General features: G+C 73.0%; 119 protein-coding genes, 1 tRNA gene and 1 pseudogene (1 of these 121 cut by a window edge). 62 read left to right on the forward strand and 59 right to left on the reverse strand.

Annotation, left to right across the window (positions count from 1 at the left end):
• Together amrb99_RS00005 and amrb99_RS00010 are read left to right on the forward strand one after the other, a co-directional pair.
• Positions 1-749, forward strand: a 749-nt coding sequence (locus amrb99_RS00005; protein ID WP_190850395.1) for a L,D-transpeptidase, incomplete at its 5' end; no start/stop codon positions are given.
• A gap of 125 nt (positions 750-874) precedes the next feature.
• Positions 875-1,534: a choice-of-anchor P family protein gene (locus amrb99_RS00010; protein ID WP_190850398.1), complete on the forward strand. Its 660-nt coding sequence runs from the start codon at positions 875-877 to the stop codon at positions 1,532-1,534.
• Positions 1,535-1,551: 17 nt separating this feature from the next.
• On the opposite strand, the gene amrb99_RS00015 is transcribed toward amrb99_RS00010, so the two are convergent.
• The 6 genes from amrb99_RS00015 to amrb99_RS00040 form a co-directional block, all read right to left on the reverse strand.
• The gene (locus amrb99_RS00015; protein ID WP_347256468.1) at positions 1,552-1,926 is read right to left on the reverse strand and encodes an STAS domain-containing protein; all 375 of its coding nucleotides are present in this window, start codon (positions 1,924-1,926) and stop codon (positions 1,552-1,554) included.
• Between the two features lie 71 nt (positions 1,927-1,997).
• Entirely contained in the window at positions 1,998-2,456 is a 459-nt protein-coding gene (locus tag amrb99_RS00020; protein ID WP_190850400.1) for an ATP-binding protein, read from the reverse strand.
• A gap of 81 nt (positions 2,457-2,537) precedes the next feature.
• Positions 2,538-2,765 (reverse strand): hypothetical protein, encoded by a 228-nt coding sequence (locus tag amrb99_RS00025; RefSeq protein ID WP_190850402.1) that lies wholly within the window; start codon positions 2,763-2,765, stop codon positions 2,538-2,540.
• 85 nt (positions 2,766-2,850) lie between these two features.
• Positions 2,851-3,231: a hypothetical protein gene (locus tag amrb99_RS00030; protein ID WP_190850404.1), complete on the reverse strand. Its 381-nt coding sequence runs from the start codon at positions 3,229-3,231 to the stop codon at positions 2,851-2,853.
• A gap of 62 nt (positions 3,232-3,293) precedes the next feature.
• A complete protein-coding gene (locus amrb99_RS00035) occupies positions 3,294-3,602 on the reverse strand; it encodes a 4a-hydroxytetrahydrobiopterin dehydratase (RefSeq protein WP_190850406.1) in 309 nt (102 codons plus the stop codon).
• Between the two features lie 13 nt (positions 3,603-3,615).
• A complete protein-coding gene (locus amrb99_RS00040) occupies positions 3,616-4,881 on the reverse strand; it encodes a helix-turn-helix transcriptional regulator (RefSeq protein ID WP_190850408.1) in 1,266 nt (421 codons plus the stop codon).
• 319 nt (positions 4,882-5,200) lie between these two features.
• On the opposite strand from amrb99_RS00040, the gene amrb99_RS00045 reads away from it, so the two are divergent.
• Together amrb99_RS00045 and amrb99_RS52920 are read left to right on the forward strand one after the other, a co-directional pair.
• Positions 5,201-5,746 carry a hypothetical protein gene (locus amrb99_RS00045; protein WP_190850410.1) on the forward strand — a complete coding sequence of 182 codons (546 nt, stop codon included), beginning with the start codon at positions 5,201-5,203 and terminating at the stop codon, positions 5,744-5,746.
• Between the two features lie 26 nt (positions 5,747-5,772).
• Positions 5,773-6,576, forward strand: coding sequence for a phosphotransferase (locus tag amrb99_RS52920; RefSeq protein WP_190850418.1), 804 nt, complete (start codon positions 5,773-5,775; stop codon positions 6,574-6,576).
• A gap of 95 nt (positions 6,577-6,671) precedes the next feature.
• On the opposite strand, the gene amrb99_RS00055 is transcribed toward amrb99_RS52920, so the two are convergent.
• Genes amrb99_RS00055 through amrb99_RS00075 form a run of 5 tightly spaced genes read right to left on the reverse strand, consistent with a single transcriptional unit; the run spans position 6,672 to position 11,661 of the window.
• On the reverse strand, positions 6,672-7,709 hold the full coding sequence (locus amrb99_RS00055; RefSeq protein WP_206699731.1) for an SMP-30/gluconolactonase/LRE family protein: 1,038 nt from the start codon (positions 7,707-7,709) through the stop codon (positions 6,672-6,674).
• On the reverse strand, positions 7,706-8,917 hold the full coding sequence (locus tag amrb99_RS00060; protein WP_190850426.1) for an acyl-CoA dehydrogenase family protein: 1,212 nt from the start codon (positions 8,915-8,917) through the stop codon (positions 7,706-7,708). The genes amrb99_RS00055 and amrb99_RS00060 overlap by 4 nt, the downstream gene beginning before the upstream one ends.
• Positions 8,917-9,558 (reverse strand): carboxymuconolactone decarboxylase family protein, encoded by a 642-nt coding sequence (locus amrb99_RS00065; protein WP_190850428.1) that lies wholly within the window; start codon positions 9,556-9,558, stop codon positions 8,917-8,919. The genes amrb99_RS00060 and amrb99_RS00065 overlap by 1 nt, the downstream gene beginning before the upstream one ends.
• Positions 9,542-10,123, reverse strand: a complete 582-nt coding sequence (locus amrb99_RS00070) for a VOC family protein (protein ID WP_190850430.1) — start codon at positions 10,121-10,123, stop codon at positions 9,542-9,544. The genes amrb99_RS00065 and amrb99_RS00070 overlap by 17 nt, the downstream gene beginning before the upstream one ends.
• A 14-nt stretch (positions 10,124-10,137) precedes the next feature.
• On the reverse strand, positions 10,138-11,661 hold the full coding sequence (locus tag amrb99_RS00075; protein ID WP_190850432.1) for an AMP-binding protein: 1,524 nt from the start codon (positions 11,659-11,661) through the stop codon (positions 10,138-10,140).
• A 137-nt stretch (positions 11,662-11,798) separates the two neighbouring features.
• Here amrb99_RS00075 and amrb99_RS00080 point away from each other — a divergent pair, with 137 nt between their 5' ends.
• The 5 genes from amrb99_RS00080 (at position 11,799) to amrb99_RS00100 (ending at position 17,038) form a co-directional block, all read left to right on the forward strand.
• Positions 11,799-12,452 (forward strand): TetR/AcrR family transcriptional regulator, encoded by a 654-nt coding sequence (locus amrb99_RS00080; protein WP_190850434.1) that lies wholly within the window; start codon positions 11,799-11,801, stop codon positions 12,450-12,452.
• Between the two features lie 24 nt (positions 12,453-12,476).
• Positions 12,477-12,887 (forward strand): nuclear transport factor 2 family protein, encoded by a 411-nt coding sequence (locus tag amrb99_RS00085; protein WP_190850436.1) that lies wholly within the window; start codon positions 12,477-12,479, stop codon positions 12,885-12,887.
• On the forward strand, positions 12,884-14,203 hold the full coding sequence (locus amrb99_RS00090; protein WP_190850439.1) for a phosphotransferase: 1,320 nt from the start codon (positions 12,884-12,886) through the stop codon (positions 14,201-14,203). Before amrb99_RS00085 ends, amrb99_RS00090 begins: the two co-directional genes overlap by 4 nt.
• 69 nt (positions 14,204-14,272) lie before the next feature.
• The gene (locus amrb99_RS00095; protein WP_190850441.1) at positions 14,273-15,217 is read left to right on the forward strand and encodes a hypothetical protein; all 945 of its coding nucleotides are present in this window, start codon (positions 14,273-14,275) and stop codon (positions 15,215-15,217) included.
• Between the two features lie 234 nt (positions 15,218-15,451).
• Positions 15,452-17,038, forward strand: a complete 1,587-nt coding sequence (locus amrb99_RS00100) for a metallophosphoesterase family protein (protein ID WP_347256469.1) — start codon at positions 15,452-15,454, stop codon at positions 17,036-17,038.
• Positions 17,039-17,171: 133 nt separating this feature from the next.
• Here the strand turns inward: amrb99_RS00100 and amrb99_RS00105 are convergent, their stop codons facing one another.
• The 3 genes from amrb99_RS00105 to amrb99_RS00115 form a co-directional block, all read right to left on the reverse strand.
• On the reverse strand, positions 17,172-17,774 hold the full coding sequence (locus amrb99_RS00105; protein WP_190850443.1) for a cysteine hydrolase family protein: 603 nt from the start codon (positions 17,772-17,774) through the stop codon (positions 17,172-17,174).
• Between the two features lie 129 nt (positions 17,775-17,903).
• A complete protein-coding gene (locus amrb99_RS00110; protein ID WP_190850445.1) occupies positions 17,904-18,878 on the reverse strand; it encodes a helix-turn-helix domain-containing protein in 975 nt (324 codons plus the stop codon).
• 94 nt (positions 18,879-18,972) lie between these two features.
• Positions 18,973-19,860 carry a hydroxymethylglutaryl-CoA lyase gene (locus tag amrb99_RS00115; protein ID WP_241755100.1) on the reverse strand — a complete coding sequence of 296 codons (888 nt, stop codon included), beginning with the start codon at positions 19,858-19,860 and terminating at the stop codon, positions 18,973-18,975.
• A 71-nt stretch (positions 19,861-19,931) separates the two neighbouring features.
• Here amrb99_RS00115 and amrb99_RS00120 point away from each other — a divergent pair, with 71 nt between their 5' ends.
• Together amrb99_RS00120 and amrb99_RS00125 are read left to right on the forward strand one after the other, a co-directional pair.
• Positions 19,932-20,585 (forward strand): GntR family transcriptional regulator, encoded by a 654-nt coding sequence (locus tag amrb99_RS00120; RefSeq protein WP_190850450.1) that lies wholly within the window; start codon positions 19,932-19,934, stop codon positions 20,583-20,585.
• On the forward strand, positions 20,582-21,772 hold the full coding sequence (locus amrb99_RS00125; protein ID WP_190850452.1) for a CoA transferase: 1,191 nt from the start codon (positions 20,582-20,584) through the stop codon (positions 21,770-21,772). Before amrb99_RS00120 ends, amrb99_RS00125 begins: the two co-directional genes overlap by 4 nt.
• Positions 21,773-21,819: 47 nt before the next feature.
• On the opposite strand, the gene amrb99_RS00130 is transcribed toward amrb99_RS00125, so the two are convergent.
• The gene (locus tag amrb99_RS00130; protein WP_347256470.1) at positions 21,820-22,242 is read right to left on the reverse strand and encodes a lamin tail domain-containing protein; all 423 of its coding nucleotides are present in this window, start codon (positions 22,240-22,242) and stop codon (positions 21,820-21,822) included.
• 193 nt (positions 22,243-22,435) lie between these two features.
• Positions 22,436-23,365, reverse strand: a complete 930-nt coding sequence (locus amrb99_RS00135; protein WP_190850457.1) for an NADP-dependent oxidoreductase — start codon at positions 23,363-23,365, stop codon at positions 22,436-22,438.
• A gap of 84 nt (positions 23,366-23,449) precedes the next feature.
• Between amrb99_RS00135 and amrb99_RS00140 the strand changes: the two genes are divergently transcribed.
• Positions 23,450-24,019, forward strand: coding sequence for a TetR/AcrR family transcriptional regulator (locus tag amrb99_RS00140; protein WP_190850460.1), 570 nt, complete (start codon positions 23,450-23,452; stop codon positions 24,017-24,019).
• 83 nt (positions 24,020-24,102) lie between these two features.
• Here amrb99_RS00140 and amrb99_RS00145 read toward each other — a convergent pair whose 3' ends face one another.
• The gene (locus amrb99_RS00145) at positions 24,103-24,864 is read right to left on the reverse strand and encodes an SDR family oxidoreductase (protein WP_347256471.1); all 762 of its coding nucleotides are present in this window, start codon (positions 24,862-24,864) and stop codon (positions 24,103-24,105) included.
• A 77-nt stretch (positions 24,865-24,941) separates the two neighbouring features.
• Between amrb99_RS00145 and amrb99_RS00150 the strand changes: the two genes are divergently transcribed.
• Genes amrb99_RS00150 through amrb99_RS00160 form a run of 3 tightly spaced genes read left to right on the forward strand, consistent with a single transcriptional unit; the run spans position 24,942 to position 27,807 of the window.
• Positions 24,942-25,526: a hemerythrin domain-containing protein gene (locus tag amrb99_RS00150; RefSeq protein ID WP_190850464.1), complete on the forward strand. Its 585-nt coding sequence runs from the start codon at positions 24,942-24,944 to the stop codon at positions 25,524-25,526.
• 29 nt (positions 25,527-25,555) lie between these two features.
• A complete protein-coding gene (locus amrb99_RS00155) occupies positions 25,556-26,326 on the forward strand; it encodes an SDR family NAD(P)-dependent oxidoreductase (RefSeq protein ID WP_190850467.1) in 771 nt (256 codons plus the stop codon).
• 59 nt (positions 26,327-26,385) lie between these two features.
• Positions 26,386-27,807, forward strand: coding sequence for an MFS transporter (locus amrb99_RS00160; protein WP_190850469.1), 1,422 nt, complete (start codon positions 26,386-26,388; stop codon positions 27,805-27,807).
• A gap of 55 nt (positions 27,808-27,862) precedes the next feature.
• Here amrb99_RS00160 and amrb99_RS00165 read toward each other — a convergent pair whose 3' ends face one another.
• Entirely contained in the window at positions 27,863-28,174 is a 312-nt protein-coding gene (locus amrb99_RS00165; protein WP_190850471.1) for a hypothetical protein, read from the reverse strand.
• A 203-nt stretch (positions 28,175-28,377) separates the two neighbouring features.
• Here amrb99_RS00165 and amrb99_RS00170 point away from each other — a divergent pair, with 203 nt between their 5' ends.
• Both amrb99_RS00170 and amrb99_RS00175 read left to right on the forward strand, forming a co-directional pair.
• Positions 28,378-28,890, forward strand: coding sequence for a GNAT family N-acetyltransferase (locus amrb99_RS00170; RefSeq protein WP_190850473.1), 513 nt, complete (start codon positions 28,378-28,380; stop codon positions 28,888-28,890).
• Between the two features lie 149 nt (positions 28,891-29,039).
• Positions 29,040-30,368 (forward strand): glycosyl hydrolase family 18 protein, encoded by a 1,329-nt coding sequence (locus amrb99_RS00175; protein ID WP_190850475.1) that lies wholly within the window; start codon positions 29,040-29,042, stop codon positions 30,366-30,368.
• 48 nt (positions 30,369-30,416) lie between these two features.
• Here the strand turns inward: amrb99_RS00175 and amrb99_RS00180 are convergent, their stop codons facing one another.
• From amrb99_RS00180 to amrb99_RS00195, 4 genes are all read right to left on the reverse strand, one after another.
• On the reverse strand, positions 30,417-31,001 hold the full coding sequence (locus tag amrb99_RS00180) for a DUF305 domain-containing protein (RefSeq protein WP_206699732.1): 585 nt from the start codon (positions 30,999-31,001) through the stop codon (positions 30,417-30,419).
• 72 nt (positions 31,002-31,073) lie between these two features.
• The gene (locus tag amrb99_RS00185) at positions 31,074-31,466 is read right to left on the reverse strand and encodes a DUF6153 family protein (RefSeq protein ID WP_190850477.1); all 393 of its coding nucleotides are present in this window, start codon (positions 31,464-31,466) and stop codon (positions 31,074-31,076) included.
• Between the two features lie 57 nt (positions 31,467-31,523).
• Positions 31,524-33,089, reverse strand: a complete 1,566-nt coding sequence (locus amrb99_RS00190; RefSeq protein ID WP_190850479.1) for a PQQ-binding-like beta-propeller repeat protein — start codon at positions 33,087-33,089, stop codon at positions 31,524-31,526.
• Between the two features lie 3 nt (positions 33,090-33,092).
• Entirely contained in the window at positions 33,093-33,962 is an 870-nt protein-coding gene (locus tag amrb99_RS00195) for a hypothetical protein (protein ID WP_190850481.1), read from the reverse strand.
• A gap of 297 nt (positions 33,963-34,259) precedes the next feature.
• Here amrb99_RS00195 and amrb99_RS00200 point away from each other — a divergent pair, with 297 nt between their 5' ends.
• Both amrb99_RS00200 and amrb99_RS00205 read left to right on the forward strand, forming a co-directional pair.
• Positions 34,260-35,726: an MFS transporter gene (locus amrb99_RS00200; RefSeq protein WP_347256472.1), complete on the forward strand. Its 1,467-nt coding sequence runs from the start codon at positions 34,260-34,262 to the stop codon at positions 35,724-35,726.
• 145 nt (positions 35,727-35,871) lie between these two features.
• Positions 35,872-36,474: a dihydrofolate reductase family protein gene (locus amrb99_RS00205; RefSeq protein WP_190850486.1), complete on the forward strand. Its 603-nt coding sequence runs from the start codon at positions 35,872-35,874 to the stop codon at positions 36,472-36,474.
• An 8-nt stretch (positions 36,475-36,482) separates the two neighbouring features.
• Here amrb99_RS00205 and amrb99_RS00210 read toward each other — a convergent pair whose 3' ends face one another.
• Entirely contained in the window at positions 36,483-37,094 is a 612-nt protein-coding gene (locus amrb99_RS00210) for a TetR/AcrR family transcriptional regulator C-terminal domain-containing protein (RefSeq protein WP_190850489.1), read from the reverse strand.
• Between the two features lie 109 nt (positions 37,095-37,203).
• On the opposite strand from amrb99_RS00210, the gene amrb99_RS00215 reads away from it, so the two are divergent.
• The gene (locus amrb99_RS00215; protein ID WP_190850491.1) at positions 37,204-38,685 is read left to right on the forward strand and encodes an amidase family protein; all 1,482 of its coding nucleotides are present in this window, start codon (positions 37,204-37,206) and stop codon (positions 38,683-38,685) included.
• Between the two features lie 60 nt (positions 38,686-38,745).
• Here the strand turns inward: amrb99_RS00215 and amrb99_RS00220 are convergent, their stop codons facing one another.
• The 4 genes from amrb99_RS00220 to amrb99_RS00235 form a co-directional block, all read right to left on the reverse strand.
• A complete protein-coding gene (locus amrb99_RS00220; protein ID WP_190850493.1) occupies positions 38,746-40,566 on the reverse strand; it encodes a prolyl oligopeptidase family serine peptidase in 1,821 nt (606 codons plus the stop codon).
• A gap of 204 nt (positions 40,567-40,770) precedes the next feature.
• Entirely contained in the window at positions 40,771-41,517 is a 747-nt protein-coding gene (locus amrb99_RS00225; RefSeq protein WP_190850496.1) for a hypothetical protein, read from the reverse strand.
• A gap of 88 nt (positions 41,518-41,605) precedes the next feature.
• Positions 41,606-42,529 carry an RNA polymerase sigma-70 factor gene (locus amrb99_RS00230; protein WP_190850499.1) on the reverse strand — a complete coding sequence of 308 codons (924 nt, stop codon included), beginning with the start codon at positions 42,527-42,529 and terminating at the stop codon, positions 41,606-41,608.
• Positions 42,526-43,458: an NAD(P)-dependent oxidoreductase gene (locus amrb99_RS00235; RefSeq protein WP_190850502.1), complete on the reverse strand. Its 933-nt coding sequence runs from the start codon at positions 43,456-43,458 to the stop codon at positions 42,526-42,528. The genes amrb99_RS00230 and amrb99_RS00235 overlap by 4 nt, the downstream gene beginning before the upstream one ends.
• Before the next feature lie 214 nt (positions 43,459-43,672).
• Between amrb99_RS00235 and amrb99_RS00240 the strand changes: the two genes are divergently transcribed.
• The 4 genes from amrb99_RS00240 (at position 43,673) to amrb99_RS00255 (ending at position 46,023) form a co-directional block, all read left to right on the forward strand.
• A complete protein-coding gene (locus amrb99_RS00240; protein WP_190850505.1) occupies positions 43,673-44,146 on the forward strand; it encodes a cupredoxin domain-containing protein in 474 nt (157 codons plus the stop codon).
• Positions 44,147-44,503: 357 nt separating this feature from the next.
• Complete coding sequence (locus amrb99_RS00245) at positions 44,504-45,070, forward strand: hypothetical protein (RefSeq protein WP_190850508.1); 567 nt, start codon at positions 44,504-44,506, stop codon at positions 45,068-45,070.
• Entirely contained in the window at positions 45,060-45,563 is a 504-nt protein-coding gene (locus amrb99_RS50485) for a hypothetical protein (RefSeq protein WP_206699733.1), read from the forward strand. Before amrb99_RS00245 ends, amrb99_RS50485 begins: the two co-directional genes overlap by 11 nt.
• Complete coding sequence (locus amrb99_RS00255; protein ID WP_190850512.1) at positions 45,544-46,023, forward strand: hypothetical protein; 480 nt, start codon at positions 45,544-45,546, stop codon at positions 46,021-46,023. Before amrb99_RS50485 ends, amrb99_RS00255 begins: the two co-directional genes overlap by 20 nt.
• A 56-nt stretch (positions 46,024-46,079) precedes the next feature.
• Here amrb99_RS00255 and amrb99_RS00260 read toward each other — a convergent pair whose 3' ends face one another.
• Together amrb99_RS00260 and amrb99_RS00265 are read right to left on the reverse strand one after the other, a co-directional pair.
• Complete coding sequence (locus tag amrb99_RS00260) at positions 46,080-46,595, reverse strand: hypothetical protein (RefSeq protein WP_190850515.1); 516 nt, start codon at positions 46,593-46,595, stop codon at positions 46,080-46,082.
• Between the two features lie 78 nt (positions 46,596-46,673).
• Entirely contained in the window at positions 46,674-47,060 is a 387-nt protein-coding gene (locus amrb99_RS00265; RefSeq protein WP_190850519.1) for a helix-turn-helix domain-containing protein, read from the reverse strand.
• Between the two features lie 103 nt (positions 47,061-47,163).
• Between amrb99_RS00265 and amrb99_RS00270 the strand changes: the two genes are divergently transcribed.
• Positions 47,164-47,787 carry an NAD(P)H-binding protein gene (locus amrb99_RS00270; protein WP_190850522.1) on the forward strand — a complete coding sequence of 208 codons (624 nt, stop codon included), beginning with the start codon at positions 47,164-47,166 and terminating at the stop codon, positions 47,785-47,787.
• A 40-nt stretch (positions 47,788-47,827) separates the two neighbouring features.
• Here the strand turns inward: amrb99_RS00270 and amrb99_RS00275 are convergent, their stop codons facing one another.
• A complete protein-coding gene (locus amrb99_RS00275) occupies positions 47,828-49,000 on the reverse strand; it encodes a sporulation protein (RefSeq protein ID WP_347256473.1) in 1,173 nt (390 codons plus the stop codon).
• Positions 49,001-49,210: 210 nt separating this feature from the next.
• On the opposite strand from amrb99_RS00275, the gene amrb99_RS52925 reads away from it, so the two are divergent.
• Entirely contained in the window at positions 49,211-50,014 is an 804-nt protein-coding gene (locus amrb99_RS52925) for an NUDIX domain-containing protein (protein ID WP_190850525.1), read from the forward strand.
• 29 nt (positions 50,015-50,043) lie between these two features.
• Here amrb99_RS52925 and amrb99_RS00285 read toward each other — a convergent pair whose 3' ends face one another.
• On the reverse strand, positions 50,044-51,141 hold the full coding sequence (locus amrb99_RS00285) for a winged helix DNA-binding domain-containing protein (RefSeq protein ID WP_190850529.1): 1,098 nt from the start codon (positions 51,139-51,141) through the stop codon (positions 50,044-50,046).
• Positions 51,142-51,145: 4 nt separating this feature from the next.
• Positions 51,146-51,571 carry a VOC family protein gene (locus amrb99_RS00290; protein ID WP_190850533.1) on the reverse strand — a complete coding sequence of 142 codons (426 nt, stop codon included), beginning with the start codon at positions 51,569-51,571 and terminating at the stop codon, positions 51,146-51,148.
• Positions 51,572-51,684: 113 nt separating this feature from the next.
• On the opposite strand from amrb99_RS00290, the gene amrb99_RS00295 reads away from it, so the two are divergent.
• On the forward strand, positions 51,685-52,686 hold the full coding sequence (locus amrb99_RS00295; RefSeq protein ID WP_190850543.1) for a WYL domain-containing protein: 1,002 nt from the start codon (positions 51,685-51,687) through the stop codon (positions 52,684-52,686).
• A 21-nt stretch (positions 52,687-52,707) separates the two neighbouring features.
• Here amrb99_RS00295 and amrb99_RS00300 read toward each other — a convergent pair whose 3' ends face one another.
• Both amrb99_RS00300 and amrb99_RS00305 read right to left on the reverse strand, forming a co-directional pair.
• Entirely contained in the window at positions 52,708-53,334 is a 627-nt protein-coding gene (locus amrb99_RS00300; protein WP_190850546.1) for a LysE family translocator, read from the reverse strand.
• A gap of 113 nt (positions 53,335-53,447) precedes the next feature.
• A complete protein-coding gene (locus amrb99_RS00305) occupies positions 53,448-54,362 on the reverse strand; it encodes an NmrA family NAD(P)-binding protein (RefSeq protein WP_190850556.1) in 915 nt (304 codons plus the stop codon).
• Positions 54,363-54,485: 123 nt separating this feature from the next.
• Between amrb99_RS00305 and amrb99_RS00310 the strand changes: the two genes are divergently transcribed.
• The 3 genes from amrb99_RS00310 to amrb99_RS50495 all read left to right on the forward strand — a co-directional run bounded on the left by amrb99_RS00310 (position 54,486) and on the right by amrb99_RS50495 (position 58,210).
• The gene (locus tag amrb99_RS00310) at positions 54,486-54,905 is read left to right on the forward strand and encodes a MerR family transcriptional regulator (protein WP_190850559.1); all 420 of its coding nucleotides are present in this window, start codon (positions 54,486-54,488) and stop codon (positions 54,903-54,905) included.
• 102 nt (positions 54,906-55,007) lie between these two features.
• A complete protein-coding gene (locus amrb99_RS00315) occupies positions 55,008-55,745 on the forward strand; it encodes an ABC transporter ATP-binding protein (protein ID WP_190850561.1) in 738 nt (245 codons plus the stop codon).
• On the forward strand, positions 55,742-58,210 hold the full coding sequence (locus amrb99_RS50495; RefSeq protein ID WP_190850563.1) for an ABC transporter permease: 2,469 nt from the start codon (positions 55,742-55,744) through the stop codon (positions 58,208-58,210). The genes amrb99_RS00315 and amrb99_RS50495 overlap by 4 nt, the downstream gene beginning before the upstream one ends.
• A 28-nt stretch (positions 58,211-58,238) precedes the next feature.
• Here the strand turns inward: amrb99_RS50495 and amrb99_RS00325 are convergent, their stop codons facing one another.
• From amrb99_RS00325 to amrb99_RS00340, 4 genes are all read right to left on the reverse strand, one after another.
• Positions 58,239-59,015, reverse strand: coding sequence for a DUF4097 family beta strand repeat-containing protein (locus amrb99_RS00325; protein WP_190850565.1), 777 nt, complete (start codon positions 59,013-59,015; stop codon positions 58,239-58,241).
• A 3-nt stretch (positions 59,016-59,018) separates the two neighbouring features.
• Positions 59,019-59,660 (reverse strand): response regulator transcription factor, encoded by a 642-nt coding sequence (locus amrb99_RS00330; protein ID WP_190850567.1) that lies wholly within the window; start codon positions 59,658-59,660, stop codon positions 59,019-59,021.
• Positions 59,648-60,922, reverse strand: a complete 1,275-nt coding sequence (locus amrb99_RS00335) for a histidine kinase (protein ID WP_347256474.1) — start codon at positions 60,920-60,922, stop codon at positions 59,648-59,650. Before amrb99_RS00335 ends, amrb99_RS00330 begins: the two co-directional genes overlap by 13 nt.
• Positions 60,923-61,010: 88 nt before the next feature.
• Complete coding sequence (locus tag amrb99_RS00340) at positions 61,011-62,465, reverse strand: MFS transporter (protein ID WP_190850569.1); 1,455 nt, start codon at positions 62,463-62,465, stop codon at positions 61,011-61,013.
• 147 nt (positions 62,466-62,612) lie between these two features.
• Between amrb99_RS00340 and amrb99_RS00345 the strand changes: the two genes are divergently transcribed.
• Complete coding sequence (locus amrb99_RS00345) at positions 62,613-62,939, forward strand: helix-turn-helix domain-containing protein (protein ID WP_190850570.1); 327 nt, start codon at positions 62,613-62,615, stop codon at positions 62,937-62,939.
• A 28-nt stretch (positions 62,940-62,967) separates the two neighbouring features.
• Here amrb99_RS00345 and amrb99_RS00350 read toward each other — a convergent pair whose 3' ends face one another.
• Positions 62,968-63,765, reverse strand: a complete 798-nt coding sequence (locus amrb99_RS00350; protein WP_190850574.1) for an endonuclease/exonuclease/phosphatase family protein — start codon at positions 63,763-63,765, stop codon at positions 62,968-62,970.
• A 96-nt stretch (positions 63,766-63,861) separates the two neighbouring features.
• Positions 63,862-64,890 carry a hypothetical protein gene (locus amrb99_RS00355; RefSeq protein WP_190850576.1) on the reverse strand — a complete coding sequence of 343 codons (1,029 nt, stop codon included), beginning with the start codon at positions 64,888-64,890 and terminating at the stop codon, positions 63,862-63,864.
• A 119-nt stretch (positions 64,891-65,009) separates the two neighbouring features.
• On the opposite strand from amrb99_RS00355, the gene amrb99_RS00360 reads away from it, so the two are divergent.
• Positions 65,010-65,462, forward strand: coding sequence for an NUDIX domain-containing protein (locus tag amrb99_RS00360; protein WP_190850578.1), 453 nt, complete (start codon positions 65,010-65,012; stop codon positions 65,460-65,462).
• Between the two features lie 78 nt (positions 65,463-65,540).
• Positions 65,541-65,861 carry a hypothetical protein gene (locus amrb99_RS00365; protein WP_206699734.1) on the forward strand — a complete coding sequence of 107 codons (321 nt, stop codon included), beginning with the start codon at positions 65,541-65,543 and terminating at the stop codon, positions 65,859-65,861.
• Between the two features lie 59 nt (positions 65,862-65,920).
• On the opposite strand, the gene amrb99_RS00370 is transcribed toward amrb99_RS00365, so the two are convergent.
• Positions 65,921-66,775: a helix-turn-helix domain-containing protein gene (locus amrb99_RS00370; protein ID WP_190850580.1), complete on the reverse strand. Its 855-nt coding sequence runs from the start codon at positions 66,773-66,775 to the stop codon at positions 65,921-65,923.
• Between the two features lie 125 nt (positions 66,776-66,900).
• On the opposite strand from amrb99_RS00370, the gene amrb99_RS00375 reads away from it, so the two are divergent.
• Together amrb99_RS00375 and amrb99_RS00380 are read left to right on the forward strand one after the other, a co-directional pair.
• Positions 66,901-67,896: an aldo/keto reductase gene (locus amrb99_RS00375; protein WP_190850583.1), complete on the forward strand. Its 996-nt coding sequence runs from the start codon at positions 66,901-66,903 to the stop codon at positions 67,894-67,896.
• Between the two features lie 73 nt (positions 67,897-67,969).
• Entirely contained in the window at positions 67,970-68,758 is a 789-nt protein-coding gene (locus tag amrb99_RS00380; RefSeq protein WP_241755101.1) for a sulfite exporter TauE/SafE family protein, read from the forward strand.
• 18 nt (positions 68,759-68,776) lie between these two features.
• Here amrb99_RS00380 and amrb99_RS00385 read toward each other — a convergent pair whose 3' ends face one another.
• Positions 68,777-69,433, reverse strand: a complete 657-nt coding sequence (locus amrb99_RS00385; protein ID WP_190850584.1) for a response regulator — start codon at positions 69,431-69,433, stop codon at positions 68,777-68,779.
• Positions 69,430-70,626: a HAMP domain-containing sensor histidine kinase gene (locus amrb99_RS00390; RefSeq protein WP_190850586.1), complete on the reverse strand. Its 1,197-nt coding sequence runs from the start codon at positions 70,624-70,626 to the stop codon at positions 69,430-69,432. The genes amrb99_RS00385 and amrb99_RS00390 overlap by 4 nt, the downstream gene beginning before the upstream one ends.
• Positions 70,627-70,712: 86 nt before the next feature.
• On the opposite strand from amrb99_RS00390, the gene amrb99_RS00395 reads away from it, so the two are divergent.
• Together amrb99_RS00395 and amrb99_RS00400 are read left to right on the forward strand one after the other, a co-directional pair.
• Complete coding sequence (locus tag amrb99_RS00395; RefSeq protein ID WP_190850588.1) at positions 70,713-72,230, forward strand: hypothetical protein; 1,518 nt, start codon at positions 70,713-70,715, stop codon at positions 72,228-72,230.
• A gap of 83 nt (positions 72,231-72,313) precedes the next feature.
• Positions 72,314-72,826 carry a hypothetical protein gene (locus tag amrb99_RS00400; protein WP_190850590.1) on the forward strand — a complete coding sequence of 171 codons (513 nt, stop codon included), beginning with the start codon at positions 72,314-72,316 and terminating at the stop codon, positions 72,824-72,826.
• A gap of 36 nt (positions 72,827-72,862) precedes the next feature.
• Here amrb99_RS00400 and amrb99_RS00405 read toward each other — a convergent pair whose 3' ends face one another.
• Positions 72,863-73,525 carry a response regulator transcription factor gene (locus amrb99_RS00405; protein ID WP_190850592.1) on the reverse strand — a complete coding sequence of 221 codons (663 nt, stop codon included), beginning with the start codon at positions 73,523-73,525 and terminating at the stop codon, positions 72,863-72,865.
• A complete protein-coding gene (locus tag amrb99_RS00410; RefSeq protein ID WP_190850594.1) occupies positions 73,522-75,000 on the reverse strand; it encodes an ATP-binding protein in 1,479 nt (492 codons plus the stop codon). The genes amrb99_RS00405 and amrb99_RS00410 overlap by 4 nt, the downstream gene beginning before the upstream one ends.
• A 109-nt stretch (positions 75,001-75,109) precedes the next feature.
• On the opposite strand from amrb99_RS00410, the gene amrb99_RS00415 reads away from it, so the two are divergent.
• From amrb99_RS00415 to amrb99_RS00435, 5 genes are read left to right on the forward strand one after another with little or no spacing between them, the layout of a single operon-like run.
• Positions 75,110-75,625, forward strand: a complete 516-nt coding sequence (locus tag amrb99_RS00415; protein ID WP_190850597.1) for a hypothetical protein — start codon at positions 75,110-75,112, stop codon at positions 75,623-75,625.
• Position 75,626: 1 nt separating this feature from the next.
• On the forward strand, positions 75,627-76,724 hold the full coding sequence (locus tag amrb99_RS00420; protein ID WP_190850605.1) for a peptidoglycan-binding protein: 1,098 nt from the start codon (positions 75,627-75,629) through the stop codon (positions 76,722-76,724).
• On the forward strand, positions 76,711-77,376 hold the full coding sequence (locus tag amrb99_RS00425) for an ABC transporter ATP-binding protein (protein WP_190850607.1): 666 nt from the start codon (positions 76,711-76,713) through the stop codon (positions 77,374-77,376). Before amrb99_RS00420 ends, amrb99_RS00425 begins: the two co-directional genes overlap by 14 nt.
• The gene (locus tag amrb99_RS00430) at positions 77,373-78,554 is read left to right on the forward strand and encodes an ABC transporter permease (protein ID WP_190850610.1); all 1,182 of its coding nucleotides are present in this window, start codon (positions 77,373-77,375) and stop codon (positions 78,552-78,554) included. The genes amrb99_RS00425 and amrb99_RS00430 overlap by 4 nt, the downstream gene beginning before the upstream one ends.
• Before the next feature lie 47 nt (positions 78,555-78,601).
• Positions 78,602-79,132 carry a hypothetical protein gene (locus amrb99_RS00435; RefSeq protein ID WP_190850612.1) on the forward strand — a complete coding sequence of 177 codons (531 nt, stop codon included), beginning with the start codon at positions 78,602-78,604 and terminating at the stop codon, positions 79,130-79,132.
• A 65-nt stretch (positions 79,133-79,197) separates the two neighbouring features.
• Here the strand turns inward: amrb99_RS00435 and amrb99_RS00440 are convergent, their stop codons facing one another.
• Entirely contained in the window at positions 79,198-79,785 is a 588-nt protein-coding gene (locus tag amrb99_RS00440; RefSeq protein WP_190850614.1) for a TetR/AcrR family transcriptional regulator, read from the reverse strand.
• A gap of 71 nt (positions 79,786-79,856) precedes the next feature.
• Here amrb99_RS00440 and amrb99_RS00445 point away from each other — a divergent pair, with 71 nt between their 5' ends.
• From amrb99_RS00445 to amrb99_RS49775, 7 genes are all read left to right on the forward strand, one after another.
• On the forward strand, positions 79,857-81,065 hold the full coding sequence (locus tag amrb99_RS00445) for a cytochrome P450 (protein ID WP_190850616.1): 1,209 nt from the start codon (positions 79,857-79,859) through the stop codon (positions 81,063-81,065).
• A 26-nt stretch (positions 81,066-81,091) separates the two neighbouring features.
• Positions 81,092-81,325: an integrase gene (locus tag amrb99_RS00450; protein ID WP_190850618.1), complete on the forward strand. Its 234-nt coding sequence runs from the start codon at positions 81,092-81,094 to the stop codon at positions 81,323-81,325.
• A gap of 548 nt (positions 81,326-81,873) precedes the next feature.
• Entirely contained in the window at positions 81,874-82,317 is a 444-nt protein-coding gene (locus amrb99_RS00455) for a hypothetical protein (protein WP_190850620.1), read from the forward strand.
• Positions 82,318-82,399: 82 nt separating this feature from the next.
• Complete coding sequence (locus tag amrb99_RS00460) at positions 82,400-82,825, forward strand: hypothetical protein (protein ID WP_190850623.1); 426 nt, start codon at positions 82,400-82,402, stop codon at positions 82,823-82,825.
• A 242-nt stretch (positions 82,826-83,067) separates the two neighbouring features.
• The gene (locus amrb99_RS52930) at positions 83,068-83,454 is read left to right on the forward strand and encodes an FtsK/SpoIIIE domain-containing protein (protein WP_347256475.1); all 387 of its coding nucleotides are present in this window, start codon (positions 83,068-83,070) and stop codon (positions 83,452-83,454) included.
• Positions 83,451-83,678, forward strand: a complete 228-nt coding sequence (locus amrb99_RS52935; protein ID WP_347256476.1) for a hypothetical protein — start codon at positions 83,451-83,453, stop codon at positions 83,676-83,678. Before amrb99_RS52930 ends, amrb99_RS52935 begins: the two co-directional genes overlap by 4 nt.
• Positions 83,679-84,094: 416 nt before the next feature.
• The gene (locus amrb99_RS49775) at positions 84,095-84,460 is read left to right on the forward strand and encodes a tyrosine-type recombinase/integrase (protein WP_206699735.1); all 366 of its coding nucleotides are present in this window, start codon (positions 84,095-84,097) and stop codon (positions 84,458-84,460) included.
• Positions 84,461-84,549: 89 nt separating this feature from the next.
• On the opposite strand, the gene amrb99_RS00475 is transcribed toward amrb99_RS49775, so the two are convergent.
• Positions 84,550-84,623: transfer RNA gene (locus amrb99_RS00475), tRNA-Gly, on the reverse strand.
• 91 nt (positions 84,624-84,714) lie between these two features.
• Here amrb99_RS00475 and dcd point away from each other — a divergent pair.
• The 4 genes and pseudogenes from dcd (at position 84,715) to amrb99_RS00495 (ending at position 88,630) form a co-directional block, all read left to right on the forward strand.
• A complete protein-coding gene (dcd, locus tag amrb99_RS00480; RefSeq protein WP_190850633.1) occupies positions 84,715-85,290 on the forward strand; it encodes a dCTP deaminase in 576 nt (191 codons plus the stop codon).
• Between the two features lie 186 nt (positions 85,291-85,476).
• Positions 85,477-86,754: a betaine/proline/choline family ABC transporter ATP-binding protein gene (locus tag amrb99_RS00485; protein ID WP_190850635.1), complete on the forward strand. Its 1,278-nt coding sequence runs from the start codon at positions 85,477-85,479 to the stop codon at positions 86,752-86,754.
• A gap of 175 nt (positions 86,755-86,929) precedes the next feature.
• Positions 86,930-87,643, forward strand: a pseudogene (locus amrb99_RS00490) (ABC transporter permease subunit); the annotation flags it as partial.
• Between the two features lie 105 nt (positions 87,644-87,748).
• A complete protein-coding gene (locus tag amrb99_RS00495; protein WP_241755103.1) occupies positions 87,749-88,630 on the forward strand; it encodes a glycine betaine ABC transporter substrate-binding protein in 882 nt (293 codons plus the stop codon).
• A gap of 149 nt (positions 88,631-88,779) precedes the next feature.
• Here amrb99_RS00495 and amrb99_RS00500 read toward each other — a convergent pair whose 3' ends face one another.
• Together amrb99_RS00500 and amrb99_RS00505 are read right to left on the reverse strand one after the other, a co-directional pair.
• Positions 88,780-89,547 carry a ZIP family metal transporter gene (locus amrb99_RS00500; protein WP_190850639.1) on the reverse strand — a complete coding sequence of 256 codons (768 nt, stop codon included), beginning with the start codon at positions 89,545-89,547 and terminating at the stop codon, positions 88,780-88,782.
• A 129-nt stretch (positions 89,548-89,676) separates the two neighbouring features.
• The gene (locus tag amrb99_RS00505; protein WP_190850641.1) at positions 89,677-91,824 is read right to left on the reverse strand and encodes a heterodisulfide reductase-related iron-sulfur binding cluster; all 2,148 of its coding nucleotides are present in this window, start codon (positions 91,822-91,824) and stop codon (positions 89,677-89,679) included.
• Between the two features lie 314 nt (positions 91,825-92,138).
• Here amrb99_RS00505 and amrb99_RS00510 point away from each other — a divergent pair, with 314 nt between their 5' ends.
• The 3 genes from amrb99_RS00510 (at position 92,139) to amrb99_RS00520 (ending at position 95,172) form a co-directional block, all read left to right on the forward strand.
• The gene (locus amrb99_RS00510; RefSeq protein WP_190850643.1) at positions 92,139-92,729 is read left to right on the forward strand and encodes a TIGR03086 family metal-binding protein; all 591 of its coding nucleotides are present in this window, start codon (positions 92,139-92,141) and stop codon (positions 92,727-92,729) included.
• Between the two features lie 128 nt (positions 92,730-92,857).
• Positions 92,858-94,105 carry an NAD(P)/FAD-dependent oxidoreductase gene (locus amrb99_RS00515; RefSeq protein WP_241755104.1) on the forward strand — a complete coding sequence of 416 codons (1,248 nt, stop codon included), beginning with the start codon at positions 92,858-92,860 and terminating at the stop codon, positions 94,103-94,105.
• 125 nt (positions 94,106-94,230) lie between these two features.
• Positions 94,231-95,172, forward strand: coding sequence for a TIGR01777 family oxidoreductase (locus amrb99_RS00520; protein ID WP_190850645.1), 942 nt, complete (start codon positions 94,231-94,233; stop codon positions 95,170-95,172).
• On the opposite strand, the gene amrb99_RS00525 is transcribed toward amrb99_RS00520, so the two are convergent.
• A complete protein-coding gene (locus amrb99_RS00525) occupies positions 95,173-95,811 on the reverse strand; it encodes a DUF2867 domain-containing protein (protein ID WP_241755105.1) in 639 nt (212 codons plus the stop codon).
• A 62-nt stretch (positions 95,812-95,873) separates the two neighbouring features.
• On the opposite strand from amrb99_RS00525, the gene amrb99_RS00530 reads away from it, so the two are divergent.
• Positions 95,874-96,437: a TetR/AcrR family transcriptional regulator gene (locus amrb99_RS00530; protein WP_190850648.1), complete on the forward strand. Its 564-nt coding sequence runs from the start codon at positions 95,874-95,876 to the stop codon at positions 96,435-96,437.
• Here the strand turns inward: amrb99_RS00530 and amrb99_RS00535 are convergent.
• The 3 genes from amrb99_RS00535 to amrb99_RS00545 all read right to left on the reverse strand — a co-directional run bounded on the left by amrb99_RS00535 (position 96,434) and on the right by amrb99_RS00545 (position 97,636).
• Entirely contained in the window at positions 96,434-96,997 is a 564-nt protein-coding gene (locus tag amrb99_RS00535) for a dihydrofolate reductase family protein (protein WP_190850650.1), read from the reverse strand. The two genes, amrb99_RS00530 and amrb99_RS00535, sit on opposite strands and share 4 nt — an antisense overlap.
• A gap of 76 nt (positions 96,998-97,073) precedes the next feature.
• Complete coding sequence (locus tag amrb99_RS00540) at positions 97,074-97,334, reverse strand: GntR family transcriptional regulator (protein WP_190850653.1); 261 nt, start codon at positions 97,332-97,334, stop codon at positions 97,074-97,076.
• A gap of 50 nt (positions 97,335-97,384) precedes the next feature.
• Entirely contained in the window at positions 97,385-97,636 is a 252-nt protein-coding gene (locus amrb99_RS00545; protein ID WP_173097275.1) for a GntR family transcriptional regulator, read from the reverse strand.
• A 154-nt stretch (positions 97,637-97,790) separates the two neighbouring features.
• Here amrb99_RS00545 and amrb99_RS00550 point away from each other — a divergent pair, with 154 nt between their 5' ends.
• Positions 97,791-98,081 carry a hypothetical protein gene (locus tag amrb99_RS00550; RefSeq protein ID WP_190850656.1) on the forward strand — a complete coding sequence of 97 codons (291 nt, stop codon included), beginning with the start codon at positions 97,791-97,793 and terminating at the stop codon, positions 98,079-98,081.
• Between the two features lie 197 nt (positions 98,082-98,278).
• Complete coding sequence (locus amrb99_RS00555) at positions 98,279-98,686, forward strand: SRPBCC family protein (protein WP_190850659.1); 408 nt, start codon at positions 98,279-98,281, stop codon at positions 98,684-98,686.
• Positions 98,687-98,698: 12 nt separating this feature from the next.
• Here the strand turns inward: amrb99_RS00555 and amrb99_RS00560 are convergent, their stop codons facing one another.
• Together amrb99_RS00560 and amrb99_RS00565 are read right to left on the reverse strand one after the other, a co-directional pair.
• Entirely contained in the window at positions 98,699-99,355 is a 657-nt protein-coding gene (locus tag amrb99_RS00560) for a class I SAM-dependent methyltransferase (protein WP_190850661.1), read from the reverse strand.
• Positions 99,356-99,390: 35 nt separating this feature from the next.
• Entirely contained in the window at positions 99,391-100,914 is a 1,524-nt protein-coding gene (locus amrb99_RS00565) for a nitrilase-related carbon-nitrogen hydrolase (protein ID WP_190850663.1), read from the reverse strand.
• A 134-nt stretch (positions 100,915-101,048) separates the two neighbouring features.
• On the opposite strand from amrb99_RS00565, the gene amrb99_RS00570 reads away from it, so the two are divergent.
• Both amrb99_RS00570 and amrb99_RS00575 read left to right on the forward strand, forming a co-directional pair.
• On the forward strand, positions 101,049-102,248 hold the full coding sequence (locus amrb99_RS00570) for a histidine kinase (RefSeq protein ID WP_190850667.1): 1,200 nt from the start codon (positions 101,049-101,051) through the stop codon (positions 102,246-102,248).
• Positions 102,245-102,943 (forward strand): response regulator transcription factor, encoded by a 699-nt coding sequence (locus amrb99_RS00575; RefSeq protein WP_190850670.1) that lies wholly within the window; start codon positions 102,245-102,247, stop codon positions 102,941-102,943. Before amrb99_RS00570 ends, amrb99_RS00575 begins: the two co-directional genes overlap by 4 nt.
• Here amrb99_RS00575 and amrb99_RS00580 read toward each other — a convergent pair.
• Positions 102,940-104,148: an acetyl-CoA C-acetyltransferase gene (locus amrb99_RS00580; RefSeq protein ID WP_190850673.1), complete on the reverse strand. Its 1,209-nt coding sequence runs from the start codon at positions 104,146-104,148 to the stop codon at positions 102,940-102,942. The two genes, amrb99_RS00575 and amrb99_RS00580, sit on opposite strands and share 4 nt — an antisense overlap.
• A gap of 125 nt (positions 104,149-104,273) precedes the next feature.
• Here amrb99_RS00580 and amrb99_RS00585 point away from each other — a divergent pair, with 125 nt between their 5' ends.
• Positions 104,274-105,827, forward strand: a complete 1,554-nt coding sequence (locus tag amrb99_RS00585; RefSeq protein ID WP_190850675.1) for a 3-hydroxyacyl-CoA dehydrogenase — start codon at positions 104,274-104,276, stop codon at positions 105,825-105,827.
• Between the two features lie 66 nt (positions 105,828-105,893).
• Here amrb99_RS00585 and amrb99_RS00590 read toward each other — a convergent pair whose 3' ends face one another.
• The 3 genes from amrb99_RS00590 to amrb99_RS00600 all read right to left on the reverse strand — a co-directional run.
• Positions 105,894-106,916, reverse strand: a complete 1,023-nt coding sequence (locus amrb99_RS00590; RefSeq protein WP_190850679.1) for a CU044_5270 family protein — start codon at positions 106,914-106,916, stop codon at positions 105,894-105,896.
• Positions 106,917-106,918: 2 nt separating this feature from the next.
• On the reverse strand, positions 106,919-107,491 hold the full coding sequence (locus amrb99_RS00595) for a sigma-70 family RNA polymerase sigma factor (RefSeq protein ID WP_190850691.1): 573 nt from the start codon (positions 107,489-107,491) through the stop codon (positions 106,919-106,921).
• 86 nt (positions 107,492-107,577) lie between these two features.
• Positions 107,578-108,466 carry the 3' portion of a DHA2 family efflux MFS transporter permease subunit gene (locus amrb99_RS00600; protein WP_190850693.1) on the reverse strand. The gene runs 620 nt beyond the window's last position, so the window shows 889 of its 1,509 coding nt (coding positions 621-1,509); its start codon lies beyond the right edge, outside the window; it ends in the stop codon at positions 107,578-107,580.

A 108,466-nucleotide genomic window follows, 5' to 3' on the forward strand; every position in this document is an offset into this window, starting at 1 on the left:
GCTGCGGGCACTCGCCCGCCAACACCGCCTCCGCCCGCGGCGGCGACCGGGCGACCCCCGCGCAGGCCCCGGGCGGCGCGGGCCGCGCGGCCGGCGCCCCCGAGGCCACCACGTTCGCCCGCCTCAAGGGCGTCCCGCACGACGACGCACCGGACGGCGCCACCGGCGGGCTCGTCGTGCACCCCGCCAAGCCCGTCCCGGTCCTCGACAAGCCCGGCGGACGGACCGTCGCCACGCTCCCCGCCACGGAACTGGGCGGCCCCACCTGGGTGCCCGTCGTGCAGAGCTCCGGGGACTGGCGGCGCGTGCTGCTGCCGAGCCGCCCCAACGGATCGACCGGCTGGATCTCCGGCGCCGCCGACGGCCTGCTCACCGCGCACACGCCCTACACCGTCAAGGTCGACCTGTCGCGGCGCCGGCTCACCCTGCTCAAGTCCGGCAAGCCCGCCGGCTCCTGGGCGGTCGCGGTCGGCGCCGCCAAGACCCCGACGCCCACCGGCCGCACCTTCATGCTGGCCACCCTCGCCCCCGCCAAGAAGACGCCCAGCCCGCTGGTGCTGCCGCTCGGCACGCACTCGGCCACCCTGGACAGCTTCGGCGGCGGCCCCGGAACCGTCGCCCTGCACGGCTGGCCCGACCGGTCCGTGTTCGGCAAGGCGGTCACCCACGGCTGCGTGCGCGTGCCCCAGGACGCGCTCCAGTCCCTCTCCAAGGTCCCGCTCGGAAGCCTCGTGTTCATCGACGCCTGAGCCCGGCGGCCGGTACACCCGGCACGCCGTCCGCCGGCGCCCGGCGCGCCGGCGGGACCCCGCGAACCCCGCTCGACGGCCACGGCCGTCCCTTCATCCGGATACACACCGATCGGAGACGATCCATGCACGCCTTCACCCGCCTGACCGCCGCCGGCCTGCTCGCCGCCGGCCTCACCGCCGCGGCCGCCGCGGCCACCGGACCCGCCCTCGCCGCGCCGCCCGATCCGTCCGGGTCCGGGTCGGCCTTCGGGCTCGCCGCCACCGGGCCGCTCGGCGCCGTCCCGCCGGTGCCCGCCGTCTCGTCCGACGGCGGCCCCGCGCACAAGAGCGTGCTCAGCGAGGACCGCCTCAAGGCCGTCCGCGCGTCCGCGCTGAACGTCGACGCGACGCCCTCGAACGCCCGCTCCAACGTCACGGACCTCGCCGTCCCCACCGCGAAGCTGATGGCGAACGCGGTCACCGCGACCTGCCACAACGGCCAGGGCGGCGCGCACCTGACGCGGGCCACCGTCGCGGGCAAGCGGCTGGACGCGACGCCGCCGCCCAACACCACCGTCCCGGTGGACGTCGAGGGCGTCGGCCGCACCTCGCTCGTCCTCAACAAGCAGCAGCGCATGCCGAACGGGCGGCTCGCCGTCACCGCCATGCAGCTGAACCTGCCCGGCGGCAAGGGCGCCGTCCGGGTCGCGTCCGCCACCTGCGGCCGCGTCCCCGCGCAGCGTCCCGCCGAGGCGCCCGCGCCGAAGCCGGTCAAGCACCACGACCTGCCGGTCACCGGCTGACGGCCCCTGGCGACGGCCTAGAACGGCGACGGCCCGGCGGTGCGGACACCGCCGGGCCGTCGCGCGACCGCCTGCTCCACGGTCCCGTACATGTCGAACACCCTCGCCAGGTGAGTGACGTCGAAGACCTCCCGCACCCCCGGCGGGCCGCCCGCGAACACCAGCTCCCCGTTCAGCGCGCCCAGCCGGCGCGACACCCCGATGAAGACGCCGAGGCCGGTCGAGTCCAGGAACGTCGCCCCGTCGAGATCGATCACCAGCCGCCGCGCGCCGTCCTCGACGAGCCCGAGCAGCAACACCCGCAGCCCCGGACTGCTGCCCACGTCGACATCGCCCGACACGGCCACGATCGTCTGGTCGCCGTAACGGCGCCGGTGCACATTGAAGTCCACCGTATTTGCCTACCAGACGCGCCGCACCGGCCGAAGCGACCCGGCCGTGCGAATGGCGCGAAAATTCCGCGTCAGCCCGCGAACGATTTCTCGAAATGCACGATGGCCCCGTTGCGCTGGACGCGGTCGAGAATGCGGACCTCCTCCGTGCACGCCCGCATCAACTGCAGCCCGCGGCCGTGCTCGGCGCTCGGCGGCGCCGGCGGCGCGTCCCAGACGGCGCGCGTCGCACCGTCCCGCCATCCGGTGTCACCGGTGTCCGCGGTGCTCGCGGCGGTGCTCACGACGGCCCCGCCGTCGATCACCTCCACGACGCACTTCGTGCCGTCCATCCGGGCCCTGACCTCGTACTCCTTGCCCGCGGTGGCATGCTGGATGACGTTCGCGCACGCCTCGCCGAGCGCCAGCGCGATATCGGCGCGCACCTCCGGCGGGACGCCGAGACCGCGCAGAGAGGCGTCGAGCGTATGCCTGACCAATGGAGCGCTCTCGGCGTTCCTCGGCAGGGTCATCTCGAGGACGACCTCCATACCATGCGCCTCCGTTCCCTCGCTAGTGGCAAGAATTCCCAGTACCGCACTCCGGAAACTCCGGCCATCCGGCAAGAGTCGCTAGTCGCCCATCGCGGCCATCACCTTCGCGCCCTCGCCGGCCAGCTCGTCCAGCGGGAACCGGGCCAGATCGTGCCGCAGCACGGTCTCCGCCGCCTCCAGCGCGGCCCGCGCGGTGATCATGCAGTTCCCGGCCCGCTCGATCTCTCCGAGCCCGATGCAGTCGAAGGCGACCTGCGCGTCGTGAATCGTCATCCGCAGCTGCCGGACGACCTCGTCCATCCCCATCCGCGTCCCCCCGTCGGCAGATTCACGCCGCATCCTAGGACGCCCGCCCGCCCGCGATCATGATCGCCGCGCGGGGCGGCGGGGCTCAGCCCTCCTCGACCCGTCCGGCCAGCTCGCGGGCCCGCGCGACCTGCGCCTCGTCCATCCCCTTGTAGTCGCAGTCGCGGTGCCGCTCCTCCTGGTCGTCGATCCACCGGGCGTGCGCTTCCCAGGCGGCCTGCTTGCTGATGCCGAGCGCGGCGCCGATCTGCGACCACGACGCGCCCGCCTCGCGCGCCGACCGCACCGCGAGCTGCCGCCCGTACACCGCCTTGCGGGCGATGACCTCGCCGAGCGCGAGCCGCTCCAGCGCCTCCTCGCGCAGGAGCGGCACGTCGCCCATCGTGTCGCGCACCCACAGCTCGTCATGCCGCCCGGCCGCCGTCAGCAGCGTGAACTCTTTCTCGATCCCGTCAGGAGTGATCATGCACCCCACCCTGACGTCAACCCACCCTGACGTCAAGCCCCCCTGACGCCTCTATTGGGCGATCAGACGGGTTCGGCTCCGTGGCCGGCGGCGATGGCGTCGATGTGGTGGGCGAGTTCGAAGTCTTTGGCGGTGAGGCGGTGTCCGGCGTCGTGGGTGGTGATGTCGAAGCGGATGCGTTGCCAGGTGATGTGGATGTCGGGGTGGTGGCCGATTTCGCGGGCTTTGGCCGCGACGTACATGGCCAGGTGGACGGTCTCGTGGTAGCTGTGCCGGTAGGTCCGGGTGATGGCGTTGCCGGTGCGTTGCCAGCCGGGGAGGTCGGCCAGGCGGGCGGCGATCTCGTCGTCGGTCAGCGGTTCGGGGGTCATGGGCGTCTCCTCGTCAGGTGATGGCGCCGATGATCTCGACCAGTTCGCGGCCCTGGGCACTGTGGTGCCAGCGTGCGGCGTGCGCGGGCAGGGCGATCAGCTCGGCGCTCAGCCGGGCCGAGCCTGTTTTGCCGCAGGCGGTGGCGGCGGCTTGGGCGATCGCGACGACTCGTTCGGGGTCGGGTGAGGCGGCTGCGGCGAGGGAGTTGGCCTGGCGGGCGCGGAACACGCCGGAGTCTCGCCGGTAGTCGGTGGGCTGGTCGCCGAGGACGCGGTCCCATGCGGTCGCGGCGTTGTCGTGGTCGCCGGCGCGGCCGTAGGCGGTGGCGCGTTGGGCGTCGGTGTAGTGCGGTGTGCGGCGGCAGGCGTTGGCCCAGGGGTAGTCGTCGTCGATGCGGAGGATCAGGGCTTCCGCGCGGTCGAAGGCGCGGTCGGCGCTCGCGCGGTCGCCGGTCATCGCGTGTCCGTGGCCGAGGTGGACCAGGGCCAGGACGCGGACTTTCGCGCACAGGCGGGACTCGTCGGCGAGGGCGGCGCTGGCGTAGTCGATGACGGCGCCGGGGTCGTCTTCGTCGATCGCGTGCATCGCCTTGTTGGTGAGGGCGTAGCTGACGAGTTGGGGGTTGCCGGAGCGGTGCGCCATTTCCAGGGCGGCGGTCCGCCAGTATCCGGATTGCTCCAGTGCGGCGGCGTCCTGGTAGAGCCAGCCGAGTAGTTCTGCGTAGGCGACGCCCATTTCCAGCAGTCCGTGCCGGACGGAGGTGTCGGCGGCGTGGAGAAGGTGGCGGATCAGGTCGGTCTGCGCGGTGACGGTCGGGATGAGCATGTGCGGGCCGAGCGACATGTCGGCGCGGTAGTGGCCGGGGAGTTGCTGGCGGAAGTACCCCACCAGTTCGGGATCGACGGGCCCGCTCTGGCCGATGCGCGCAAGGGCGCCCGCCGCGACGCCTGCGATGCCCATCTCCAGGACTTGACGGCGGCGGATCACGATCGTGGCGTTCCGTTTCTCGGGACGCAGGGCTCGGAGTTGTCCGCCCGCGTCGAGCAGCTCGTCCAGCCGATCGACGAGTCCGGGCGATGGGCGCTTGTGCCCGTTGGCGACCTTCGACAGATGTCCGTTGTCGCACGGAACCAGGGCCGCCAGCTTGCGCTGGCTGATGTGCCGCTCGTTCATGAGCTGCCGCAGTTTCTCGCCGAAGGTCATCGCTGCCATTAGTACCCGTTTCGCCCCGGGATGCGGTGCTGTCTGGCGCTGTCCGTCGAGGTGGACAGCGGACACCGCCTTTCACGCTAACGGCGGATGCGCTGTTTTGGAGTGCGAAAGGTGTCCCCCGGACACAGGAAACGGCCAGGGCTGGCGGGCGAACGCCAGTGGTTCCGGGGCCTGACCGGAAACGAGGTCCGGCTGTGAGAACGGTATCCGACTCGGTGATCTTTTCCAGGGCGGTGACGATGGACGGCATCCCGCCTGTTGCTGCGGTGCAGCCCGTCCGCCCCCAAAGCAACAGCTGACACGTCCCCCTCGAACCTCGTGGCTCCGGTCAACAGGCGCGCGCCGGGGCCGCACCCCAAACCTCAAAGGCGCGCCGGAGGTGAACATGACCACCACGCTGGACCGCGTCACCCACGCCGGGAAGGACCCGCGGGAGCTGATCCCCGCCGAAGCGTTCGCGCTCCTGGTGGACGACTTCCGCAACGCCACCCACGCCGGCCACGACTACTGCACCCGCGCCGTCGGGCAGAACCTGGTGTTCCTCAAGGCCGTCGGGGACATCCGCCGCGCTGAGCGGCGGGACCCCCGCGACTACGTCCGCATCGTCCCGACCCCGCCCGTCGACCAGGCGTGGCACCTGAGCCTGCAGCGGACCGAGGTGTACGTTCCGATGAGCGTCACCTTCGCCGAATCGTTCATCCACCACCGCCCCGTCATGGACGACGACATCCGCTCGGGCGCCGCACTGGCCCGCACCATTCCCCGGCTCCACGCCACCGGCTACTACGTGGACCCCGAGTTCTGGGACGGCGAAGCCGGCACCAGCTGCTGCCCGCCCGAGTGCAACGACCAGGGCGGCCGTGACTGGCGATCCCTGGTCGACTGGAGCGGCTTCCTGCCACTGGACACACCGCTCGCCATCCGCCTCTGACCGAACACAGCCAGAAAGGGCTGCGCGTGCGCACCGACTGGACCGACCTGCCCGAAGACCTGCTGCACCAGATCGAGGTCGAGACGGGCCCGATCGACCGCATCGAGCCCGCGCCCACGGGCAACCATGCCGACATCGCGTCCACCCTGCACACCGCAGCCGGGCGGGTCTTCGTCAAGGCCGCCCGCAAGCTGGACGACAGGGACGGCCCCGAGGTGACGTCGCTGCGACGCGAGGCCGCCGTCAACCCCGCCGTGCCCGAGTTCGCTCCCCGGCTCCACTGGCAGATCGAGACCGGGGAGTGGCTCGCACTCGGATTCGAGCACGTGCAAGGACGTCCCGCCGACTTCTCCGCCGGATCACCGGACCTGGAGACCCTCGCCAAGACCATCCACGCCGTCCACCAAGCACCCTGCCCCGACGCGGCGATGGCCGCCGAACGACGCTGGCAGCGCTACGTCGACGACCCCGCCCCGCTCGCATCCGGCGGCGTCCTGCTGCACACCGACCTCAACCAGGACAACTTCATCATCACCACCGACGGCTCCGCCTACGTCGTCGACTGGGCCTTCGTCACACGCGGCGCACCCTGGCTGGAACTGATCCTGCTCATCCCGTGGCTGCTCAAAGCAGGCCATCAACCCCGGGCAGTCGAGGAATGGGTCGCTCAGTTCCCGGCCTGGACGGAGGCCGAGCCCACCGACATCGACATGTTCACCACCGGGTTCGCCCGGCAATGGCGAACGGCCAGCCAACGGCGCCAGGACGCCTGGATCGCCCGGCACGCCGACCTCACCGCACGCTGGGCGGACTACCGGCTCAAGAGGTAACCGCTGCCCGACTGCCACGACCTTCGTTGGTTTGCGGCGAGTCGTCGTTGCGGGGCGGGCACAACGGCGACTCGCCGCGAGGGGAGGGGCGAGGGTCAGGCGGGGTGGTTGAGGCGGAGGCCGGGGTGGGGCCAGTTCTCGATCTTGAGGAGGTGGCCGGTGCTGGAGGCCGTGACGTACGCGGTGCGCATGTCGGGGCCGCCCCAGGTGATGTTGGTGATGCCCGGGTCGCCGTCCACGTCGATGTCGACGAACCGGACGAGGTCGCCCTTCGGGCTGACGATCGAGATGCCCGCGTGGACCATCGACGCGACGCAGACGTTGCCGTGCCCGTCGACGCCGAGCGAGTCGAAGTTGACGTAGTCCGGGGCGGTGTAGAGGAAGTTGCCGCCGCCGGAGCCGCCGAGGGAGCGGCCGCCCTTGATCTCGCCGGGGCCGGTGACCTCCCACCACCAGACGCGGGCCGTGTAGGTCTCGCTGACGTACAGGCGGGTGCCGTCCGGCGACAGGCCGATGCCGTTCGGGCCCTCCATGCCGCCGGCGATCTGCTTGATGGACGAGCCGTCCGCCTTGGCGTAGTAGAGGCGGCCCTTGTCGCCGGTGACGCCGTCGCTCTTGCCGTAGTCGGTGAAGTAGATGCCGCCGTGGGCGTCGATCACCAGGTCGTTCGGGCCGCGCAGCGGGACGCCGGCCGCCTCGGTGTAGAGCGTCTCGACGGACCCGTCGGACAGGTCGACGGCCTGGATGCTGCCGCTGGTGTAGTCGTCGGGGATGCCGCCCGCGAAGACGAACCCGCCGACCTCGAAGCGGCGGAGGCCGCCGGAGTTGGCGATGTAGACGCGGCCGTCCGGGCCGAGCGCCGAGCCGTTCGGGCCGCCGCCGGTCGTCGCGGCGATCGAGGTGGTGCCGTCCGGCTTCACGCGGGTGAGGGTGCCGCGGTGGATCTCGACGACCAGCACGTCGCCGTCCGGCAGGACCGTCGGGCCCTCCGGGAACAGCAGCCCGCTCGCCAGCTTGGTGATCTTCATCTTCTTCCCCTTTCGCGGACGGCCGGCGGCGGCCGCCGTCCCTGTGGTGCCGAGGACGGCTGCCGCGCCGGCGCCCGCGAGGAGCGCCCGGCGGGTGATCCTCACGCCATCGCCTGTTCGTCGCGAGGGGGGACGACCCCCCGCGCCCCCCGGTTCGCTTCGCTCAAGCTCTTGAGTACGCGGCGGGCTGTGCTCTGGATGTGGACCTCGTCGGGGCCGTCGTACAGGCGGGCCTCGCGGGCGTGCCGGTACATGCGCGACAGCGGCAGGTCGTCGGTGAGGCCGGCGGCGCCGTGCACCTGGACGGCCCGGTCGATGACGTTGTGCAGCATCCGCGCCCCGACGACCTTGATCGCGCCGATCTCGATGCGCGCCTGTTCGCCGGCGTCGATCCGCTCGGCGGCCTGGAGCGTGAGCAGCCGGGACGCCTGGATCTCGGTGTAGGAGTCGAACACGTGCTGCTGCATCAGCTGCTTCGCCGACAGCGGCTCGCCGAACGCGACGCGGGTGCCGAGCCGCGCGCACATCAGCTCGAACGCGCGCTGCGCCTGGCCGAGCCAGCGCATGCAATGGAAGATGCGGCCGGGGCCGAGCCGGTCCTGGGCGATGACGAACCCGTGCCCGCGCGGGCCGAGCAGGTGGTCGGCCGGGACGCGGACGTCCTCGTAGGCGACCTCGTAGTGCCCGCCGTTGAGGCCGAGGACGGGCGTCTCCCGCACGATCCGGTACCCCGGCGTGTCCGTCGGCACGATGATCATGCTGAACGCGCGGTGCGGCGCCGTCCCCTCGGGCTCGGTGCGGCACATGACGGTGGTGTAGGCGGCCTGCGCGGCGCCCGTGGTGAACCACTTGCGGCCGGTGATGATCCACTCGTCGCCGTCCAGGACGGCCTTGGTCTGGAGCTGCGTCGGGTCGGAGCCCGCGTGGTCGGGCTCGGTCATCGCGAAGCTCGGCGACACCTCGCCCGCGACCATCGGGGCGAGGTAGCGGTCGCGCCAGCGGGGGCTCGCGTACTTGTGCAGCATCAGCGAGTCCTGGAGCGTGAACGTGCCGAGGGCGAGCTGCCCCCACTCGCTGCGCCCCTGCACCTCGTTGACGTACACGTAGTCGAGGAACGGCAGGCCGCCGCCGCCCAGCTCCTTCGGGTGGCCGAGCGCCCACAGGCCCTCCTTCTTCGCCTCGTCGCGGAGGCGGAGGAGGGTGTCGCGGTCGCCGGCGTTGAGGGCGGGCTCCGCGGGCTCCACGCGCTCGGTCATGAAGCCGTGGACGGCGTCGCGGACGCCCCGCACCCGGTCCGGGACGGGGAACAGCATCAGCTGCCCCCGGTGAGGTCGGCGGAGATGTCGCGGTCGCCGTAGCCCTCGGGCGCGGCGACCTCGACGATCGGCTCGGGACGGTCGTCGAACTCCAGCCGCAGCGCGCGGGACATCGTCGCGTGCATCTCGTACATGCAGGTGATGTAGGTCAGCTGCAGGATCTCCTTGTCGGACAGGTGCTTCTGCAGGATCTCGAACACCCGGTCCGGGACGCGGCCGCCGTCGAGGACGAGCCCGTCGGTGTAGGCGAGGACGGCCCGCTCCAGCTCCGAGTAGCAGTCGGCGGTCTGCCAGTGCGGGATCGACTCGATCTTGTCCTCCGACATGCCGAGCGCCCGCATCTGCTTGCAGTGCTGCGAGAACACGAACTGGCTGCCGCGCGCCCACCCGGCCCGGCACTGGCCGAGCTCGCGCAGGACGGGGTCGAGGGAGGCGTTGCGGTAGAGGGCGAAGCCGCGGACGGCGTGCCGGAACACGTCGGGGTCCTGCGCGAACACCGTCCACCAGTCGCCGGGCGAGCCGGTCGCGGTGCCGTGGTCGACGGCCGGGTCGCGGTCGGGGGCGAACAGGTGGTCGTAGAAGAACAGGATGCGTTCGTCGGTGACCTCGGCGCGGGGGATCTCACGCAGGCGCGGCATTGCTCTTCTCCTTGGGGGCGGTGCGGTCGGCGGCGGTCTTCGGCGCGTGCGAGACGTCGGACTCGTCGAAGGCGCGGGTCCAGCAGGCGAACTCCAGGAGGATCCCGTCGGGGTCCTGGAAGTAGAACGAGCGGACGAACACGCCCTCGTCGAACGTGGGCGCGACGCCCCATTTGCTGTCGTCGTGGTTGAGGATGGGGCTGACCTCGACGCCCTTCTCCTGCAGCCGCGTCCGGTACTCCTCGAACTTCTCGACCGGCACGTGGAACGCGACGTGGTTCATCGACCCGACGGCGCTGAGCAGCTCGCCCTGCTCGGGGCGGGTCTTCGGCGCTGAGATGCCGGGGACGCCGTCCGGCGCGTCCGGGAACCAGAAGAACGCGACGCAGTCGCCGCCGCCGCAGTCGAAGAAGAAGTGCTGCCCCATCCCGGCGGGCAGGTCGAGGGTCTTGATCAGCGGCATCCCGAGGACGCCGGAGTAGAAGTCGATCGTGCGCTGCATGTCGGACGAGACGAGCGCGAGGTGGTTGATCCCACCGAGTTCGAACTCTTTGTTCGCGGGCATTCGGGGTGCCTCCTTCAGAGGGGAGCGGCGTAGCGGGCGCGCAGGTCGCGCTTGAGGACCTTCCCCGCGACGTTGCGCGGGAGCTCGTCGACCACCTCGACGCGGCGGGGGACCTTGTAGCCGCCGAGATGCTCGCGGGCGAAGGCGATGACGTCGCCGGGCGCGGCGGACGCGCCGGGCCGCAGCACGACGGCGGCGCAGACGGCCTCGCCCCAGCGCGGGTCGGGGACGCCGAAGACGGCCGCGTCGGCGACGTCGGGGTGCCGGTACAGGACCTGCTCGACCTCGCGGGAGGCGACGTTCTCGCCGCCCGTGATGATCATGTCCTTGATCCGGTCCACGATGTAGACCATGCCCTCGGCGTCGCGCCGGACAACGTCGCCGGTGCGGAACCAGCCGTCCCGGAACGCCTCGGCGGTCAGCTCGGGCTCGCGCCAGTAGCCGCGCATCACCTGGTCGCAGCGGACGACCATCTCGCCGGGCTCGCCGGGCGGGACATCGGTGAACTCCGCGTCGACGATCCGGATGTCGGCGAGGTCCATGACGCGTCCGGCGGCGGCGAGCAGGTGGGTCTCGCCGGCGGCGGCGCGGCGGTGCTCGGCGGTCCCGAAGTACAGGATGTTGCCGCCGAGCTCGCTCATGCCGAAGCCCTGGTAGAAGTCGCAGCCGAGGACGTCCATGCCGCGCCGCAGCACCTCGGCGGGGATCGCGGACGCGCCGTACCCGATCGCCTCCAGCGTGCCGAGGTCGTGGTCCTCGATGCCGGGGTGGCCCAGCAGGAACGCGATCATGGTCGGGGCGAGGCCGGTCTGGGTGACCTTCCAGTCGGCGACGAGCCGCAGGAATGTCTCGTTGTCGTAGGAGCGGACGATCCCGACGGTGGCCGAGCGCAGGTGGTTGACGAGGACCGCGTACCCGCCGACGTGGCAGAGCGGGAAGCAGAACAGGAAGACGCTCTCGTCGGGGATCTCCCACTGCGACGCCGAGCTGATCACGCCGGTGATCAGGTTGCGGTGGCTGAGCATGACGCCCTTGGGCGCGCCGGTCGTCCCGCTGGTGTAGACGAGCCAGGCGATGGAGTCCTCGTCGGGGCGGGGCGGCTCGGTCGCGTCCGCCCCGGCGACGAGGTCGGCGTAGCCCCGGTCGCCGCCGCCGTCCAGCCCGACGACGACCTTCACGCCGGGCATCTCGTGCCGGTGCTCGGTCATGGCGGCGAGGTGCTCGCCACTGACGATCAGCACGGACGCCTGGGCGTGCTCGACGAGCGCGGTGATCTCGGACGGGTGGAGCCGGTGGTTGAGGAACGTCAGCGCCATCCCGGCGGCGGGGACGGCGTAGTACAGGTCGACGTACTCGGGCCGGTTGCCCGACAGCACGGCGATCCGGTCGCCGGGCTCGGCGACGGTCCGCAGCGCGTTGGCGGCCCGGCGGACCCGGTCGCGCAGCTCCGCGTACCCGATCGCCCGGTCCTCGAACCGGAGGGCGGTGCGGTCCGGGTGCTTGCGGGCCGCGTACTCGACGATGTCGCTGATCAGCATGGACGCTCCGGCACGACGCCTCCCCGAAGTTGACTTGACAGTCATATCAAGTTGCTCGATGCTCGGATACTGTTCCTGCGAACATCGGCTTGTCAACCCCCCGGCGGGGCGGCGGCCCTCGGCGAAAGGAACCACGGATGGCGGACACGGGTGCCGGCGAGAGCCCGCAGGCGCCGCTGACCGAGCGCGGCGCCCGCACCAGGGAGCGCCTCATCGCGGCGGCCCGCGAGGTCTTCGAGGAGCGCGGCTTCCTCGACACCCGGGTCGCGCACATCGCCCGGCACGCCAAGGTGGCCTACGGCTCCTTCTACACGTACTTCCCGTCCAAGGAGGCCGTCTTCCTGGAGGTCGCCGACCGGCTCTTCGAGGACATGACGCGGCACTCCTTCACCCCCGGCGCCGACTCCGCGCCCGGCACCGACTCCACCGAGCCCGCCGCGCGCGTCCGCCGCGCCAACCGCGCCTACTACGAGGCGTACCGGCGCAACGCGAAGATGATGGCGATCATCGAGCAGGTCTCCACGTTCAACGAGGAGTTCCAGGAGATGCGGCGCAAGCACCGCGCCGAGTCCGTCAGGCGGTCCGCGCGGGCGATCGAGCGCTGGCAGCGCGCCGGGCTCGTCGACCCCGACCTCGACCCGGAGATGACGGCGCGCGCGCTCGCCGCGATGGTCGACCACTCGCTGTACCTATGGCTCGTCCAAGGCGACGACACGTCCGACACCGAGCGGCTCCTGGACACCCTCGACGCCCTCAACGTCCGGGCCCTCGGCCTGCGTCCCACCCCCTGAGAACTCCCCCCGAAGGAGACCCGCGTGCACGAGGAACTCGCCGACCGCTTCATCGCCGCCATCACCGGCGGCGACGTCGACACGCTCCGCTCCCTCTACGCGCCCGGCGCGCTGATCTGGCACAACGGGCCCGGCGCCGGCGGCGGCTCCGAGCAGAGCGTGGACGACAACCTCCGCACGCTGCGCTGGCTGTCGCGCAACCTCCGCGACTTCCGCTACGAGGAGATCCGCCGCGACGCGCTGCCCGGCGGGTACGTCCAGCGGCACGTCCTGCGCGGGACGCTCCCCGACGGGACGCCCCTGGAGATGGCCGCGTGCCTGTTCGTGACCGTGGACGGCTCCGGGCGCATCGCGCGCATCGAGGAGTACGCCGACACCCGCGGCAGCGACCCGCTGCGCGACCTCGCCGCCGCCCAGCGCGCGGCCCGCGCGTGACCGCGCTGGAGTCCGCGCTCGCCGCCCGGCTCGGCGCGGACGTCACCGGCCTGCACCGGCTGTCCGGCGGCGCGAGCCGCGAGACCTGGTCGTTCGACGCGGGCGGGCGTGCCCTGATCCTGCGCCGCGACCCCCCGTCGTCGCCCGACCCGGACGCGATGGCGCGCGAGGCCGCGCTGCTGGCGTCCGCCGCCCGCGCCGGCGTCCCCGTCCCGTCGCTGGTCGACCACGGCGACGACCTCGCCGGCACCCCGTTCCTGATCATGGAGCGGCTGTCCGGCGAGACGATCCCGCGCCGGCTGCTGCGCGACGACGCGTTCGCCGCCGTCCGGCCCCGGCTGGCCCGCGACCTCGGCGGCGTCCTCGCACGCCTGCACACGATGGAACCCGTCCCCGGCCTGCCGGACGACGACCCGCTCACCGCGATCACCGCCTACTACGAGGCGTTCGACGAGCCGCGCCCCGCCGTCGAGCTGGCGCTGCGCTGGCTGCGCGAGAACCGGCCCGCCGCGTCCGGCCGCCGCGCGGTCGTGCACGGCGACTTCCGCAACGGCAACCTGATGATCGCTCCGGACGGCGTCACCGGCGTCCTGGACTGGGAGCTCGCCCACGTCGGCGACCCCGCCGAGGACCTCGGCTGGCTCTGCGTGAAGGCGTGGCGGTTCGGCTCCCCGCACCCCGCCGGGGGGTTCGGCTCCCGCGAGGACCTCCTCGCCGGGTACGCCGACGCGGGCGGCACCCCGCCCGCCCCGGAGGAACTGCGCTGGTGGGAGGTCTACGGCACGCTCCGCTGGACGATCCTCTGCCGCCACCAGGCCGAACGCTTCCTCAGCGGCTCCGACACGTCCATCGAGTACGCCGTGCTGGGCCGGAAGGTCTGCGAGCAGGAGCACGACATGCTGCTCGCGCTCGGCCTGACGTCGCCCGTCACCGTCGAGGACCCGCTCGCGGCGGCAGCGGGGACGGCAGCGGGTTCGGCGCCGCACGACCGGCCCGGCGCGTCCGCGCTGATCGACGCCGTCGGCGCCTTCCTCCTGGAGGCCGAGCAGCCCGACGAGCGGCTGCGCTTCCACGCCCGCGTCGCCGCGTCCGCCCTGCGCATCGCGCGCCGCGAGCTGCTGCTGGGCGAGGCCCACGGGGCCGCGCACGCCGCCCGCCTGGCGAAACTCGGCTGCGCGTCCGACGCCGACCTGGCGGCCGCCATCCGCGAAGGCACGCTGGACGACCGCCGGGAAGAGGTGGTCGCCGCGATCCGCGCCTCGATCGTCGACAAGCTCACCGTGTCCAATCCGCGCCACCTCGCGCTTCCCGGCTGACACCGGAAAGTTATCCACATTCGGATAACCCCTTGTGGACGGCCGAGCGGCTCGTGGAGGATTTTCCACGTGACGCCACGAGTGGTGCTCGATCCCGACATTCCCGAGAAGGCCCGCGCGGTGCTCGCGGCCAACGCGCGCCTGCTGCCGCATCCGTCCGTGCCGCCGCCCCGCCCGCGTCTCGGCGGGCGGGGCGCCGGCACGGTCGCGCTGGCCGCGTTCCAGGCGCCGATCTGGGTCTACCTGCCCGTCCTCGCCTGCTGGCAGTACGGGAAGCGCGCGAAGATCGCCGGCATCGTCGCCGAAGCCGTGGTCATCGCCCCGATCGCCGTGGCCGGCTTCTACGGGATGGCCGTCAACATCCTTCTCGGCCTACCGCTCCAGATCATCGCCTTCATCGCCGTCCTCGTCCTCTCCGGCGAACCCGAACTGCCGAAACTGATCCGCCGCCACAAGGACCGCTACGTCCGCCCCGAGGATCTCAACGGCCCCGCGCCCGCCCTTCTCGGCCGCGCGCAGGCGGCCGTCGACACCGTGATCCGGTCCGAGGTCAACCGGCAGGGCCTCCTGGACGAGGTGCGGAACACGGTGACCCTTCCCCGGCAGCTCTGGGACGTCGCCCGGACGCTCGCCGAGCTGAGCCACCTGCACGCCGAGCAGGAGCAGAAGACGATGGGGCTCACCACGCCGCGCGTCGTCGAGGCGCTGCGCCCCCAGCGCAAGGCCCTGAACCTGGCGACCGAGTCCGTCATCAAGCGCGTCGAGGCGCTCGAACGCTACGCCGCGCGCGCACGGGCCGCCGACCAGGCGCTGCTCGAACTGCGCGCCCTCCAGAACCTGGCCGAAGGCAACGACGCCTACCGCGACCTGCTCGCCCGCACGGTCCGCGACGACCTGGCCATCGCCGAGATCGACGACCTGACCGAGCGGGCACGGCGGATCGAGGAGGCCCTCCATGACAGCGTCGAACAAGCCCGCAAGGCGGGCCTCTCGCTGGTACCCGAAGCGAGCTGACCCCCGCCCCGCCCACCGCATGCCGGACGGGATCACCATCCTCGGCGCCGCCATCCTGACGCTCCAGATCCTCTTCTGGCTCTACGCCATCGCCTCGTAGCGGCCGCTCAGGGCCGTGCGGGCGCCGCGACCTGCGGGGCCTCGCCCAACGGTGATCCTTTCGCCGGAGACCGTACGCCCGGCGTTCATGTCGTGGACGCCCGGGCGCACGAATCGTTCGCCACCCTCACGAACGTGAACACTCCTCGAATGGGCATCCCCCAGCGGCTCGCCGAGCGCATGAGCATGGCGGAGCAGCACGAGTACCTGCAGTCCAAGTTCTCCCGCCGGGGCCTGCTGCGCGGCGGCGCGGTCGCCGCCGGCTCCCTCGCCGCCGGCGGCCTGCTCACCGGCACCGCGAGCGCGTCGGCCCCGGCCGCGCCTCCCCTCCTCGCCCCCTCCCCCGAGCACGTCGACGGCTCGCTCGTCGCGCCGATCGGCCGGCACCTCGCGTTCGGCGCCGACCCGCGGACGCAGATGACCGTGTCGTGGCAGGTCCCCGTCCCGGTGAAGAAGCCGTTCCTGCGCATCGGCACGCACCCGTGGAACCTCTCGCAGCGCATCGCGGCGGAGGTCCGCAGCCTGCACACGCCGGCCGGCGTCGGGTCGAGCCCCGACTTCACCCAGTACTACCTGCACGTCCAGCTCGACCGGCTGCACCCCGGCACGACCTACTACTACGGCGTGGGGCACGACGGCTTCGACCCTGCCAGCTCGCACCTCGCCGGGACGATCGGGACGTTCACCACGGCCCCGGCGCGGTCGTCGAAGTTCACCTTCACCGCGTTCGGCGACCAGGGCGTCAGCTACCACGCGCTCGCCAACGACAGCCTGATCCTCGGCCAGAACCCGGCGTTCCACCTGCACGCGGGCGACATCTGCTACGCCGACCCGTCCGGGTCGGGCCAGACGAGCGACACCTTCGACGTCCGGGTGTGGGACCAGTTCCTCGCCCAGACGGAGACGGTCGCCAAGCAGGTGCCGTGGATGGTCGGGTACGGCAACCACGACATGGAGGCCTGGTTCTCGCCCAACGGGTACGGCGGCGAGGAGGCCCGCTTCCAGCTCCCCGGGAACGGTCCAGACCCGAAGAACCTGCCGGGCGTGTACACGTTCGTCTACGGCAACACCGCGGTCGTCTCGCTGGACGCCAACGACGTCTCCTACGAGATCCCCGCCAACCAGGGCCTGTCCAAGGGGAAGCAGACGGCGTGGCTGGAGGCGCAGCTCAAGTCGCTGCGGGCCCGGCGCGGCATCGACTTCATCGTGGTGTTCTTCCACCACTGCGCGTTCTCCACCACCAACCAGCACGCCTCGGAGGGCGGCGCGCGCGACGCGTGGGTGCCGCTGTTCGAGAAGTACCAGGTCGACCTGGTCGTGAACGGGCACAACCACGTCTACGAGCGCACGGACGCCATCAAGGGCAACGCGGTCGGCCGGCAGGTGCCGATCGGCGGCACGGCCCGTCCGGAGAGCGACGGCGTGGTGTACGTGACGGCGGGAGGCGCGGGCAGGAGCCTGTACAGCTTCCCGGTGCCGGACTCCTACGAGGGCAACGAGAAGCCGCTCGACTCCGTGGCCACCTACGTGTGGGACAAGGGCGGCAACAAGGTGCCGGAGACGGTGCACTGGTCGCGTGTGCGGTTCACCGGCTACTCGTTCATCCGGGTGGACGTGACGCCGGCGCCGCGCGGCCGGACCTCGACACTGTCCGTCCGGGCGCTGGCCGAGAACGGCACCGAGATCGACCGCTTCACGATCGCCCGTCCCTCCCGCGCCTGACGGCCGTCCCGGCCTCCGCGCCCCCTCGTCCGGGCGACCGCTCCGCCCGGACGACCGCCCCGCCCCGCCGGCCCGCCCCGGCAAGGCGGGGCCGCTCGACGGGGCAGGGAGCGGCGCCGTCCGGCGCGACCGGTCAGCCGGGCAGGTCGGCCTCGCAAGCGGCGACCAGGCCGAACAGGTCGCCGATCGTGGTGAGCGCGGCGGCGTGCAGGGCGTCCGCCGCGATCGGCGCGCCGTCCGGACCCGCCAGCGGACGCGTCGCGCACGCCTCCGCCACGACGGTGGGACGGTAGCCGAGGTTGAAGGCGCCCTCGGCGGTGAACTGGACGCACATGTGGGTCATGAACCCCGCCAGCACCAGGTCGGGTCCCGCGTCGAGGCGGCGCAGCACGTCGAGCAGGTCGGTGTCGTGGAAGGAGTTCGGGAACCGCTTCACCACGACCGGCTCGCCGTCCCGGGGCGCGACGGGCTCGGCGACCTGCCCGATCTCGGCGCGGACGTCGTAGGGGGTGCCCTCGCCGCCGTCGTTGACGACGTGCACCACCGGGGTACCGGCGGCACGGGCGCGGGCGAGCAGCCGGGACGCGGCGTCCAGCGCGCGGTCGGCGCCGGGCAGCGCCATGACGCCGGTCCGATAGGTGTTCTGGAAGTCGATCATGATCAGGGTGGCGGTGGGCAGCGCGGGCAGCGCGCCGTCCAGGCCGATCACGTCGCGCAGGGTCGTCGAAACGGTCATCTCGTCCTCCTGGAATGCGGGATGCGGGGATGCGGGGATGCGGATAAAAGGGAATGCGGAAATCGGGCAGGGCCGAGCACCGGCCTCACCGGCCGGGACGTGGTGAACGGGTAAGGGGGAACAGACAGGTCAGGCGGCGGTGCGGAACCGCCTCCGGTAGGCCGCCGGGGTCGTGCCGAGCCGCCGCCGGAACGCCCGGTGCAGCGTCTCCACCGAGCCGAGGCCGCACGCGGCGGCGACCCGGTCGAGCGGCTCGTCGGTGCCCTCCAGCAGCCGCCGCGCCGCCTCCACCCGCGTGGCCTCGACGTAGGCCGCCGGGGTGGCGCCGGTCTCCCTGCGGAAGACGCGGGTGAAGTGCCGCTCGCTGAGGCACATCCGGTCGGCGAGCGCCGCCGCCGACAGGTCCTCGGCCGGGTTGGCGGTGATCCACGCGCGCAGCTCGTCGATGTCGCGGCGCTCGGCGGGCGCCTGCCACAGCGGGACGCTGAACTGGCTCTGCCCGCCCTGCCGCTTGAGGTACATGACGAGCTGCCGGGCGACCTTCAGCGCGAGGCGTTCGCCGTGGTCCTCGGCGACCAGGGCGAGCGCGAGGTCCATGCACGCGCTGATCCCGGCGCCCGTCCAGACGTTCCCCGACCGGACGTAGATCGGGTCGGGGTCCACGACGACGTCGGGGTGGTCGGCGGCGAGCCGGTCAGCGGTGGCCCAGTGCGTCGTCGCCGTCCGGCCCGCGAGCAGGCCCGCCGCCGCGAGCAGGTGCGCGCCGACGCAGACGGACGCGACGCGGCGGGCGTGCCGGGCGGTGCCGGCGATCCAGTCGACCAGGTCGGGATCGATCACCGGCGCGCCGGCGCGGTCCACGGCGCCGGGCACCACGAGCGTGCCGACCTGGTCGCCGACCTGGTCGAACGTCAGGTCGGTGGCGAGCCGGACGCCGGCGCTGGTGCGCACCTGGCCGCCGTCCGGCCCGGCGAGCAGCACCTCGTAGGGCGTGCCGCCGGACATCTCCCGGTTCGCGACCGCGAACACCTCCGCGGGCCCGGTGACGTCGAGGAGGTCGACGTCGGGGAACACGGCGATGACGACACGGTGCGGAGCGGACATGGTTCCATTGTCACGGGCGGTCGCCATGACCGCCATGACCAGGTTCTGGCATATCCGGACATCGCAGGCCCGCGCGGGCGGTCGCGGGAGTGCGTCAGGGGTAGCCGCCGGCGCGGCCGAGGAGGGCGGGGGCGGGCGTGCCGAGCAGGTCCGCGAGCCAGGTGCCGGTCTCGGCGACGGCGTCCATGTCGATGCCGGTCTCGACGCCGGAGCGGTGGAGGGCGTAGAGCAGGTCCTCGGTGGCGATGTTGCCGGTGGCGGCGGGCGCGAACGGGCAGCCCCCGAAGCCACCGGTACTGGCGTCGAGGGTGGTGACGCCGAGGTCGACGGCCGTGAGCGCGTTGGCGTAGCCGGTGTTGCGGGTGTTGTGGAAGTGGAAGCGCAGCGGCGTGCCGGGCGCGGCCGCGCGGACGCGGGCGGTCAGGTCGCGGACCTGCGCGGGGACGCCGACGCCGATCGTGTCGGCGATCGCGATCTCGAAGGCGCCGGCGGCGTGCGCGCGGCGGGCGATCTCGGCGACGCGCTCCGGGGGCGTCTCGCCCTCGAAGGGGCAGCCGAACGCCACCGCGATGGTGACGCCCGCGGGGACGCCCGCGTCGTGCGCGGCTGCGGCGATGCCGTCCCAGGCGTCCAGCATCTCGGCCATGGTGCTGCCCTGGTTGCGCACGGAGAACGTGTCGGACGCGACGAGCACGACGTTCACCTCGTCCGCGCCCGCGTCGAGGGCCCGGTCGAGGCCGCGCCGGTTGAGCACGAGGCCGCTGTAGGAGACGCCGTCGCGGCGCGGGACGCCCGCCATGACCTCCTCGGCGCCCGCCATCTGCGGGACGCGCTTGGGGTTGACGAACGAGACGGCCTCGATGCGGCGGGCGCCCGCGTCCACGCAGCGGGCGATGAAGGCGATCCGGTCGTCCGGGGCGAGCACGCGGGCTTCGTTCTGCAGCCCGTCGCGGGGGCCCACTTCGAGGACTGTTGTATGCAACTCCGCCTCCAGCTTGCGAGTTTCGACCCTGATATGACTATATTGCATGCAATCGGCATGGAGGAGGGGCGATGGCACGGGCGACCGACACGGCCTACGACGCGGTCCGCCGGATGATCCTCTCCGGCGAGGCGGCCGCCGGCAGCAGGCTCGGCGAGGCGGAGCTCGCCGAGACGCTCGGGCTGTCCCGCACGCCCGTCCGGGAGGCGCTGCAGCGGCTCGGCGCGGACGGGCTCGTCGAGGTGCTGCCGCACCGCGGGGCGCGGGTCGTCCAGTGGACGCGGCGGGACCTGGAGGAGATCTTCGAGCTCCGGTCGCTGCTGGAGCCCTACGCGGCGGCGCGCGCGGCCCGGCTGGCGCCCGGCGAGGACGTCCTGGCGGACCTGCTCGGCCAGTGCGACGCGATGGAGGCGGCGGTCGCGGCCGGCGACCTCCCCCGCGTCGCGCAGCTGAACTCGCTGTTCCACGCCGCCGTCATCGACGCCTCCCGCAACCGGCGGCTCCCGGCGATGCTGACGTCGGTCATGCACGCGCCCCTGATCGTCGGGACGTTCCGCCGCTACGACGCCGGCGAGATGGCCCGCAGCATGAACCACCACCGCGAGCTGGTCGCCGCGATGGCCGCCGGCGACCCCGACTGGGCCGAATCGGTGATGCGCGCCCACATCCGCGCCGCCGCGGCCAACCTGACCCACGACGCGAACGAGGCGGAGGAAGAACGATGACAGGTGCGCTGGGAGACCTCCGGGTCGTGGAGATGGGCCAGCTGCTCGCCGGCCCCTTCTGCGGGCAGCTGCTCGGCGACTTCGGCGCCGAGGTCGTCAAGATCGAGCCACCGGGGGCCGGGGACCCGATGCGCGAGTGGGGCCGGGAGAAGCCGCACGGGATGTCGCTGTGGTGGCCGATCCTCGCCCGCAACAAGAAGTCCGTCACGCTGAACCTGCGCACGCCGGAGGGCCAGGCCCTCGCCCGGAAGATCATCGCGCAGGCCGACGTGCTGGTGGAGAACTTCCGTCCCGGCACCCTGGAGCGCTGGGGGCTCGCGCCCGCCGACCTGCAGAGGGAGAACCCGCGGCTGATCATCACCCGGGTCACCGGCTACGGGCAGGACGGCCCGTACGCGCCGCGCGCCGGGTTCGGCTCGATCGGCGAGGCGATGGGCGGCATCCGGTACGTCACCGGCGACCCCGACAAGCCGCCGTCCCGGGCGGGCATCTCGCTGGGCGACGAGCTGGCCGGCACGTTCGCCGCGCTCGGCACCCTCGTCGCGCTGCACGCCCGGCACCGGACGGGCCGCGGCCAGATCGTCGACTCGGCCCTCTACGAGGCGGTGCTCGCGCTGATGGAGTCGCTCGTCCCGGAATGGGAGATCGCGGGCTACCAGCGGGAGCGCACCGGGTCCGTGCTGCCGAACATCGCGCCGTCCAACGTCTACCCCACGCTGGACGGGCCCGTCCTCATCGCCGCGAACCGCGACACGATCTGGCGGCGGCTCGCCGCGCTGATGGGCCGTCCCGAGCTGGCCGACGACGAGCGGTACGCGACGCACGGCGCGCGCGGCACCAACGCCGAGGAGCTGGACGAGCTGATCGGCGCGTGGACGGCGGGCCAGAGCTCCGACGCGCTGCTGGAGCTGCTGCACGAGAACGGCATCCCGGCCGGGCTCACCTACCGCGCGAAGGACATGCTGGCGGACCCGCACTACAAGGCCCGGGAGGCGATCATCCGGATGGCGCACCCGGACTTCGGCGACTTCCCGATGCACAACGTGTTCCCGAAGCTGTCCGACACCCCGGGCGAGGTGCGGACGCTCGGCCCGTCCCTCGGCCAGCACAACGCCGAGGTCTACGGCGAGCTGCTCGGCCTGTCCGCCGACGAGATCACGTCACTGGAGTCGGCCGGCACCATCTGACCGGCGGGCGCCCCGCCCGGCCCCTGGGCAGGCGGGGCGCCCGATCGTCAGCAGTACTTCGACGAGCCGCCGCTCCCCCACGAGCAGGAGTCCGCCAGGGAGCCGCTCGGATAGCGGAGGTAGGCGGCGTCACCGGTGTTGTTCCAGATGTACGCCTTCGAGCCCCAGTACCGGTTCGTCGCGGTGTTCGTCCCCCGCCCGGTGTGCACGTAGACCGACTTGTGCCCCTTGAGGGTGAACGAGCCGAACGTGTAGGTGTGGCCGGACTTGTCGCGCAGCGTGACCCCCTTGAGCTGCCGCGCCGTCGTGGTCCGGTTGTAGAGCTGCACCCACTCGGCGTTCAGCGACGCGTTCGACCGCGTGTCCTTGCCGGGCGAGTCGTAGTAGACGCGGTAGATCTGCACCGGACTGGCGGCCTCGGCGGGCGCCGCCGCCAGCAGTCCCGCCGCCACCGCTCCGGCGATGGCCACGGCCCCCGAAACAAGAAGCCTCTTCACCCCGAGAACCCCTCTCGTTCACCAGCGAATGCCTATTTGTACCGGCATTCACGGACACATGGTGGCGCGTGGCCATGTGTGGGTCTCATGGCAACCGCAGGGCCCTCTCAGGCGTCCCGGCCACCCCGTGTTTTCCCTGATGAAGCCCGAAGTCGCGGGCGGAAGTTCACAGCGTGACCACGATCTTGCCGTGGACGTGGCGCCCGGCCTGGAGCGCCACGGCGTCGCGGATCTTCTCGAGCGGGAAGGTCGCGGCGATCGGCACGGTCATCTCCCCGGCGAGGAGGGCGCCGGTGACGCGGTCCAGGGCGTCCGGGCGCGCGTCGAAGCCGCCGGTCGGGCGCACGCCGCCGGGCGGGTTGGGGCCCGCGGCGATCGTGGAGATCCGCTCGGGCGGCACGCCGAGCGCGAGCGCGGTCTCGGCCGTCTCGGTGCCGAACAGGTCGGTCGCGGCGGTCACGCCGCCGGGGGCCAGCGCCCGTACCCGGTCGGCCAGCCCGGGACCGTACGCGACGGGCTCGGCGCCCAGTTCCCGCAGGAACCCGAAGGTGCCCTCCGACGCGGTCCCGATCACGGTGGCGCCGGCGAGCCGCGCGAGCTGGACGGCGAACACGCCCACGCCGCCGGCGGCACCGCCGATCAGGACGGTGTCGCCGGACCGCAGGCCGATCGCCGCCAGCGCCGCGGAGGCGCTCAGCCCGGCCACCGGGAGGGTGCTCGCCACCTCGTCGGTGATGCCGTCCGGCGTGCGGGACAGCATCTCGGGCGTCCTCGTCGGCACCGTGACCACCAGGAAGTCGGCGGCGGCCCGGCCCACCGTGCCGCCGTGGACGCGGTCGCCGACGGCGAAGCCCGCGGCGCCGTCGCCGACCTCGTCGACGACGCCCGCGAAGTCGGACCCGAAGCCGGACGGCAGGGCGATGCCGAACCGCTCCGCCGCCTCGGGCCGCGCGGCGAGGAGCCAGTCCATCGGGTTCAGCCCGACGGCGGTCACGCGGACGCGGACCTCGCCCGGCCCCGCGTGCGGCTCGGGGACGTCGCGCACCTCCAGTACCTCCGGGCCTCCGAACGTCTCGTAGATGACGGCTCGGCTCATGGCGGACCTCCTGCGGCAGAGTGATGGGACTTGGTCCTATCACCGTACACGAGTGATGGGACCAAGTGCCGTAGACTGCTCCGCATGGCCCGCTGGCAGCCCAACGCGTCGCAGCGCCTCGTCGCCGCCGCCCTCGACCTCTTCGCGGAGCGCGGCTACGAGAACACGACGGTGATCGACATCGCGCAGCGCGCCGGCCTGACGAAGAGCACCTTCTTCCGGCACTTCCCGGACAAGCGGGAAGTCCTCTTCGGCAGGGACACGATGACCGCGCTCCTCGCCGAGGGGATCGCCGCGGCGCCGGCCGGTGCCGCCCCGCTCGAAGCGGTGGCGAACGCCCTGGACGCGGTCGGCCGCGAAGCGTTCACGCCCGCTCGCCGCGAGTTCACCGCCCGCCGGCGGGCCGTGATCGACACCCATCCTGAGCTGCAGGAGCGCGAGGCGCTGAAGGGACTCGCCCTCATCGGCGCGATGACCGGGGCGCTCCGGCGGCGCGGCGTTCCCGACCTGACCGCGTGCGCGGCCGCGCAACTGGGCGCGCTCGCCATGAAGATCGCCTTCGAGCGCTGGAGCGACACGGCCAACGACGACGATTTCGGCGACCTGGCGCGGCGGACGCTCCGCGACCTCCAGGCGGCCGTCGCCTCGTGCTGACCCGCCTCCGGCGGCTCGCCTCGTGCTGACGCGCCTCCGGCGGGTCGCGACGCGGTGGACCACCCCGTCCGGGACGGGCGGCGTCAGGCTTCTTCGGGGTCGCGGCCCTGCACCGCGCGGCCGCCGTCCACGGGGACGACGGCGCCGTTGACGAAGCTCGCCTCGTCCGACAGCAGGTACCGGACGGCCGCGGCGACCTCGTCCGGGCGGCCGACCCGCCCGACCGGGTGCAGGGCGCGCATCTCGGCCTCGATCCGCGCGGCGGACGCCGGGTCCTGGCCGGCGAGGAACGCCTCGTAGCGGGCGGTGGTGATCGAGCCCAGCGCGACGACGTTCACGCGGACCCCGCGCGGCCCGTAGTCCACCGCGAGGGCGCGGCTGAAGCCCTCGACGGCCGCCTTCGCCGTCGCGTAGGTGAGCGATCCGCGGACCGGGCGCGCCGCCTGGTGCGACGAGACGTTCACGACCGCGCCGCCCGTGCCCGCGTCCAGGAACCGGCGGATCGCGGTCAGCGACCCCACCACGGCGGGGTCGAAGTTCAGCGCCACCGCGTCGATGACCTCGCGCGCCCCCGGGACGTCCACGGCGGCGTCGCGGAACACGGCGGCGTTGTTGACCCAGCCCTTGAGGGTGCCCGCCGCCTCCGCCGCGTCCGCCGCCTCGGCCGCGACGGACTCGTCCCGCACGTCGCCGACGACCGCCGAGACGCCCGGTCCGGTCGCCCAGTCGACGGCGGCCGGGTCCAGCTCGACCACCACGACGTGCCCGCCGTCGGCGATGAGACGTGCGGCGATCGCGCGGCCGATGCCGCGCCCGCCGCCGGTGACGACATACGAGAGCCCCACAAAACGGAACGTACCACCGCGTTTGGGCCGGGTCATGGGGGCAGGGGACCAGCCGACGCACGTTCGAGGAGGAACCGATGGCAGACGTCTTCACGGTGCTGGCGAACGACCACGCCGAGGTCAAGCGGATGCTCACCGAGCTGGAGGCCGGCTCGGCCGACGCGTCGGAGGCGTCCGTCCAGGGCGAGGAGGGCCGCCGGCGGCGCGCGGCGATGGTGGAGCGGCTCATCATCGAGGAGTCCAAGCACGAGGCCGTCGAGGAGGAGTACTTCTGGCCCGCCGTCCGCGAGCTGGTGGAGGACGGCGACCGGCTCGCCGACCATGCCGTCGAGCAGGAGCGGTCGGCGAAGGAGGCGCTCGACGAGCTGATGCGGCTGGAGGCCGGCGACCGGCGGTTCGAGGAGCTGCTCGCGAACCTCATCACCGACGGGCGCGCGCACATCGCCTACGAGGAGACGATGGTGTGGCCGGCGCTGCGCCGGGTCATCGGCGACGAGCGGGCGGAGCGGCTCGGCGAGCGGCTCGAGCGGGCCAAGAGGCTGGCGCCGACCCGCCCGCACCCGCACACCCCGCCGAAGCCCGGCGTCCTGAAGACCGCCGGCCCGGCCGTCGCGGCCGCCGACCGGCTCCGCGACAAGATCACCGGCCGCGGCCGGACCTGACCGGGGGATCGACCGAGGGAGGAGCGGCCATGGCCGACTCGACGCGGCTGGCGCTGGTCACCGGCGCCTCCAGCGGCATCGGGCGCGCGCTGGCGGACGAGTTCGCCCGGCACGGCTTCCACGTGATCATGGCGGCGGAGAACGCGGAGATCACCGCGGCGGCGGAGGCCGTCGGGAACGCGGTGCCCGTCCGGGTGGACCTGGCGCGGCCCAACGGGGTCGAGGAACTGTACGGGGCGGTGGGGACGCGCCCGCTGGACGCCGTCGCGATCAACGCGGGCGTCGGGGTCGGCGGCGACTTCGCCCGCGACAACGCCCTCGCCGACGAGCTGAACCTGGTCGACCTGAACGTCCGGTCGGCCGTCCACCTGGCGAAGCTGGTGCTGCGCGACATGGTGCGCCGGGGTTCGGGGCGGCTGCTGTTCACCTCGTCGATCGCCGCGACGTCCCCCGGCCCGTACCTCGCCACCTACGCGGCGTCCAAGGCGTTCCTGTACTCCTTCGCCGAGGCGCTGCGCCACGAGCTGCAGGGCACCGGCGTCACCGTGACCGCGCTGCTGCCGGGCCCGACGCGCACGAACTTCTTCGAGCGCGCCGGGGTGCTCGACACCAGGCTCGGCAAGTCCGGCAAGGACGACCCGGCGGACGTGGCGCGGCAGGCCTACGAGGCGCTCATGGCGGGCAAGGACCACGTCGTCACCGGGTCCGCGCGCACCAAGGTGCAGACGACGGCGTCCCGGGCGATGCCCGAGCCGGTCAAGGCGAAGATGCACGCGCTGATGTCCAAGCCCGGCACCTAGCCCGGGGGCCTCCGGGCCAGGTCACATACCTGCCCCGTGATCGGGCACGACGTCTCATCATGATCCAGGCGCGGGCCCCACGGGTGTGGGGACGGGCGGTCGACGCCCTCACACGGCGGCTCGGCGGCCCCCGCCAGGCCCGCGTCGTGCTGCTGCTCGCCTGCGTCCTCGCCCTGAACACCGCCGACTCCGGCGTCATCGGCGCGATCGTCGAGCAGCTGCGCGCCTCCCTGCACATCGACAACACGCAGGTCGGCGTGCTGACCGCCGCGCCGGCCCTGGTCGGCGCCGTCGCCACCGTCCCGGTCGGCATGCTCACCGACCGCGTCCCGCGCGTGCCGCTGCTCGCCGGCAGCATCCTGCTGTGGAGCGCCGCGATGGTCGTCGGCGGCCTCGCCACGTCCTACGACTGGCTGCTGACGTCCCGGGTCGCGCTCGGCGCCGTCACCGCGACCGCCGGGCCCACCGTCGCGTCCCTGACCGGCGACCTGTTCCCGCACCGGGAGCGGGCCGGGATCTACGGGCGGATCCTCGCCGGCGAGCTGATCGGCGCCGGGTTCGGCCTGGTCGTCGGCGGGAACGTCGCCGCCGTGCTGAGCTGGCGCGCGTCGTTCTGGTTCGTCGCGGTCCTCGGCGTCGCGCTCGCCGCGGCCGTCTGGCGGCTGCTGCCCGAGCCCGGGCGCGGCGCGCAGGGCCCCGCCCGTTCCAGCGCGCGCGCCGGCGGCGAGGCCGCCCAGCAGGCGGTGGAGGAATCGGACGTGCGGCCCCGCCCGGAGAACGTGCTGACCACCGACCCGTCCCGGATGACGCTCCTCCAGGCCGCCGGACACGTCCTGCGCATCCGCACCAACGCGCTCATCATCGTCGCGTCCGCCATCGGCTACTTCTTCTTCGCCGGCCTGCGCACCTTCGCGATCGTCTTCGTCCAGCACCGGTACGGGATCGGGCGCGCCGGGCTGAGCCTGCTCGTCCCCGTCATCGGCCTCGGCGCGCTCGCGGGCGTCCTCACCGCCGGCCGCCTCGCCGACCGCCTCGTCCGGCAGGGCCGGATCGCCGCCCGCGTTGTGGTGCCGAGCGTCGCCTACACCGCGTCCGCGCTGCTGTTCCTGCCCGGCCTGCTGACCACCTCGGCCTGGGCGGCGATACCGCTGTTCTTCCTCGCCGCCGCCGCGCTGGCCGGCGCGAACCCGCCGCTGGACGCCGTCCGCCTCGACGTCGTCCACTTCGGGCTGTGGGGCCGCGCCGAGAGCATCCGGACGATCCTGCGGATGGCCGGCGAGGCGGCCGCGCCCGTCCTGTTCGGCTGGCTGTCCGGGGTGTTCGCGCCCGGCGACCACTCCGGCACCGGCCTGGACCGGGTGTTCCTGCTCGCGCTGATCCCGCTCCTGGTCAACGGCATGATCCTGCTGCGGGCGCGGCGCAGCTACCCGGCGGACGTCGCGTCCGCCATGGAGTCCGAACGGCGTTTCACCGCCGCGTGACCCCGGACCGGCGCGCGCCCCGGAACAGCGCGCACCCCCGGGCCGGCGAGCGACCTCAGAACACCAGGCGCCGGGACACCAGCCCGTGCCCCACCTTCTCGCCGTGCCACAGGTCGAACCGGCACCCGGCCTTGAACGCGTCGGGCCCGGCCGTCTCCGTCACCAGCTCCATCGTCACGATGTGGTCGACGTCGCCCGGCCGCAGCGGCTCCCCGTCGTCGGTCGTCATGACGACCTTGTGGAACGCGTTCGGCTTGTGCTCCGCGCCCTTCTCGCGCAGCGTGAACGGGCAGCCCTCGGCGGGGAGGTCGGTCCCGATCGCCTGCTCGTCCAGCGAGACCAGCGCCTTGAACTTCGCCAGCTTCATCTCCGTCGCTCCTCCCACCCGGCGGCCTCGTCCTCTCCTTCCATGCTTCCACCGAACGCCCGTTCCATCCCGTGAGAGGGCCTGCTCCGCGACGTGACGGGCGAGGACGTCCAGGTGGGCGAACCGATCGGCGTCGTCGTCGGGGAGATCGACGTCGAGCGGCGCCGGGTGGCATTCTCGGACCGGGCTTGAGGAGGACGCTCATGACGCTGGTGCGGGCCGCGCGCGCGGACGATCTGGAGGGCGTGGCGGCGATCGCGGCGCATTACGTGCTGAACAGCCTGGCGACGTTCGCGGAGACGCCGCAGACGGTCGCGGAGTGGCGGGAGCGGCTCGACGACCTGGAGGCGCGCGGCCTGCCGTTCCTCGTCGCCGAGGTGGACGGCGAGGTGGCCGGATACGTGTACGCGGGTCCGTGGCGGCCGAAGCCGGCGTACCGGTACACCGTCGAGGACACGATCTACCTCGACCCGCGGCATCTCGGCAAGGGCCTCGGGACGGCGCTGCTCGGCGAGCTCGTGGAGCGGGCGGCCAAGGCGGGGATGCGGCAGATGATCGCGGTGATCGCCGACGCCGCCGGCGACGGGTCGGTGGCGCTGCACCGGCGCTTCGGGTTCGTCGAGGCGGGACGGCTGAGCGACGTCGGGCACAAGCAGGGTCGGTGGATCAGCACGATCCTGATGCAGCGCGCCCTCGGCCCCGAAACGGGCGCTTAGGGCCCTTTCCGGGCAGGCCCGGCCGGGTTACCCTTCGCATGGCGTCCGTGCCGGTCGTTTGCGCCTCGACTTGGGAGGGTCCCGTCCGCGGGACGGTTCGGCTCTGACACCGGCTCCTCTGTGTCCCGCTTTACCGAGGAGTCGTCCCGATGCAGTTCAAGCACAAGCGATGGTCCGCGGCCGCCGCCGCGCTGGCCTCGGCCGCCGCGGCGGTCGTCCTGTCGCTCGGCGCGCTGGTCGCGCTGTCGGCGCCGTCGTCGGCGCGGTCCGCCCCGTCGATCGCCTGCACCTACGCGGCGTGGGCGGAGGGCACCACCTACAAGGTCGGCGACAAGGTCACCTACAAGGGCGACGGTTACGAGGCGCTCGTCGCCCACACCGCCTACCCGGGCGCGAACTGGAACCCCGCGTCCACGCCCACGCTCTGGCGCGACCTGGGCGCGTGCGACGCCTCGACGCCCCCGACCACCCCGCCGACGACACCGCCGACCACTCCGCCGACGTCCCCGCCGCCCGGGGACGGGACGTGCGCGGTGAAGTCGCGGCCCGCCGGAAAGGTCCTCCAGGGCTACTGGGAGAACTGGGACGGCGCGTCCAACGGCGTGCACCCGCCGTACGGCTGGACGCCGATCGACGACCCGGCGATCAGGCAGCACGGCTACAACGTGATCAACGCGGCGTTCCCCGTGATCCGGTCGGACGGCACCGTCCTGTGGGAGGACGGCATGGACTCGACCGTCAAGGTCGCCACCCCGGCCCAGATGTGCGCGGCGAAGGCGGCGGGCGCGACGATCCTGATGTCCATCGGCGGCGCCGCCGCGGGCATCGACCTGAGCTCCAGCAGCGTCGCGGACCGGTTCGTCCAGACGATCGTGCCGATCCTGAAGAAGTACGACTTCGACGGGATCGACATCGACATCGAGACGGGGCTGTCGGGCAGCGGCAGCATCACCCAGTTGTCGACGTCGCAGGCCAACCTGATCCGGATCATCGACGGGGTGCTCGGGCAGATGCCGTCGAACTTCGGGCTGACGATGGCCCCCGAGACCGCGTACGTCACCGGCGGCAGCGTCACCTACGGCTCGATCTGGGGCGCCTACCTGCCGATCATCAAGAAGTACGCGGACAACGGGCGCCTGTGGTGGCTGAACATGCAGTACTACAACGGCAGCATGTACGGCTGCTCCGGTGACTCGTACTCCGCCGGCACCGTCGAGGGCTTCGTCAAGCAGACCCAGTGCCTCGACAACGGCCTGACCATCCAGGGGACGACCGTGAAGGTGCCCTACGACAAGCAGGTCCCCGGGCTGCCCGCGCAGCCGGGCGCCGGGGGCGGCTACATGGCGCCGAGCCTGGTCGGCCAGGCATGGAACCAGTTCGGCGGCGCCCTGAAGGGCCTGATGACCTGGTCCGTCAACTGGGACGGCTCGAAGGGCTGGACGTTCGGCGACAACGTCCGCGGCCTCCAGGGCCGCTAAGCAGCGGAAGGGGCGGCCGGACGGGATGCCCGTCCGGCCGCCGTTCCGCTACTTCAGCAGGCCGCGCATCTTGGCGATCTCGGCGGTCTGCGTGCGGACGATGCTCGCGGCCATCGCCTTGGCGTCGGCGTTCTGACCGGAGCGGCCCTCGGCCCGCGCCATCGTCACGGCGCCCTGGTGATGCTCGATCATCATCCGCAGGAACGCCTTGTCGAACGCGGCGCCCTTGAGGCCCTTGAGCGAGGTCATGTCCTTCTCGCCCATGATGCCGGGCATGTCGTGGTGCATGCCGGTCATCGCGGCGGGCGCGCCCCAGTCCTTCAGCCAGCCGGTCATCGTCGCGATCTCCGGCGCCTGCGCCTTCTCGATGCCCGCGGCGAGCGCCTTGACCTGCGTGGACGCGGCGCGGGACGGGGCGAGCCCGGCCATCTCCACGGCCTGCCGGTGGTGCGGGATCATCATCTGCGCGAACATCACGTCCTGCTCGTTGTGCGACGCCTGCGCAGCGGACATGGACATGGACATGGACGGGGTCGCGGACGGCTTGGAGCCGCCCTTGTCGCCGGAGTCGCCGCACGCCGCGAGGGCGAAGGCCAGAGCGGGGACGGCGACGAGCGCGATTGCGCGTTTCACTGGTCGAACCTTTCGTGTGCCGGTACATGACAGGTCTTCGCGGCACGCCGAAGCGGCGCGCCGGACGGTCTGTCACAGCCGGAGCACGCTCAACCGGTGAAGGGACGGGGCGGGTGGGGAGCGCCCGCCGCGCGGACCGGGCGTCCGGACCACCGGACGCGCCGCGACCGCGGCCCGCGTCACCCGGAGAAGGCCGAACGGCAGCGCGAACAGCAGGGACACGAGCAGCATCCCCAGGCACATCTGCCCGCTCGGATGGTCCGGGTGGTGGTCGCCCGGCGGGTCGCCGACCACCACGTGGTGGTGCTCGGAGGCGCCGGCGCTCGCCAGCGGGGCGGCGGCCATCTCCATCGGGCCGGGGGACGCCTGGAGGCCGTGCATGGCCATCAGCCCGGAGAAGAGCAGCAGCAGGCACAGCGGCGTCCCCCGATGGAGGCGCCGCCGTGCCCGCTGCCGTGGTCCCACCGTCTCCCCGTCTCCGAAGTCCTTCCGGACATCATGCTAGGACGGGACGCGGCGGGGTCAGGACGGGGAGAACGCGTACAGCTTGTTGTTCTGCGCGCAGTCGTAGGTGCCGTCGGAGCAGAGCCCGAACCAGTATCCGGAGCCCCAGTAGACGGTCCCCGCGACGACGGCCGCGCCGCCGATCACGGCGCCCCCGCTGTTGAACCGCCACAGGACGCCGCCGTTCGCGGCGTTCAGCGCGAACATGGTGTCGGCCGCGCCGTTGATGCCGCCGGCGTACACGACGCCGTTCGCGGCGCTGATGAACCCGATGTCGAGCGTCCCGTACGGGTCGCCGACCTGCCAGAGGATCTTGCCGGTGGCGGCGTCGAGCGCCGCCCACGAGCCGCCGTCGACGGTGGTCTTCGTGCCGTCCGCGCCGACGATGTCGTACTCCTCGTGCTCGGCGTTGCCGATGCCGACGTAGATCCGCTTGCCGTCGGTCGCCGATCCCCACTCCATGCCGCCGAGGTCGCTGCCGGGGCCGACCTGGGTGTGCCAGATCTCCTTTCCCGTGGCGGGGTCGAGCGCCCAGTAGATGCCGCTCTTCTGGCCGACGCCGAGGATGCTGCGCAGGTGCCCGCCGTCGGCGACCTGGTACAGGTTCGGCGCGGACCCGAAGTCGAAGTCGGGGCCGCAGGTGTCGCAGTCCTCGGTCCCGACGTCGGCGGTGAGCGTCTTGAACGACCAGTCGACGGCGCCGGTCCGCAGGTCGAGGGCGACGACGGAGTCGGTGTAGTTGTCGTCCGGGCCCTGCTGGCAGTCCTGCTGGCCGGGGCGGGTGCAGACGCCGTCCGGCACCGTGTAGTTGTTGCCGGTCGTCACGAACAGCCGACCGGTGGTGTTGTCGACGGCGAACGAGCCGCCCCACACCGAGTTGCCGGTGTACCCGTCGGGCGCCATGTACCGCCGCCACCGGACGGCGCCGGTCACCGCGTCGAGCGCCACGACGCTGCCGCGGAACCGCACGGGGTGGCCGTCGCCGAACTCGACGCGGCTCGCCGTCCCGACGTAGACGGTGTCGCCGTTCACGACCGGCGACGTCGTCACCATCGCGGCGGGGTCGGCGTCGATCAGCGTGCTCCAGCGCTTCGCGCCGGTGAGCCGGTCGGCGGCCATGACGCGGGCGCCGGCGTCGGACGGCACGCTGGACACGCCGTCGCCGAAGACGATCTCCGTCCCGGCGACGGCCGGGCTCGTCCGGGACACGTCGCCGGACACGCCGCTGTAGTCGGACACCGGGCGCTGCCAGCGGACGGCGCCGGTGAGCGCGTCCACCGCCGACAGCTTGCCGCCGTAGTCGGGGACGTAGACGGTGCCGAGCGACACCGTCGGCGTCGCGGCCACGTTGCCGGCCAGCGTCGCGGTCCAGCGCGGCTTGAGCCGCGAGGCGTTGCCGGGCGAGATGACCGTCTCGGTCGCGGCGTACCGGGTGTTGGCCGCGTTCTGGCCCGCGACCGTCCAGCCGGCGACGTACGGGACCGCGCCGGACGGCGCCGCCGACGCGGACGGGAGCGCGAGCAGCGCGGCGGCGAGGGCGGCGGCACCGGCCAGGGCCCTGCCGCGGATGCGTGCACGGACCATCGCTCAGCCCTCCGCGATGTAGGCGTGGACGATGCCCATCACGTCGTTCCTCGCGGCGGGCGAATCGTAGTAGCTGGTGACGGTCAGCCGGTCGCCGCGCGCGACGGTCGCGAGCGGGTCGCCGGAGCAGGTGCCCATCTTCACGATGGTCCGCATCCCGCCCATCGTGTCGTAGGTGGCGGGGGAGTCGCAGATCAGCGTGCCCGTCGTGTCGTCGGCGGCCTTCACGTGGACGCCGCCGGCGTGCTGGTGGCCGTTGGCGAACACGATGCGGCCGGAGACCGTGGACGTCCAGCTCCAGGTGTGCGTGCTCGGCCCGGCCGGGACGCTGTAGTCGGAGGTGAGGCAGCCGCCCGCGTCCAGCCACAGCGACCGCACCGGCGTGGTCGCCCCGGCGGCCGCAATGGTGTACGTGATGGAAATGTAGACCGTCTTCGGTTCCGCCGAGTAATTCATCAGATCGGTCAGCATCGCCCAGCGGTCATAGCTTTTCACCGGCAGCCCGTATCCGTCCGGCATGGTCTTTTCGGTGCGCTCGTCGCCGGACGCCCAGATGCGGTCGCCGAGCGGGCTGAACGGGCAGACGGTGTCGTGCGCGGCCAGGTTCGAGATGACGAAGTGGTGCAGCATCGGGCCGCTGTTCATGTCGGCGGTGCTGCCGTCGGCGTACACCAGGTCCGGTTTCTCGCCGACGATGTCGCAGTTGGAGCAGGGTTTCGGCGCCGCCGACACCACGTTCGGCAGCTCGCCGGGACGGTCCATGGTGCCGCCCGGGATCGTCCACGGGCCGTACCTCACCGTCACCGTCTGCGTGGCCGGGGCGGCGGCCAGCGCGTGTCCCGTCCCGGCGAGGGCCGCCAGGAAGGCGACCATCGCCACGATCGTCGTTCGGAGTCTTCGGCGCACTTCGATCTCCCCATTCTGGGCTCGGCGCGAATTCCACCCGGAATTGCGTGCGGCCCGACCGTACGGCCGCCTTCGCGTCCCGCCATCGGCGAAACCACCGGCCTCCCCGCCATTGCGCGGGCGCCCAGCGGGAGGGCCGCCGGAGGCTGCCGCCGCACACCGCGCGCGGCGCGGGTACGGCGAAGGGAAGCCGATGACCTGCCGATTCCCATGACTCCGTCAACTCGAAGTTTGATCGGCGGCCGTTCGGCAATCGGAGTCTCCGTGACAGAGCTACGCACGGAAAAGGGCGTCGTCGACACGGAGATCCCCGCGCGGCTGGACCGGCTGCCGTGGGCGCGCTGGCACTGGATGATCGTCATCGGGCTCGGCACCGTCTGGATCCTGGACGGCCTCGAGGTCACGATCGTCGGCAACCTCGCGCCGCAGCTGGCGAAGCACGGCAGCGGCGTGGCCATCACCGCCGGCCAGGTGTCGGGGTTCGGCGCCGCGATCTACGTGACCGGCGCGTGCCTCGGCGCGCTGTTCTTCGGCTGGCTGACCGACCGGTTCGGGCGCAAGAAGCTCTTCATGATCACGCTGCTGGTGTACCTGGCGGGCACCGCGCTGACCGCGCTGTCGTGGACGGCGTGGTGGTTCTTCCTGTGCCGGTTCATCACCGGGTTCGGCATCGGCGGCGAGTACGCGGCGATCAACTCGGCGATCGACGAGCTGATCCCGAGCAAGCACCGCGGCCGGATCGACATCGTCATCAACGGCAGCTTCTGGATCGGCGCGGCGGCGGGCGCGCTGCTGACGGTCCCGATCCTCGGCGAGTTCCCGGTGGACGTCGGCTGGCGGCTGGCGTTCGCGCTCGGCGTCGTCCTCGGCCTGGTCGTGCTGCTGGTGCGGCGGCACGTCCCGGAGAGCCCGCGCTGGCTGATCATCCACGGCCGGACGGACGAGGCCGAGCGGCTGGTCGGCGAGGCGGAGGGGACCGTCCACGCGGAGACCGGCGGGCGGCTGCCGGAGCCGGGCGGGAGCATCCGCATCCACCAGCGCACGAGCATCGGGTTCGGGGCGATCGCCGGGACGCTGGTGCGGAGCTACCCCAAGCGCTCCCTCCTCGGCTTCGCGCTGTTCATCGGGCAGGCGTTCCTCTACAACGCGATCACGTTCGGGTACGCCGACATCCTCAAGACGTTCTTCCACATCGACACCGGCACCGGCTACTACTACGCGGTCATCGCGGTGGGCAACTTCCTCGGCCCGCTGCTGCTGGCGCCGCTGTTCGACACCTGGGGCCGCAAGCCGATGATCGCCGGAACGTACGTGCTGTCCGGTGTGCTGCTGCTGCTCACCGCGTGGCTGTTCAACGAGGGGCACCTGACCGCGACGACGCTGACCGCCTGCTGGTGCGTCGTCCTGTTCTTCGCGTCCGCCGGCGCCAGCTCGGCGTACCTGACGGTCAGCGAGGTGTTCCCGATGGAGACGCGCGCGCTGGCCATCGCGTTCTTCTACGCGATCGGCACCGCGGCGGGCGGGATCTCCGGGCCGCTCCTGTTCGCCAAGCTCGTCGGGACGGGTGCGCCCCGCGACACCGCGATCGCGTTCGTCGTCGGCGCCGTCCTGATGATCGCGGCAGGGCTGGTGGAGGCGGTCCTGGGCGTCAAGGCCGAGCGCAAGGGCCTGGAGGACATCGCGAAGCCCCTCACCGCGCAGGGGCCCGCGAAGCCCCTCGCAGCGCGGTAGGCGCGCAGTAGGAGCGCCTCTCACCGCGTAGTCGCGCGATCCGCCGGAAAAGTTTCCGGGGGGCATGTCGAGAAGGCCGCGCGGGCACCGACCAACGGGTGAGAGGCGCCGCAAGGGGCGTCGAGCACCCGAGGGAGACGGTCCCATGAGCATGGTCACCTGCGACATCGCGATGTCGGTGGACGGCTACGTCGCCGGCCCGAACCAGAGCCTGGAGAACCCGATCGGCGAGGGCGCCGAGGACCGGCTGCACCGCTGGATGTTCGAGCAGCCCGAGGCCAACGCCGAGGAGCTGGAGGCGATCACCGCGGCGGGCGCGTTCATCATGGGCCGCAACATGTTCGGCCCGGACCGCGGCGACTGGGACCTCGACTGGACCGGCTGGTGGGGCGACGAGCCGCCGTACCACGCGCCGGTGTACGTCCTCGCGCACCGCCCGCGCGCGTCCGTCACCATGCAGGGCGGCACGACGTTCCACTTCGTCACCGACGGTGTTGAGTCGGCGCTGACGCGGGCGCGGGAGGCCGCGGGCGACGCGGACGTGGCGGTCGCCGGCGGCGCCTCGACCGTGAACCAGTACCTCGCCGCCGGGCTGATCGACGAGCTGCGCCTGCACGTCGCCCCGGTCGTCCTCGGCGCCGGCGAGCGGCTGTTCACCGGCGTCGGCTCCTTCGACCTGGAGCCCGTCCGCGTGCGGCACACCGACATGGTCACCCACCTCACCTACCGCCCGCGCCGGGCCGGCTGACCCGCGGGTCAGGGGCGGAGGGCGGCCAGTTCGGCGGCGAAGCCCCGGATGAGGGCGGCGAGACCGGCCTCGAAGGCCAGGTCGCGGTGGCCGGGCGGAGCGTGCAGCATCGGTTCGAGACCGGGCGGGACGTCCTCGCCGGGGAGGGGGCCGCCGGGCGGGTCGTCGAGGACGAGGACGGAGCCGAGCAGGAAGTACTCGACCGCGTGCACCAGCGGCAGCAGCCGGTCCTCGGGCCAGCCCGCGCGGCGCAGGACGGTGAACGCGTCGGCGTAGGCGTGCAGCGCGGCCCGCGACCGGACGGGCCGCGCGGCCAGCAGCGGGACGGCGCGCGGGTGCGCGGCGAAGGCGGCGCGGTAGGAGCGGGCCCAGCCGTCCACCGCCGCCGTCCACGGCGTGATGGACGGGTCGAGGGTCATCTCGCCGACGATCAGTTCGCGGATGCCGTCGACGACCTCGTCCCGGCCGGAGATGTGGTTGTAGAGCGACGGGCCCTTGACGCCCAGCTCGGCGGCGACGCGGTTGACCGACAGCGCGTCGGCGCCGTGCTCGTCGACCAGCGCGAGGGCGGCCCGCATGATCGCCTCGCGGGTCACCAGCCGGCGCGGCGGCCTGCCCATGCGCCCCTCCCCCGGTCCGCCCCGAATCCGCCCCTCGACGGCGGACGGCGGCCAGTGTAGTGTCCCCCCGACGCTAAAACTACGACTTCTAGTTTTATGGAGGGGTGCCGTGGAGTACGCCGAGTACCGCGCCCGCGACGCGGTCGGGCTGGCCGCGCTCGTCACCGCCGGCGAGACCACCCCGGCCGAGCTCCTGGACGCCGCCATCGCGCGCGCCGAGGCCGTCGACCCGAAGATCAACGCGATCGTCCGGCCCATGCACGACCTCGCGCGCGCCCGCGCCGCCGAGCCGCTGACCGGGCCGTTCGCCGGCGTGCCGTTCCTGGTCAAGGACCTGTCGCAGGATTACGCCGGGCTGCCCACCGGCAGCGGCAACCGGGCGCTGCGCGACGTCCCCGCCGCCGAGCACGCCGAGGTCGTCCGCCGGTGGCTGGACGCGGGACTCGTCGTGTTCGGCAAGACCAACACCCCCGAGTTCGGCGCCAAGGGGATCACCGAGCCCGAGGTGAACGGCCCCACCCGCAACCCGTGGGACCTCGCCCGCACGCCCGGCGGATCATCCGGCGGGTCGGCCGCCGCGGTCGCCGCCGGGATCGTCCCGGTCGCGGGCGCCAACGACGGCGGCGGCTCGATCCGCATCCCCGCGGCCTGCTGCGGGCTGTTCGGCCTCAAGCCCGGCCGGGGCCTCGTCCCCGCCGGGCCGTCGTACGCCGAGCACCTGCACGGCGCGGCCGTCGACGGCGTCGTCTCCCGGACCGTCCGCGACAGCGCCGCGATGCTCGACGTGCTCACCGCGACCCCCGACCCCGGCGGCCCCTACCTGCCCGCCAAGCCCGACCTGCCCTACGCCGAGCTGGCGCGGCGCGCGCCCGAGCGGCTGCGCATCGGCTTCGCCACCGAGTCGCCGCTCGGCACCGGCGTCGACCCGCAGGCCGTCGCCGCCGTCGAGGACGCGGCGAAGCTCCTGGAGGGCCTCGGCCACGACGTCGAGCCCGCGCAGACCGGCATCGACGAGCGGCGCCTCGCGTTCGACTTCCTGGCGATGTGGTCGACGCAGCTCGCGTACACCGTCGACGAGATCCGCCGCGCGACCGGCGCGTCCCGCGCGGCGTTCGAGCTGGACACCCATCTCGTCGCGGCGGCCGGACGCGTCCAGTCCGCGCCCGCCTACTTCGCCGCCCACGAGCGCTGGAACGCCTACAGCCGGCGGCTCGCGGCGTTCCACTCCCGCTACGACCTGCTGCTCACCCCGACCCTCGCCAGGCCGCCGATCCGCATCGGCGAACTCGACACGCCCGCCCCGCTGCGCGCCATCGGCCGGGCGGCGCTCGCGCTCGGCCTCGCCGGTCCGCTGACGCGGACGAAGCAGTGGCGCGACGCCGTCATCGCCAACCTCGCCCCGGTCCCTTACACGCAGCTCGCCAACATCACCGGGCGCCCGGCGATGAGCGTCCCGACCTACCGGACGCCCGGCGGCCTGCCGCTCGGTGTCCAGTTCGTCGGCCCCCTCGGCGGGGAGGGCGTGCTGCTCGCGCTGGCGGCCCAGCTAGAGGCCGAGCGCCCCTGGTCCCACCTGGAACCCCCGCTCTGACGAGTGGCGGGATCTCGGCGGTGATCGACAGCCCCGCGGACGGCGCGACGGGGCCGCCGGTCAGCCGATGAGGTGGTCGCAGAGGAACCGCGCGATCTCCTCGTAGGCGAGCAGCTCGTTCTCGCGGTCGGTGAACCCGTGGCCCTCGTCGTCGAAGACCCGGTACCGGACGTCGACGCCGCGGCTCCGCAGCCGGTCGACGAGCCGGTCGGACTCCGCGCGGGGGACCCGCGGGTCGCGGGCGCCCTGCAGCACCAGCAGCGGCGCGGTGATCGTGTCGGCGTAGGTGATCGGCGACCGCTGCACGAGGTACCCGGCGTCGGTCTCCGGGTCGCCGAGGACGGCCGCGACGAAGTGCTTCCAGGTCGGCGGGCAGGCGCGGGCGAGCGCGACGAGGTTCGCGGGCCCGCACAGCGACACCCCGGCCGCCCACCGGTAGGGCAGCCTCGCCAGGCACGACAGCGCGGCGAACCCGCCGTAGGAGCCGCCCATCACCGCGATGCGCGCGGCGTCGACGCCGGGCTCCGACCGCAGGTGGCAGACCGCGTGGTCGAGGTCGTCCAGGTCGAACCCGCCCCAGTTGCGGTGCACGAGCTTCTGGTGCCGGGCGCCGTAGCCGGTGGACCCCGCGATGTTCGGCGCGAAGATCGCGATGCCCTGCGCGAGAAGGTGCTGGTAGAGGCCCGAACGGAGGTACTGGGGCCGTTCCTGCGCCTCCGGGCCGCCGTGGATCGACAGCAGGACGGGGTGCGGTTCCGGCGTGCGCGGCCGGTAGTACAGCGCGTGGACGTACCGTCCCGCCGACGACGGGTAGACGACCGGCTCCGGCTCGACCGGCTCCGCCGTCCCCGCCTTGAACGCGGGCGGCCGGGCGTCGGTGAGGTAGCGGACGCCGTCCGACGGATCGAGGACGGCGACCTCGGCGGGCCGGGTGGCGGTGTCGAGCAGGACGACCAGCGGCTCGGCGCACGGCGCGAGCGCCAGCGCGGACACGACGCCCGGCGGGACGGCGGGGAGCGGCAGCGGCCGGTCGGCATGGCGCGCGTACAGGACGGAGCGCCCGTCCTCGTTGACCGACCAGACGAGCGTCTCGCCCGCGACCTCGATGCGCTCCACGTCCCAGTCGTGCTGGGCGACCGGTTCGAGGGTCCCGGTGGCCAGCCGGTAGAACGCCCCGGCGACGAACTCCCCCCACAGGTCGGTGCGCAGGTAGAAGCCCGTGGAGTCGGCGGCCCACGGGCCCGGCTCGAACAGCCCGTCGCCGTGGTCGGCGGTGACGCACACCGGCGCGGCGGACGCGTTCCCGAGGTCGGTCAGGTACGCGGCGACCCTGGTGTGGGACCGGAAGCCGCCGGTCAGCAGCCACCGCCCGTCCGGGGAGATCCCGACCGGCTGGAAGACCACGCCCGGCGGCGGCACGATCCGCCGCTCGGTCTCCTCGGCGAGGTCGCGGACGAGCACGTCCTGGACGGTCTCGTCGCGGTCGTTCGCCGCGTAGACCAGGCGGCGCCCCTCGGCGTCGAACGGCGCGGCGGGCAGGACCCGCTGGCACCGCGGGCCCGCGCCGATCTCGGCGGGGCCGCCCGCGCCCGGCCGGCCGCCGTCGCCGTCCAGGTCGAGGCGGTACAGCCGGTACTGCTCGTCGCCGTCGCGGTCGGCGGTGAAGACCAGGCTCTTGCCGTCCGGGGCCCACGCGATCCGCCGGACGGCCCGGTCGGGCAGCCGGGTCAGCCGCCGGGGCACGCCGCCCGCGACGGGGACCGTCCAGAGGTCGAACCGCCCGGCGGCGTTGCTCGAGTAGGCCACGGTGCCCGCGTCGGGAGACAGCGCCAGGGTCGGCTGGAAGCCTTGGCGGGGGACGAAGTCGCGGTAGCCGGGCATGGGAGCCCTCCAGGGTCGGCCGGATTACCTGATCCGCAGCGCGGAGGCGGCCGGGCCGGGCCACCGGGGCGCCACACCGGCCCCAGTGTCCACCCGTTCACCTCTGGGCACAGAGAGTAGCCAAGTGGAGCGCGAGCGTGACATGACCGTCCGGGTGAGGTTATTCGGCCGCGCCCGCCTGCGTCATCGAGCCGGCCGGGTCGGTCACCGGATCGTGACGCGGACGCTCCCGTACGCGAAGCGGCCGTCCGCGTCGGCCTGGACCGCGACGATCAGGGCCGGGCCGGGACGCAGCGGCTCGTGGAACGCCTCGTCGCGGCCGTCGGGGCCGCGGATCGCCCCCACGGTCCCGTGCGTGAGCCCGCCCGGCTGCACGGCGACGTACGCCAGTGGCCGGCCGGTCGCGACGCGCATCGCCGGCCGGGCGTCCAGCTTGGCGCGCGCCGCCGGTTCGAGGATGCGGACGGTCGCGCCGGTCACGGGATCGATCCGCCCGTCGGCGGAGCCGTCGGCCCGCGAGTGGACGACGACGGCTCCGGCGGGCCGCAGGGTCCGCTTCTCGACGAGCAGGTACAGGAACGCGCTGGGGGTGCCGCGGCCCTGCGTGATCTCGTCGACGAGCGTCCATTTCGCGGAGCCGTGCGGGTCCGGCGCGAGGCGGCCCAGCTTCGTCCGCAGGCCGCGCGGCGACCCGTACCGCCGCTGCGCCTCGGGCGTGAGCAGCCGCCACGCCGCTTGGGCGTCGCGGTGCGCCGCTGCTTCCTGCCAGTCGCGGGGCACGCGTTCGAGCCCGCTGGTGTCCGGCGGCGGCTTGCAGCCGCAGATGTGGGTCCGGGCGGGCTCGTCCAGGACCGCCACCACCGTCACCACCGCCCCCGCGACGACGATCAGGACCGCGGCGATCACCCAGGGGAGGCGGCCGCGCCGGAACGGCATCTTCCGAACCCTCATCCGGTATCCCCCATGTGCTCGCCGACGCCCGAGATCAGACGGTCCGTCCAGCCCGCGGGTTCCGCCGGTGAGGGCGCGAGGCGGGCCGTCAGCCGGGCGTCCGGTGCACCCGCGCCGTCTCCCGGACGACCGCCCAGGCGTCCGCGACGGGCCCCACATGCCCGAGCTTGTCCGGGTTGAGCACCGTGCGGATCATCTGGATCCGCCCGTCGAGGATGTCCAGCGACCACGTGTTGACGACCCTGCCGTCCCGGTCGCGGAACACCGCGCCCGGCTGGCCGTTCACCTCGCACGGCTCCACCGCGCCGCCGATCTCCAGGAACGGCCGCACCAGCGTGGCCAGCGCGCGCGCCACCTTCGCGGCCCCGGCGACGCCCTCGCCCCATCGCGGCGCCTTGCCGCCACTGTCGCTGACCAGCTGCGCGTCGGCGGCGAGCAGCTCCCGCAGGCCGTCGACGTCCCCCTCGGTGAAGGCGTCGAAGAAGCGCCCGGCGAGCTCCTCGCGCTCGCGCCGGTCCGCCTCGAACCGCGGACGTCCCGCGTCCATGTGCCGGCGCGCGCGCACGGCGAGCTGGCGGCACGCCGCCTCCGACCTCCCCACCGCCGACGCGACGTCCGGGAAACCGAACCCGAACACCTCCCGCAGCACGAACACCGCCCGCTCCAGCGGGCTGAGCCGCTCGAGGAGCAGCAGGGCCGCCATCGACAGCGAGTCGGCCAGCTCCGCCGACCGCTGCGGGTCCTCGTAGGGGTCCGCCAGGAGCGGCTCGGGGAACCACAGCCCGACGTACTGCTCCCGCCGGACGCGGGCCGAGCGCAGCACGTCGATCGAGATCCGCGTCACCACGGCCGACAGGTACGCCTTCGCCGAGACGGGCCGCGCCGCGGAACCCTCGTACCGCAGCCACGTCTCCTGCACCGCGTCCTCGGCCTCGCTCACGCTGCCGAGGATCCGGTACGCGATCGAGAACAGCAGCGGACGCAGCTCCTGGAACTCCTCGGCCCTGCTCACGCCAGCTCCTCCTCGAAGCCCTGCCGCCACGACGGGTGGCGCAACTCCCAGCCCAGCTCGCGCTTGGCCTTGGCGTTGGAGAACCCCCGCCCCTCCGTCATCATGATGACGGCCTGGTCACCGGCGAGCAGCCGGGCCAGCCACACCGGGACCCGGATCGGCCGCTTCGCCCCCGCGCACGCGGCCAGGTGGGGCAGCCATTCGCTCGCCGGGGCGGGCTCGTCGTCCACGATGTTGAACACGCCGCGCGCCTTGCGCTCCACGGCCAGGACGGTGGCGCTCGCCGCGTCGTCGAGATGGATCCACGAGCTGTACCCGGTGCCGCGCCCGACGAGCGGGTACTGCCGCTTGCGCACCAGTTCCACCTGGTCGTCGATGGCGCCCGGCCCGTAGAACGCCCCGTACCGCAGCACCGCGCCGCCCGCCTTGAGGACCGACTCCTCGACGTGCCGCATCGCCTCCATCCCGACCTGCGCCGCCGTCCCCTCGAGCAGGTCGAGCGGGTCGTCCTCGGTCTTCACCCAGCCGCCCTCGCGGATGCCGTTCCAGCTCGCGTAGCCCTGCGCGACGACATGCGGCACGCCGGTCGCCTCGACGGCGGCCAGCAGGTGGTCGGTCCCCTCGGTGCGCAGCCGGTTGGTGAGCGCGAACCAGCGGTCCGGGTGCTTGATGTCCGGCTTGCCGGCGTGCGCCATCGAGATCGCCGTCATCTGGTGGACGACCGCGTCCGGCCGGGCGGCCGCGACCGCCTCGCCGACGGACGCCGCGTCCAGCCCGTCCATCACGACGGGCTCGGCGCCGAGCCGCTCCAGCACGTCGAGCTTGGCGGCGCTCGTCGTCGTCGCCGTCACCTGGTGGCCCCGCGCCACGAGCTGCGGCACCAGCCGCCGCCCCAGCACCCCGCTCCCGCCTGCCACGAACACGCGCATGACCTTCACCTTCCCGCTTCGGGCCCCGACTTTCGGACCCGAGACGAGACAGCCCCGGCCGCCTGTGACACGGCCGGGGTCCGAGGGGGCGGCACGCCGTCGCGCGCAGGGGCTCGCGCCCGCTGGTCGACCTCCGCCGAACCGGGCGTTGACCTGCGGTTTCGGCGACACCCGCACGGTTTGGCCGGGAGGGGCTGCGGGGAGCCCGGCAATTATGAACAAATCCACCATTTCCACCACAGTCGGGGCCGCCCTCCTCGCGGCCGGCGCGCTCGTCCCCGCCGGGGCCGCCCACGCGACCACGAGCCCGAGCCCGAACGCGAAGACCACGACCGTCACCGTGACCGAGAAGGAGTACACGCTGACGCCGTCCATGACCAACCTCAAGCCGGGCGCCCACACCTTCGTCGCCAAGAACACCGGCACGATGGTGCACGGGCTGGCCATCTCCGGGCCGGGCATCAGCGGTACGAAGATGATCACAGGTGTCAAGCCCGGCTCCACCGGGACGCTGAAGGTCGCCCTCAAGTCCGGGACCTACCAAATGTGGTGCCCCGTCGACAATCACCGGGCGCTCGGCATGCACACCCAGCTGACCGTCGCCGGCGCGGGTGGCGGCGGCGGCGCGCCGGGCAGCCCGTCGCCGACGTCGCCGGCGCCCACCACGAGCAAGCCCGGCGGGTACTGACCGCCCGCCGCACACCCGTCGGCGGACAGCGCCGTCCGCCGGCACCGGGGCTTGACGGGGACCGGAGGCCGCCACCACCCACCCCGCCAAGCCCCCTTTTTGGATCGGGATCTTTCGCGTCCGGGGCGGCCGGTTCGCCGAGATGCGGGGCCTCACCGACGGTCCCGACCCGCGCGGCTGAGCGGAGGCGCAGGGCCGTCCCTCAAGGCTTCGCCATGGACTCTCCGGCGACCGAGAAAGGGCAGGTCAGCGTCTCGGCAAGTCAGTTCGCCCGCCGCTTCCGCGGGTACGTGCCGAGCCGGAAAGGAAGGCATCGGCTCGACCGGTACCGAGCTCTCCAGGAAAGGACGTCCTGCGATGTCCCGGACGACTCTGCGCAGCACCTCGCACTCGACGACCCGGCCGTGGCGGAGCCGAGGCGTGCGCATGGCGGTGCCCGTCGCGGCGCTCGCGGCCGCGGCCACCGCGTGCGGCGGCTCGGGCGGCGCCCACGCGCACCGTCCCGCCGTGCCGTTGGCCGCCACGTCCGCGCCGAACACCTCGAACGAGGGCGGAACGATCGCGACGGCGAAGGTCGGCAACCTCGGGCAGATCCTGGTGGACGGCGAAGGCCGCACGGTCTACCTGTTCGAGAAGGACCAGGGCGGCAAGTCGTCCTGCGCCGGGGCCTGCGCGGCGGTGTGGCCGCCCGTCACGACCACGGGCACGCCGCATGCCGGCTCCGACGCCAAGGCGTCCAAGCTCGGCACGACCACCAGAAGCGACGGGAAGAAGCAGGTCACCTACGGTGGGCACCCGCTCTACTACTACACGCCCGACGGCGGCGTGAAGGGCAGCGCCAAGGGGCAGGGGCTCACCCAGTTCGGCGCCGGGTGGTACGTGGTGTCCTCGGCCGGCCAGAAGGTCGAGAAAGGTGGCTCCTGACACGTCGCGCGCGCGGACCGCGTCTCCGCGGTGGTCCGCCGTCGCGGCGGCGGGCCTGCTGGCCGCCGGCTGCGCGTTCGCGACGAACTCCCAGGACCCCGGCCGCCAGCAGGTCACGTCGGCCGCCGTGCCGAAGCTCGGACCGGTCCTGGTCGACGGCAAGGGCCGCACGCTGTACGTGTTCGCCGCCGACCCGCCGAACCGGTCCACCTGCTCCGGCGCGTGCGCGAGCATCTGGCCCCCGGCCACGTCCCAGGGACGGCCCGGGACGTCCGGCGGGGCCCAGCCGGACATGCTGACCACGATCGCCCGTTCCGACGGGCCGCGCCAGATCGTCTACGCCGGGCACCCGCTGTACTACTACCAGGCCGACACCGGACGCGGCGACGCCCAGGGCCAGGGCATCACGCAGTTCGGCTCCCCCTGGTTCGCCCTCACCCCGCAAGGACAGATCCAGACCACCGGGAGTGCCCATGGTGGCTACCAGCCCTGACCTCACCGGCACGGGGGCCCTGTCCCCGGCCCTGCTGCGCCACCTGTCGGCGCTGCTGCTGTTCGGCGTCGGCGCGGTGCACCTGTACGAGTACATGGCCGACTACTACCGCGTCATCCCGATCATCGGGCCGCTGTTCGCGGCCAACTTCGCCAGCGCGGTGGTGCTGGGCATCTCCCTGCTCGTACCGCTCGCGTCCATCCCGCTCGTCCGGTCCCTGCCGCTGATCGGCCGCGCTCCGCACGCGCTCGTCGCGCTCGGCGGGATCGTGTTCCTGCTGGGCACGATCATCGGCTTGCTCATCAGCGAGCAGGCCACGCTCTTCGGCTTCCACGAGTACGGATACCGGACCACCGTGTGGCTGGCGCTCGGCCTCGAATCGGCCGCCGTCCTGACCCTCGCCGGCTACCTGGCCCTGGAGACCCGCCGGATCCGCCACCGCCCGGCCGGCGCCCGTTGACGGACCGCGCGGAAGGTCGCTCGCATCGCCCCGGACCATCACCGCAGGCCGTCGCGTCAATCCGTTTCGGGGGGCAGCCATTCGACTATTCGCGGGAACGGGCAGATGAGGCAGTACATCATCTGGCCCGCCTCCCGGGCGCGGCCCGCCAGGCCCGCCAGGTCGGCGACCGATCTCCGCACCTCCGGCAGGTCGAAGAACTCGTTGCCGACGAACTCCTCGGTCTGCGCCCATAACGGCGCCGCCGCGTCCATTTCCGCCTGCGTGGCCTTGGCCAGGGTGTCCCGCACCATGACGTCCAGTTCGACGATGATGGGGTCGTCGTCCTCCGGAGTCAGCAGTTCCGGCTCCGGGACGTCCCGTTCGGGGAAACCGGAGAACAGCACGTCCTCGAAGGTCGCCCGGGACAGCAGGAGGCTGACGAGCCTGCCGAGCATGACGTACGGATCGATGCTCTTCAGCCGCACCGCCTCCGCGTCGGGCAGGGCGGTGTCCGTCCAATACTCGGGGAAGTGCAGGAACAGGGCCGTCGTCCTGTCGGGCGCCCGGAAGTAGTCGCAAATGAGCCTCATGAGCGGACCTCGGGGTGGAAGCGATCACCGTCCGCCCATTCACTCATGGAAAGCCGCCGCCCCGACATCGGAACGTCATCATCCGGTGCGGTCCAGACGGGTGGCGCTGTCGTAGGACTCGCGGGCGTCGAGGAGTTCGTCCCAGTGCTCCTCGGCCCAGGCGCACGCCGCGGCCATCGGCTGGAGCATGCTGCGGCCGAGCGGGGTCAGCTCGTACTCGACATGCGGCGTCGCCCCGGCGTGGACGGTGCGCTCGACGAGCCCGTCCCGTTCGAGAGACCGCAACGACCGGGTGAGGACCTTGGGCGTGACGCGGCTCAGCGGAACGCGCAGTTCGGAGAACCGGCGCGGTCCGTGTTCCAGGCAGCGGATGACGAGCCCCGCCCATTTGTCGCCGAACCGGATCGGATTGAGGGCGGACGGGCACAGCTCGTCGAACATGTCGGCGGGCAAAGGCTCCCTCATGCCCTCACGATAACCGGTATCCCGATGGAAACCACGGCCCCCGTTAACGTCGGCGCACCGGCCGGGCGCACCGATTCCCGGCCCTGGTGAAAGGCGGTTCCCCATGAACATCGTGGTCTTCGGCGCGGGCGGCCGGGCCGGGCGGCAGGCCGTCGCCGAGGCGCACCGGCGCGGCCACAGCGTGACCGCCGTGGTGCGCGACCCGGCCCGCCACGGCGACCTGGCCGGCGCGCGGGTCGTGGCGGGCGACGTCACCGACGCGGCCGCCGTCGGGCGGGCCGCCGCCGGGCAGGACGCCGCCGTCAGCGCCGCCGCGGACCTGGCGGCGCCGCCGCACGACTTCTTCACCGCCTCGTCCCGCGCGCTGGCCGCCGGGCTGGCCGGGGCCGGCGTGCGCCGCCTGCTCGTGGTCGGGCTCGCGTCGATCATGCCCGGGCCGTCCGGCGCTCCGCTGATGGACGAGCCCGGCTACCCGAACGAGTACCGGTCCTTCTACCTCGGCCACGCGGCGGGCCTGGATGAGCTCCGGGCCTCCGACCTCGACTGGACGTACGTGGCGCCCGCGGGCGACTTCGACCACGACGGCGCCCCGACCGGCCGGTACGCCGTCGCGGAGCACGGCGATCCGGCCAGCCGCATCACCTACGCGGACTTCGCGATCGCGCTGCTCGACGAGATCGAGAAGCCCCGCCACCCGCGTGCCGCGATCAGCGTGCGGGAGGCGTGATGCCCGAGGCGGGCGCCGGGCCGCGCGGGGGCGCCTCGGGTCAGTCGTCGCCTTCGTACGTGTCCATCGCGTCCTCGTACGCGTCTTCGTAGGCGTCCTCGTACGCCTGCTCGTAGGCGGCTTCCTGGTAGGCGCTCTGGACGGCCTGCTGGGCGAAGCCGGTGTCGAACGAGTCGTCGTCCCCGCCGTCGTCGTCTCCGCCGTTGTCGTCGTCATCGAGCATCTCGTTGACGACGGCACCGGCGACGAACCCGGCCGCGAGACCGCCGGCCGCGCCCGCGGCCACGCCGCCCCAGCCAGGCCCGTGGCCGCCGTGGTGCTCGCCTTGATGGGCGCCGTGGCCGAACCCCTCGTGCCCGTACTCGTGTCCGCCGAAGCCGTGCCCGCCCCCGTGGCCGCCGTAGCCGTGTCCGCCGAAGCCGTGCCCGCCCGCGTGCCCGGCCACGGCCTGCAGCCACGACTCCAGCTCGTGCTCCCACGCCATGTGAAGGGCTTCCTCATGGGAGACGTGGAAGCGCCCGAAGACGTCGTCGCCCTCGGAGAGGAAGGTGTCGCGCTGGTCGGCCTCCAGCACGACCGCCAGGCCGTGCGGGTCGGCGACGAAGGTGAGCTCGACCTCGCTGATCCGTCCCGCGTACTGCGGCGGCGCGTGGAACTCGATCTCCTGGTAGAACGGCAGCTCCTGGTGCAGGCCGGCGATGTGCCCCTGCTCGACGTCGGCGCCCTTGAAGGCGAACCCCAGCGCCCCGAACGCGTCCAGGACGCGCTGCTGGGACGGCAGGGGCAGCACCGAGACCGGGTCCAGGTCGCCGGCGTCCACCGCCCCGGCGACCTCCAGTTCCGTCCGCACGCCCATGGCCATGCCGTGCAGGTGCTGCCCGTAGACCTCGGTGACGGGGAGCTCCCACGGCAGCGGCATCTGGAACGGGATCGCGTGGTACTGCCCGGCGCCCAGGTGGAAGGCCCCGGTGATCGCCCCGCGATAGAACTCCAGGCCGCCGCTTCCCTCGTGGTCGCCGTGCTCGTACTCGGCACGGGTGACGAGGCTCAGCACGACCTGGTGGATGTGGACGTCACGGTCTCCGCCCTGCACGCGGACCTCGCCGGACAGGTACTCGCCCGGACGTCCGTGCGGGCCGGCCAGCACCGTCTCGACCGAAGGGCCGCCCACCCCGAAGGCGCCCAGCAACTGCTTGAAGACCATGCCTTCCATCCCCTCTTCTCTTGTACGCCGGAGCCGTCCCGAGGCACCCGGCCACGGTGAAGCATCGCAGCCCGGCCCCCGGTCGCGCGGTAGCTGCTACAAGTGTAGTTAGAAGCACCCTCCGGCGGAGTCGGGAACCGCGAACGGGGCCGGGCAAAAATTCGATCGGATGTTCGAGAAACCGGGACGGGCGCCCCTCCGGCTCCTAGGCTCGACGCCGTGACCTCCTCCGAGACCACCGAGCCCTGCCGCGGTTTCTGGGCCGACACCGTCCGCATCAGGACCGGCTACCTGTCCGAGGTGCCGACCCAGACGCTGGTGCTGAAGCTCGCCGAAGAGGTCGGCGAGGTCGCCGAGGCCTACATCGGGATGACCGGCGGCAATCCCCGCAAGGGCGTCCACAAGAGCAGGTCCGATGTGCTGGACGAGCTCGCCGACGTCATGCTGTCCGCAGCGGTCCCCATGGTCGACCTGGCGGGCGGCGCGGCCCAGGCCGAAGCGCACATGGCCGGGCGTCTCGGGATCGTCTCCGCGCGCGAGGTCGCAGCGCCGCCGGAAGGGGACGGGAGCGGCGGCTGGTACGGGTCCTTCGTGGCGCCCCAGGTCGTCCTGCGGCGCCACGACGGTCAGGTCCTGATGCTGCGGCGCTACAACACCGGGTACGCCGACGGGTGGCTCTGCCCTCCCGCCGGGCGGATCGAGCCGGGCGAGGACGTGCTGGCGGCAGCGATCCGCGAGGCCCGCGAGGAGACGGGGGTCCGGCTGCGCCGCGAGGACGCCCGTTTCGCCCATGTCATGCACCGCACCGCCGATACGCTGCCGGGCCCGTGCCACGCGGTCAGCGACTTCTGGTTCCGCTTCGACCGCTGGGAGGGCGAACCGCGCGCCGCCGAGCCGGACAAGGCGTCCGAGGCGGTGTGGATCGACCCGGTCCGGCCGCCCGGCGACGTGATCCCGCACTGCGCGCTGGCGCTCGCCGCGATCATGCGCGGTGAGGCGTTCAGCGTCCACGGCTGGGCCTGACGCGGCGCCCTCCGCGCGGCACGCCCGGCCTACGCCGGATCGGTGATCCGGACGCCGTCGGCGTCGCCGTCGGAGAGGAACGACGCCAGCGACCGCCCCTCCTCGGCGACGGCGGTGCGCTCGGCGCGGGAGAAGCGGCGCAGCGGGGCGACGACCACGGTGCCGGCGTCGGCGCTCCAGGTCGCGGCGGCCCGACCGTCGACCAGCACCACGCGAGCGCCCGTGACGGACAGGCCGCGGTGGTCGTCGTCGATGATCCTGCTGCGGTCGTGGTAGCCGAGGATCGCGTTGTCGTAGGCGGGCAGGAACCGCACGGGAGCGGGCGTGTCGGGGTCGGGGCGCGGCGCGCCGGGGAGGTCGAGCAGTTCGCGGCCTCGCTCGTCCCGGAAGGCGACCAGCTCGTCGCGCATCGCGGCGATCGCGGCGGGCAGTCCCGCGAGCCCGCACCAGGCGCGCACGTCGGCCGAGGCGGCGGGCCCGAACGCGGCCAGGTAGCGCCGCACCAGCACCTGCCCCACCGGGTCGGAGGCGTCCGCGGACGGAGGGTCGGCCTCGCGGCCGAGCCAGGAGGACAGCGGGACGTTGCGCACCCCCGCCCTGGTCCGCCACAGCCCGCGCGGCGGGATCTGCGCATTCGGGACGAGCGCGGAGACGAGCATCTCGCCCAGGGCGCGCGGCGACGGGTCCGGCCACCGTCCGGCGACCGCGCGCGCCAGCTCCGCCATGGTGCGCGGCTCGCCGTCGGCCGTCGCCGCCCGCCCCGCCGCCGCGAGCTCGTCGAGGTCCACCCCGGCGAACTCGCGGCGGTAGACCCCGAGGACCCGCTGGCGCAGCATCGGCTCGTGCCGGGCCCGCCAGGACAGGGCGTCCTCGGCGGTGACGAGGTGGACGGTGCGGCGCATGAGGTGCGTCCGCACCACGCGCCTTCCGGTCAGCAGGTCGGAGAGCTCCGCCGGGTCGAACGCGCGCAGCCGCGACCAGAGCCCGACGAACGGCTCCTGCGGTTCCTGCGCCTGCAGGCCGCAGAGGTGCCCGATCGCGTCGTGAGCCGTGAGGTCGGCGCGGTCGAGCAGCAGCTGCCGAGCGAGCGTCGCGCGGCCCAGCGCCCGGGTGTCGAGGACGGCCATCGGGTCAGGACGCGTCGTAGCCGCTGGCGACGTCCAGGACCCAGATGACGCCGAACCGGTCCTCGAGCATCCCGTAGAGAGGCGCCCACTGGGCGGAGCCCAGAGGTTGCCGGACACTCGCCCCCTCGGAGAGCTTCTCCCAGTAGCCGGTGATCTCCTCGGCCGTCTCGCCGCGCACCGAGACGAAGAACGCGTTCTCGCCCCGGTTCCACGGCAGGTTCGACGGCACGTCGTACGCCATCACCCGGAACCCGTTGCCGGCGGCCACCTGGCCCCACATCACCTGGTCCGCCTCGGCCGGGTCCTGGACGTTCCCTGCGTCCTTGTAGGTGATCACGGCCATGTCCCCGCCGAACACGGACCGGTAGAAGGACAGCGCCTCGCGCGCATCGCCTCGGAAGTTCAGGTGCGTCACGGTGTCGACGGCCATAGTCGGACTCCTTCATCGCTCGGTTCGGTCGTGCCCGTTTCCTCGGACCCGGTGTCCACCGTCGCAGGGGTAGCGGACAGGGTGTGGCCGCTTCTTCCGCGAGAATCGGGAGCATGCAGAAGACCTCAGCACGGCTGCTGGAGCTGCTCTCGCTGCTCCAGGCGCGCCGGGACTGGCCGGGCGCGCTGCTGGCCGAGCGCCTGGACGTCAGCCCGCGCACGGTGCGCCGCGATGTCGACCGCCTGCGCGAGCTCGGCTACCCCATCGCCGCGATCAAGGGGCCGGACGGCGGGTACCGGCTCGCGGCCGGCACGGAGCTGCCGCCGCTGCTGTTCGACGACGAGCAGGCCGTCGCCCTCGCCGTCGCCCTCCAGATCGCCGCCGCCTCCGGCGCGGGAATCGAGGAGGGCGCGGCGCGCGCGCTGGCGACGATCAGGCAGGTCATGCCGTCCCGGCTGCGCCACCGGATCGACACTTTGCAGGTCACCGCCGTCGAGCGGCCGGTGCCCCGGCCGGAACCGCAGGTGGACGGCGGCGTGCTCATGGCGCTCGGCGCCGCCGTCCACGCCCGCGAGGTCGTGCGGTTCGACTACGCGTCCGCCTCGCCTCCGGAGGCGGGCGGCGGCGCCCCGGCCCCGCCGCGCCGGGCCGAGCCGCACCACCTCGTCACCTGGGGCGGCCGCTGGTACCTCGTCGCCTGGGACCTCGACCGCGAGGACTGGCGCACGTTCCGCGCCGACCGGATCACCCCGCGCACCCCGACGGGGCCTCGCTTCGCCCGCCGCGCCGTCCCCGGTGGGGACGTGGCCGCGTTCGTGGCGGGCCGTTTCCGCGGCTCCGGCGGCTCGGCCGACTGGCCCTGCCGCGGCGAGGTGATCCTTCACCTGCCCGCCGCGGCGGTGTCCCGCTACTCCCGGGACGGGCTCGTCGAGGAGCTCGGCCCGGACCGCTGCCGGCTCGTGCTGGGCTCGTGGTCCTGGCGCGGACTGGCCGCCGCCGTCGGGCGCTTCGACGCCGACTTCGAGATCGTCGGCCCCGCCGAGCTCAAGGACGCCTGCGCCCGCCTGGCCCGCCGCTACACCGCCGCCGCGTCCGCCGGCGGTGCGCGGCGCTGAGAAGGCGCTGAGGAGGCGCCTCTATTTCGCGACGGCCACGAGGCGCACGGCGAGGCCGGTGAAGACGGTGCCGCTGAAGATGTTGAGACCGCGCGCGACACGGCGGCTCCGCCGCAGCAGCCGGGCGAGGCGGCCGGACAGCAGCCCGACCGTCCCGTCCACGGCGAGGCCGATGAGCACGAGCGTCAGCCCGAGGACGAGGAACTGGACCATCGGGTGCCCGAGTGACGGATTCACGAACTGCGGCAGGAACGCGATGTTGAACAGGATGACCTTGGGGTTCAGCAGGTTGGTGACGACGCCCTGCCAGAACGCGCGGAGCCGTCCCGGTCCCGCGGGGGCGGCCTCCTCGCCGGTCTCACCGCGGTCCAGGAACGACCTCACCGCGAGGTAGAGCAGGTAGGCGGCGCCCGCCCAGCGCAGCACGTGGTAGAGCGTCGGCAGGGTGGTGAACAGCGCCGACAGGCCGAGCATCGCCGCGATCGCGTGGGTGAGCGCGCCGGTCGCCACTCCCACGGCGGCCATCACGCCGGTGCCGGGCCCGCCCCGTCCCCCCATGGCCACGATGAACATCATGTCGGGTCCGGGCGTGAGGCACAGGGCGAGCGCGGCGACGAGAAAAGCCACATAAAGGGATGTATCCAACATGCTCGCATCATCGAACGCCGGCCCGCCCTGACGCGACCCCTTAACCGAGCCGGCGCCGGACGGCCCGCGACGACGAGCGCGTCCTCTCGCGGAACCCCGCCGGAGGCGTCAGGTCAGGCCGGCAGGTCGGCGCTGCGGACGAAGTCCTCGACGGAGGTCGGCTTGACCTCCGGGTAGCGGTCGTTGTCCAAGGCGTCGAACTTGCCCTTTCCGGTGACCATGCACCACTGGTACTGCAAGGCCACGTAGTCGAAGGGGTTCTGCGTCGCCTTGGCGCGGCGCTCGATCTCGGCCCGCAGTTCATCGGCCGTGCCCAGCGTCTGCAAGGTGAGCTTCCGGCCGGTGCCGCGCTCGACGGCCTCGCGGAATTCGCGCATCGAGACGACCTCACCGGCGAAGCGTGCCGTCCCGCCGCCCGCCAGCGCCGGGTCGAGAGCTGCGGCGACGGTGTAGAGGGCCGTGTCCTGGACGGTGGTCAGGTCCATCGGCTGGTCGGGGTCGCCCCAGTGCGACAAGGTGCCCTTCTCCCAGTCGATGAGGTCCATGAAGCCGGTCATCACCTCGACGAACGCGCCGTTCAGCACCGACAGCACGCCCAGCCGCGAGCCCGCGAACAGGGCCGCCGCCCGCCGCCGCCAACCGATCATGACGTTGTCGGCGTCGTCGAGCTTGGTAATGTCGATGGCGAAGTCGGAGGGGACGAACCGGGCCGCGCCGGCCTGCTCGGCGGCCGCCAAGAGGTTCGCCTGACCGTCGATGATGAGCTCCGGGCCGCCCTGGACGGCGGAGACGACGGTCCGCGCCCCGCCGATGGCGGCGGCCAGCCGGTCGGCCGGGTCGGTGATGTCGCCCTCGACCAGCTCGACTCCCCTGGCCCGCAGGGCGTCGAGCGCTCGCTTCTTCTCACCGGCGGCGCCGGGGCGCACCAGCGCGCGCACGGTCACCTCCCGGTCCAGGAAGGCCGACACGATCCGGCCGCCGAGCAACCCGGTCGCACCCACGACGAAAACGTCTGCCTGTGCTGCCATCGTCCTTGATCTCCTTGCGTAGTCATGCCGTACCGCCCCCGCAAGGCGAGCTCGCCTCGGGTGGGCGATCACGAAGGTAAACTCTGAAACCAGTTACAAGGTCAAGCGGCGAAGGCGGTTCACATGCGCATCGGGGAACTCGCCAGGCGCACGGGGGTCGACGAGCAGCTCCTCCGCTACTACGAGAAGCAGGGCCTGCTCACGCCCGAGCGGTCTCCCAACGGCTACCGCGACTACGCCGAGGCCGACGTGGGCGCGGTGCGGAAGATCCGCGCCCTGCTGGCCGCCGGGCTGTCCACCGCCACCATCGCCCAGGTCAGCTCGTGCCTGCGCGACGACTCCCTGCCGACTCCCGCGTGCGCGGGGGTCATCGGGCGCCTGCGCGCCGAACGCGCGAGGCTCGACCAGGCCATCGGGGGTCTCCTGGAGGCCCGCGCCGCCCTCGACGACGTCATCGACCGCGGCGAGGGCCACGAGGTCCCGCACGGTGACCTCTCCACCGGCAAGCCCTCTTGGGCGAGCGCGCCGACCAGGCTGAGGTAGCGCTCGCTGCTCGGGCCGGGTGTCACCTGGTGCTGGGTACAGGGTCGAGTCGGGTCTCCGCGTCATGGTCCCGGCAGGGCTCCGGCTTCTACCGTCGAGGCCATGAGCAGCGAAGTCATGGTGCGGATCAGCCGGGTCAGCAAGACCTACGGCCGCCGCGACAACAGGGTGGCGGCGCTGGACGACGTCTCCGTCGCCTTTCCCGGCGGGCGGTTCACCGCCGTCATGGGACCGTCCGGATCGGGAAAGTCCACCCTTCTCCAGTGCGCCGCGGGAATCGACCGTGTCGACGCCGGCGACGTGGAACTGGCAGGGACTTCGCTGAGCGGGCTGAGCGAGGGGGCGCTGACCCGGCTGCGCCGCGACCGCATCGGGTTCGTCTTCCAGGCGTTCAACCTCGTGCCGTCGCTGACGGCCCGGCAGAACGTCGCGCTGCCGCTCATGCTGGCGGGGAAGCGGCCGAAGCGCCGGGACGTGGACGCCGCGCTGGACCGGCTCGGCCTGGCGGAGCGGCGGCGGCACCGGCCCGGCGAGATGTCGGGCGGCCAGCAGCAGCGGGTCGCGATCGCCCGCGCGCTGGTGACGCGCCCGCAGGTGCTGTTCGCCGACGAGCCCACCGGCGCGCTGGACTCCCGCTCGTCCCGCGAGGTCATGACGCTGCTCCGGGACCTGGTGGACCGCGAGGGGCAGACGATCGTGATGGTCACCCACGACCCCGTCGCGGCATCGGTCGCCGACGAGGTGCTCTTCCTCGCTGACGGCCGGATCGCCGGGAGCCTGGAGGCCCCGACGCCGGAGCTGGTCGCGGCGCGGATCACCGGTCTGGAGGCGGCGCAGTGATCCGGATCGCGCTGGCCACCCTGCGCAGCCGGGCGGCGAGTTACGCCGGGGCCTTCCTGGCGCTGGCCCTGGGCACGAGCATCATCGCGATGATGGCGATCACCCTGCGGGCGGTGACGTCCACCGAGTTCCACGGCCCGCAGCGGTACGCGCAGGCCCCGGCGGTGGTGACCGCGCCGGTGACGGTGGAGCTGAAGGACGACGACGGCGACCCGCGCGCGTTCCCGCTGAGCCGCCCGAGCCCGCTGACCCCGCAAACCGTCCGGGCCCTGTCCGGCACCGGCCGGACGGTCGCGGACCGGTCGTTCGCCGCGCGGCTTCCCGGCGGCCCGGACGCGCAGGTGGGCCATCCCTGGAGCACCGCCGCGTTCACCCCGTACCGGCTGGTGAAGGGGCACGCGCCGGAGTCGTCGCGCGAGATCGTGGTCGGCGGCGGCGACCCGTCGCTGGTCGGCGGGACCGTCCGGGTCGCGACCGGCTCCGGCTTCGGGGACTACACGGTCGCGGGCGTCACCGCTCCGGTGTGGTTCGAGCACGCCGTGTTCTTCGCCGACGGGGAGGCGGCGCGGCTGTCGCCCGAGGTCGACGCCGTCGTCGCGTACGGCGACGCGGCGGCGGTGCGCGCGGCGGTCCAGGGAACGGGCGCACAAGTGCTCACGGGCGACGACCGGCTGCTGGCCGAACGCGACCAGGCCGGCGGCCGCGACCAGCTCCGCGACGCCGAGGGGATGGCGGGCACGTCGATGATGCTGGTCGTCTTCGTCGTGGTCTTCGTCGTCATCGCCACCTTCGCCTTCGTGGTCGAGCAGCGGCGCCGGGAGATGGCGCTGCTGCGGACGGTGGGCGCGACGCCGAGGCAGGTGCGGCGGATGGTGCTCGCCGAGGCGTTCGTGCTGGCCGTCCTCGCGTCGGCCCTCGGCTGCGCGATCGGCGCCCGGTCGACCGGGGTCCTGCGCGCCTGGATGGTGGACCATCGCGTCGCGCCGCCGTGGCTCGCGGTCGACACCCGTCCCGCCCCGTTGGTGATCTCGTTCCTGCTGGGTCTGCTGTCGGCGATGGCCGGCACGGTCGTGGTGTCGTGGCGGGCCGGGCGCGTCCGCCCGGCGGAGGCGCTGCGGGAGGCCACCGGCAGGCGCCGGGCGGCCACGCCGGTGCGGCTGGTGCTCGGCGGCGTCCTGCTCGCCCTCGGCGTCTACAAGAGCGCGGGCGCCGTCCAGTCCAACCAGGTCGTGGCGCTCAGCATGCAGAACTACCTGTTCGTTCCCGTCCTGCTGGTGGGCGGGTGCGCGCTGCTGACCCCGCTGCTGATCCGCCCCGTGCTGGCTGCGCTGGCCTGGCCGCTGCGCCGGCTCGGCGCGGGCGCGATGGTGGTCCGCGAGGGCGCGCTGTTCGCCGGACGGCGCACCGCCGCCGTCGCCACTCCGGTGGTGCTGGCCGTCGGCCTCGGCGCGGCGCTTTTCACCGCGCAGGACGCGGCGAACGCCGCGAACGTGGCGGGGTTGCGCGCCGGGAGCAGCGCCGACTACGTCCTGACGGCCGAGGGCGACGGCGGGATCGGCTCGGCCGTCGTCGACCGGGTGCGCGCCGTCCCGGGCGCCGCGGTCGCGGTCTACACCCCCGCCGAAGTGCGGCTGAGCGGGGACTGCGACCGCTATCTGGGCACGCTGTCGGCCTTCGCCGTCGACCCGCGGGCGCTGACCGCGACGCGGCATCCGGACGTCGTGGACGGGTCCCTCGAAAGGCTCGGCGACGACTCCCTCGTCCTGGACCGCGACAGCGCGCGGGAGTTCGGCGTCCGCACCGGGGACCGGGTGCGGGCCTGGCTGCCGGACGGCACGTCCGCGGCGCTGCGCGTGGCCGCCCTGACCCGCACCACGGTCACCGGCGAGATCGGCTACATCCCGGCCGCCTCCACCGGCGGTGGCCGCCCGGCTCAGATCGAGGTGAAGGTCGCGGCGGGCGGCGACGCCTCCGCCGTGGCGGCGGCGCTGCGCTCGGCCGTGCGCGACCGGCCCGTGCGGCTGTCCGCCCGGTCGTCCCTGCTCGACGCGGAGCAGGCCGAGCAGCAGCGCAAGAGCAGGCTCGCCACCGGGAACGTGTTCGGGATCGCGCTGGCGTTCGCCCTGATCGCGATCGCGAACACCCTGGTGATGGCGGCCCCGGACCGCCGCCGCGAGCTGTCGGCCCTCACCCTGGCCGGCGCCACGCGGCGCGAGACGCTGACGTTCGTGGCCGCCGAGACCGTGGTGGCGACCGTCGCCGGCGCGATCCTCGCCGGCGCGGCGGCGGTCGCCGTCGTGGCGGGCCAGCGGGCGGCGCTGACCGGGCTGGTGGGCGACTTCCCGCTGACCGTCCCGTGGACCTCCGTGCTCACGGTCACCGGGATGTGCGCCGTGGTGGCCGTCTGCACGTCCGTGGTCGCCACCCGCCTTCTCGCCGGCGGGCCCGCCCCGCGCGGCGAGTGATCCGTCCGCCGATCCCGTGACCGAGCCGTCAGCCGGCCCGCAGCCGCACGTCACCGCTGTTGCTGCGGGCCTCCAGCACGGACGGGGACGCGCCGTCCCCCGGGACGGCGACGTCCCGCCGGCCGGAGATCGTGTCGGCGCTGGTCCGGTACCGGCCCGGGGGGACCGCCAGCCGGATGTCACCGGTGTTGGTCGTCACGGCCGCCCGCTGCGGCGCGGCGGCGAACGCCAGCCCGACGTCACCGGTGTTGGTCCGCGCCTCCACGGCGGACGAGCGCAGCTCCGTGGCCGTCACCTCGCCCGAGTCGGTCGTCGCGCGGACGCGCCCGGCCACGTCCCGGAGTTCGAGATCGCCGCTGCCGGACGTCCAGGACACCGCGCCGGTGAGCCCGGCCACGGTGACGTCGCCCGTGTCGGCGCGCACCTCGACCTCGGTGGCCGCCGGTACCCGGAGGACGTACCCGGCCTTGCAGTGCGCGGCGCGCTCGCCGTTCCCGTCGCGGCAGCCGCCCGCCAGCCGGAGCAGGTTCCCGTCCCAGACCTCCTTGAGGTCGAGGAAGCGCCCGTCACGCGACCGCCGCTCGACGTCGACGCGCCCGCTCCCGCCCGCCGCGACCAGCACGTCACCGCTGTCGAACTCCACGACGACCTTGGTCACCGCGTGGATCCGCGAGTAGCGGACGGTCGGCTGCGAAGGATCGTCCGAACCGCTCAGCCACACCCTCCCGCCGACGGTCCCGGCGCCCAGCAGCGCGACCGTGGCGGCTCCCCCGAGCGCGATCCAGGCCGTCCGCAGGCCCCTCATCGCTCACTCACCGCTGAGGAACCTCAGCACGGCCAGGACCCGGCGGTGCTCCTGCGGCGTTCCGGGCAGGTCGAACTTGGCGAAGATCCCCGCGACGTGCTTGGCGACGGCGCTCTCGCTGACCACCAGCTCCTCGGCGATCCCGCCGTTGGACCGGCCCTCGGCCATGAGCCGCAGCACCTCGTGCTCGCGGGGCGTCAGCCGGTCGAGCGGGCCGTCGCTGCGGCTCAGCAGCTGCGACACGACCTCCGGGTCGATCGCGGTCCCGCCCTGGGCGACCCGCCGGACCGTCGCCAGGAACTCCTCCATGTCCGCGACCCGGTCCTTCAGCAGGTAGCCGAAGCCGGTGGTGTCGCCCCGCAGCAGCTGCGCGGCGTGCCGCTCCTCGACGTACTGCGACAGCACCAGGACGCCCGGCCGCGGCCCGTTCTCCCGCAGCTTCAGCGCGGCGCGCAGTCCCTCGTCGGTGTGGGTGGGCGGCATCCGCACGTCCACGACCACCAGGTCGGGGTCGTGCCCGTCCACCGCCTCCAGCAGGGCGTCGGCGTCGCCCACCGCAGCGGCGACGGTCATGCCGCCGAGCTCCAGCAGCCGGACGAGGCCCTCCCGCAGCAGGAACGAGTCTTCGGCGATCACAATGCGCATGGCAGTTCCACGGTCAGGCGGGTCGGGCCGCCGGTCGGACTGGACAGGGACAGGGTGCCGTCTACGGACGCGACGCGGCGGGACAGCCCGGCCAGGCCGCTGCCGCCCGCCGTGCTCGCGCCGCCGCGGCCGTCGTCGACGACGGTCAGCACGATCCGGTCGTCCCGGCGCGCGAGGGCCACCTCGGCCCGGGACGCGCCCGCGTGCTTGACGACGTTGGTGAGCGCCTCGGAGACGACGAAGTACGCCACCGACTCCAGCGCGGGGGCGGGCCGTTCGGGCAGGTCCACCCGGACGTCCACGGGGATCGGGGTCCGTCCCGCGAGCCCGGACAGCGCCGCGTCGAGGCCCAGCTCGTCGAGCACGGCGGGATGCAGCCCGCGGATGAAGTCGCGCAGCTCGGTCAGCGCCAGTTTCGCCTCCTCATGGGAGCGGGCGACGACGTCCCGGGCGGGCTCGGGCAGGTCCTTGAGCGTCGCGCGGGCGATGCCGAGGTTCATCGCCAGCGACACGAGCCGCTGCTGGGCGCCGTCGTGCAGGTCGCGCTCGATCCGGCGGCGCTCGGCGTCGGCGGCCTCGACCGTCGCGGCCCGGCTCGCCGCCAGCCCGGACATCCGGCGGGCCAGCGCCGCGCGCTCCTGGCGCCGGGTCGGCCCGAGGAACGCGCGCGCCACCGCGAGATCGGCGCGCGCCAGCGCGGCGGCCAGCGCGGGGCCGAGCAGGAGGAGGAGCACCCCGGCGACGGTCATCGCGGCGACGGCGAGAGGCGCGCGGGGGTTCCAGCCGAGCGGCCCGTCCGGCGGCAGCGTCCAGGCGTGGACGGGCGCGGTGGCGAGCAGCAGCCCGCCGCTCCAGACCGCGCCGACCAGCGCCGCCATGGCGACCGCGAGCGGTCCGGCCACGAAGTGGTAGGCGACCTGGCGCCAGGCTCCGGCGGTGAAGGGCCACCGCTGCCAGGACGGCCTCGGACGGTCCCCGGCGGGATCGGCGCCGGTGAAGGCGGTGATCCTGGAACGCTGCAACGCGGTGCAGCCGCGCACCACGGCCAGGACGACGGCCAGCACCACGAGGGGGGCGACGACCGACCGCGCGAGCTCGATGCCGACCGCGATCGGGAAGGCGACGGCGGCCAGGCCTGCCAGCCCCACCGCACCGCCCGCCGCGACCTGCGCCGTGGCCAGCCAGGTGGCGGCCCTCACCGGCGAACCGCACCACGCCCGGATCCCCTCGCGCGTCGGGGACCAGCGCGGACTCAAGATCACAGGCGTCACGGTATCCGACGTCCGCCGGTGCCGGACCCCGGCCGCCGCCGGCCCCCGTCCGGGTCCCGGACGGGGGCGTGCGGCGCGGTCAGCCCGCGACGAGGTGTTCGGGGTCGGTGGTGCCGGCAGCGGTCGGGGCGGACGCGCCGGCACGCGGCAGCACGAGGCAGGCCAGCAGTCCGGCGACCATCCCGGCCGCGGTGAGAAGCACCACGACGAGCTCGCCGTGGGCGGTGGCCGCGCGCAGGGCGCCCCCTGTCTTGCCGCCGGTGCCGATCTCGGCGAGCGCGGTGAACACGGCCAGGCCGATGGCGTTGCCGATGTTGAGGGTCGTGGAGGCGATGCCGTTGGCGACGCCCTGCTCGTGGGCGGCGGTGCCGGTGGCGGCGGCGATCCACATGGCCGTCCAGACGATGCCCTGGCCGACGCCGGAGACGATGAGCCCGGGCACGAGCAGCCCGTAGCCGGCGCCGGCGTCGAACCCGACCGCCATGGCGGCCGTGCCGGCGGCCCCGATCGCGAAGCCGATGAGCAGCGTGGCGCGCAGGCCGATCCGGGTGGTCAGCCGCTCGCCGAGCTGGGTGCCGGTGGCGATCGCCAGCGACGGGACCAGGAAGGCCAGCCCCGTCTGCAGGGCGCTGTAGCCGTGCACGCTCTGCATGAGCACGGTCAGGAAGTACGGCAGCACGCCGAAGGTCGCCATGTAGATGAAGGTGACGCTCAGGCCGATGGTCAGGCTCCGGTTGCGGAACAGCCGGAACGGCATGAGCGGATCGGCGCTGCGCCGTTCGATGACCGCGAACGCCGCCAGCAGCGCGGCGGCCGCCACGAGTGCGCCGATCACCAGCGGGTCCGCCCAGCCCTCCTCCGGCCCCTCCACCAGGGCGAACACCAGCAGCGTCGCGCCCGTGGTGACGGTCAGCGAGCCGGGCAGGTCGAAGCGCCGCCGCGGCCCGCCGGCCGGGTCGGGCGGGATGACCGCCAGCGCGGCGAGGGCCACGAGGCCGGCGAGCGGCACGTTGACGTAGAAGACGGCGGGCCAGCCGAGGTTCTCCGTGAGCACGCCGCCGAGCAGCGCCCCGATGGTCAGGCCGCTGGCGCCCGCGCCGCCCCAGACCGCCAGCGCCCGGTTGCGCTGCGGTCCCTCGGCGAACAACGTGTTGATCAGCGACAGGGTGGACGGCAGCAGCAGCGCGCCGCCGATCCCCTGCACCGCGCGCGCCAGGACGATCGCGGCGGGGGACGGCGCGAGGCCGCCCGCCAGGGACGACACGGCGTACAGGGCCAGGGCGAGCACGAAGACGCGGCGGCGGCCGAGCAGGTCGGCCGCGCGGCCGCCGAACAGCAGGAACCCGCCCGCGAACACGACGTAGGCGCTCACCACCAGCTGCTGCGTCTGGCCGGGGAAGCCGAGTTCGGCGCCTATCTCCGGGAGCGCCACGAACACGATGTTCAGGTCCAGCGCGTAGATCAGTTGCGCGAGCGCCAGCAGGGCCAGGATCCAGCCCAGCCGCCCGGCGGGCTGCCTCGTTACAGCGGACATGCCAAGGACACCCTTCGCGGTCTCTAGGGGGACGGGCGGCGGACGGAGCCGCCATCCGGAGTACGACTGTACGAATACTCGCGTACGGTCGTACAAATATGCAAGGGAACCCGGCGGATCGTTCGACCGTCGCGCTACGGTTGGACCATGAGGTACCGCCACCCGGACCGCGACCAGATCCGCGTCGACGGGGTGCTGTCGGCGCTCGGCCATCCGGTGCGGCTGGCCGCCGTCCGCGTGCTGGACGGCGCCGACGAGCGCAACTGCGGCAGCGTGCTCGCCGAACTGGGCATCACGTCCAAGTCGACGATGACCCACCACTGGCGCGTGCTCCGCGACAGCGGCGTGATCTTCCAGGAGCCGTCCGGCCGGGAGAACCTGCTGACCCTGCGCCGCGACGACCTGGACGCCCGCTACCCGGGCCTGCTGGACGCCGTCCTCGCCGGCGCCCGCACTGACGAGAGCGGCTCCTGACCCCCTTGTCCTGCCGCGCTCCCCGCCGTCAGAGGTCGAGCACCAGAGCCCGGTGGTCGGACACCTCGGGCGCGGTCGCGATCTCGAACCGTGCCACCGCGCCGGGGTCGGAGACCAGCAGGTAGCTCGCGTGCCGGAGCGGCTTCGGGTAGCGGGACGTCCGGGTGTCGGCGTCGCCGACCAGGTCGGTCAGCCCGAGGTCCGCGAGGGTCTTGAAGGTCGTGCTGTCGGGGAGCAGGTTGAAGTCGCCGCACACCACGGTCAGGTCGCCGTCCTCGCGCGCCCCCTCGACGAGGTCGGCGAGCCGTTCGGCCTGCGCTTGGCGGGCCGGGGTGTCGGCCTTGCCGCGCGGATCGCGCAGGCCGTGGAGGTTCACGACGGTGACGAACCGCTCCGCCCGGCGGTCGTGCACGCGCACGGCGAGCGCGGCGCGGGGCCGGCCGTCGTTCGGCCATCCGTCGCGGTGCTCGGTGTAGGCGCCGTGCACGAACGCGGACCGGACGCCGACCAGGGGAAAAGCCTCGGCGACGAAGGTGGCCGGCCCGAAGTCCTGCCGGTGGAACCGCCGCTGCCGATCCTGGACGGGACCCGCGTCGCTCGCGGTGAACAGCCCGTGGTGGTGCGGGAGGCGCTCACGGACATCGGCCAGGAGGTTCGCCCGCTGGGGCAGCGACCGGTCGGCGTCGTCGAAGCGCGTCCAGCCGCCGAGGCCCGGCGTGTGGGTGACTTCTTGCAGGCACAGGACGTCGGCGCCGCACGCGTCGAGCCAGGGGGCGAGGTCGTCGAACATCGCGCCGCCCCAGGCGTTCAGGGAGATGATCCGCACGTGGACCCAATCTAGATCCGCCGCGCCGAGCAGGCCAGTCGCAGGACGGCCGCTCGCCGGACGGGCGATGCCCGCCCGGCGAAAGGCGCCTTGCGGCTAGTCCTCGACGGTGAACTCCGTGGTGACCGGAGAGGGGCCGAGCACCCAGGACGCGGTGAGCTTCACCTTGGTGCCGGCCGGGACCGACGGGTCGACGGAGATCCTGAACTGGGCGCCGGCCTGGTCGGACGGGATGCTGCCGTCGGAGGGCAGATCGCTGAAGTAGGCGCGGACGCCGGGGTTGTCGCTCGTCAGGTTGATCCGGGCGCCGAACGGGTGCCAGATGTCACCGAGACCGACCACGCCGAAGTTCTCCACGTTGCCCGGCTGGTGCCGCACCGGCCCGAGGACGCCGATGGAGTACTTCTTGGGCACGCCGATGGCGCCGACGAACTGCGTGGCGGTGCTCAGAGCGGCCATGACGGTCGCGAAACGCGGCCGGTCGTAGGCCGTGACGTCCATGGCGAACGTGGCGCTGGTCGCCCCGGCCGGCACCTCCACGTAGTAAGGGAACGACACGGCCGCGCTCTCGTACGGGATCTTGCGCAGGTCCACGGCGAGCCCGCCGATCGGCGCCGGGGACTTGAGCTTCACCGTTCCGGTGATCTTGCTTCCCTCCACCGCGATGCGCTTGTCCACGGTGAAGGAGGTGACGTCCTGCACCCGCGCGTCGATCGGGTCGACGGTGACGGACGTCTCCGCGACGGAGCCGCCGACACCGGCGGTCAGCCGCGTCACGGTCCCCGGGCTGGTCGCGGACTGCACCCGGATCGGGAAGCTGACGCTGCGCTCCCCGGCGGGCACCGTCGCCCTGTGCTTGGTCGCCTGCCAGTAGGTCAGATCCTCGTACTCGTTGCCGTCCAGGAGGTCGACGACGACGCCGCCGGCGGGAGCCGGCTCGGCCAGTGTGACCGTCTGGATCGCCTCCTCCCCCGAGGTGATCCTCGACGGCGACACGGTCGTGGACGCGACCGTGACCTCGGCCGCCGACGCCCGCAGCGGGGCGAACACCGCCGCGGCCAGCGCGAGGGGCAGCACGACGCCGGCGGCACGCCGAACGGAGAAAGCGGAAGTCGATGCGTTCATGGACCCAGTCAATGATCTTCGACGACCCCCGCACCAGATCGCGCCCCCACACGTTCGATCTCCGTAAGAACTGCCCCCACCAGCGTGACCACCCCGTCACGCGACCCCACAATGCTCGGGTGACCCGACCCAGGATCCGCGTCGCCGCCTACGTCATCCGGCTCCGCGCCGTCCCCGAACTCCTCGTCTTCGACCACGTCGGCATGCCCCAGGCCGGCACCCAGATCCCGGCAGGCGGCGTCCGCCCCGGTGAGGAGCCGGAGCAGGCCGTCCTACGCGAGGTGCTCGAAGAGACCGGGCTGCGCACCGCTTCCGTGGTCGAGCAACTCGTCGTGGAGGACAAGCCCCACCCCGACACCCGCCGGCCGCGCAGAACCACCTACTTCCACCTCCGAGCACCCGCGACCACACCGGACACATGGACGCACACGGTCGGCGGCGCCGGAGAAGACACCGGCCTGACGTTCGCCTGCCGCTTCCTGCCGCTCCCCCTGGACCACCCCTTGGCAGACGCCCAAGACGCCTGGTTAGGCCACATCAACCCCCAATGGACCACATCCCACCGCCCCTGACCGTGGCTCCTGGCGGCGCCTTCGCGGAGGTCTCGACGTGCTCGTCCAGGACGAGCGCATCACACCGGAGGTGGCGTGGTGAGTGCCCTTGAGATACGCCTGCGTCCGGTCACTGAGGACGATCTCGCCATGTTCCGGCGTTTCGCGACGGAGCCCGGATTGATCGGCCTGGACTGGACGGGGTTTCGCGACGCGCAGGCCCCGGCGCGGCGCTACGCCTCCGACGGCTACCTGGGCGAGGACGAGGGCAGGCTCATTGTCGAGGCCGACGGCACGGCCGCAGGCTTCGTGAGCTGGTCGGCACGGGGGTTCGGGGTCTCCCGGTACTGGGAGATAGGCCGGATTCACTCTGGAGGGCGTCCTGCGCGCGGTGGAGTTCCGCGCCGGCCGGTGGCGTGACGGCTGGATGTACAGCAGATTGCGCAACGATCCGCCCCCGCCGTCCCGGCCGTGACGAGTCATTGCGGCGTGTCGGCCTCGGTGGGGAAGTCTTCGATGCCGAGGACTCGCAGCAGGTCCAGCCGCTCGCGGGTTTCGGCGTCGGCCGGGGTGAGCACCAGCAGCTGCTGACTCTGGTCGGGAGTGACCAGCGTCTCGCAGTCCAGCAGCATGCGGCCCACTCGCGGGTGCAGCATGGTCTTGCGGGCGGCGCGCCGGACCGCCACCTCGTGCTCGGCCCAGAGCCGCCGGAAGTCGGCGCTGGCGGCCTGCAAGCGTTCGATGAGTCCGGCGACCGCGGGGTCACCGGTGCGGCGGCCGGCGGCCGCGCGCAGGTCGGCCACGATCTGGCGGCCGTAGTGCTCCCGCTCCTCGACCGGGGCGACCGCGCGGGCGGCGGGGTCGGTGAACCAGCGGTGGACGATGTAGCGCCGGTCGCCGGAGAAGCCCGTGTGGTCGCCGGTCAGCAGGACGGCCGTCCGGTTCTGGGCGAGGACCTCGCCCAGGTCGGACAGCACCAGCGCCGGGGTCTCGCCCAGCAGGTCGAGCATGCGCATCAGGCCGGCGCGGGCCAGGCGGGCCGTTCCGTCGGCGGGCGGGGGCCGGTGGCCGGCCAGGTGGAACAGGTGGTCGCGTTCGTCGTCGGACAGCCGCAGGGCCCGGGCCAGCGCGCCGAGCAGCTGAGGCGAGGGCTGGCTGCTGCGGCCTTGCTCGAGGCGTACGACGTAGTCCACCGACATGCCGGCGAGCATGGCCACCTCTTCCCGGCGCAGGCCGGTGGTGCGGCGCCGGGGCCCGTCGGCGATGCCGACCTCGGCCGGGCGGATCGCCTCGCGGCGGCGGCGCAGGAAGTCGGCGAGCTGGTCACGTTGCACGACCCCATCGTCCCTCGCGGCGGGCGGGCGTATCCAGGGAGCGGCTCTCCCACGATGAACGCTCCGCTCCCGCACGTCCCGGCTCGGGCGCAGGGTTGGAGGACGACCTCGGGAACGGAGACCTGATGCAGACACGGACACTGGGCGACAACGGACCGGCCACCTCCGCGCTGGGCCTGGGCGCGATGGGCATGTCGGGCGCTTACGGCGCGGCCGACCGCGCGGAGAGCATCGCCACCGTGCACGCCGCGCTGGACGGCGGCGTCACGCTGATCGACACCGGCGACTTCTACGCCATGGGCCACAACGAGCTGCTGCTCGCCGAGGCGCTGCGCGGCCGGGACCGCGAGAGCTACCAGCTGAGCGTCAAGTTCGGCATGCTGCGGGGCCCGGGCACGGAGTTCGGCGGGCAGGACGGCCGTCCCGAGGCGGTGAAGAACTTCCTGGCCTACTCGCTGACCCGGCTCGGCACCGACCACATCGACGTCTACCGCCCCGCGCGGCTGGATCCGGCGGTGCCGATCGAGGAGACGGTGGGCGCGATCAAGGACATGATCGACGCCGGGTACGTGCGGTACCTGGGGCTCTCGGAGGTCGACGCGGCGACGATCCGCCGGGCGCACGCCGTGCACCCGGTCGCCGACCTGCAGATCGAGTACTCGCTGATCTCCCGTGCGGTGGAGGCGGAGGTCCTGCCCACGCTGCGGGAGCTGGGCATCGGCCTGACCGCCTACGGCGTGCTCGGCCGCGGCCTCATCTCCGGCCACTGGAGGGCCGGCCGCACCGCGGGTCCCGGCGACGGCCGCGGCTCCAGCCCGCGGTTCGCGGCCGGGAACGTGGAGCACAACCTCGCCCTCGTGGAGGCGCTGCGCCGGGTCGCCGACGCGAAGGGGGCCACCGTCGCCCAGCTGGCCATCGCCTGGGTGGCCGCGCAAGGCCGGGACATCGTGCCGCTGGTCGGCGCCCGAACCCGCGAACGGCTGGCCGAGGCGCTGCCCGCGATGGAGCTGGACCTCACCGCGGACGACCTCGCCGAGATCGAGAAGGCGGTGCCGCCGGGCGTGGCGCGCGGCGATCGGTACCCGTCCGCGTTCATGTCCACCCTCGGTGTGGGGAACTGAGCACCCGCCCCGAGCCTTCTCCGTCCGGCCGATAAGGCATGCTTTGCCGGATGACGGCGCCGGCGACTCCCCGATGACGATGACAGGACAGACCGAACTGCTCGGGTTGGCGGCCGGGGCGCTCATCGCGTCGGTGACGGCGCCGGTCGGGGTGTCGGGAGCGGTGTTCCTGCTGCCGGTCCAGCTCAGCGTTCTGAACGTGCCCAGTCCGGCGGTCACGCCGACGAACCTCTTGTTCAACGTGGTCGCCGGCCCTGGTGCGCTGGCGCGCTATCACCGTCGCGGGCAGTTGAGCGGTGGGTTGACCCGGCTGCTGGTCCTGGGGACCCTGCCCGGCGTCGTCGTCGGAGCGGTCATCCGGGTCTTCGCCGTCCCCGGTCCGACCGTCTTCCGCGCCCTGGTGGGCCTGCTGCTGGCACCGTTGGGCCTGTGGCTGTGCGCCCGCACCCTGCGCCCTCCGCGCGGTGACCGTGCAAGCGCCCCGTCCGAGCGCTTCGTCGTCGGGCTCTCGCTGGCGGTCGGCACGGTCGGCGGCGTCTACGGCATCGGCGGTGGCTCCATTCTCGGGCCCGTCCTCGTCGGCCGCGGCATGCCCGTCGCGCAGGTCGCGCCCGCCGCTCTCGCCTCCACCTTCCTCACCTCGGTGACCGGCGCCCTGACCTACGCCGTGCTCTCGTTCACCACGCACGGCGACATCGCGCCGGATTGGCCGCTCGGATTGAGCTGCGGCCTCGGCGGGCTGGCCGGTGGCTACCTGGGCGCGCGGCTGCAACCCCGGCTGCCCGAGACCGCCCTCCGCCTGACCTTGGGCGCCTTGGCCACCGCCCTGGCACTCGTCTACCTCGTCCAAGCGGCCGCCTGACCCCATGGGGCGTGTAGATCAGGCGAGGCGGTAGCCGATGCCGGGGGTGGTCGTGATGACGGGTGGTCCGCCGAGCTTGCGGCGCAGCCGTCCGATCGTCACGGTCACGGTGTTGGTGAACGGGTCGGCGTTCTCGTCCCAGACCTGCTCCAGCAGCGCCTCGGTGCTGAGGAAGCCGGGGCTGGCCCGCATCAGCGCGTGCAGCAGGGCGAACTCCTTCACCGACAGGTTCAGGTGCCGGCCGTCGCGGACGGCGGTCCGGCGGACCGGGTCCAACTCGATCCCGGCCGCGCGCAGGACGCGCGGCCGGCCGTCCGGCCTGCGACGGGCCAGGGCCTGGACGCGCAGGACCAGCTCCGGGAAGTGGAACGGCTTGGCGAGGTAGTCGTCGGCTCCGAGGGTGAGGCCGCTGACGCGGTCGTCCGGCGTTCCGGCCGCGGTCAGCATCAGCACCATCGGACGGTCCCGCCGTTCGCTGATCATCTGGCAGAGGGTGTCGCCGTGCAGGCCGGGCAGGTCGCGGTCGAGGACCACGACCTCGTAGGCGGTGGTATCGAGCCTGGCGGCGGCCCCCAGCCCGTCGTGGGCGAGGTCGACGGCCATCCCCTGGTCGCGAAGGCCCTCGGCGACGACGGCGGCGAGCGACCGGGCGTCCTCGACCACCAGGACCCTCACTCCGCCGCCCCGGCCTGGACGAGCGGGGACGCGGGTGCGGGCGCGCGGGCAGGGGCGGGCGGCAAGGTGATGCCGACCCGCAGGCCGCCCTCGGGCGGGGCGAGCAGGTCGAGCCGTCCGCCGTGCGCCGCGGCGATCGCCGCGACGATCGACAGGCCGAGGCCGGAGCCGTTCTCCGAGCCCGTGCGGTCGTCGCCGAGGCGCGCGAAGGGCTGCGCGAGCCGGTCCACGTCCCGCTGGTCGAGGACGGCTCCGCCGGTCCGCACGACGAGCCGCACGCCGGTGCCCTCCCGGAAGGTCGCGACGCGCACCCAGCCGCCCGGCTCGTTGTGGGTGACGGCGTTGTCGAGGACGTTCTCGACCATCCGGGCGAGCAGCGCGGAATCGCCCTGGATGCTCGCGCCGGCCCGCAGTTCGGTCGTCACCTCCAACCGCTTCGCGGCGATTCCCGTGGCGCGGTCGGCCACCGCCCGCGCGACCAGGTCGTCGACGGAGACGTCGGCGCCGCCGGCCAGGGCGCCGTGCTGGGCCCGGGCCAGGACGAGGAACCCGTCGAGCAGCCGGTCCACCCGGTCCAGCTCGGGACGCAGCCGGTCGGCGAGGGCGAGCGCCTGCCGCTGCGCGCCCGGCTTGGCGGACGCGACGTCCAGCGACGCCCGCATGGTCGCCAGCGGGGTGCGCAGTTCGTGCGAGGCGTTGGCGACGAACCGGCGCTGCGCGGCGAACGACGCCTCCAGCCGTTCCAGTAGCCCGTCGATGGTGTCGGCAAGGTCCTTCACCTCGTCCGTCGGACCGGTGACGGCCAGCCGCCGGTCCAGGTGGTCGGCGGAGATCCGCCGGGTCGCCGCGGTGATCAGGCGGAGCGGGCGCAGCACCCGGCGGGCGAGCAGCCGGCCGACCAGCAGGGAAAGGACCGCCATCACGACCAGCGCGAGCAGCATTCCCGCCAGCAGTTGCCGGGAATGCTGCGCGTTCGTCTCGGCCAACTGGTCCTGAAGTCGCCGGATGTGCTGGTGCGCCGCAGCCGGGTCGCCGCTCTGGGGCGGGGCCTGCCCGCCCACGGGGACGCTCGTCCCCCGGTCGTTGGAGAACAGGAAGGTGAGCGCCGACAGCCCGATCCCGGACACCAGGAACACCGCGGCGTACAACACCGTGAACCGGAGCCCGACGGTCCCCCTGCGCAGCCTGATCATCCCTCCAGCATGCCCGGCCGGACCTAACAGCGGGATGACGAGCACGGTTCGGGTCACGTTACGTCCGTTTCCATAGAAACGGCGGCATGCCACTCAAGGAACTTCTTCGCCGGGAATGGGGCGCCTTCCGGCGTCCCGGACGGCTGATCGCCCTGGCGGCCGCGGCCCTCGCCGTCATCGCCGCCGGGCTGCTCTACGCGTCCGGCAACCACGCGTCCTGCGCCGGGCCCTGCCGCCACGATCCGACCAGCGCGGACGGCTCGGTCGTCGGCGACCGGTTCTGGTTCCTGCACCGCGGTCTCGGCCGGAACGGCGCCATCACCGTCCGGCTGACCGCGATGACCGGGACGATCACCTACCCGCCGCCCCACCACGACAAGATCGTCCCCGGGCTGGTGCCGTGGGCGAAGGCCGGGATCATCATCAAGGACGGCGTGCGGCCGGGCTCGTCCTACGCGGCGCTCGCGATGACCGGACACCACGGCGTGCGGATGCAGTACGACTACCGGCACGACATCGCCGGGAGCCCGGACGGGGTGTCGCCGCGTTCCCCGCGCTGGCTGCGGCTGACGCGGTCCGGTGCCACCGTCACCGGCGCGGAGTCCGCGGACGGGCTGCACTGGCGCACCGTGGGGTCGGTGGAGCTGCCGAACCTCCCGGACACGGCGCAGGTCGGGCTGTTCGCCGCCTCCCCCGGCGACCTCACGCTGCGGAAGGTCGGACTCGGCGGAGCGGTCGAGGAGATCCGCTTCACGCAGGCCACCGGGGTCTTCGACCACGTCACGACGGCGGGCGCGGCCGCCGGCGCGTGGCGCAGCGAGGCCGTCGGCGGGATGAACCAGACCGACTGGGAGAAGTACCACAACGCCTCCGGCGCGATCGAGAAGGGCGGCGCCATCACCGTGAGCGGGACGGGCGACATCGGCCCGAGCGGGGAGGAGGGCGCCACCACCGTCGACAAAACCCTCCCCGGCCTGGTGATCGCGCTGATCATCGTCCTGATGATGGCCGCCCGCTACGGAGCCAAGGACGGCACCCGGGACGGCACCGGACCGGACGCCGCTCCTGGACGCCGCCGCGCGGTGGTGATCGCCCGGGCGGTCGTGGTCGGCGGCGCGACCTTCGTGACCGGGCTCGCCGCCGTCGGCATCGCCCTGCCGGTCGGCGTCGCGATCTTGCGGCATAACGGCGTCCCCGTGCAGCCGGTGTCCGCGCTGACCGCCGTGCGGGTCGTCGTCGGGGTCGCGGCGGCGCTCGCGATGTGCGGCGTCCTCGCTTATGGGCTCGGTGCCGTGGTGCGGCGCGGCTGGGCGGCGGCCGTCCTCGCGCTGACGCTCGTCGCCGTGCCGTACGCGGTGGCCACGATGCCGCTGCTGCCCGACGCCGTGGCGCGATGGCTGCTGCGCCTCACCCCGGCCGCGGGCTTCGCCGTCCAGCAGACCAGGATCGAGTATCCGCAGGTGGTGGCGCACTACGCGCCGTCCGCCGGGTATTTCCCGCTGCCCCTCTGGGCGGGTTTCGCCGTCCTCTGCGCCTACGTCCTGGCCGTGCTGTGGCGAGCGACGACCCGCACCCGCTCCCACCGCCCCACCAACTGGCGCTGAGCCGATGGCGGTCCGAGCACCCCGAGCCTTCGTGAAGTTACGCTGGTTCCAGCTGAGCCGTGAGCGACTGGTGTCACGGATATATGGGCGAGGTCGAGCCAGTGGGCAACCAGTTCAATGAGCTGTACATGACGAACAGTGCCACCGATGTCTTCTTCGATGTTCTGACGCTGGCGGGGAGTGCTCTAGCCGTTTCCCCTTGGGAGCAGAACCTGGTTCTGTATTTCGCCGACGGGCACCGCCACGACAGAGGATTCTCCGGCTTCGACCTCGAAGAGCTGCCCTGGACCGACAACTGCAGAGAGGAAAAGGAATTCTTCCTGCGATTGATCGACACGGCTTTGTCGGGCTATGGCTGGGACCGGCTTCCTTACGAGCCTCCACACGTGAAGAAGGACCTGGCCGCCTTCAAGGCGATGCTCGCTTCCTACATCCCGCAACCGGCCGATTCAAGCTATCTGGCCGAACCCACCGTTGGGGTAGTTCGCCAACCCGACTGGCGAGCGACGCCGAACCCCGAGCAAGTCTCACCCTGTCCGAAACATGGAATCTTCAGCGGTGAGCTGGGGTGTCGATTGTGCCCTCCGCCGCCTTGAGCAGCGCGAGAGGTTGATCCGATCCCGAACGCGCGCTTAGGGGTCTTTGTCGGATAGGGCGTCGCGGAGGGGGACCAGGCCCTGCTGGAGCCCGAAGATCGCTGCTTGGGTCCGGTCTTGGAGGCCCAATTTGGCGAGGATGCTGGAGACGTGGGTCTTGACGGTCTGCTCGCCGAGCGCGAGCGCTCTGGCGATCTCCCGGTTGGAGCGCCCTCTGGCCAGCTCGGCGAGCACGTCGCGCTCCCGGGGCGACAGTCCCCGCAGCGCGCCGGCCGGTTCGTCCTCGCGCAGCTTCCGCACGAGGAGCGCCGCCACCCCGGAGTCCAGCACGCTGCCGCCGGCCGCGGCGGCCCTGACGGCCTCCACGACCCGATCGACCGCGGTGGTCTTCGGCAGGTAGGAGGACGCGCCGGCGCGTACGGCGTCCACCACCTGGTCCGCGGCCAGGAAGGAGGTCAGCACGATGACGGCGGGTCCGGAATCCTCGTTCCGGAGGGCGTGCAGGACGCCCAGCCCGTCCAGGCCCGGCATCACCAGGTCCAGGAGCACCACGTCGGGCCGCTGCGCCTGGATCGCCTCGATCGCGGACTGCCCGTCCGCGCACTCGCCGGTGACCGTGATGTCGGGCTCCTGCTCCAGCACGAACCGCAGCCCCTGCCGTACCACCTCGTGGTCGTCGACGATGAGCACCCTGATCATGCCGGGATCCGCACCTGGATGGTCGTGCCCTCTTCGGGCGCGCTCGCCACCTCGAAGGTGCCGCCCAGTTCGGTGACCCTCTCGCGCATCAGCGCCATCCCCATCCCGTGCCGCCCCGCGGTTCCGGCCGGCGGGAAGCCCCGCCCGTCGTCGCTGATCAGGACCATGATCTGCCCTCCGGCCTTGGTCACGCGGAGCTCGATCCGGTCCGGTTCGGCATGCCGGGCCGCGTTGCCGAGCGCCTCCTGGACCACCCGGAGCACCGCCAGCTCGACCGCCGGGGGCAGTTCCGGCGCGTCGATCGTCGCGCTGATCCGGATCCCCAGCCGCACCTCGTAGGCTTGGCAGAGGTCCTTCAGGGTCGCCGCCAGCCCGGCCTCTTCCAGCGCGACGGGCCGCAGCTCCAGCAGCATGGCACGCATCTCCCGCATCGTGCGCTCCAGCGTCTGCTCCATCGATTCGGCCTGCCGCCGCAGGTGCGATCCGGCCGGCAGCGCGCGGCGCAGACCCCCGGCCAGCAGGTTGGCCGAGAACAGGTCCTGGGACACCGAGTCGTGCAGGTCCCGGGCGATCCGGTTGCGCTCGTCACGCCGCGCGGTCACGACGGCCGCCTCGCGCTCCGCCCGGACGGCGAGTTCCAGCCGTTCGGCCATGCGGTTGAAGGCCTGCTCCAGCCGGCCCACCTCGTCGCCGCCCGACACCGGGATCCGCGAGCGCAGGTCGCCGTCCGCCATCACCGCGGTGCCGGCGGCCAGCCGCCGGATCCGGCCGATCAGGCGGCGGGTGCTGAGCAGCCCGAACACCCCGCCCGCCGGAACCAGCATGACCAGCATGATCAGCCCGGGTAGCAGCATGCTGCCGGTGCCGGGGGCCTTCTGTGCCGCGGCGGCGGCTCTCTTGGAGCCGGTGTCCGGACCGCTCAAGCCGCCCGGGGCCAGCCTGACGTAGGCGATCGCGAAGGTCCGCCTGCTCCCGCCGGCCGTCGTGGTCGTCACCGGACTCGTCGCCCAGGCCGCGCCGCCGCCCAACGAGGTGACCTGATGGGTCGCGGTGACGGCGGCGCGGGGCAGCGTCGAGCCGATCGGCATGACCCGTGGAGCGGTCGTCGTCACCACCCGGCCGTCCAGCCCGGCCAGCGCTTCGACCAGCTCCGGCACCGGGTCCGCGGCGGTACGGCCGAAGCCGGCCTTGGCCGCGGCCGCGAGGAGCACCCGGTCGGAGAGCGAGCCCCGCCCCGCGGCGGCCGCGCTGGCCACGGCGGCGTCCTGGTCCACGATCGAGCCGCTCTTGACCACGCCCGCCTGGACGTCGGCCTGGACCACCCGTGCGTTGGCCTGTTTCACCTGGTGGCGGGCGTTGGCCATGCGCGGGACGAAGTAGGCCAGCACGACCGCTTCGACGATGAGTACGGCCGCCGCGGAGACGGCGACGTACGACGCCCCCATCCGGATTCTCAATCCGAATCTGGACAGCATGGGTTCAGCGTAGGCCGGGTGATCCGTCTGCGGGGTCCCTCGAACGGTGGTGCGTTCACTCCTCTTTTGGGGGATCTGCCCGGCCGCGAGCGTCGCCAGATTGGACGGCATGACTCCACGAAGCGCATGTGCGGGGCTGACGCTGGCCCTGCTGCTCACCGGATGCGGAGGACACGGCCCGCAGGCCAAGCCCACGTCGAAGTCGAGCGCCGGCGCCGGCGCCGGCGCCGCGATGCTCCGGCTCGCCCAGTGCGCCAGGGCCCACGGCCTGCCCAACTTCCCCGACCCGGTCCAGAATCCCGACGGAACATGGACCTTCCCGTCCACGGCGGGCGGCCAGCGGCTGCCCGCCGCGTGCGCCTCGCTCAAGGCCCAGGCGCCCCACGGCGCCCAGCCGACCCCGGTTTCCAGCGCCGACCTGGCCAAGCTGCGGCAGTTCGCCGCATGCCTGCGCCGGTCGGGCATTCCGGACTGGCCGGACCCCGATACCGACGGCTCCTTCACGCTTCCCTCCCGCCTCGAAGGCATGGGCAAGAGAGCACTGATCGCGAAGCTGAACCCGTGCAAGCGGTACGGCCCGTCCGGGCGCATCCGTTTCAAGACCCCGCCCGGCGGGGGCCAGTGACATGCGCCGGCTCCTGATCCTCTCCGGCGTCGCACTGGCCGGGCTGTCCGGCGCCGCGAGCTGGACGGTCCTGGACGGCCGCGGTCACGCGGCCGGCGGGCCCGACACCGGCACCATCCGGACCGGCACCGCCGCCGTCGTCCGGACCGATGTCGCGCAGCGCCAGATGCTGAACGGCAAGCTGGGCTACGCGGGCACCTACCAGCTGCAGGCCACCGGATCCGGCGTGGTCACGAAGCTGCCGCCGGTCGGCCGCCGGATCCGCCGCGGGGACGCCGCCTACGAGATCGACGGCACGAAGGTCCCGCTGATGTACGGGACGCGCCCGGTCTGGAGGGCCTTCGAGGTGGGGATGACCGACGGCTCGGACGTCCGGCAACTGGAGGCCAACCTCGCCGCCCTCGGCTACGGCGACGGCCTCACCGTCGATGACCACTACTCGTCCGCCACCTACTGGGCCGTCTGGCGCTGGCAGGAGGACCGGCACCTGCCCGAGACGGGCACCGTGCCGCTCGGCCAGATCGTGTTCGCCCCCGGCCCGGTCCGGATATCCGCGCTCGACGTCGCGACCGGCACCAGGGTCCAGGCCGGGCATCCCGTCGAGCACGGCACCACTCCGCGGCAGGCGGTCACCGTGCAGCTCTCGCCGACCGACCTGCCGAACGTGAAGATCGGCGATCCGGTCGTGGTGACGCTGCCCGACCAGACGACCCGGCGGGGCCGGGTCTCCGCGATCGGCACGGTCGCGACGGCCCCGCCCTCCACCGGCGACGGCGGAGGCAACGGGGGCGACACGCCCGAGCAGTCGACGGCCCCGGTCACCGTCACCGTCGACGGGACCATCCACGGCCTGCTCGACCAGGCGTCGGTCCAGGTATCGATCATCGCGCAGCAGGACCGCGGGGTGCTGGCCGTACCGACCACGGCACTGCGCCCGCTGCCCGGCGGCGCCTACGAGGTCATCGTCGTGAGCGGTGCCCTGCGGCGCCATGTCCCGGTCAGGACCGGGTTGTTCGACGAGAGCGCCGCGCTGGTCGAGGTCAGCGGCGCGGGGCTCGCGGAGGGACAGCGCGTGGAGGTGCCCGATGACGGTTCTTGAGCTGACCGACGTCCGCAAGACCTACGCCGGGGAACCGCCGGTCGAGGCCGTACGGGGCGTGAGCCTGGCGGTGGAGCCCGGCGACATGCTCGCCGTCCGCGGCGCCTCCGGATCGGGCAAGTCCACGCTGCTGCAGCTCATGGCGGGACTGGACCGGCCTACCAGCGGTTCGGTACGGCTCGCGGGCGAGTCGGTGCCGGCCATGTCCGACCGGGCGCTGGCCGGGTTGCGCGCGCACCGGGTCGGTGTGGTGTTCCAGCAGTTCTTCCTGCTGGACGCTCTGTCCGCGTTGGAGAACGTCGCCTCCGGGCTCCTGTACCGCGGGACCCCGGCCCGAGAACGCCGTCGCCTGGCGCGGGCGGCACTGGAGCGCGTCGGCCTCGGGCACCGGACCGGCCACGACGCGGGCAAACTGTCCGGCGGCGAACGGCAGCGGGTGGCCATCGCCCGGGCGGTCGTCGGCCGCCCGGCGATCGTGTTCGCCGACGAACCCACCGGCAACCTCGACAGCGCCACCGGCGCCGGGATCCTGAACCTGATCAAAGAGCTCAATGCCGAAGGCACCACCCTGGTCATCGTCACCCACGAGGAGGCGGTCGCGCGGGCGTGCCGCAGCCGGATCGAGATGCGCGACGGGGTGCTGGTCGCATGAGGAGCACCTTGCGGTTCGCCGACCTGCTGCCCACCGGGACCCTGGGACTGCGCTCCCGGCGGATCAGGGCGGTCCTGTCGGGCCTCGGCATCGCGATCGGCATCGCCTCGATCGTCGCGGTGCTCGGCGTCACCCGATCCAGCCAGTCGAACCTGCTGGCCCGCATCGACCGGCTCGGCACCAACATGCTGACCGTGGTCGACGGGCACACCATCGGCGGCACCGAGGCCGAACTGCCCGCCACGGCCGCCCCGATGATCCGGCAGGTCCCCAACGTCCTGTCGGTCGCGCCGACCGCCCAGGTCACCACGGCCGGGGTCTACCGCAACGACCACGTCCCGACCGGGCAGACCGGCGGACGGGCGGTACGCGCATGCGACGCCTCGCTGCTGACAACCCTGGACGGTTCGCTGCTGACCGGCCGGTTCCTCACCTCCGCGCCGTACCCGGTCACCGTGCTCGGCTACGACGCCGCCAGCACGTTGGGCGTGCGGACCGTCGGCCCCACGGTCCGGGTCTGGCTGGGCGGGCACTGGTTCACCGTCGCCGGGATCCTTCGGCCGCTGCCGCTGGCCCCGGAGATCGACCGTTCCGCGCTGGTGTCGTTCGCGGCCGCCGGGGACGTGCTCGGATACGACGGGCATCCCAGCCGCGTCTACCTGCGCGCGCAGAAGGACCACGTCCCGGACGTGGCCGACCTCCTGGCCCCCGCCGCCAATCCGGCCAACCCCGATCAGGTCGAGGTGAGCCGGCCGTCCGACGCGCTCACCGCGCAACTGGCGGTGAAGGCGTCCGGGCAGGCGCTGTTCCTCGGGCTGGGCGCGATCGCCCTGCTCGTGGGGGCGATCGGGATCGCCAACGTCATGGTCATCTCGGTCCTCGAACGGCGCTCGGAGATCGGGCTGCGCCGGGCACTGGGCGCCGCGCGCGCACACGTCGCGGCGCAGTTCCTCACCGAATCGCTGGTGCTGTCGGCCTTCGGCGGCGCGACCGGGCTGGCCATCGGGACCGCGATCACCACGGGCCTCGCCTACGAACGCCACTGGGCCGTGTCGATACCGGCGCAGGCGCTGTGGGGCGGGCTGCTGCTGGCCCTCGCCACCGGCGCGATCGCCGGGCTCTACCCGGCACTGCGCGCCGCGCGGATGTCCCCGACCGAGGCCCTCCGAAGTGTCTAGCCGCCAGCGCGCAGCGCGCGCCCCACGCTTGCCTAGGCTCTGACCCCATGGCGAGACTCGACACCGCACGGGTGGTCCAGTCCCTGGCGTCCTCTTGGGTGGACGAGTTGCTGGACAACGACAGCTGGCCGGAGATCGCGAGGATCCTGCTGGCCCTGGGCTGCGACTGGCCGGCCGCCACCGAGCTCGCCGCGATGCCCGTCACCTCGGAAACGGCCGTCCTCGACGCCGTCAAGCGGCTCGCGGAGCAGACCGGCCGGGAGATGGGGGACCTGCCGGCGCTGGACTTCTGGGACACCGTCTGCGGTCTGGTCGCCCGAGCCTGGCGGTTCGGAGTGTTCGACGAAATCGACGCGGTCTACCGAATGAACAGCCTGTGGTGGCAGATCCGACGTCTGGACAGGTCCCACAGCCAGGGACTTCGGCTCATCTGGCAGGGCATGGGGCTCAAGGAGATGCACGACCATCTGGACGTCACCGATGAGGCGGCCGCCCTGCTCATCGAGGCCGATCGACTCGTCCCGGCCGATTCGGTGAACGGCCCGCTCTGCGAGACCGTGCTGCACGCCGTCGGCTGACGGCCCCGGGTCCGTCCACGATGAGCACTCTGACCTGGGGACGCGGCTTCGCTTGATCGCCGGTGTCAGCGGAAGATGAGGCGGGCGGCGGTGGCGATGTTGTCGCGGGTCTCCTGGGTACCGGCGCGGGTGGTGGTGAGGTCCAGGAGGCAGGCGAGCAGGACATGGCCGAGAGTGAGGGCCTTTCCCTCGGTGTCGTCCCAGGCGGGGTCGCTCAGGGCGGCGCGGATGAGGGCGGTGAACAGTTCGCGCCAGATCGCCAGGCCGCCGCCGCTGATGTCGGGTGAGCTGACCGCGCTCATCACCGCCGACAACAGCGGCAACTCGGCGGCGGCCCAGTCGATGAGGTCGGCGAATCCCGCGGCCACGCGCTCGGGCACGGTGCCGGTGTAGGCGGCGGCGGTCAGGCCGGCGATGGACTGCTGCGACCAGTCGATCATCAGGTGCAGCAGCAGATGGTCCTTGGAGGGGAAGTAGCGGTAGACCGTGGCCGGGGTGGTGCCCGCTCGCTCGGCGACCGCCCGGATCGTGGTGGCCGGGTAGCCGCCGCCGCAGGCCAGCTCGCGGGCGGCAGACAGGATCTTCTCCCGCCGGGCCCGCTCGGACTCCTTCAGCGGCCGGTTCACGCTGAGCGTGGAACGGCCGCGTTCCACGGCCGGCAACGGATTGTCCAACACCGATCAGCCCTTCCCCGCAGACGATAACGTGAACTATAACGTGTTATATGAAGGCTCCTGTGGTCTCCGAGGACCTGTTCTCCCCCGAAGCGCTGGCCGACCCCTACCCCCGGTACCAGCGGCTGCGTGAGCGCGGCCCGGTGCACCTGCTGCCCGACCTGGGACTGCACCTGGTGGTGGCGCACGAGCAGGTCCTGCGGGCGCTGGAGGATCCGGCGGTGTTCTCCAGCAACCTGGCCGGGCTGCTGGCCGCCGGCCCCGGCGGAACCGACTTCGTGGACATGGGCAGCGCGGCCGTCGATGTGCTGGCGACCGTCGATCCGCCCCGCCACACCGGCCAGCGCGCCACCGTCGCCCCGGCGTTCACCCGACGCACGGTCGCCGAGCTGTCCGGACGGATCCAGGACCTGCTGCACCCGCGGGTGACCGCCCTGGCCCGCCGCGGCGGCGGAGACTGGATGGCCGAGGTCGCCGCCCCCGTCCCGGTGCTGGTGATCAGCCGGATCCTCGGGCTGCCCGAATCCGACGCCGACCGGATCATCGCCTGGTCGGACGCCGCGATCGAGCTGCTCAGCGGCCTGGCCGGCCCCGACCGGATGATGCACCTGGCCGAGCAGATCCTCCAGGTGATGCGCTACCTCGACGAGCAGCTCACCCGCGCCGCCGCCCGCCCCTGCGGCGGCCTGCTCGACACCCTCGTCCAAGACCACACCCTCACCCGGGACGAACGCGTCCAGATGGCGCTCCAACTGGTCACCGCCGGCAGCGAATCGACCACCAGCCTGCTGGGCGCCGCCGCCCGCACCCTCGCCGACGACCCCGCCCTGGCCGACCGGCTCCGCGCCGACCCCGACCGGATCGAGGCGTTCGTGGAAGAGACACTGCGGCTGCACAGCCCGTTCCGCGGCCACTTCCGCGTCACCACCCGCGACACCGAACTCGGCGGCGTGCACCTTCCCGCCCGCTCCCGCCTGATGCTGCTGTGGGGGGCGGTCAACCGCGACCCCGCCGCCTTCACCGCCCCCCACACCCTCGACCTGCACCGGTCCGCGATCAAATCGCACACCGCGTTCGGCCGCGGCATCCACTTCTGCATCGGCGCCCACCTGGCCCGCCTGGAAGCCGTCCTGGCCGTGCGCACCCTCCTGGACCAGGGCGCCTTCCACGCCACCTCACCCGCCCAGTACGTGCCCAGCCTCATGATCCGCCGCCTCACCCACCTCGACCTGGCCTTCGCCCCCCGCAACGCCGACTGATCCCCGCCACTGCCAGGGGCATAGGTGTGACGGGACACTCCTGTTCCCATGACCTTCGGCACACCGGCAACCACCTCGCGGCCGACATGGACGTCCCGACCAAGAACCTGATGGCGCGCAGGGGCCATGACAAAGAGCGGGCGGCGCCGCGCTACCAACACAGGTCGGCCAGGGGTGACCGCATCATCGCCGATGGCCTCGATGCGCTCGTCCGCGCGAAACTTGGGAATCAAGCCGATCCGCGCCGTCATAGCGGCTGACCTGGCCTTCGCTCGTACCGCAGGTGTCCGCTGTTGCCCCTTGATCACCCTGGCCAATTGCACGCTAATTGCACGCCACCACAGCCGAAGAGCTGTGCGTCTCGGCCTGCTCGGGACGGCGACAGCACCCGGATCATCCGAGGGCAAGTGGACCCGGAGCGCAGGGCCGGCTGGCCACGGCCCGAGCACCGGAAGCCGCGCGGCGGCGATCGCCCCAACCACGCAACCCGCCTCAGCCACGCAATGGCGATCGTAGGGCTGAGTCGCAGAGCGATTCATGACGAGTCTCACGAGCAAGATCCACACGCGTCCAGGCTCGTCCGCGCGAATGGCGGGACGGTGTGACAGACCGTTACACGCGAACGAGTGCCCTGGCTCGCGGGGTCCAGGGGCGGCGAAGCCCCCTGGTTCGAGCTTGACCAGCCCACAGGCCAATGGGCCGGAACCATGCCGACTACGGCCCCCAAAGCGATGGCCTGCCTTGTGGTCCCCGCCCTCATATCGCATGGGCGATTACGGTCTCCACCGGGTGAGCACTCCGAAAGGCTGTGGGCACCACCATGGCCGACTGCGGATCATCGATGTCGCCGACGCCGCGCCGTGGCCTCGCGGACCTGATCGAACGTCTGGACCGGCTTGATCGTTCTCGGGTACGAGGCGGCGTGATCCATGACAACCTTGAGCACGTGACCATCGGTAGCGCGATCTTCTGGGGTCTCCTTCTCGGCGGATGGCAGCTTCTGGTGCACGACGCTAGAACCCGCCTGTTCTACATCTGCGTGTTCGGCGTCCTGTTCCTAGTTTCACTGGGCTGGGCGGTCTTCGACGCGTCCGGCGATGGGTTCGACCCGGACTTGGCGACGGGAGCGCTCCACTTCGGCATCGCCACGGCGGTGGTGGTCGCCTTTACTCCGCTTAGCCGACGCAAGAGGGCCGCGCAGGAAAGGGACGCAGAGACTGTCGCCGGAAAACACTGGCAAGACCTGCCCTGAGCTGCTGGCTCAACCTGGGCGGACGGGCGACGCGGCGCGGCGGGACCGGACCCCGCGGCTAATTAGCGCCTAGGCTGGGCCGATGCCCAGACTGGCTTCCGTTCTCGCCCTGGCATTCTCCGCCCTCCTGCCACTCACCGGGTGCCGACTTGCGGACGTGCAGCCGGAGGTCGAAAGGTCGGAGCTGATCGGGGTCTGGAAGTCCGATCGGGGCGGCGTCATCGACTTCCGGACCGACGGTACTTTCACCGCCCAGAACGTCACCTTCCCCGACCAGTGCAAGGTGACCGGCGGTGAATACGCAGACCGTTACCGCGTGTCCGGCACCGGTACCTGGGTGGTGGGCAATCACAGTGACGAGCCCTACGGCGCGGTGATGGAATTCCACCCGAAGGGCGACCGCCCGATGACGGGCAGCTGCACGGTTTGGGCGCCCCTGGTCCCCGAGGACCACTCGACCATGCACCTGATGTACGACAGCACCGACGAACCTTATCGCCGCGGTTGATTAGAGGTTCCTCGTCCGCTCGTCTATCTCGTCGAGCCTGGCGCTCTGGCGCCGTAGGTGCTCGCGGATCTCTTGGAGCTGGGCCCATAGGAGTGCGAACTCTTCGGTTGGCCCCTCGGCCTCGTCTTGAGGCTGCTCCGGGGGTTCAACCTATTCTGGGCGGTCCGTCACGATGCTCGGCGTGCCCTGCCCGCCCTGCGGCGATGTCCCCGCGCAGCTCGTCAGCGATGCGGACGTAGACCTTGCGCCGGCCGGCGCTGGCCATCAACCGCAAAGAGTCCGTCGACCTGCTGTCTGACCTCGTCGGCGAGGTCGATAACCGGATGGCGCTGTGCCGTGGGCACGGTGCCCGCAACGTCTGGACGCTCCCTGAGGCGCTGCGGCCGGTGCTGGTGGTGGACGAGGTTGCCGAGCTGTTCCTGATGGCCGACAAGTCCGAGAAAGAGGAGGTGTCGCGGACGGCTACCGCGCTGCTGCGGGTGGCGCAGCTCGGCCGGGCGTTCGCGGTCTACCTGATCGTCTGCGGACAGCGCATCGGCTCCGACCTCGGACCCGGCGTCACCGCCCTGCGCGCTCAGCTCTCCCGCCGGGGTGCCACCGCGTCAACGACCCCGAGACCGCGAACATGACCCTCGGCGACCTCGACCCGGCTGCCCTCGATGCCGCCCGCGCCACCCCCGCCGAGACTCCCGGCGTGTGCATCGTCGCCGGCCAAGACGGCGCCTGGCACCGCGCCCGCTCGGTCTACGTCCCCGAACACGCGGCCGAACACGCGGCCCGTGAGTACGCGCACCTGACGCCGGACTGGGAAACGCTCATCGGCTCCGTCCCGGTCATCTTCCCCGCCGCCTAGGCGCCCCTCCTTCTCTCTTCCGGCTCGGCGTGAGCCCTGATCCGCGCCACGTCCCTACCCGACCCATGCCCGAAACCGTCTCTGGAGGCTGCTCGATGACTGCTCGCATCCGCGTCCTTCTTCCCCGTCCTCGCGCGCCCGGTTCGTCGTCGTCCCGTCCCCGTCCTCCGGCTCGTCCTCGCCGTCCTCGCCGTCCTCGGTGTCGTCGTGGGACGTGCGGCCGGTCGGCGTCGAGTGGGACGAGCTCCTGTCCCTGCACGTCGTCCGCTGCCAGTGCTGCGCCGACTCGTTCGCCTCGTCCCGACCCGGTGAGGTCGACGACTGGGCCGACACCCACCCTGCGACCCCGAGATGGCCGCGCTGCTCGCGCTCGTCGACGTTCGGCGGGCCGCCCGATGCGGCGCATCCTCGCAGCGGTGGCCGAGAAGGGTGGCGATGCCCTCGTCTTCACGGGCATCAAGGGCGGGCCGCTGCGGCGTAGTGGCTTCAACAAGGTCACGCGATGGAAGCCGGTGGTCGAGGCGCTCGGCGTCCCGAACCTGCACTTCCATGACCTTCGACACACCGGCAACACCCTCGCGGCCGACATGGGCGTCTCGCTCCGGAACCTGATGGCGCGCATGGGCCATGACAACGAGCGGGCGGCGCTGCGCTACCAGCACCGGTCCAACAGCGCTGACCGCGCCATCGCGGACGGGCTCAACGCGCTCGTCCAGGCCGGCCAGAAGCGGGACGGCGACGATGACGACGGGGCGGCCGGATCGCTGGTGCCGGTGGCGTAATTGCACGCTAATTGCACGGCGCCTCTCTGAGGCCCCTACAAAGATCAAGGCCCAGGTCGGGATTCATGTCCTGACCTGGGCCTTCGTCATGGAGCGGGTGACGGGAATCGAACCCGCGCTGTCAGCTTGGGAAGCTGAAGTTCTACCATTGAACTACACCCGCGTGGCGGGTGGTGGGGGCCGCCCGCGCTTGGACATCGTACCGGAAAGTCGGGTGCGGCGTGGCGGGGGTGCGGGTGGGATAGCTTTTCGGGGTGCTGCTCTCCGATCGCGATATCAGGTCCGAGCTCGAGACCGGGCGGGTGAAGATCGACCCGTACGAGCCGGGCATGGTCCAGCCGTCCAGCGTGGACGTGCGACTGGACCGGTACTTCCGGGTGTTCGAGAACCACCGGTACCCGCACATCGATCCGGCTGTGGAGCAGCCGGACCTGACGCGGCTGGTGGAGGTGGACGCCGAGGAGGCGTTCGTGCTGCATCCCGGGGAGTTCGTGCTGGCCTCCACCTACGAGGTGTTCGGGCTGCCCGACGACCTGGCCGCGCGGCTGGAGGGCAAGTCCAGCCTGGGGCGGCTGGGGCTGCTGACGCACTCGACGGCGGGGTGGATCGACCCGGGGTTCAGCGGGCACGTGACGCTGGAGCTGTCGAACGTGGCGACGCTGCCGATCAAGCTGTGGCCGGGGATGAAGATCGGCCAGATGTGCCTGTTCAGGACCAGCTCGCCGGCGGAGTACCCGTACGGATCGGAGCGCTACGGGTCGCGGTACCAGGACCAGCGGGGGCCCACGCCGTCGCGGTCGTATCTGAACTTCCACCGGACGAAGGTGTGACGCCCGGCACGTGACGCAGATCACTCAAAGATGAAACATCTTCTCGGGACGGGTAGTTTCGTGCGACGCACAGCCTTGGCACCTGGTTGACAGCCTCTTTTGCCTGAGGTGGGTCGACGGGTGCCTGACGGATGAGGGCTACCCGTTTCCGCGCCGCCCCCGGGTGTGGGAACACGGAAGGAGATCGTGTCCATACTCCGCGCGGAAAGCGTCACGAAGCTGTTCGGCCGGAAGGCGGCCGAGGCGCAACGAAAACTCAAGGCGGGCGCGGACCTGAAGGACGTCCGCGCACTGGGCGTCACCCCCGCCGTCGTGGACGCCACGTTCGAGGTCGAGCAGGGCGAGATCTTCGTGGTGATGGGCCTGTCGGGCTCCGGTAAGTCCACGTTGATCCGGATGTTGAACGGCTTGCTGGAGGCCACCTCCGGGACCGTCGAGATCGATGGCCAGGATATCGCGAAGCTGTCGCCGAAGGCGCTGCGAACGCTCCGGCAGAACAAGATCTCCATGGTCTTCCAGCACTTCGCGCTCTTCCCCCACCGGTCCGTCCTGGCCAACGCCGCGTACGGGCTGGAGGTCCGCGGCGTCGCCAAGGAGGAACGAGAGAGCAAGGCCCGGGAGTTCCTGGGGCTCGTCGGGCTCGCGGGCTGGGAGGACAAGCTCCCCGGCCAGCTGTCCGGCGGCATGCAGCAGCGGGTCGGGCTGGCCCGCGCGCTGGCGGCGGGCACCGACATCATCCTGATGGACGAGGCGTTCAGCGCGCTGGACCCGCTGATCCGCCGCGAGGTGCAGGACCTGCTGCTGGACCTGCAAGGGCGGTTCGGCAAGACGATCGTGTTCATCACGCACGACCTGAACGAGGCCATGCGCATCGGCGACCGCATCGCGGTGATGCGGGAGGGCCGGATCGTGCAGATCGGGACCGCCGAGGAGATCCTGACGGACCCGGCGAACGACTACGTCGCCCAGTTCGTCGCGGACGTGGACCGGACCCGGGTGCTGACGGCGTCGTCGGTGATGGAGAAGCCGCTGGTCACGGTGCTGTCGTCGACGGGGCCGCGGACGGCCCTGCGGACGATGCGCGAGCACCAGACCGACGCGGCGTTCGTCGTCGGCCGGGACCGGCGGCTGATCGGCAAGGTGAAGGCCGCGGCGGTCGCGGACGCGGTGCAGGAGAACGTCCAGAAGCTGGACGGCCTGATCGACCCGGAGGACCTGGACCCGGTGGCACCGGACACCCCGGTCGCCGACCTGTTCCAGCGGTGCGCGGAGAGCGACCTGCCGGTGCCGGTGGCGGACGAGGCCGGGACGCTGCTCGGGGTGATCCCGCGGGTGACGCTGCTGGCGGCGCTCGGCGCGATCAGCACGCATGTGGACGAGGTCGTCGAGTCGTCCGGCGAGGACGCCGCGGACGGCGCGGAGCCGGCTCTCGCGCTGACGAAGGAGGGTTCCGTTGACGACTGACGTGCTCGCGAGCGAGGTGCCCCGGGTGCACGTCGGCGACTGGTTCTCCGACCTGGTCGACTGGTGCACCACCAATCTGGGCTGGCTGTTCGACGGGATCGGCTCGGCCATCACGTGGGCGGTCGACAACCTGACCGACCTGCTGAACCTGCTGCCGCCGGTCGGGCTGGCGGTGGTGCTGGCGGTGATCGCGGTGGTGCTGAGCGGCTGGAAGCTCAGCGTCTTCACGCTGCTGGGCTTCGGGCTGATCGACAGCATGGAGCTGTGGGACCCGGCCATGGACACGCTGGCGCAGGTGCTGGTGGCCGCGGTGATCGGGGTGGTGATCTCGATACCGATCGGCATCGCGGCGGGCCGCAGCGCCGTGGTGAGCCGGATCGTCCGCCCGGTCCTGGACTTCATGCAGACGATGCCGGCGTTCGTCTACCTGATCCCGACGATCTTCTTCTTCCACATCGGCGTCGTGCCGGGCGTGGTGGCGACGGTGATCTTCTCGCTGCCGCCGGGGGTGCGGCTGACGGAGCTCGGCATCCGCGGCGTGGACCCGGAGATGGTCGAGGCGGGCGAGGCGTTCGGTACGCCGCCGATGCGGGTGCTGACCCGGATCCAGATCCCCCTCGCCATGCCGTCGATCATGGCGGGCGTCAACCAGCTGATCATGCTGTCGCTGTCGATGGTGGTCATCGCGGGCATGGTCGGCTCGGACGGCCTGGGCGGCGTGGTGCTGGAGGGCATCCAGCGGCTGGACATCTCCAAGGGCTTCGAGGGCGGCCTCGGTGTGGTCGTCCTGGCCATCTACCTGGACCGTCTCACCGGCGCGCTGGGCGGCGAGCGCCCGAGCGGGCTCCGCACGTTCTGGGCGCGCAGGGCGGTCGGCCCCCTCGGCTGAGCCCCTCGGCCGACATCCATGGGCTGACCACCATGGGCGACCGCGCGGGGCGCCCCCCGCGCACACGATCTTTCCACCCCCTGCAAGGCGACGAAAGGAAGGGCATTGCGTCCCAAGTTCAAGGTTCTGGCCGCGGCGGCGATGGCGCTGGCGCTCGGCGCGACGGCGAGCGCCTGCAACAGTTCGGACGACAAGAAGAACAGCAAGGATCTGACGCTCGGCGTCGTGTCCGGCTGGGCGGAGGGCGAGGCCGCCACCGCCCTCTGGAAGAAGATGCTGACCGACAAGGGCTACAAGGTCACGGTCAAGGAGCTCGACACCGGCCCCCTGTACGCGGGCATGGCGCAGGGGGACGTGGACCTCTACGTCGACTCGTGGCTGCCGAACACCCACGAGGACTACTGGAAGCAGTACGGCGACAAGCTGGAGAAGATCGGCGTCTGGTACCCGTCGGCGCCGCTGACGATCGCCGTGCCGGACTACTCGCCGCTGCACTCGCTGGCGGACCTCAAGGGCAAGGGCTCGCAGTACGGCGGCAAGATCATCGGGATCGAGAAGAGCTCCGGGCTGTACCGGGTGTCGCAGACGAAGATGCTGCCCGCCTACGGCCTGGACAAGGAGTACACGGTCACGACGTCGTCGACGGCGGCGATGCTGGCCGAGCTGCAGAAGGCGGTCAGCGCCCACAAGGACATCGTCGTCACGCTGTGGCGCCCGCACTGGGCGTACTCGAAGTTCCCGATCCGGGACCTTCAGGACCCGAAGGGCGCGATGGGCAAGCCGGACGGCGTGAACACCGTCGCGCGCAAGGACTTCGGCAAGGACCAGCCGCAGGTGGCCGCCTGGCTGAAGAAGTTCAAGATGGACGACAAGCAGCTGGGCTCGCTGGAGGACCTCATCGCGAACCAGTACAAGGGCAAGCCGGACCAGGCGGTGGACGCGTGGCTGAAGGCGAACCCGGGCTTCGAGCAGTCCATGACGGGCTGATGCGTCGTCCCGTCCCGGAGGGAACGTTCCAGCGTTCCTGAAGGCGTCAGGGGGCCGTCCGGAGATACCGGACGGCCCTCTGCCTTTTCCGGGACGTTCTGGACCCTTTCAGGACGTTCTGAAGGGCGCCGCGTCCCGCGCGGCCCCGGTCAGCCCGCCAGGCCGACGCTGAAGACGACCACGACCAGGCCGAGGCCGGTGGCGCACAGCGTCATCACGCGCGGGTGGCCGCTGTGCGCCTCCGGCAGGATCTCTGCGGCGGACAGGTACAGCAGGACGCCGGCGAACAGCCCGAGGTAGGGCCCGAGGACGCCCTCCGGGACCGTCCCGATCAGGGTGAGCGCGGCCCCGGCGACGGGCGCGACGGCGTCCGCTACCAGCAGCGCGAGTGCGGGACGGCGGTCCCGGCCGCCGAGCGAGGCCGCGGTGAAGGTGTTGAAGCCGTCCGCGAAGTCGTGGGTGATGACGGCGAGCGCGACGAACGCGCCGGTCTGCGTGCCGGACTGGAAGCCGAGCCCGATGCTGAGGCCGTCCACCAGGCTGTGCCCGACGAGCGCGCACGCGGCGAGCAGCCCGGCGCCGCCCGCGCCGTCGCGGTGGCCGTGGCCGTGCGCGCGGCCGTGCGCGTGGACGTGCGGGGCGTACTCGCCCTCGTGGGCGCGGTGGATCGCGACGGACTGCTCGACCACGTGCAGCAGCAGGAACCCGACGGCGAAGCCGATCATCGGGGCGGGGACGCCGAACGGCCGGTTCCGCGACAGCTCCAGCGACTCGGGGATCAGGTCGAACGCGACGACGCCGAGCATCAGGCCGCCGGCGAGGCCGAGGACGAGGTGCCGCTTGTCCCGCACCCGCATCGCCGCGAGCCCGCCGGCGAGCGTCATGAGGAATGCCAGGGCGGACACGAGCACGGCCATCCCCTGGTCTTACCAGCCGTCCCGGCGATCACTCCTCCCGCCGCGTCGATGATCGGCTACAGAACCCTTGACACGGCGAAGGCCCCGGCCCCCGCCGAGCGGGGACCGGGGCCGCGACGCGGGTGCCGGTTACTCGGCGGCCACGGGCTCCTTCTCCTGGGCGGTTCCCTCGCCCTTGATGGAGCGGATGAGCAGCTGGGAGACGTCGACGACCTCCAGGCTCTCCTTGGCGTCGCCGGAGTTCTTCTTCTCGTTGATGGCGTCGCCCAGCATGACCAGGCAGAACGGGCACGCGGTGGAGACGGTGTCCGGGTCGGTGGTCAGCGCCTCGTCCACGCGCTCGGTGTTGATGCGCTTGCCGATCCGCTCTTCCATCCACATCCGGGCGCCGCCGGCGCCGCAGCAGAACCCGCGGTCCTTGTGCCGGTGCATCTCCTGCGTCTTGACGCCGGGGACGGTGGCCATGATGTCGCGGGGCTGCTTGTAGACCTTGTTGTGGCGGCCCAGGAAGCACGGGTCGTGGTAGGTGATCTTCTCCTCGATCGGGGTGACCGGGGTGAGCCTGCCCTCCTCGACCAGGTGCGCCAGCAGCTGGGTGTGGTGGACGACCTCGTAGTTCCCGCCGATCTGCGGGTACTCGTTGGCCAGGGTGTTGAAGCAGTGCGGGCAGGTCGCGACGATCTTCTTCACGCCCGCGTCGTTGAGCGTCTCGACGTTCTGCTGGCCGAGCATCTGGAAGACGAACTCCATGCCCAGGCGGCGGGCCGGGTCACCGGTGCACGCCTCCATCGGGCCGAGCACGGCGAACTTGACGCCCGCGATGTGCAGCAGCTCGGCGACGGCCTTGGTGGTCTTCTTGGCCCGGTCCTCCAGGGCGCCGGCGCAGCCGACCCAGAACAGGTACTCGGTGTCCTCGGCGACCTTGTCGTCGACGACCTCGACCTCGAAGTCCAGCTCCTCGATCCACTCGAGGCGCTTCATCTCGGACATGCCCCACGGGTTGCCCTTGTTCTCGAGGTTCTTCAGCATGACGCCGGCCTCGGACGGGAACGAGGACTCGATCATGACCTGGAAGCGGCGCATGTCCAGGATGTGGTCGATGTGCTCGATGTCGACCGGGCACTGCTCGACGCAGGCGCCGCAGTTGGTGCAGGACCAGAGGACGTCGGGGTGGATGACGCCGTCCTCGCCGACGAGCTCCTTGTCGACCTGCATGGCGAGCTTCTGCTCGTCGGTGAACTTGGCCTGCGCCTCCTCGGAGGCGGTGAAGTAGGGGGCCTTGGCCAGCGCGTGGTCGCGCAGCTCCAGGACCAGCATCTTCGGCGAGAGCGGCTTGCCGGTGTTCCACGCGGGGCACTGGGACTGGCAGCGACCGCACTCGGTGCAGGTCGCCATGTCGAGGAAGCCCTTCCAGGTGAAGTCCTCGATCTTGCCGCGGCCGAAGACGTCCTCGTCGGGGTCGGCCTCCTCGAAGTCCAGCGGCTTGCCGCCGGACATCATGGGCTGCGCGGCGCCGAGCCCGTCGGGGCGGCGCTTGAACATCACGTTCAGCGGGGCGAGGAAGATGTGCAGGTGCTTGGAGTGCACCACGAACACCAGGAACACCAGCGCGACGCCGATGTGCAGCAGCAGGCCGATGGACTCCAGGACGTCCAGCGTGTGGTGGCTCAGGCCGTCGAACAGGTGCCCGACCAGGTAGGAGAAGTAGGCGCCCTTGCCGTAGTCGAGGTTGCCGTTGGCCCACTCGACGCCCCGGTAGAAGAACATCGTCCAGATCACGTTGAAGATCATGAACAGCGTGATCCAGGCGCCGGACAGGTGCGAGCCCTTGAACCGGGACTTGCGCTCCAGCCGCTTGGGCGAGTTCTTGATGCGGATCGAGGTGAAGACGATCAGGCCCGCGGTACAGGCCAGCGCGATGGTGTCCTGGACGAACCCGATCGGGCCCCACGTCTGGAGCCACGGGATCTTCTTGTCCAGGCCGGCGAGCAGTGCGACGGCCGCTTCCAGGTAGACGGTGGCCAGGAGGAAGAACGCCCACATGACCGCGGCGTGCGCGGAGCCGGCCAGCGTCCACTTCAGCAGTTTGCGCTGTCCCAGGACCTCGGTGACCTGGCCCTCGATGTCGGCCTTCTTGTCACGCTTGACCTGCAGCACGCGCTCGGGGTCGGGCTGCCCGGCCATGGCCGTGTTGTACAGGAACAGCACCCGCCGGCCGGCGAGCGCCAAAGCGACCGCCGTTCCGGCGAGCCCAATGACCAACGTGATCCAGAACACTGTTCCGTCCTCCTGGGGTACGGGCGATGGCAGTCAGCGTAGGGCTCGCGACAGACTGCATCTCATCCGGGGCCCGAATACTACTCGGTAGTAGCTTATGTGGTCACACGCGCAGGTCAGCACGCCTCTCGACCGGTCCGCGCACCGGTGGGCCGCGAACTCGCCGTTCCGTCGTCCCATACCTTACGGATCCGGCGCGCCGATGAGTATCGGCCGCTTCCCGAGTCAAAAGGACAGGACGAGGGCCCGTCCAGCGCGTTCCCGCCCAGCGGTACGCGGCGGACGGGCCGCACCGACGGAGGAGAGACCGGCCGATGCCCCAGAACCCCGACCTCGCGCCCGCCGCCCGCCGGCTGGCGGACCTGCTCGCCGCCGTGCGCGACGACCGGCTCGGCGCGCCGACGCCGTGCGCGGACACCTCGCTCGCGACCCTCATCGACCACGTCGACGGGCTGTCGCTGGCGTTCGCGCAGGCCGCCGCCAAGGACGTCCCCGAGGGCGGGTCGCAGCCGCCGTCCCCGGACGGCGCCAACCTGACGCCCGACTGGCGTGCCCGCGTGCCCGAGCGGCTCGCCGCGCTCGCCGCCGCCTGGCGCGAACCGTCCGCGTGGGAGGGCACGACGGAGGCGGGCGGCGTGCGGATGCCCGCCGAGGTCATGGGACGCGTCGCGCTGAACGAACTCGTCATCCACGGCTGGGACATCGCGGCGGCCAGCGGGCAGCCCTACGTGTGCGGCGACGACGAGGTGGAGGAGTGCCTCGTGTTCGTCGGGCAGGCCGTCGAGCAGAGCGGCGGCAAGGGCGCGCCGGGGCTGTTCGAGGCGCCCGTCCCCGTCCCGGACGGCGCCTCTCCCCTCGACCGGCTGATCGCCCTCACCGGCCGCGACCCGTCCTGGACGCCCTAGCCGCGGCGGTACCCCACGGCGTGCTCCCGGCCGGACCCGCCGGTGACCGTGGATGACCAGGGCATCGGCGGGCATGACGACCGGGCGAGCGACCAGAGGGGCCGGCGCCGGCCGGCCGAGGGGGGCGCATGATGGCCGAGGACGTCGTCGTTGTCGGAGCGGGGCTGGCCGGGCTGGCCTGCGCGGTGCGGCTGCACGAGCGCGGGGTGCCCGTCCGGGTGCTGGAGGCGTCGGACGGGGTCGGCGGCAGGGTCCGCACCGACCTCGTGGACGGCTTCCGCCTCGACCGCGGGTTCCAGGTGTTCAACACCGCCTATCCGGAGGCGAGGCGCCTGCTCGATCTGCGGGCCCTCGACCTGCGGCCGTTCGCGTCGGGGCTGCTGGTCTTCCACGAGGGGCGCCGGGAGCGCGTGATGCTGCCCTGGCGGCACCCGGAGCACGCGTTGAGCGGCGTGTTCGCCGCCGTCGGGACGCCCGCAGACAAGGCGGCGCTGGCGGCGATGACCGCCCGCGACCTCGCCGCGTCCGGCTCCTGGCTGCGCGACGGCCCGGACCGCCGCACCCGCGACGAGCTCCGCGTCCGGGGCATGTCGGACGTGATGATCGACGGGCTGATGCGCCCCTTCCTGGCGGGCGTCCTGCTGGAGCGCGAGCTGGAGACCTCCAGCCGGTTCTTCCACCTGGTCTGGCGGTCGTTCGCGCGCGGCACCATCGCCGTCCCGGCGCTCGGCATGGGGCGCATCCCCGAGCAGCTCGCCGCGCGGCTGCCGGCCGGGACGATCTCCCTGAACACCCCCGTCCGGGAGATCGTCGACGGCGGCGTGCGGACCGAGGACGGCGGCACCGTGCGGGCGAGCGCCGTGGTCGTCGCCACCGACCCGCGCCGGGCGGCCGCGCTGCTGCCCGAGATCGAGGCGCCGGCGATGCGCGCCGTCACGACCTTCTACCATTCGGCCCCGGCCTCGCCGCTGGGCGAGCCGGTCCAGATCGTCGACGCCGACGGCGTCGTCACCGACACGCTGGTCCTCACCGACGCGGCTCCGGAGTACTCGTCCGGCGGCCGCGCGCTCGTCTCGACGTCCGTGCTCGGTACCGGGGCGGACGAGGCGCGCGTGCTGGACCGGCTCGGCGAGATCTACGGCGGCACGTCCGGCTGGCGGCTCGTGGCCGAGTACCCGATCGAGGCCGCGCTGCCCGCGATGCCGCCGCCGCTGCGGATGCGCCGCCCGGTGCGGCTGGGCGCCGGGCGGTACGTCTGCGGGGACCACCGCGACACCGGCTCCATCCAGGGCGCCCTGGTGTCCGGGCGGCGCACCGCGGAGGCCGTGCTCGCCGACGCCGTCCAGCGGAGCGGCGCCACCCTGCACCCGGCCTGATCCGGAACTCCCGTCACCGGCACGGCCACGGGCCGACCCGCCGGCGGCACCGTGACGGCCGTCTCGTTTTTAAACACGTTCAAAAATCTGCGTTACGCTTCCGGGGACACCGGGAGGTGGACGCGATGAAGCTGGTGATCCCCGGCGGCACCGGGCAGGTGGGCACGGTCCTGGACCGCGCGCTCACCGCCGCGGGCCACGAGGTCGTGATCCTGACGAGGCGGCCGGCGCGCGAGCGCGAGCTGCCCTGGGACGGCCGGACCCTCGGCCCGTGGGCGGCGGCGATCGACGGCGCCGACGCCGTGATCAACCTCGCCGGGCGCAGCGTGAGCTGCCGCTACACCCCGGCCAACCTGCGGGAGATGATGGACTCCCGGGTCGAGTCGGCGCGGGTCGTGGGCGAGGCCGTCGCCGCCGCCGCGCGGCCTCCCCGGGTCTGGCTCCAGATGAGCACCGCCACCGTCTACGCCCACCGCTTCGACGCGCCCAACGACGAGGCGACCGGCGTCATCGGCGGCGGCGAGCCCGGCGTGCCGCGCTACTGGTCGTACAGCGTCAGGATCGCCGAGGAGTGGGAGCGGGCGCAGGCGGAGGCCGACACCCCGTCCACCCGCAAGGTCGCGCTGCGCACCGCGATGGTGATGAGTCCCGATCGCGGCGGCGTCTTCGACGTGCTGCTGCGGATGGCGCGGCTCGGCCTCGGCGGGCCGGTCGCGGGCGGCGCGCAGTACGTGTCCTGGATCCACGAGGACGACTTCGTCCGCGCGGTCGAGTTCCTGATCGGCCGGGACGACCTCGACGGGCCGGTGAACCTCGCCTCGCCCGGTCCCCTGCCGCAGCGCGCGTTCATGCGCGCGCTCCGCAAGGCCTGGGGCATGCCGGTGGGACTGCCCGCCACGGCGTGGATGGCCGAGATCGGCGCGCTCGCCCTCCGCTCGGACACCGAGCTGCTGCTCAAGAGCCGCCGCGTCGTCCCGGGCCGCCTGCTCGACGGGGGTTTCACCTTCGACCATCCGCGGTGGCCCGAGGCCGCCGCCGACCTCGTCCGGCGGGTCCGGCGCCGCTGATCAGGACCCGGTCGCGGCGCGGGCGCCGCGCTCGCGCCAGGCCCGCTCCCACTGGCGGGTCAGCATCGGGTAGACGATCAAATACCGGAACGGCGTGATGACGGCCATGTAGAGGCGCCCGACCAGGCCGTTCGGCCGGACCAGCACCGCCATGCGCAGCTCGTAGCCGCCGTCCGCCGCCGGAGCCCACCCCAGGTGCATGAGGCCGTGGACGGTGCCGTTCGCGATCTCGCGGACGTCCTCGTCCGGGAGCCGGTAGACGGGGGTGAACGGGGAGCCGACCGGCGCGGAGTCGTCCACGGTGTCGCGCAGGTCGCTCGGCAGGCGGTCGCGCAGCGGCCGGACCCGGGACCCGAGGCCGGTCCTCGGCCGGTCCCAGCCGAGCAGCGCGCCGAGCCCCCAGCGGACCGCGAACAAGAGCTTCACCGGAGGGGCCTGCCGGGCGAGGCCGCCGGACGACCGGATCGCCTCCAGCATCACTGGGAAGTCGTCGGGCCCGGCGCCGGGAGCGCGGACGGACCACACGTCCTCCAGCTCGAAGTCCCGCGCGATCTCGTGGATCCGCCACGGCCGGTCGGTGTGCGCGCTGTCGGGAAGCCGCATGGCCACCGCCTCCGCCAGGTATACGGTTGCGTACAACACCCAGGCTAACCCCGGTTATACGGATGCGTATAGATGGGGACGGAAGTGAGGTGGGGCACATGGCGGGCGCGACCCGCACGCCGCGCGGCCGGTGGGTCGAGGAGGGCCTGCGGATGCTGGCCGAGGGCGGGCCCGACGCCGTCCGGATCGAGGGGCTCGCCAAGCGGCTCGGCGTCACCAAGGGCGGCTTCTACGGGTACTTCGCCGACCGCGGCGCCCTCCTGGAGGCGATGCTGGACGCCTGGGAGCGCGAGAGCACCGACGACGTCATCGACCGCGTCGAGAGCGAGGGCGGCGACGCGCGGACCCGGGCCGTGCGCGCGGGCACGCTCACCTTCTCCTCCGACCGGCTGCTCCCGCTCGACCTCGCCGTCCGCGACTGGGCCCGCCGGGACGCGGCGGTCGCCGAGCGCCTGCGGCGGGTCGACGACCGGCGCATGGCCCTGCTCCGCGAGACGATCGGCACGTTCTGCGACGACCCCGACGAGGTCGAGGCCCGCAGCCTGATCGCCTTCTGCGTCGCGATCGGGCACCACTTCCTCGCCGCCGGCCACGAGGGCCGCACCCGCGCCGAGGTCCTCGCCCGCGCCGCCGACCTCGTCCTCGACCGCCCGGCCCGCTAGCGCCGCGGGCGGTAGCGCAGGTCGACGACCTCGGGGGCGTTCCCGTCCCGCATCAGCTCCCACCGGACGGGGCCGACGCCCGGCGCGTCGAAGAGCCGGACGCCGTCGCCGAGCATCACCGGCGCGAGGTGCACGGAGAACTCGTCGATCAGCCCGCGCTCGACGCACTGCCGCGCGACGTCGGCGCCGAACACCTCCAGGTTCTTGCCGCCCGCCGCGTCGAGGCCCGTCTCGACGGCCTCCGCGACATCGCAGTCCAGGAAGGTGAAGCCGGGGGCGGGCGGGGCGTCCTGCGGATGATGGGTCAGCACGAAGATCGGGCCGTCCCACTTCCCGCCGTACGGCCTGCGGTTCTCGCCGCCCTCGGCGTCGTAGCCCGCGTCGAAGCCGCGCCGCCCGGCCAGGATGGCGCCGGTGGTCGCGACCATCTCCTCGACGATCCCCGGCGTGAACGACAGACCGGACATCCAGTCCATCGCATGTCCCGGGCCGGCGATGAAGCCGTCCAGCGACATGGTGAGGTGCCACAGCACCTTGCCCCGCCCGGATGAACCCGTCATGGCCCCGCCTCTCAGGTATGAGCTCCTGGAGTTGGGACCCCGAAGGCGCCGAGAACTCATCGCCGCCCTCGGACGGTCAGCCGTCCTTCTCCTCGACGTCCGACGGCTTCGCGATCACGAACGTCCCCCGCCCGTGAACACCCCGGATGAGGCCCCGGTCACGGAGCACCCTCGTCGCCGCCTCCGCGGTATTGACGGACACCTTGAACTCGTCCGCGATGGCCCGCACCGCAGGGATGCGGCGGCCCACAGGGTAGGCGCCGTCCACGATGCGCGCTGTGAGAACACCCGCCACCTGCAGATACAGGGGCTCCATGCCGTCGAGATCGATGCTCACCCGGGGACGCTAGCGCGACTCAGGACTCTTGGACGCGCAGCGTCGCACGACTAGTCCGACTCGGGCGGTATGTCGGGCGCGACGAACGTGCCGACGCCGTGCACGGCGACCGTCAGGCCGCGCTCGCGCAGGACTCGCAGCGCCGCCTCGCTCGTCCGCGTCGACACTCCGGCCTCCGCGGCAAGCGAGCGGGCGGACGGCACCCGGGTCCGGGGCGGCATTTCTCCAGCCCGGATCCGGCGTTCTATCTCATCCGCAACCGACAGGTACATCGGCTTCAGCGAGTCCAAGGGGAATCCCATATGGGCACGTTACGGACCCCGTGGGCATGCTTTGGTCCTACGGGTGTCCACAGGTGCCCACGTGTGCCTACCATTCAGGGAGGCGGCCCCGGCGGGGTGCACCACCACTCCGCCGGGGCCTAGGCATCGACCGTCGCTAGGAGGCGATCGACCCATGACCCCTGAGAGTAGAGCGCGGCTTGAGGCGCTGGGCGTGGTTCTGCGCGCGTACGAGCTGCACGCGTCCATGACCGAGGACGGGCTGCGCGTCGTCAACCCGGCGGTGGCGGGGTGCTGCGGGGCGCATCCGTCCGATGTGATCAGCGTCCGGGCGCGGGAGGAGGACGGCGGGCGGGCGTGGTTCTTCACGTCATGGCGGCATCCGATCGCCGAGGCGGAACGCGTGGTGGACGCGGTGATGGCGATCCGGGACCTGCTCGACGGCGCGCCGGGGGTGGCGCAGTGATCGCGGTGTGGGCGTCCGCCATGTGCGTCGTGGCGGTGCTGGCGGCGTCCGTGACGGCGTTCGCGATGGAGCAGCGGCGGCCTCGGTACCGGGGGCGGCACCGGGCGATGTTCTGACCGCGTGCCCGGCCGCCCACCGCCGGGTGGCCGGGCGCCGGGGCGGCGACTACGCTCGATGATCTTCATCGGAGGTGGCGTATGGCGTCTGTGCGGTACGAGGTCGTCATTGAGGCGCCGCCTGAGCACGTCTGGGACGTGCTGCGCGATGTCGGGGCCGTCCACGAGCGGCTGCTGCCGGGACGGGTCGCCGGGACGCGGATCGACGGCGACCGGCGGTTCCTGACCTTTCCCGACGGGCACGTGATCCAGGAGCTGATCATCGCGGTCGATGACGGCGCCCGGCGCCTGGCGTACGCCGTCGTGGAAGGGGCGCGGCCGGCGGTCGAGCGTCACCACGCGTCGTTCGAGGTCCGTTCGGAGGGTTCCGGGGCGCGGTTGGTCTGGACGACCGATGTGCTGCCGCATGCGCTCGCCGGCGAGATCCGCGTGCGCATGGAGCGCGGCGCGGTGGAGATGAAGCGGGCGATCGAGGCGTCGGCGGGCTGACGTCCCGGAGGGTCAGCCCGCGGCGCGGGTGGCGGTTCCGGTGAGGAAGGCGGTGCCGGCTGGGCGGATGGTCGCCGTCCAGCCCCAGGACGCGAGGTCGCGGGCGAGCCGCTGCGGGTCGTGGAAGACCTTGACGACGCGGTACTCGCTGCCGTCGTCGAGGCGGCGGCGCACCGAGGGCACGGCCTGCTCGGCGAGCACGTCCTCGGCCGCCGCCTCCCCCGGCCCGTTGTCGACGAACACCGCGGTGCCGCCCGGGGCGAGGGCGTCGGCGACGGTCCGCCAGAAGCCGGGCAGGCGGTCCGGCGGCACGTGGGAGAGCCAGAAGGCGAAGAAGACGGTGTCGTAGCGGCGGGTCGGGCGCCATGCGAACAGGTCGGCGCACACGAACTCGACGGTCTCGGGCGCCACGCGTTCCCGGGCGATGTCCAGGGCCTCCGGGGAGGCGTCGACGGCCGTCACCGAGCGGGCGCGGGCGGCGAGGCGGCCCGTCCACTGGCCGGTGCCGCAGGCGAGTTCCAGGACGTCCCCGGTGATCGGCAGGTCGTCGACGATCGAGGTGAGGGCGCGCAGGTCGTCGCGCTCGTCATAGACCCGGTCGTACTCGCCCGCGCGGGCTCGGTAGTAGGCGATCTGCTCTTGCACGGTGGCGTCCGCGTCGTTGCCCATACGCCACGCTAACCCGCCGACGATCAGAGCGGACGTCACGCGCGGCGGCTTCTGGCGGCGGCGAGGGCCGCGAGGAGGGGGACCGCGGCGACGCAGAGCCAGGCGAACAGGTCGCCGATCCGGTCGTAGGGCGTGGTGGCGCCGCGGACGGGGACGTCGGCGACGAGCGTCTGCCGGCCGGAGCCGAAGGAGTCGGCGGTGGCGAGGACGCGGCCGCGGGCGTCGAACGCGGCGGAGAGCCCTTCGGCGTCCTGGCGCACCAGCGCGTAGCCGCCCTCGACGGCGCGCAGGCCCGCCTTGTCGGTGTGGGGGCGCCCGTACTCGCGCCAGTCGTGGGCCGGGACGAGCATGATGTCGGCGCGGACGCGCATCATCGCCGGGAAGTCGGCGTCGTAGCAGATGACGTTGGCGATCCTGCCGTACGGGGTGGAGACGACGGGGACGCGGCCGTCCCCCGGCTTGTAGGTCTCGGAGCCGGGGATGGGGTGGGCCTTCTGGTACGTCCACAGCACGGCGCCGTCGGGGCCGAGGAGGATGGTCTCGTCGCGTCCGAAGGCGGGGTCGTAGACGGCGATGCCGATGTCGAGGTAGACGCGGGAGCGGCGGGCCTCGGCGCGGGCGGCGGCGATGACCGCCGGTTCGCGGGCGGCCTGCACGGGGACCGCGTTCTCGGGCCAGACGACGATCTTCGCTCCGGCGGCGGCCTCGCGGCGGGTCGCGGCGAGCAGGTCGTCCTGCGCGGCGGTGGTGGCGGGGTCGACGGCGGCGGGCGGCGCGGCGGCGATCCCCTGCCGTCCCCCGGGGATCCGGGCGAGCGCGGCGTGCTCGGCGGCGACCACGGTCCGGGCCGGGCTCACCCCGGCGATCCGCACGGTCCTTCCGTCGTGAGGGAGCAGCGCGAGCCGCGCGCCGCCTGCGAGGGCGACCGCCGCGAGCACGGCCGCGCAGGCGGCGGCGGGACGGATCGCCGGGCGCGACGGCTCCTGCCAGAACCCGTTGACGGCGGCGGCGGACCAGGCGATGAGGAGGCCGATGCCGTAGCCGCCGGTGACGGAGGTGACCTGGAGCAGCGGCAGATCGCCGTGCTGGGTGACCGCGAGGGAGCCGTAGGCGGTCCCGAACGGCGACAGCAGCGTGATGAGGAACTCGGTCGCGGCGATGGCGGCGGGGAAGACGAGCATGCCCGTCCAGCGGCCGAGCCTTGGGGCCAGCAGGCGGTCGAGGAGGAACGGCACGGTCTGGACCGCGCTGAGCGCAGCGGCACCGGCGAGGACGACCGGGCCGGACCCCATGGCCGACTCGTAGACCCAGAACGCGGCGGCTGCGAGGTGGGCCGCCCAGGTCCAGGCGGTGCCCGCCCACGGGCCGGTGGTGCGGGTGAAGCGCAGCAGCAGGACGGGGAAGAGCCACGCGGCGAGCGGGACGTCCCAGCGCCCGCCGACCGCGAACAGCATGGCGGCCGTCCCGGCCGCGAGCAGTGCGTACCGGCGTCGGCGCGCGCGCTCGGCGGGGTGTGCCCCGGCCGGAGACGTTGTGTTTTCGAGGAGAGGAATGCCCATGTGTTGGGACGCTAAGTGAGCACGCATATGCGGGACGTCGCCCGCGCGGCCGAATTCTCCGCGCTCGCGCAACTTTGGATGCGCGCCTTCCGGGCGATGTCCGGGAAGGGAGCCGTTGACTAGCCTCGCCTGCTGTGGAGACCGTCGCCGTCACGTCCGTGCTGCGGGGCGCCCGCACCTGGACGGCGGGCAGGCCGTGGCTGTTCGACGCGGTGCTCGGCGGCGGCCTCACCGTGTTCGACGTCGTGACGCTGGCCGCCCGCGACCCCGCGCCCGGCCCGGCGGCACTGGCGCTGTGGGGGGTGCAGACCGTCCCGCTGCTGTGGCGGCGCCGCCGGCCTCTGGCGGTGCTGGCGGCGATGACCGTCGCGTTCATCGCGTTCGAAGCGGCCGATCCGGTTCCGGGCAAGACGCCCGGGCCGTACTTCCTGATCTTCGGGGTCTACGCGGCGGCCCGGTACGCCCCCGCCGCCGCGAGCCTCGCCGCGTCCGCCGGGGCGCTGGCCGGGGCCGTCGCGGTGGACCTGGCGCTCGGCCGGTCCCCCGCGCCGCGCCCCGACTCGCTCGAACCGATCACCGCGACCACGTTCGCGGTGTTCCTCGGCGTCGCGTGGCTGCTCGGGCACGCGCGGCGGCGCATCGACGCCGACGCCCGCGAGCTCCGCGACCTCAACGCGCGGCTGCGCGCCGAGCGCGAGCGCAACGCGCGGCAGGCCGTCGCCGCCGAGCGCGCCCGGATCGCGCGCGACCTGCACGACGTCGTCGCGCACCACGTCAGCGCCATCGCCGTGCAGGCGCGCTCCACCGAGGACGTCGTCCGGGACGACCCCGCGCTCGGCCGCGCCGGGGTGGCGCGCATCGCCGAGACGGCGGACACGGCGCTGATCGAGATGCGCCGCATCCTCGGCCTGCTCGACGCCGGCCGGGACGACGGCGGCGCCGAGCCGTCGCTGCGCGGCCTCGGCCGCCTGGTCGAGGCCGCCGAGGGCGCGGGCTGCCGGGTGCGGGCGGACGTGGACGCCGAGACGGCCGCGCTGCCGCAGGCCGTGCAGGTCTCGGCGTACCGGATCGTGCAGGAGGCGCTGACGAACGTCCTCAAGCACGCCGGGCCGACCGACGTGCGGGTGGCGCTGCAGACGGCGGGCGCCGCGCTGATCGTCGAGGTCGGCAACGGGCCGGCGGTCCCCGGCCGCACGCCCGTGCCGGGGTCCGGGCGGGGGCTGGTCGGCCTGCGCGAGCGCGTCGCCGCGTTCGACGGGACGCTGCGCACCGGCCCGTGCCCGGAAGGCGGCTGGCTGGTCCGCGCCGAGCTGCCGGTGGAGGGCGTCCGATGACCGTCCGGGTGCTGCTCGCCGACGACCAGGAGATGGTGCGGGCGGCGCTGCGGGTCGTGATCGACCGGCGGGACGGGCTGGCCGTCGTCGGCGAGGCGGCGGACGGCGCCGAGGCCGTCGCCGAGGCGGCCCGGCTGCGGCCGGACGTGGTGGTCATGGACGTCCGCATGCCGGGCGTGTCCGGGGTCGAGGCGACCCGGCGGATCATGACGGGCCCGTGGGAGGGCGGCGCGCGGCCGCGCGTCCTCGTCCTCACCACCTTCGACCTCGACGAGTACGTGTACGCGGCGCTGCGCGCCGGAGCGAGCGGGTTCCTGTTGAAGAACAGCCCGATCGACCAGCTCGAACACGCGATCCGGGTCGTCGCGGCCGGGGAGGCGATGCTGGCGCCGAGCGTGACGCGGCGGCTCGTCACGGCGTTCGCGGCGGCGCCCCCGGACCCGGCGCCGCCCGCACCGGCGGCGCCGGGACGCCTGGACGGGCTCACCGGGCGCGAGCGCGAGGTGCTGCTGCTCGTCGCGCGCGGGCTGCCGAACGCGCGGATCGCCGAGGTCCTCGGATTGAGCGAGGCGAACGTGAAGAGCCGCGTCAACCGGATCCTCGCGCGCCTCGGCCTGGAGAACCGCGTCCAGGCCGCGCTGCTCGCGTACGAGGCGGGCCTGCCGGGCCTGCGGGACGGCGCGGACCCCGGTTAGACGCGCTCGAAGACGGCGGTGAGGCCCTGGCCGCCGCCGATGCACATCGTCTCGAGACCGTAGCGGGCCTCGCGGCGGTGCATCTCGCGGGAGAGGGTGGCGAGGATGCGGGTGCCGGTGGCGCCGACGGGGTGGCCGAGGGAGATGCCGGAGCCGTTGACGTTGATGCGGTCCCAGTCGGCGTCCTTGACCTTCCACTCGCGGGTGACGGCGAGGACCTGCGCGGCGAACGCCTCGTTCAGCTCGATCAGGTCGATGTCGGCGAGGGTGAGGCTGGCGGCGGCGAGGGCCTTGGCGGTCGACGGGACGGGCCCGATGCCCATGGTGCGCGGCGGGACGCCCGCGCGCGCCCACGAGACCAGCCGGACGAGGGGGCGCAGCCCGAGCTCGGCGGCGCGCTCCGGCGTCGTGACGACGCACGCCGCGGCGGCGTCGTTCTGGCCGCTGGAGTTGCCCGCGGTGACGGTGGCCTGGTCGTCGCTCTTGGCGAGGACGGGACGCAGCCTGCCGAGGGTCTCCATCGACGTGTCGGGGCGCGGGTGCTCGTCGGTGTCCACGACGGTGTCGCCCTTGCGGGACGGGACGGTGACGGGGACGATCTCGTCCGCGAAGCGCCCGGACCGCTGCGCCTCCACGGCGCGCTGGTGCGAGCGGACCGACAGCTCGTCCTGCTCCTCGCGGCCGATGCCGTACTCGCGGCGCAGGTTCTCCGCCGTCTCCAGCATGCCGCCGGGCACCGGGTAATTGACGCCGCCCGCCGTGGCGCGGCCCCGCGCGAGCGTGTCGTGCAGTTCGAGGGACGGCCCGCGCAGGCCCCAGCGGGCGGACGTCGTGTAGAACGGCGCGTTGCTCATCGACTCGGTGCCGCCCGCGATGATGAGGTCGCTGACGCCGGTCTGGATCTGCATCGCGGCGTTCAGGACGGCCTGGAGGCCCGACCCGCAGCGCCGGTCGACCTGGAGGCCGCCGACCTCGATGGGCAGGCCCGCGTCGAGGGCGGCGACGCGTCCGATGGCGGGGGCGTCGGCGCTCGGGTAGCACTGGCCGAGGAACACCTCGTCGACCGCGTCGCCGGGCACGCCGGTGCGCTCGACCAGGGCGCGGATCACCGTGGACGCCAGGTCGACGGGCTGCACCGTCTTCAACACCCCGCCGAAACGGCCGATCGGGGTCCGCAGCGGCTCGCAGATCACCGCGTCGCGCATGGCAGGTTCTCCTCAATCCGGGAACGGCGGGCACTCCGCAGGTTATGACCCCGAAGACCGCGCCCCGCGTCCGGGCCCGCGCCCGGCAGCGGGTTGAATGCAGGGCAGGCGAGCGAGGAGGCGCGATGGAGCAGGCCGGGCAGGACTGGGCGGAGCGGGCGGCGACGGTCCGGGTCATCGGAACGGGCGCGATGGGGCGCGGGATCGCGCAGCTCGCGGCGGCCGGCGGGCTGACCGTGGAGCTGGCGGACATCCGGTTCGAAGCCGTGAAGAGCGCCGTCGAGCACGTGGGCGCGATGTTCGACAAGCTGGTCGCGAAGGGCCGGATGGCGGCGGACGACGCGGCGGCGGCGAAGGCGCGGCTGAAGCCGGTCGGCGAGCCGCTGACCCCGCTGCAGGACTGCGACCTGGTCGTCGAGGCCGTCCGGGAGGACCTGGACACCAAGCGGGAGCTGTTCGCGGCGCTGGAGAGCGCGGCCGGCGAGCGGGTCCTGTTCGCGACGAACACCAGCTCGCTGCCGGTGACGGCGATCGGAGCGGCGCTGCGGGACCCGTCGCGGCTCGCGGGGCTGCACTTCTTCAACCCGGTCCCGCTGATGCGGCTCGTCGAGGTGGTCCCTGGCGCGCGGACCGCCGCCTGGATCCCGGACGCGCTGTCCGCCCTCGTCCGGCGCCTCGGCCACGAACCGGTCACCGCCCCGGACGCGCCGGGCTTCCTCGTCAACCACGCCGGGCGCGGCCTGGTGACGGAGGCGCTGCAGATCCTGTCCGAGGGCGTCGCGGAACCGGCCGACATCGACCGCATCGCCCGCGACGTCCTCGGCCTGAAGATGGGCCCGTGCGAGCTGCTCGACCTCACCGGGATGGACGTCTCGCACCCGGTGATGGAGTCGATCTGGACGGGCTTCTACACCGAGCCGCGGTACCGGCCGTCCCGCATCGGCCGCGCGCGGATGGAGGCGGGGCTCCTCGGCCGCAAGTCGGGCGAGGGCTTCTACCGGTACGTGGACGGCGCCAAGCAGGAGCCGCCCGAGGCCGCCGCCCCGGCCACCGATCCGCGGCCGGTCTGGTTCCAGGAGCCGGAGCACCGGGAGACGCTGGGCATGCTGCTGTCGGAGGCCGGGGTGGAGGTCGAGGCGGGCGAGGAGCCGTCCGCGCGAGCCGTCGTGCTGGTCGACGCCACCACGGACATGAGCGTCGCCGACCAGGTCGCCAACGGCCTGCCGGGCGAGCGGACCCTCGGCCTGGACGGGTTCTTCGGGTTCTTCGGCCGCCTCACCCTCACCGTGCAGCCCGCCCTCGACCCGGACGCGGGCCGCGCCGCGCTCGCCGCCCTGCTCGCCACGGGACGGCCGGTGACCGTCGTGCGGGACGCGCCGGTGGCGGTCGCCCCGCGGCTGCTGGCCTCGGTGGTGAACGTGGGCTGCGGCATCGCCGAGCAGCGGCTGGCCCGCCCGGAGGACATCGACACCGCCGTCCGGCTCGGCCTCGGCTACCCGCGCGGGCCGCTGGAGTGGGGCGACCATGTGGGCGCGGACCGCGTGCTCGACGTCCTCCACCAGATGCACGAGGCGACCGGCGATCCCCGCTACCGGCCGTCCGGCTGGCTGGCCGAACGGGCGGCGCTCGGCCTGCCCCTCACCGAGACCGGCACCGGCCCGTCCGACCTGCTGGGCTGATCCGCGGCGAGTCGCCGTCACGTCGGTGTCCGTGACGGCGGCTCGCCGCGGATCGGCCGCGCCGGGTCAGGGGAGGGTGGGGACGGCCGGGGGCGTGTCGGTCCAGCCGACCTGCACGTACAGCTCCTTGTCGACCTTGCCGGGCACGTCGGGCACGGTGCGCGACGTGCTCAGCACGAGCGAGGAGCCCGGGTCGATGATCACGGTGTCGGCGACGTCGCGCATGACCCGCACGTGGAGCCCGACCCCCTGGCGGCCGCGCTCGTCGGTGACCTTGCCGATGGCGGTGACCCCGGGCATCGCGGCGAGCATCCGGTAGGCGGCGGCGCGCACCTTCGGCGGCGCGGGGACGAAGCTGAGCAGGTCGGTCACGCAGTTCTTCACGACCTCGTCCGCGGTGCGCCCGGCGGTGGCGTGGGCGCGGGGAATCGCCCGCTTGAGCGCGGCCCTCAGCTCGCCGGGGTCGGTGGGCAGCGCCTGGACCTGCTTGAACGTCATGCCCGTGTCGCAGACCAGGAACGTCTTCGTCCCGGTGTCCTTGTCGAGCCTGGGGGCGACAGGGTTCGGGTCGGGCGAGCCGTCCCGGCGGAAGGCGGGCGCGTCCTTGGCGGTCATGGGCACGGCGCCGAGCGTCCGGAAGCCGCTCCAGGACCGGCCGTCCGGGCGGCTCCACTGCGCGATCAGCTGCCGCCCGAGCATCCAGTACTTTCCGCGGTCGCTGTAGTAGGCGCTCGACTGCACCCTCAGGACGTGCCAGTACTTGCCGGATGCCGGTGCGGCGGCGGCGTGCTCGGCGGCGGTGAGCAGCACGGTCTTCGCCGACATCGGCTCCGCGGAGACGGAGCCGGGACCGTGGCCGGGGTCGGGCGCGCGCGGGGTGGTGCCGGACGAGAGCACGACCGCGCCCGTGACGGCGGCGGCGGTGGCGGCCAGGCCGAAGCCGCTCCACAGGGCGGGACGGCGCCACGCCCGCCGCTCGGCGCGCTCCGGCTCGCGCATCCCGTTGAGGAGGCGGTGGCGGACGGCGTTCTCGCCGTCCTGGGTGGGCGGCTCGTCCAGCATCGTGGCGATCATCTGGAGTTCGTCCATGGTCACGGTCCTTCCGTGTGCGCGGGCAGGGCGGCGCGCAGCTTCCTGCGCGCCCGGTTCAGGCGGGAGCCGACGGTGCCGTACGGGATGCCCAGCACGTCGGCGATCTCCTCGTGGGAGAGCTGGGCGAGCGCCTTGAGCAGCACGACGTCGCGGTCCTTGCGGGACAGCGCGGCGAGCGCGCGGGCCAGCGACGGCTGGAGCCGTTCGGCGGACACCGAGGCCGCGACCCGGTCGTCGTGGCCGCCGGGGTGGCGGTCCACGCCGACCTGCGCGAGCGCCCGGTAGCGGCGGGTCTCGGTCCGGCGGTGCTGGGCGATGAGGTTCGTCGCGATGCCGAACAGCCAGGGCCGGACGGCCCCGCGGGACGGGTCGAAGGCGGCGCGGCGGCGGAACGCGGCGAGGAAGGTCTCGGCCACGACGTCGTCGGCCGCCTGCGGGCCGAGGCGTCCGGCGACGTAGCGGTGGACGTCGGTGTAGTACCGGTCGTAGACGGCGGTGAAGCGGTCGCCGTCGCGGACGGACGCGGCGAGCAGCTCCGCGTCCGTCGGGGCCGTGTCGGGTGGGGCGGTCACTCGGCCGCCCCTTCCATGGGGTCCGGCATCAGGCACCTCCGGGGGGATGGTCGTCACTTCTACTCCGCTCGCCCCCCGGATCGCTTTCACGCGGGATCGGCGACCTTCTCCACGCCGGCCGGCGCGGAGGCAGGGCGGGGCACGCCGCGCAGGACGACCGCGGCGAACAGGGCGGTGGCGAGGGTGGCGCCGCAACCCGCGAGGGAGCCGACGGACACCGCGTGGACGAACGCGTCGCGGGCCTGCTGCGCGAGCGCCGGGTCGCCGAGCGCGAGGGCCTCGCCGAGCGAGTGCTTCGCGGCGGCGGGGGCGCCGTGCGGCAGGGCGCGGGCGTAGACGGCGGAGATCACGCTGCCGAGGACGGCGACGCCGAGCGCGTTGCCCAGTTCCTGGCCCGCGTCGTTCACCGCGGACCCGACGCCGGCCTCCTCGACGGGGACGGCCGCCATCAGCAGGTCGTAGGCGGGCGGCGAGCCGAGGCCCATGCCGAACCCGACGACGACGAGCCCGGTGATGATCGGGGCGAAGCCGTCACCGGGGCCTTCCATCGCGAGGGCGCCGAACCCGGCGGCGATGACGAGCAAGCCCGCGACGAGGGCGCGCCGCCCGCCGAGCCGGGCTTCGAGGGCGGCGCCGAGGCCGTTGCCGGCCGCCGCGGCGACGGCGCAGGGCAGCAGCGCGAGCCCGGCCTTGAGCGGGCCGTAGCCGAGGACGAGCTGGAGCGTCTGGGTGAGCGCGAACAGCGTCCCGGCGAGGACGAAGCCGAGGACCGCGATGACGGCGGCGGAGCCCGCGAACGCGCGCTGCCGCAGCAGGGCGAGGTCGAGCATCGGCTCGGGGTCGCGGCGCTGCCAGGCGGCGAACGCGGTGAGGGCGGCGGCGCCGACCGCGAGGCCGGCGAGGGTGCGGGCGCCGGTCCAGCCGTGGTCGGGGGCGGAGATGATCGCCCACACGAGCGAGGCCATGCCGACGGTG

Source organism: Actinomadura sp. RB99, from assembly GCF_014706005.1.
Taxonomy (GTDB): domain Bacteria; phylum Actinomycetota; class Actinomycetes; order Streptosporangiales; family Streptosporangiaceae; genus Spirillospora.

Excerpts from the sequence above, each read along its gene's own strand:
- amrb99_RS00010 (WP_190850398.1), top strand. The coding sequence starts at position 875 with ATGCACGCCTTCACCCGCCTGACCGCCGCCGGCCTGCTCGCCGCCGGC.
- amrb99_RS00020 (WP_190850400.1), bottom strand. The coding sequence starts at position 2,456 with ATGGAGGTCGTCCTCGAGATGACCCTGCCGAGGAACGCCGAGAGCGCT.
- amrb99_RS00025 (WP_190850402.1), bottom strand. The coding sequence starts at position 2,765 with ATGGGGATGGACGAGGTCGTCCGGCAGCTGCGGATGACGATTCACGAC.
- amrb99_RS00030 (WP_190850404.1), bottom strand. The coding sequence starts at position 3,231 with ATGATCACTCCTGACGGGATCGAGAAAGAGTTCACGCTGCTGACGGCG.
- amrb99_RS00035 (WP_190850406.1), bottom strand. The coding sequence starts at position 3,602 with ATGACCCCCGAACCGCTGACCGACGACGAGATCGCCGCCCGCCTGGCC.
- amrb99_RS00045 (WP_190850410.1), top strand. The coding sequence starts at position 5,201 with ATGACCACCACGCTGGACCGCGTCACCCACGCCGGGAAGGACCCGCGG.
- amrb99_RS00060 (WP_190850426.1), bottom strand. The coding sequence starts at position 8,917 with ATGCTGTTCCCCGTCCCGGACCGGGTGCGGGGCGTCCGCGACGCCGTC.
- amrb99_RS00065 (WP_190850428.1), bottom strand. The coding sequence starts at position 9,558 with ATGCCGCGCCTGCGTGAGATCCCCCGCGCCGAGGTCACCGACGAACGC.
- amrb99_RS00070 (WP_190850430.1), bottom strand. The coding sequence starts at position 10,123 with ATGCCCGCGAACAAAGAGTTCGAACTCGGTGGGATCAACCACCTCGCG.
- amrb99_RS00075 (WP_190850432.1), bottom strand. The coding sequence starts at position 11,661 with ATGCTGATCAGCGACATCGTCGAGTACGCGGCCCGCAAGCACCCGGAC.
- amrb99_RS00080 (WP_190850434.1), top strand. The coding sequence starts at position 11,799 with ATGGCGGACACGGGTGCCGGCGAGAGCCCGCAGGCGCCGCTGACCGAG.
- amrb99_RS00105 (WP_190850443.1), bottom strand. The coding sequence starts at position 17,774 with ATGACCGTTTCGACGACCCTGCGCGACGTGATCGGCCTGGACGGCGCG.
- amrb99_RS00110 (WP_190850445.1), bottom strand. The coding sequence starts at position 18,878 with ATGTCCGCTCCGCACCGTGTCGTCATCGCCGTGTTCCCCGACGTCGAC.
- amrb99_RS00120 (WP_190850450.1), top strand. The coding sequence starts at position 19,932 with ATGGCACGGGCGACCGACACGGCCTACGACGCGGTCCGCCGGATGATC.
- amrb99_RS00125 (WP_190850452.1), top strand. The coding sequence starts at position 20,582 with ATGACAGGTGCGCTGGGAGACCTCCGGGTCGTGGAGATGGGCCAGCTG.
- amrb99_RS00135 (WP_190850457.1), bottom strand. The coding sequence starts at position 23,365 with ATGAGCCGAGCCGTCATCTACGAGACGTTCGGAGGCCCGGAGGTACTG.
- amrb99_RS00140 (WP_190850460.1), top strand. The coding sequence starts at position 23,450 with ATGGCCCGCTGGCAGCCCAACGCGTCGCAGCGCCTCGTCGCCGCCGCC.
- amrb99_RS00150 (WP_190850464.1), top strand. The coding sequence starts at position 24,942 with ATGGCAGACGTCTTCACGGTGCTGGCGAACGACCACGCCGAGGTCAAG.
- amrb99_RS00155 (WP_190850467.1), top strand. The coding sequence starts at position 25,556 with ATGGCCGACTCGACGCGGCTGGCGCTGGTCACCGGCGCCTCCAGCGGC.
- amrb99_RS00160 (WP_190850469.1), top strand. The coding sequence starts at position 26,386 with ATGATCCAGGCGCGGGCCCCACGGGTGTGGGGACGGGCGGTCGACGCC.
- amrb99_RS00165 (WP_190850471.1), bottom strand. The coding sequence starts at position 28,174 with ATGAAGCTGGCGAAGTTCAAGGCGCTGGTCTCGCTGGACGAGCAGGCG.
- amrb99_RS00170 (WP_190850473.1), top strand. The coding sequence starts at position 28,378 with ATGACGCTGGTGCGGGCCGCGCGCGCGGACGATCTGGAGGGCGTGGCG.
- amrb99_RS00175 (WP_190850475.1), top strand. The coding sequence starts at position 29,040 with ATGCAGTTCAAGCACAAGCGATGGTCCGCGGCCGCCGCCGCGCTGGCC.
- amrb99_RS00190 (WP_190850479.1), bottom strand. The coding sequence starts at position 33,089 with ATGGTCCGTGCACGCATCCGCGGCAGGGCCCTGGCCGGTGCCGCCGCC.
- amrb99_RS00195 (WP_190850481.1), bottom strand. The coding sequence starts at position 33,962 with ATGGTCGCCTTCCTGGCGGCCCTCGCCGGGACGGGACACGCGCTGGCC.
- amrb99_RS00205 (WP_190850486.1), top strand. The coding sequence starts at position 35,872 with ATGAGCATGGTCACCTGCGACATCGCGATGTCGGTGGACGGCTACGTC.
- amrb99_RS00210 (WP_190850489.1), bottom strand. The coding sequence starts at position 37,094 with ATGGGCAGGCCGCCGCGCCGGCTGGTGACCCGCGAGGCGATCATGCGG.
- amrb99_RS00220 (WP_190850493.1), bottom strand. The coding sequence starts at position 40,566 with ATGCCCGGCTACCGCGACTTCGTCCCCCGCCAAGGCTTCCAGCCGACC.
- amrb99_RS00225 (WP_190850496.1), bottom strand. The coding sequence starts at position 41,517 with ATGAGGGTTCGGAAGATGCCGTTCCGGCGCGGCCGCCTCCCCTGGGTG.
- amrb99_RS00235 (WP_190850502.1), bottom strand. The coding sequence starts at position 43,458 with ATGCGCGTGTTCGTGGCAGGCGGGAGCGGGGTGCTGGGGCGGCGGCTG.
- amrb99_RS00240 (WP_190850505.1), top strand. The coding sequence starts at position 43,673 with ATGAACAAATCCACCATTTCCACCACAGTCGGGGCCGCCCTCCTCGCG.
- amrb99_RS00245 (WP_190850508.1), top strand. The coding sequence starts at position 44,504 with ATGTCCCGGACGACTCTGCGCAGCACCTCGCACTCGACGACCCGGCCG.
- amrb99_RS00255 (WP_190850512.1), top strand. The coding sequence starts at position 45,544 with ATGGTGGCTACCAGCCCTGACCTCACCGGCACGGGGGCCCTGTCCCCG.
- amrb99_RS00260 (WP_190850515.1), bottom strand. The coding sequence starts at position 46,595 with ATGAGGCTCATTTGCGACTACTTCCGGGCGCCCGACAGGACGACGGCC.
- amrb99_RS00265 (WP_190850519.1), bottom strand. The coding sequence starts at position 47,060 with ATGAGGGAGCCTTTGCCCGCCGACATGTTCGACGAGCTGTGCCCGTCC.
- amrb99_RS00270 (WP_190850522.1), top strand. The coding sequence starts at position 47,164 with ATGAACATCGTGGTCTTCGGCGCGGGCGGCCGGGCCGGGCGGCAGGCC.
- amrb99_RS00275 (WP_347256473.1), bottom strand. The coding sequence starts at position 49,000 with ATGGAAGGCATGGTCTTCAAGCAGTTGCTGGGCGCCTTCGGGGTGGGC.
- amrb99_RS00285 (WP_190850529.1), bottom strand. The coding sequence starts at position 51,141 with ATGGCCGTCCTCGACACCCGGGCGCTGGGCCGCGCGACGCTCGCTCGG.
- amrb99_RS00290 (WP_190850533.1), bottom strand. The coding sequence starts at position 51,571 with ATGGCCGTCGACACCGTGACGCACCTGAACTTCCGAGGCGATGCGCGC.
- amrb99_RS00295 (WP_190850543.1), top strand. The coding sequence starts at position 51,685 with ATGCAGAAGACCTCAGCACGGCTGCTGGAGCTGCTCTCGCTGCTCCAG.
- amrb99_RS00300 (WP_190850546.1), bottom strand. The coding sequence starts at position 53,334 with ATGTTGGATACATCCCTTTATGTGGCTTTTCTCGTCGCCGCGCTCGCC.
- amrb99_RS00305 (WP_190850556.1), bottom strand. The coding sequence starts at position 54,362 with ATGGCAGCACAGGCAGACGTTTTCGTCGTGGGTGCGACCGGGTTGCTC.
- amrb99_RS00310 (WP_190850559.1), top strand. The coding sequence starts at position 54,486 with ATGCGCATCGGGGAACTCGCCAGGCGCACGGGGGTCGACGAGCAGCTC.
- amrb99_RS00315 (WP_190850561.1), top strand. The coding sequence starts at position 55,008 with ATGAGCAGCGAAGTCATGGTGCGGATCAGCCGGGTCAGCAAGACCTAC.
- amrb99_RS00325 (WP_190850565.1), bottom strand. The coding sequence starts at position 59,015 with ATGAGGGGCCTGCGGACGGCCTGGATCGCGCTCGGGGGAGCCGCCACG.
- amrb99_RS00330 (WP_190850567.1), bottom strand. The coding sequence starts at position 59,660 with ATGCGCATTGTGATCGCCGAAGACTCGTTCCTGCTGCGGGAGGGCCTC.
- amrb99_RS00340 (WP_190850569.1), bottom strand. The coding sequence starts at position 62,465 with ATGTCCGCTGTAACGAGGCAGCCCGCCGGGCGGCTGGGCTGGATCCTG.
- amrb99_RS00345 (WP_190850570.1), top strand. The coding sequence starts at position 62,613 with ATGAGGTACCGCCACCCGGACCGCGACCAGATCCGCGTCGACGGGGTG.
- amrb99_RS00355 (WP_190850576.1), bottom strand. The coding sequence starts at position 64,890 with ATGAACGCATCGACTTCCGCTTTCTCCGTTCGGCGTGCCGCCGGCGTC.
- amrb99_RS00375 (WP_190850583.1), top strand. The coding sequence starts at position 66,901 with ATGCAGACACGGACACTGGGCGACAACGGACCGGCCACCTCCGCGCTG.
- amrb99_RS00380 (WP_241755101.1), top strand. The coding sequence starts at position 67,970 with ATGACGATGACAGGACAGACCGAACTGCTCGGGTTGGCGGCCGGGGCG.
- amrb99_RS00390 (WP_190850586.1), bottom strand. The coding sequence starts at position 70,626 with ATGATCAGGCTGCGCAGGGGGACCGTCGGGCTCCGGTTCACGGTGTTG.
- amrb99_RS00395 (WP_190850588.1), top strand. The coding sequence starts at position 70,713 with ATGCCACTCAAGGAACTTCTTCGCCGGGAATGGGGCGCCTTCCGGCGT.
- amrb99_RS00400 (WP_190850590.1), top strand. The coding sequence starts at position 72,314 with ATGGGCGAGGTCGAGCCAGTGGGCAACCAGTTCAATGAGCTGTACATG.
- amrb99_RS00405 (WP_190850592.1), bottom strand. The coding sequence starts at position 73,525 with ATGATCAGGGTGCTCATCGTCGACGACCACGAGGTGGTACGGCAGGGG.
- amrb99_RS00410 (WP_190850594.1), bottom strand. The coding sequence starts at position 75,000 with ATGCTGTCCAGATTCGGATTGAGAATCCGGATGGGGGCGTCGTACGTC.
- amrb99_RS00415 (WP_190850597.1), top strand. The coding sequence starts at position 75,110 with ATGACTCCACGAAGCGCATGTGCGGGGCTGACGCTGGCCCTGCTGCTC.
- amrb99_RS00420 (WP_190850605.1), top strand. The coding sequence starts at position 75,627 with ATGCGCCGGCTCCTGATCCTCTCCGGCGTCGCACTGGCCGGGCTGTCC.
- amrb99_RS00425 (WP_190850607.1), top strand. The coding sequence starts at position 76,711 with ATGACGGTTCTTGAGCTGACCGACGTCCGCAAGACCTACGCCGGGGAA.
- amrb99_RS00430 (WP_190850610.1), top strand. The coding sequence starts at position 77,373 with ATGAGGAGCACCTTGCGGTTCGCCGACCTGCTGCCCACCGGGACCCTG.
- amrb99_RS00435 (WP_190850612.1), top strand. The coding sequence starts at position 78,602 with ATGGCGAGACTCGACACCGCACGGGTGGTCCAGTCCCTGGCGTCCTCT.
- amrb99_RS00445 (WP_190850616.1), top strand. The coding sequence starts at position 79,857 with ATGAAGGCTCCTGTGGTCTCCGAGGACCTGTTCTCCCCCGAAGCGCTG.
- amrb99_RS00460 (WP_190850623.1), top strand. The coding sequence starts at position 82,400 with ATGCCCAGACTGGCTTCCGTTCTCGCCCTGGCATTCTCCGCCCTCCTG.
- amrb99_RS52935 (WP_347256476.1), top strand. The coding sequence starts at position 83,451 with ATGACCCTCGGCGACCTCGACCCGGCTGCCCTCGATGCCGCCCGCGCC.
- amrb99_RS00500 (WP_190850639.1), bottom strand. The coding sequence starts at position 89,547 with ATGGCCGTGCTCGTGTCCGCCCTGGCATTCCTCATGACGCTCGCCGGC.
- amrb99_RS00510 (WP_190850643.1), top strand. The coding sequence starts at position 92,139 with ATGCCCCAGAACCCCGACCTCGCGCCCGCCGCCCGCCGGCTGGCGGAC.
- amrb99_RS00515 (WP_241755104.1), top strand. The coding sequence starts at position 92,858 with ATGATGGCCGAGGACGTCGTCGTTGTCGGAGCGGGGCTGGCCGGGCTG.
- amrb99_RS00520 (WP_190850645.1), top strand. The coding sequence starts at position 94,231 with ATGAAGCTGGTGATCCCCGGCGGCACCGGGCAGGTGGGCACGGTCCTG.
- amrb99_RS00530 (WP_190850648.1), top strand. The coding sequence starts at position 95,874 with ATGGCGGGCGCGACCCGCACGCCGCGCGGCCGGTGGGTCGAGGAGGGC.
- amrb99_RS00535 (WP_190850650.1), bottom strand. The coding sequence starts at position 96,997 with ATGACGGGTTCATCCGGGCGGGGCAAGGTGCTGTGGCACCTCACCATG.
- amrb99_RS00545 (WP_173097275.1), bottom strand. The coding sequence starts at position 97,636 with ATGGGATTCCCCTTGGACTCGCTGAAGCCGATGTACCTGTCGGTTGCG.
- amrb99_RS00550 (WP_190850656.1), top strand. The coding sequence starts at position 97,791 with ATGACCCCTGAGAGTAGAGCGCGGCTTGAGGCGCTGGGCGTGGTTCTG.
- amrb99_RS00555 (WP_190850659.1), top strand. The coding sequence starts at position 98,279 with ATGGCGTCTGTGCGGTACGAGGTCGTCATTGAGGCGCCGCCTGAGCAC.
- amrb99_RS00560 (WP_190850661.1), bottom strand. The coding sequence starts at position 99,355 with ATGGGCAACGACGCGGACGCCACCGTGCAAGAGCAGATCGCCTACTAC.
- amrb99_RS00565 (WP_190850663.1), bottom strand. The coding sequence starts at position 100,914 with ATGGGCATTCCTCTCCTCGAAAACACAACGTCTCCGGCCGGGGCACAC.
- amrb99_RS00575 (WP_190850670.1), top strand. The coding sequence starts at position 102,245 with ATGACCGTCCGGGTGCTGCTCGCCGACGACCAGGAGATGGTGCGGGCG.
- amrb99_RS00580 (WP_190850673.1), bottom strand. The coding sequence starts at position 104,148 with ATGCGCGACGCGGTGATCTGCGAGCCGCTGCGGACCCCGATCGGCCGT.
- amrb99_RS00585 (WP_190850675.1), top strand. The coding sequence starts at position 104,274 with ATGGAGCAGGCCGGGCAGGACTGGGCGGAGCGGGCGGCGACGGTCCGG.
- amrb99_RS00590 (WP_190850679.1), bottom strand. The coding sequence starts at position 106,916 with ATGGACGAACTCCAGATGATCGCCACGATGCTGGACGAGCCGCCCACC.